Origin of the sequence: Thermogemmatispora carboxidivorans (genome assembly GCF_000702505.1) — a bacterium.
GTDB classification, from domain to species: Bacteria; Chloroflexota; Ktedonobacteria; order Ktedonobacterales; family Ktedonobacteraceae; genus Thermogemmatispora; species Thermogemmatispora carboxidivorans.
Genome location: NZ_JNIM01000001.1, coordinates 3,052,643 through 3,167,985 on the forward strand (window position 1 = coordinate 3,052,643; position 115,343 = coordinate 3,167,985).

General features: G+C 61.5%; 80 protein-coding genes, 2 tRNA genes, 1 pseudogene and 1 CRISPR repeat array (2 of these 84 running past the window's edge). Of the genes and pseudogenes, 35 read left to right on the top strand and 48 right to left on the bottom strand.

Annotated features, from left to right (window positions below; genetic code table 11):
- From N688_RS12000 to rpoC, 3 genes are all read left to right on the top strand, one after another.
- Positions 1-2,008 carry the 3' portion of a type IV secretory system conjugative DNA transfer family protein gene (locus N688_RS12000; RefSeq protein ID WP_052889506.1) on the top strand. The gene continues 1,187 nt to the left of window position 1, outside the view, so the window shows 2,008 of its 3,195 coding nt (coding positions 1,188-3,195); its start codon lies beyond the left edge, outside the window; it ends in the stop codon at positions 2,006-2,008.
- On the top strand, positions 2,008-4,092 hold the full coding sequence (locus tag N688_RS12005; RefSeq protein ID WP_052889507.1) for a replication-relaxation family protein: 2,085 nt from the start codon (positions 2,008-2,010) through the stop codon (positions 4,090-4,092). Before N688_RS12000 ends, N688_RS12005 begins: the two co-directional genes overlap by 1 nt.
- A 427-nt stretch (positions 4,093-4,519) precedes the next feature.
- Entirely contained in the window at positions 4,520-8,044 is a 3,525-nt protein-coding gene (rpoC, locus tag N688_RS12010; RefSeq protein ID WP_052889508.1) for a DNA-directed RNA polymerase subunit beta', read from the top strand.
- 365 nt (positions 8,045-8,409) lie between these two features.
- Here rpoC and N688_RS22835 read toward each other — a convergent pair whose 3' ends face one another.
- Positions 8,410-8,598 carry a hypothetical protein gene (locus tag N688_RS22835; protein ID WP_238321082.1) on the bottom strand — a complete coding sequence of 63 codons (189 nt, stop codon included), beginning with the start codon at positions 8,596-8,598 and terminating at the stop codon, positions 8,410-8,412.
- Between the two features lie 619 nt (positions 8,599-9,217).
- On the opposite strand from N688_RS22835, the gene N688_RS12020 reads away from it, so the two are divergent.
- Positions 9,218-10,231 carry an AfsR/SARP family transcriptional regulator gene (locus tag N688_RS12020; RefSeq protein WP_052889510.1) on the top strand — a complete coding sequence of 338 codons (1,014 nt, stop codon included), beginning with the start codon at positions 9,218-9,220 and terminating at the stop codon, positions 10,229-10,231.
- A 260-nt stretch (positions 10,232-10,491) separates the two neighbouring features.
- Here N688_RS12020 and N688_RS12025 read toward each other — a convergent pair whose 3' ends face one another.
- The 6 genes from N688_RS12025 to N688_RS23185 form a co-directional block, all read right to left on the bottom strand.
- A complete protein-coding gene (locus N688_RS12025) occupies positions 10,492-11,658 on the bottom strand; it encodes a tyrosine-type recombinase/integrase (RefSeq protein ID WP_052889511.1) in 1,167 nt (388 codons plus the stop codon).
- A gap of 413 nt (positions 11,659-12,071) precedes the next feature.
- Positions 12,072-13,040 carry a tyrosine-type recombinase/integrase gene (locus tag N688_RS12030; RefSeq protein WP_052889512.1) on the bottom strand — a complete coding sequence of 323 codons (969 nt, stop codon included), beginning with the start codon at positions 13,038-13,040 and terminating at the stop codon, positions 12,072-12,074.
- 195 nt (positions 13,041-13,235) lie between these two features.
- Positions 13,236-13,308: transfer RNA gene (locus N688_RS12035), tRNA-Gly, on the bottom strand.
- A 62-nt stretch (positions 13,309-13,370) separates the two neighbouring features.
- Positions 13,371-13,443, bottom strand: a tRNA-Pro gene (locus N688_RS12040).
- 195 nt (positions 13,444-13,638) lie between these two features.
- The gene (locus N688_RS12045; RefSeq protein ID WP_052889513.1) at positions 13,639-14,097 is read right to left on the bottom strand and encodes a hypothetical protein; all 459 of its coding nucleotides are present in this window, start codon (positions 14,095-14,097) and stop codon (positions 13,639-13,641) included.
- Positions 14,098-14,282: 185 nt separating this feature from the next.
- Complete coding sequence (locus N688_RS23185; protein WP_052889514.1) at positions 14,283-14,672, bottom strand: response regulator transcription factor; 390 nt, start codon at positions 14,670-14,672, stop codon at positions 14,283-14,285.
- Between the two features lie 345 nt (positions 14,673-15,017).
- Here N688_RS23185 and N688_RS12055 point away from each other — a divergent pair, with 345 nt between their 5' ends.
- Positions 15,018-16,007, top strand: coding sequence for a GAF domain-containing protein (locus N688_RS12055; RefSeq protein ID WP_052889515.1), 990 nt, complete (start codon positions 15,018-15,020; stop codon positions 16,005-16,007).
- 267 nt (positions 16,008-16,274) lie between these two features.
- On the opposite strand, the gene N688_RS12060 is transcribed toward N688_RS12055, so the two are convergent.
- A complete protein-coding gene (locus tag N688_RS12060; protein ID WP_052889516.1) occupies positions 16,275-17,675 on the bottom strand; it encodes a sigma-54-dependent transcriptional regulator in 1,401 nt (466 codons plus the stop codon).
- Positions 17,672-20,200, bottom strand: a complete 2,529-nt coding sequence (locus N688_RS12065) for an ATP-binding protein (RefSeq protein ID WP_052889517.1) — start codon at positions 20,198-20,200, stop codon at positions 17,672-17,674. Before N688_RS12065 ends, N688_RS12060 begins: the two co-directional genes overlap by 4 nt.
- Before the next feature lie 730 nt (positions 20,201-20,930).
- Here N688_RS12065 and N688_RS12070 point away from each other — a divergent pair.
- Positions 20,931-21,641, top strand: coding sequence for a DUF1345 domain-containing protein (locus N688_RS12070; RefSeq protein WP_081838781.1), 711 nt, complete (start codon positions 20,931-20,933; stop codon positions 21,639-21,641).
- Here N688_RS12070 and N688_RS12075 read toward each other — a convergent pair.
- Both N688_RS12075 and N688_RS12080 read right to left on the bottom strand, forming a co-directional pair.
- A complete protein-coding gene (locus tag N688_RS12075) occupies positions 21,638-22,954 on the bottom strand; it encodes a cytosine deaminase (protein ID WP_052889519.1) in 1,317 nt (438 codons plus the stop codon). The genes N688_RS12070 and N688_RS12075 overlap by 4 nt on opposite strands.
- 288 nt (positions 22,955-23,242) lie before the next feature.
- Positions 23,243-24,622, bottom strand: coding sequence for a purine-cytosine permease family protein (locus tag N688_RS12080; protein ID WP_052889520.1), 1,380 nt, complete (start codon positions 24,620-24,622; stop codon positions 23,243-23,245).
- A 574-nt stretch (positions 24,623-25,196) separates the two neighbouring features.
- Here N688_RS12080 and N688_RS12085 point away from each other — a divergent pair.
- Positions 25,197-27,269, top strand: coding sequence for a GAF domain-containing protein (locus N688_RS12085; RefSeq protein WP_052889521.1), 2,073 nt, complete (start codon positions 25,197-25,199; stop codon positions 27,267-27,269).
- 206 nt (positions 27,270-27,475) lie between these two features.
- Here N688_RS12085 and N688_RS12090 read toward each other — a convergent pair whose 3' ends face one another.
- A complete protein-coding gene (locus tag N688_RS12090; RefSeq protein ID WP_081838782.1) occupies positions 27,476-29,245 on the bottom strand; it encodes an MDR family MFS transporter in 1,770 nt (589 codons plus the stop codon).
- Between the two features lie 55 nt (positions 29,246-29,300).
- Positions 29,301-29,927, bottom strand: a complete 627-nt coding sequence (locus N688_RS12095; RefSeq protein WP_052889522.1) for a TetR/AcrR family transcriptional regulator — start codon at positions 29,925-29,927, stop codon at positions 29,301-29,303.
- Between the two features lie 294 nt (positions 29,928-30,221).
- Between N688_RS12095 and N688_RS12100 the strand changes: the two genes are divergently transcribed.
- The 7 genes from N688_RS12100 (at position 30,222) to N688_RS12130 (ending at position 39,805) form a co-directional block, all read left to right on the top strand.
- Positions 30,222-30,878, top strand: coding sequence for a cupin domain-containing protein (locus N688_RS12100; protein ID WP_052889523.1), 657 nt, complete (start codon positions 30,222-30,224; stop codon positions 30,876-30,878).
- Positions 30,879-30,892: 14 nt separating this feature from the next.
- Entirely contained in the window at positions 30,893-32,941 is a 2,049-nt protein-coding gene (locus tag N688_RS12105; protein ID WP_202901907.1) for a hydantoinase/oxoprolinase family protein, read from the top strand.
- Positions 32,942-32,959: 18 nt separating this feature from the next.
- Entirely contained in the window at positions 32,960-34,711 is a 1,752-nt protein-coding gene (locus tag N688_RS12110) for a hydantoinase B/oxoprolinase family protein (RefSeq protein WP_052891475.1), read from the top strand.
- Between the two features lie 320 nt (positions 34,712-35,031).
- Positions 35,032-35,637 carry a hypothetical protein gene (locus tag N688_RS12115; protein WP_052889524.1) on the top strand — a complete coding sequence of 202 codons (606 nt, stop codon included), beginning with the start codon at positions 35,032-35,034 and terminating at the stop codon, positions 35,635-35,637.
- Between the two features lie 381 nt (positions 35,638-36,018).
- Positions 36,019-37,800, top strand: a complete 1,782-nt coding sequence (locus N688_RS12120; protein ID WP_052889525.1) for an ABC transporter ATP-binding protein — start codon at positions 36,019-36,021, stop codon at positions 37,798-37,800.
- Positions 37,790-38,644 (top strand): energy-coupling factor transporter transmembrane component T family protein, encoded by an 855-nt coding sequence (locus N688_RS12125; protein WP_052889526.1) that lies wholly within the window; start codon positions 37,790-37,792, stop codon positions 38,642-38,644. The genes N688_RS12120 and N688_RS12125 overlap by 11 nt, the downstream gene beginning before the upstream one ends.
- Before the next feature lie 270 nt (positions 38,645-38,914).
- Positions 38,915-39,805 carry a class I SAM-dependent methyltransferase gene (locus N688_RS12130; protein WP_052889527.1) on the top strand — a complete coding sequence of 297 codons (891 nt, stop codon included), beginning with the start codon at positions 38,915-38,917 and terminating at the stop codon, positions 39,803-39,805.
- 132 nt (positions 39,806-39,937) lie between these two features.
- Here the strand turns inward: N688_RS12130 and N688_RS12135 are convergent, their stop codons facing one another.
- The 6 genes from N688_RS12135 to N688_RS12160 all read right to left on the bottom strand — a co-directional run bounded on the left by N688_RS12135 (position 39,938) and on the right by N688_RS12160 (position 45,348).
- On the bottom strand, positions 39,938-40,912 hold the full coding sequence (locus tag N688_RS12135; protein WP_052889528.1) for a HEAT repeat domain-containing protein: 975 nt from the start codon (positions 40,910-40,912) through the stop codon (positions 39,938-39,940).
- Positions 40,913-40,917: 5 nt separating this feature from the next.
- On the bottom strand, positions 40,918-42,018 hold the full coding sequence (locus tag N688_RS12140; RefSeq protein ID WP_052889529.1) for a HEAT repeat domain-containing protein: 1,101 nt from the start codon (positions 42,016-42,018) through the stop codon (positions 40,918-40,920).
- Between the two features lie 162 nt (positions 42,019-42,180).
- Positions 42,181-43,644 (bottom strand): hypothetical protein, encoded by a 1,464-nt coding sequence (locus N688_RS12145; protein ID WP_052889530.1) that lies wholly within the window; start codon positions 43,642-43,644, stop codon positions 42,181-42,183.
- Between the two features lie 62 nt (positions 43,645-43,706).
- Positions 43,707-44,021, bottom strand: coding sequence for a hypothetical protein (locus tag N688_RS12150; RefSeq protein ID WP_052889531.1), 315 nt, complete (start codon positions 44,019-44,021; stop codon positions 43,707-43,709).
- Between the two features lie 473 nt (positions 44,022-44,494).
- On the bottom strand, positions 44,495-44,863 hold the full coding sequence (locus N688_RS12155) for a nitroreductase family deazaflavin-dependent oxidoreductase (RefSeq protein ID WP_052889532.1): 369 nt from the start codon (positions 44,861-44,863) through the stop codon (positions 44,495-44,497).
- An 83-nt stretch (positions 44,864-44,946) separates the two neighbouring features.
- Positions 44,947-45,348 (bottom strand): (R)-mandelonitrile lyase, encoded by a 402-nt coding sequence (locus tag N688_RS12160; RefSeq protein WP_052889533.1) that lies wholly within the window; start codon positions 45,346-45,348, stop codon positions 44,947-44,949.
- Between the two features lie 221 nt (positions 45,349-45,569).
- On the opposite strand from N688_RS12160, the gene N688_RS12165 reads away from it, so the two are divergent.
- The gene (locus tag N688_RS12165) at positions 45,570-46,535 is read left to right on the top strand and encodes an AraC family transcriptional regulator (protein ID WP_052889534.1); all 966 of its coding nucleotides are present in this window, start codon (positions 45,570-45,572) and stop codon (positions 46,533-46,535) included.
- Between the two features lie 256 nt (positions 46,536-46,791).
- Here N688_RS12165 and N688_RS12175 read toward each other — a convergent pair whose 3' ends face one another.
- From N688_RS12175 to N688_RS12185, 3 genes are all read right to left on the bottom strand, one after another.
- Positions 46,792-48,702 carry an acetate--CoA ligase gene (locus tag N688_RS12175; protein ID WP_052889536.1) on the bottom strand — a complete coding sequence of 637 codons (1,911 nt, stop codon included), beginning with the start codon at positions 48,700-48,702 and terminating at the stop codon, positions 46,792-46,794.
- Between the two features lie 323 nt (positions 48,703-49,025).
- A complete protein-coding gene (locus N688_RS12180; protein WP_052889537.1) occupies positions 49,026-49,943 on the bottom strand; it encodes a class I SAM-dependent methyltransferase in 918 nt (305 codons plus the stop codon).
- Positions 49,944-50,265: 322 nt separating this feature from the next.
- Entirely contained in the window at positions 50,266-51,186 is a 921-nt protein-coding gene (locus N688_RS12185; protein ID WP_052889538.1) for a class I SAM-dependent methyltransferase, read from the bottom strand.
- Positions 51,187-51,471: 285 nt separating this feature from the next.
- Between N688_RS12185 and N688_RS12190 the strand changes: the two genes are divergently transcribed.
- Positions 51,472-52,776 carry an FAD-dependent oxidoreductase gene (locus tag N688_RS12190; RefSeq protein WP_052889539.1) on the top strand — a complete coding sequence of 435 codons (1,305 nt, stop codon included), beginning with the start codon at positions 51,472-51,474 and terminating at the stop codon, positions 52,774-52,776.
- A gap of 55 nt (positions 52,777-52,831) precedes the next feature.
- Positions 52,832-53,845, top strand: coding sequence for an RNA polymerase sigma-70 factor (locus N688_RS12195; RefSeq protein WP_202901909.1), 1,014 nt, complete (start codon positions 52,832-52,834; stop codon positions 53,843-53,845).
- An 87-nt stretch (positions 53,846-53,932) separates the two neighbouring features.
- On the opposite strand, the gene N688_RS12200 is transcribed toward N688_RS12195, so the two are convergent.
- From N688_RS12200 to N688_RS12220, 5 genes and pseudogenes are all read right to left on the bottom strand, one after another.
- Entirely contained in the window at positions 53,933-54,361 is a 429-nt protein-coding gene (locus tag N688_RS12200; protein ID WP_052889540.1) for a DUF6585 family protein, read from the bottom strand.
- Between the two features lie 59 nt (positions 54,362-54,420).
- Positions 54,421-54,807: pseudogene (locus N688_RS23990) on the bottom strand (hypothetical protein); the annotation flags it as partial.
- Between the two features lie 224 nt (positions 54,808-55,031).
- On the bottom strand, positions 55,032-55,871 hold the full coding sequence (locus N688_RS12205) for a CPBP family glutamic-type intramembrane protease (RefSeq protein ID WP_052889541.1): 840 nt from the start codon (positions 55,869-55,871) through the stop codon (positions 55,032-55,034).
- Positions 55,872-56,098: 227 nt separating this feature from the next.
- The gene (locus N688_RS12210; protein WP_052889542.1) at positions 56,099-58,141 is read right to left on the bottom strand and encodes a cellulose binding domain-containing protein; all 2,043 of its coding nucleotides are present in this window, start codon (positions 58,139-58,141) and stop codon (positions 56,099-56,101) included.
- Positions 58,142-58,490: 349 nt separating this feature from the next.
- Positions 58,491-59,171 carry a glycosyltransferase family 9 protein gene (locus tag N688_RS12220; RefSeq protein ID WP_052889544.1) on the bottom strand — a complete coding sequence of 227 codons (681 nt, stop codon included), beginning with the start codon at positions 59,169-59,171 and terminating at the stop codon, positions 58,491-58,493.
- A 328-nt stretch (positions 59,172-59,499) separates the two neighbouring features.
- On the opposite strand from N688_RS12220, the gene N688_RS12225 reads away from it, so the two are divergent.
- The 3 genes from N688_RS12225 (at position 59,500) to N688_RS12235 (ending at position 62,182) form a co-directional block, all read left to right on the top strand.
- Complete coding sequence (locus N688_RS12225) at positions 59,500-59,901, top strand: (R)-mandelonitrile lyase (RefSeq protein WP_052889545.1); 402 nt, start codon at positions 59,500-59,502, stop codon at positions 59,899-59,901.
- Between the two features lie 238 nt (positions 59,902-60,139).
- Entirely contained in the window at positions 60,140-60,649 is a 510-nt protein-coding gene (locus N688_RS12230; protein ID WP_052889546.1) for a GNAT family N-acetyltransferase, read from the top strand.
- Between the two features lie 240 nt (positions 60,650-60,889).
- Positions 60,890-62,182 carry an MFS transporter gene (locus N688_RS12235; protein WP_052889547.1) on the top strand — a complete coding sequence of 431 codons (1,293 nt, stop codon included), beginning with the start codon at positions 60,890-60,892 and terminating at the stop codon, positions 62,180-62,182.
- A 147-nt stretch (positions 62,183-62,329) separates the two neighbouring features.
- Here the strand turns inward: N688_RS12235 and N688_RS12240 are convergent, their stop codons facing one another.
- Both N688_RS12240 and N688_RS12245 read right to left on the bottom strand, forming a co-directional pair.
- Complete coding sequence (locus N688_RS12240; RefSeq protein WP_052889548.1) at positions 62,330-62,992, bottom strand: hypothetical protein; 663 nt, start codon at positions 62,990-62,992, stop codon at positions 62,330-62,332.
- On the bottom strand, positions 62,989-64,473 hold the full coding sequence (locus N688_RS12245; RefSeq protein ID WP_052889549.1) for an APC family permease: 1,485 nt from the start codon (positions 64,471-64,473) through the stop codon (positions 62,989-62,991). The genes N688_RS12240 and N688_RS12245 overlap by 4 nt, the downstream gene beginning before the upstream one ends.
- A 391-nt stretch (positions 64,474-64,864) precedes the next feature.
- Between N688_RS12245 and N688_RS12250 the strand changes: the two genes are divergently transcribed.
- The gene (locus N688_RS12250; protein WP_052889550.1) at positions 64,865-66,202 is read left to right on the top strand and encodes a hypothetical protein; all 1,338 of its coding nucleotides are present in this window, start codon (positions 64,865-64,867) and stop codon (positions 66,200-66,202) included.
- Positions 66,203-66,344: 142 nt separating this feature from the next.
- On the opposite strand, the gene N688_RS12255 is transcribed toward N688_RS12250, so the two are convergent.
- Positions 66,345-69,065 (bottom strand): malectin, encoded by a 2,721-nt coding sequence (locus N688_RS12255; RefSeq protein WP_162179551.1) that lies wholly within the window; start codon positions 69,063-69,065, stop codon positions 66,345-66,347.
- 479 nt (positions 69,066-69,544) lie between these two features.
- Between N688_RS12255 and N688_RS12260 the strand changes: the two genes are divergently transcribed.
- The gene (locus tag N688_RS12260) at positions 69,545-70,582 is read left to right on the top strand and encodes a LacI family DNA-binding transcriptional regulator (protein WP_081839206.1); all 1,038 of its coding nucleotides are present in this window, start codon (positions 69,545-69,547) and stop codon (positions 70,580-70,582) included.
- A gap of 146 nt (positions 70,583-70,728) precedes the next feature.
- On the opposite strand, the gene N688_RS12265 is transcribed toward N688_RS12260, so the two are convergent.
- Positions 70,729-71,220, bottom strand: coding sequence for a GNAT family N-acetyltransferase (locus N688_RS12265; protein ID WP_162179552.1), 492 nt, complete (start codon positions 71,218-71,220; stop codon positions 70,729-70,731).
- A 662-nt stretch (positions 71,221-71,882) separates the two neighbouring features.
- On the opposite strand from N688_RS12265, the gene N688_RS12270 reads away from it, so the two are divergent.
- Positions 71,883-74,846: a discoidin domain-containing protein gene (locus tag N688_RS12270; protein ID WP_081838787.1), complete on the top strand. Its 2,964-nt coding sequence runs from the start codon at positions 71,883-71,885 to the stop codon at positions 74,844-74,846.
- A 224-nt stretch (positions 74,847-75,070) separates the two neighbouring features.
- Here the strand turns inward: N688_RS12270 and N688_RS12275 are convergent, their stop codons facing one another.
- The 5 genes from N688_RS12275 to N688_RS12295 form a co-directional block, all read right to left on the bottom strand.
- On the bottom strand, positions 75,071-76,276 hold the full coding sequence (locus N688_RS12275; RefSeq protein ID WP_081838788.1) for an ABC transporter ATP-binding protein: 1,206 nt from the start codon (positions 76,274-76,276) through the stop codon (positions 75,071-75,073).
- 51 nt (positions 76,277-76,327) lie between these two features.
- Entirely contained in the window at positions 76,328-77,266 is a 939-nt protein-coding gene (locus N688_RS12280; RefSeq protein WP_052889553.1) for an ABC transporter permease, read from the bottom strand.
- Between the two features lie 39 nt (positions 77,267-77,305).
- Positions 77,306-78,232, bottom strand: coding sequence for an ABC transporter permease (locus tag N688_RS12285; RefSeq protein ID WP_081838789.1), 927 nt, complete (start codon positions 78,230-78,232; stop codon positions 77,306-77,308).
- A gap of 133 nt (positions 78,233-78,365) precedes the next feature.
- Positions 78,366-79,568 carry an extracellular solute-binding protein gene (locus N688_RS12290; RefSeq protein WP_052889554.1) on the bottom strand — a complete coding sequence of 401 codons (1,203 nt, stop codon included), beginning with the start codon at positions 79,566-79,568 and terminating at the stop codon, positions 78,366-78,368.
- A 743-nt stretch (positions 79,569-80,311) separates the two neighbouring features.
- Positions 80,312-82,252, bottom strand: coding sequence for a hypothetical protein (locus N688_RS12295; RefSeq protein ID WP_202901910.1), 1,941 nt, complete (start codon positions 82,250-82,252; stop codon positions 80,312-80,314).
- A 500-nt stretch (positions 82,253-82,752) separates the two neighbouring features.
- Here N688_RS12295 and nagE point away from each other — a divergent pair, with 500 nt between their 5' ends.
- From nagE to N688_RS12320, 4 genes are all read left to right on the top strand, one after another.
- Positions 82,753-84,339 (top strand): N-acetylglucosamine-specific PTS transporter subunit IIBC, encoded by a 1,587-nt coding sequence (nagE, locus tag N688_RS12305; RefSeq protein ID WP_202901911.1) that lies wholly within the window; start codon positions 82,753-82,755, stop codon positions 84,337-84,339.
- Positions 84,340-84,756: 417 nt separating this feature from the next.
- Complete coding sequence (locus tag N688_RS12310) at positions 84,757-85,245, top strand: PTS sugar transporter subunit IIA (RefSeq protein WP_052889556.1); 489 nt, start codon at positions 84,757-84,759, stop codon at positions 85,243-85,245.
- 284 nt (positions 85,246-85,529) lie between these two features.
- Positions 85,530-85,988, top strand: a complete 459-nt coding sequence (locus N688_RS12315; RefSeq protein ID WP_052889557.1) for a hypothetical protein — start codon at positions 85,530-85,532, stop codon at positions 85,986-85,988.
- Positions 85,989-86,091: 103 nt separating this feature from the next.
- Positions 86,092-86,553 (top strand): LURP-one-related/scramblase family protein, encoded by a 462-nt coding sequence (locus N688_RS12320; RefSeq protein ID WP_052889558.1) that lies wholly within the window; start codon positions 86,092-86,094, stop codon positions 86,551-86,553.
- A gap of 89 nt (positions 86,554-86,642) precedes the next feature.
- Here N688_RS12320 and N688_RS12325 read toward each other — a convergent pair whose 3' ends face one another.
- Positions 86,643-87,248, bottom strand: coding sequence for a glycerol-3-phosphate responsive antiterminator (locus tag N688_RS12325; RefSeq protein ID WP_156025400.1), 606 nt, complete (start codon positions 87,246-87,248; stop codon positions 86,643-86,645).
- An 823-nt stretch (positions 87,249-88,071) separates the two neighbouring features.
- Between N688_RS12325 and glpK the strand changes: the two genes are divergently transcribed.
- The 3 genes from glpK (at position 88,072) to N688_RS12340 (ending at position 94,341) form a co-directional block, all read left to right on the top strand.
- Positions 88,072-89,562, top strand: coding sequence for a glycerol kinase GlpK (glpK, locus tag N688_RS12330; protein WP_052889560.1), 1,491 nt, complete (start codon positions 88,072-88,074; stop codon positions 89,560-89,562).
- A 207-nt stretch (positions 89,563-89,769) separates the two neighbouring features.
- Positions 89,770-90,672: an MIP/aquaporin family protein gene (locus N688_RS12335; RefSeq protein WP_052889561.1), complete on the top strand. Its 903-nt coding sequence runs from the start codon at positions 89,770-89,772 to the stop codon at positions 90,670-90,672.
- Positions 90,673-91,413: 741 nt separating this feature from the next.
- Positions 91,414-94,341: a glycoside hydrolase family 3 C-terminal domain-containing protein gene (locus tag N688_RS12340; protein WP_052889562.1), complete on the top strand. Its 2,928-nt coding sequence runs from the start codon at positions 91,414-91,416 to the stop codon at positions 94,339-94,341.
- A gap of 329 nt (positions 94,342-94,670) precedes the next feature.
- Here N688_RS12340 and N688_RS12345 read toward each other — a convergent pair whose 3' ends face one another.
- The 6 genes from N688_RS12345 to thiO all read right to left on the bottom strand — a co-directional run bounded on the left by N688_RS12345 (position 94,671) and on the right by thiO (position 99,438).
- Positions 94,671-95,627: a M23 family metallopeptidase gene (locus N688_RS12345; protein WP_052889563.1), complete on the bottom strand. Its 957-nt coding sequence runs from the start codon at positions 95,625-95,627 to the stop codon at positions 94,671-94,673.
- 1 nt (position 95,628) lies between these two features.
- Positions 95,629-95,874 carry a thiol-disulfide oxidoreductase DCC family protein gene (locus N688_RS23190; protein ID WP_052889564.1) on the bottom strand — a complete coding sequence of 82 codons (246 nt, stop codon included), beginning with the start codon at positions 95,872-95,874 and terminating at the stop codon, positions 95,629-95,631.
- Between the two features lie 464 nt (positions 95,875-96,338).
- Positions 96,339-96,572, bottom strand: a complete 234-nt coding sequence (gene thiS, locus N688_RS12355) for a sulfur carrier protein ThiS (protein ID WP_052889565.1) — start codon at positions 96,570-96,572, stop codon at positions 96,339-96,341.
- Between the two features lie 4 nt (positions 96,573-96,576).
- Positions 96,577-97,362 carry a thiamine phosphate synthase gene (gene thiE / locus N688_RS12360; RefSeq protein WP_052889566.1) on the bottom strand — a complete coding sequence of 262 codons (786 nt, stop codon included), beginning with the start codon at positions 97,360-97,362 and terminating at the stop codon, positions 96,577-96,579.
- Between the two features lie 19 nt (positions 97,363-97,381).
- Positions 97,382-98,167 (bottom strand): thiazole synthase, encoded by a 786-nt coding sequence (locus tag N688_RS12365; protein WP_052889567.1) that lies wholly within the window; start codon positions 98,165-98,167, stop codon positions 97,382-97,384.
- The gene (gene thiO, locus N688_RS12370; protein ID WP_052889568.1) at positions 98,164-99,438 is read right to left on the bottom strand and encodes a glycine oxidase ThiO; all 1,275 of its coding nucleotides are present in this window, start codon (positions 99,436-99,438) and stop codon (positions 98,164-98,166) included. The genes N688_RS12365 and thiO overlap by 4 nt, the downstream gene beginning before the upstream one ends.
- A 496-nt stretch (positions 99,439-99,934) precedes the next feature.
- Here thiO and N688_RS12380 point away from each other — a divergent pair, with 496 nt between their 5' ends.
- Positions 99,935-100,690 carry a hypothetical protein gene (locus N688_RS12380; protein ID WP_156025401.1) on the top strand — a complete coding sequence of 252 codons (756 nt, stop codon included), beginning with the start codon at positions 99,935-99,937 and terminating at the stop codon, positions 100,688-100,690.
- Between the two features lie 451 nt (positions 100,691-101,141).
- Positions 101,142-102,575, top strand: coding sequence for an extracellular catalytic domain type 1 short-chain-length polyhydroxyalkanoate depolymerase (locus N688_RS12385; RefSeq protein ID WP_081839208.1), 1,434 nt, complete (start codon positions 101,142-101,144; stop codon positions 102,573-102,575).
- A 107-nt stretch (positions 102,576-102,682) separates the two neighbouring features.
- Here N688_RS12385 and N688_RS12390 read toward each other — a convergent pair whose 3' ends face one another.
- Entirely contained in the window at positions 102,683-104,875 is a 2,193-nt protein-coding gene (locus tag N688_RS12390; RefSeq protein ID WP_052889571.1) for a WD40 repeat domain-containing serine/threonine-protein kinase, read from the bottom strand.
- Positions 104,876-105,019: 144 nt separating this feature from the next.
- Entirely contained in the window at positions 105,020-105,889 is an 870-nt protein-coding gene (locus N688_RS12395; protein WP_052889572.1) for a class I SAM-dependent methyltransferase, read from the bottom strand.
- A gap of 247 nt (positions 105,890-106,136) precedes the next feature.
- On the opposite strand from N688_RS12395, the gene N688_RS12400 reads away from it, so the two are divergent.
- Positions 106,137-106,325 (top strand): hypothetical protein, encoded by a 189-nt coding sequence (locus tag N688_RS12400; RefSeq protein WP_052889573.1) that lies wholly within the window; start codon positions 106,137-106,139, stop codon positions 106,323-106,325.
- Between the two features lie 93 nt (positions 106,326-106,418).
- On the opposite strand, the gene N688_RS12405 is transcribed toward N688_RS12400, so the two are convergent.
- Positions 106,419-108,755, bottom strand: a complete 2,337-nt coding sequence (locus N688_RS12405) for a WD40 repeat domain-containing serine/threonine-protein kinase (protein WP_052889574.1) — start codon at positions 108,753-108,755, stop codon at positions 106,419-106,421.
- A gap of 961 nt (positions 108,756-109,716) precedes the next feature.
- Positions 109,717-110,788: a CRISPR direct-repeat array (repeat unit 38 nt; unit sequence GGTCAGAATGCTTGTTTTGCCCGCTCTGGGTTTGAAAC).
- Positions 110,789-111,208: 420 nt separating this feature from the next.
- On the opposite strand from N688_RS12405, the gene N688_RS12410 reads away from it, so the two are divergent.
- On the top strand, positions 111,209-111,913 hold the full coding sequence (locus N688_RS12410) for an ArsR/SmtB family transcription factor (RefSeq protein WP_052889575.1): 705 nt from the start codon (positions 111,209-111,211) through the stop codon (positions 111,911-111,913).
- A complete protein-coding gene (locus N688_RS12415) occupies positions 111,913-112,818 on the top strand; it encodes an MFS transporter (protein WP_052889576.1) in 906 nt (301 codons plus the stop codon). Before N688_RS12410 ends, N688_RS12415 begins: the two co-directional genes overlap by 1 nt.
- Here N688_RS12415 and N688_RS12420 read toward each other — a convergent pair.
- Together N688_RS12420 and N688_RS12425 are read right to left on the bottom strand one after the other, a co-directional pair.
- The gene (locus tag N688_RS12420) at positions 112,764-114,542 is read right to left on the bottom strand and encodes a helix-turn-helix domain-containing protein (RefSeq protein ID WP_052889577.1); all 1,779 of its coding nucleotides are present in this window, start codon (positions 114,540-114,542) and stop codon (positions 112,764-112,766) included. The genes N688_RS12415 and N688_RS12420 overlap by 55 nt on opposite strands.
- A 66-nt stretch (positions 114,543-114,608) precedes the next feature.
- On the bottom strand, positions 114,609-115,343 hold the end of the coding sequence (locus tag N688_RS12425) for a hydantoinase B/oxoprolinase family protein (RefSeq protein ID WP_052889578.1). It continues 873 nt past the right edge of the window; 735 of the gene's 1,608 nt are visible here — the last part of the coding sequence; the start codon falls outside the window, past its right edge; it ends in the stop codon at positions 114,609-114,611.

The window sequence follows — 115,343 nt, forward strand, 5'->3', positions numbered from 1 at the left end:
ACGCCTCCTGGCTTCTCCCGAGATTGCCTACCAGATCGAACACCAGCCCGCCCCTCTCCCACCAGCTCTGATTGGGCACTCCCGCCAGCGGGGCTATTGCGTCCCAGTCTACGTGCCCTACAGCACGTTGTTCGCCCACAAATTCCTGGTGGCAAGATCCCGATATGGGAAATCCACGCTGATGGCTCTTCTTATCCAGGCTGTCATGCAGCCCGTGCAGGATGGGAGCACGCAGCCTGGCGTGTTTGTGATCGACCCCCACCGTGATCTGATCGAGGAGCTGCTGCTGCTGATTCCCGAGCAGCGAGCCAGAGACGTTCTGCTGCTGGATATGACCGACCTGCAGTTTCCTGTGGCCCTCAATCCCCTTGACGCCAGTATGGGCTTCACACGCGACCAGGCCATTGCCAACCTGGTCTCCAGCTTCAAGCAGATCTGGTCTGACACCTGGGGACCACGGATGGAGCATTTTCTCAAGAATGTGTGTTTGCTGCTGTACACGCTCAATGAGCACCTGGTCAACGCCGGCAGAGCAGAAGAGCAGTTTACGCTCCTCGACATCAACCCGCTGTTGCAGTATCAGGACTATGCCCTGGCCGTGCTGCACCAGCTCGATCCAGCCGACCCCTGGCATCAGGAGCTGCTCGCGTGGTGGCAGAACACGTACTTTTTGCTGCCAAAAGCCTCGACCTTCCGCCAGGAAATCATCATGCCCATCTTGACGAAACTGGGAAGCTTCAACGACAATCAACACCTGCGCAGGATCGTGGGCCAGCCGGTCACGCGCGCCCCCATCCACGAAGCGGTCACAGCCGGCAAGATTGTGCTGTGCGCGCTTTCAGCGCGCGATATGGATGATACCAGCCTCAACATCTTGGGGAGCACGCTGATCAATCTCCTCAGACGCAGTTTCCGTCTCCAGGAAGCGACCGAGCCACAACAGAGAAGGCCCATCTTCCTGGCGATTGATGAGTTCCAGGCATTTAGCGGGGCAGACATTGCGAAGATTCTGGCGGAGGATGCGAAGTATGGCTGTGCCGCCTTGCTGGCGACCCAGTTCCTCAAGGAGCTGGACATCGTGAAAAAGGGCCTGCTTGATACGGTGCTGGCCAACTGTGAAAACCTGTGGGCCTTTAACGTCAGTGCCTCAGATGCCAGGATTCTGGAAGAGGAATTACACAATAAGGTGACGCCCAGGCACATCATTTCCCAGCCCAGGCTGCACTGCTACGCGCGTCTCGCGTTGCCAGGCCACCCGCTGCAGATTGTTTCAATCGAGCTCATCCGGCCTCCCTCCTGGAACAGGACCCCTTCACAGCTGGGACGAGCACGCGCCATCCGACACGTCAACCAGCGCCGCTACCAGTCCGCCGGGGAGATAGACCGTGCCCATGCTGACCATATACGTCGCTTCCTGGATGTCCAATCGTTCGCCCTCAAGATTGATCAGGAAGTGCGCAAAACGCAGGCGTACCGCCAGCGTCGGGCAGCAGCAGATCAGCTCGCCGCTCAGCAGCTCCAGGCTCAGACAACGTCCCTTGCCGGACAGCAGGGCCTGCCTCCTGCTTCTCTGGCAGCACGCTCCCCTCAGTCCACTCTTGCTGGCGGGTCAGCCCCTCCCCGCATCTCGTCCGTGGCGTGCCCAGCTGCGCCTGCTCAGGGGAGGGGTTCTTCTGTTCCCATACAGACCAGGACACAGGTCGATGCCCCCACGGGATCGCTGTCGACGAGTCCCTCCCCCGCAAGGGGAGAGGCTTCCGACCCGGGAGAGCAGGGCGAGCGTAAGCGAAGAAGCCATCCGCGAAGCCGTCGCAAAAAGCGCCTCTCTGCCATCCAGAAAACGCCCGTGGGACTGCCCCCCCCCATTCTGCCAGACGAGGTCCCTGATGACCGCGACCGGATGGACACGGACCGGAATGGTCCGCAGGAGCGACGCCCCTCGATCTCATGGGAGAGCACACATGGCTCCTTCGAGGAGGAAGGGAAAGAGCGCGGGGAGAGGGCCTGATGACCAGGCGACGAGGAACGGCAGCAGCAGAGGGCCTGCATACCACGCTCCCTGGCCTCCCTTCTTCCCTCAAGAAGCAGGTGATCTCCGCTGCGTGCCATGCCCCAGCGCTGCATGCCCGGACGCCACGCCAGATTCTCTACTGGCTTACCTGGCTCCCGCTGCTTTCTGCTCTCGAACTGGCGCGGCTGGTCAGGCGCGATGGGCAGACCACGCGAGGCCACCTGCTCCAGTTAGAGCGGCTCCAGCTGGTAGCCCATGTGGTCTGTGACGAGCCAGAGTGGTCACCGCGCCACTACCGCTATTATCTCACTGATCTGGGGCTGTACACCCTGGCAGCTCTCTATCCGGAGGCTTCTCAGGTCACAGCTTCCCAACTGGCCCGCAGTTATCCGGTAACGCGCCAGGACCTGCTGGCGCGTTTGGCCAGACTCCCGGTTCACCTGATCCTGTCTGAACTGGTCAGCCGTCTGCTGGCCGAGTGTCCTCCAGGCTACCAGCTGACTGGCTACCAGCACCCCTGCGAACAGAGCTACCCAGCATCCAGTCGGCGGCACCGCTGGGCCTCTGATGCGGCCTTCCTCCTGGCTGCTCCTGACGGGACCCACCATGCCTTCTCTCTGTGGGTTGACCAGCCAGAGCGGCAGTTGAGTCAGAAGGAAGCGCTCGCCTGGCTCCGGCGCCTGGCAGAGCTGCAGGCCGCGGCCCGGCTGGTGGGGGAGAGTCTCCCTCCCCAGCTGATTCTCACGGAGCGCGTCCGCATCCCGCTCTGGCTTGAGCAGCTTGAGCAGGCCTGGGAGCTCAGGGCGCTGAAGAGCAGCCTGCCTCCCTGTGCCCTTGCCGATTACCACGATCTTTCTTCGCAGGGAGCGTTTACCCCTTTGTGGCTTCCCATTGAGACAGGCTCATCCAGCGAGATCAGGAGCACGGCCCCTCGGAGTCGTGTTTCGCTCCTGGCGCTCTGCCAGCAGGGTGCCGCAGGTCCGCTGACCCTGATCGAGGGTCTTACTCGCCCGTTGCCCCGTCACCCAGAGTGTCTTGCCGAGGAGGGTGGCGCCGTTTCTGAGCACGCTCACAGGCTCCCTCGCTATGTCTATGAATCCCTACAAGCAGAGGCCGAACGGCTGTGCCCACAGCAACGTCAGGACCTCCCTGCCATCAGCCGGGAAATTGCCCGCGAGTTTGCCGGCGCTCCAGTAGAGCGCACCCGCATGGCTGCCCTCCTGACCCTCCAGCTCTCCGCACAGCAGAAGCAAATTTTATCTATTCTAGCACGTCACCCCTGGATGTCTCTGCCAGATATACAAATGCAGCTCTCGCCGGGGTATCCTGACCCACGCCTGATACAACGCCACCTCAAAGCGCTGCTGGCGCAAGAGCTCGTTAGTCTTTCCACATGGACGGGAAGTCGCTCCTGGCAAGAGCGTGAACGCTACGTGCTCACCGAGACCGGGCTGCGTTACCTGGCCGTCCGTCATGGTGTGCCGTCAACCCAGTACCTTTCGCCTGGCTTGTCGACAAGGCCGGCACCGCTGCTCTCTTCTCTTGAGCAGAGCAGCGGCTGGGTCCAGCGTGGCGTAGGCGATCTCAACAGACAGATGGCGCATACCCAGGGCGTTTACTGGTGTGTTCGCCAGATCACTGCCGCCGGAAGACAAACAGGAACCTATGAGATCCTGGCCTGGCGCAGTGCCCGCGAGGCTATCCGCTGGCCGTGGAATTGCCCTGGTTCCCACAGCCTGCTCATTCGCCCAGATGCGGAACTGCTCTACACTGTCAGGGAGTCTTCAGCCCTCTACCGCCTCCTGCTCGAATATGATCGCGGCACCACCTCTGCACGGGAATATACACAGAAGTTCGCCGCATACGCCGACTACCAGGATGAGACACGAACGATTCTGCCCCCAATTGTCGTGGTTGCTCAGAGCGAGCAGACGTGCGTCACCATAGAGCGCGTGCTTCGAGAGATCCAGGCGCGTATGCTCCCAGTCGTGCTGTTGCTCGCAGACGAGGTGAGGCGCACAGGGCTTCACAGCCTCCTCCCACAACTCCTTGCCCTGACGAGCCTGTCCTCAGTGTGCTGATTTCTTCTTCCTTTTCCTGTTCCACTCCGGCCTCGGGCCAGCTCCCTCCTCAGAAGCCTGATGGCCCTCTGGCCCAGCCAGAGCAGTTGGAGGGAGTCGACTGCCGTCCTCCATGTCTCCAGCCCCTTGCTCCTCAGTGGCTTCCTGCACGACGCCTTCACAGGGAGGATCTTCTCCCTGCCGCTCCCGCCATCGTGCCAGCGTTTGGCCCTTCCCTTCCCACCCTCCTCCCGTCAGATTCCTGCGCTGTTCCCGCCGGTTCCCCGTGGTCCTTGGGTAGACTCGATCAGGCTGGCACATGTCAGCCAACGCGCAGCATCCGTGGCTGATGACTATGAGAAATCGAAGGGCGGCACCAGGCATCCTGGTTGATCCTGCTTGCAGGTGCTGTCGTGCTGTCCCTCGCGTAGAGAAAGGAGTCATGCCCATGTCTGTCTATGAACGCATGAGCGTTCTGCGCCTGTCCGTGGCCTCTCCCCAGCACATTCGTTCGTGGAGCTTTGGGGAAGTCACTCGTCCCGAGACCATTCACTCACTGACCCAGAAACCTGTTCCAGGAGGACTCTTTTGCGAGCGCATCTTCGGACCGTGCCAGGACTGGACCTGTTCCTGTGGCAAATACACATACACCCATAAACGGACACCTGGCTTTCAGTGCGCAATCTGTGGTGTGGAGCTCACCGAACGCCGCGTGCGCCGGGAACGCATGGGACATATCGAGCTGTGCACCCCGGTCGCTCACCCCTGGTTTGTCGAGGCCATCGCCGCGTTGCTCAACCTCTCGCCCAGACACCTGGCAGCGGTGCTCACCTATGCTGCGGCACTCGTGACCCAGATTGACGAAGAGCAGTATAGACGCCTCCTCGCCCAGCCGGCACAGGCGTTCTCAGAGCCTGGGGATGTGATCTGGCTTCGCTCGCTTACCGTGGGAACAATGCTCGATGACACACAGGTGAGGACGCTGACACAGCGCTTTCCCTCTCTGCTCCGGGTTGAGTGCGGAGCAGGAGCTGTCCATGCCCTACTCGCCTCGCTGGATCTGGAAGCACTGGCTCGCTCTTTGAGACACTCCTTAAGTGCCAGCTCTGTCCAGACCAGGCAGCATACGCTCAAACGCCTGCATCTGGTCGAGGCCGTGCGGGCTGCTGGAATCAATCCGGCCTGGATGATCCTCTCTGTCCTGCCAGTCCTTCCTCCTGACCTGCGCCCGCTCGTCTCACTCGATGGCAGCAAATATGCTACCTCGGATATCAACCTCCTCTATGCACGCATCATTTATCGCAATAACCGTCTTAAGCGGTTACTGACTGTTGGTGCTCCCGATCTCATCCTGAACCACGAGCGACGCCTCCTGCAGGAGGCATGCACAGCGCTCTTTAGCAACGAACAGATGGCGCATCCCGCACTCGGACCGACAGGAAAGCCACTGCAGAGTCTGGCCCATCGTCTTCAGGGCAAACAGGGACGCTTTCGTCAGAACCTGCTTGGCAAGCGCGTCGACTACTCTGGCCGCTCCGTTATCGTGGCGGGTGATCCCCAGCTCAAGTTGCATCAATGTGGGTTGCCCAAAAGCATGTGCGTGGAGCTCTTTCAGCCATTCTTGATTCGAAAGCTGCTGGAGCGCAACCTTGCTGCGACTGTGCCCGCGGCCAGGCGGCTGCTGAAGCCCTCCCTCAGGTTAGACCCGGTGGTTTGGGACGTGCTCGAAGAGGTCCTGCAAGGGAAGGTCGTCCTGCTGAATCGCGCTCCGACACTGCACCGTCTCAACATTCAGGCGTTCGAGGTCCTGCCAATGGAGGGCAAGACTATCCGGCTGCACCCGCTGGTGTGCGCTGCCTTCAATGCTGACTTCGATGGAGACCAGATGGCGGTCCACCTCCCGCTGTCAGAGCGGGCCCAGGCAGAGGCCCGCCAGCTTCTCCTCTCGACACGCAACCTGCGCGGACCTGCCACCGGCGAGCTCTCTATCGCCCTCTCCCAGGACATCGTTCTGGGGTTGTTCTACCTGACGCAGGACCAGCCCCAGGAGCGGGCCGCCTCTTCTCCCAGACACTGCTTCGCCGACGCCAATGAGGCTCAGCTGGCTCTGGCCCACCAGGTGATCACGCTCCACACCCCTATTGTGGTGCGGCTCTCTGATGCCTGTCTCTATACGGAGCCCGGGCAGAGGAGCGCTCTGCCTCACCGGCGGCGCGTGGAGACCACGGTCGGACGTCTCATCTTCAACGAGACCCTCCCCTCTTCCTTGCGCTTTCGCAATTATCCCATGACTAAAGAGCTGCTCAAACAACTGCTCGCTGAGTGCCTTCAGTGCTGTGGCTCAGAGGCAACCGTGCACCTCGCCGATGCGCTGAAACAGCTCGGTTTCGCCTACGCCACCAGGAGTGGCATCAGCTTTGCCTTCAGCGATATTACCGTGCCCCCGGAGAAAGACACGAAGCTGCAACAGGCCGAGGTAGACGCAGCGGCTCTAGAGGAGCAGGTAGCGCTTGGCATGATTACAGAACAAGAGCGGGATCGAGCGCTGATTTCGCTCTGGTCACAAGCCACGGAGGCGATCAGCCACAGCCTTGAAAGCCATCTTGACCCGCGAGGAAACCTGGCAACCATTCTGACGTCTGGTGCGACCAAGGCGAAGTTACAACAAATTCGCCAGCTCGGGGGTATCCGGGGTCTCCTGGCTAACCCCGCAGGGGAAATCATCCCCATCCCCATCAAAGGGAACTACCTGGAAGGACTGCAGCCCTGGGAAGTCTTCATCGCAGCGTCGGGGGCAAGAAAAGGCTTTATGGATCGCTCCCTCAATACGGCGCGTGCTGGGTACCTGATGCGCAGGCTCGTTGAGGCTGGCATGGACGTCTGGATCACGATGGAGGACTGTGGGACACAGAAGGCTATTTCCATCGCCAGCGATGAGGAGCAGGAGCCAGACGCTCCAGAGATGACACGTCGCCTCGTTGGGCGCGTGCTCTCAGACGAGCAGGCGGGATTGGCTCGGGGCACGCTCCTCACCGAGCGGCTCGTCGCGGAGCTGTGCGCACGCGGTGTGCGTGCCGTACGAGTGCGTTCACCGCTCAGGTGTGAAGCCCCTTACGGTCTCTGTCAGCGCTGTTATGGTCTCGATCTGGCCTCCGGCGAGCTGGTACGACAGGGCACAGCCGTCGGCATCATCGCGGCACAGTCTGTTGGCGAGCCCGGAACCCAGCTCACCATGCGCACGTTCCATAGCGGCGGCATTGCTCAGGTCCAGGGAGACATTCTTGCCGGCCTGCCACATGTCGAAGCACTGTTTGAAGCGCGAAAGCCACGCCTGCCCGCCTTGCTTGCGGAAATCAGCGGGACGGTACACCTGGAGCACGGCCAGGACGGAGGCGTCCGTATCCGGGTGAGGGAGCAGCGGTCTGCACTCCTGGCAGAGCGCAGCTATGACTGTCCCACGAGCAGGGGGGTCTTGGTGAAGGAGGGCGAACAGGTGACCGCTGGCACGCCACTCACGACTGGTCCCATTTGTCCGCATGAGCTGCTGCGCGTGTGTGGCCGGGAAGCAGTCGGTCGCTATCTGGTGCATGAGGTGCATCGGATCTACCGACGACAGGCGGGAGTTGCTCTCAACGAGAAGCACCTTGAATGCCTGGTACGCCAGATGCTTCGCTGTTTGCAGATCGGTGATCCAGGAGACACCACGCTGCTCCCAGGCACCATCCTGGACCGTTTCGCAGTCTTTTCCACCAATGCGGCGATTCTTGCCCAAGGGGGTGCTCCAGCCATCGCTCAGCCGGTGCTGCTTGGGATCACGAAAGCTGCGCTGGTCACTCGCTCCTGGCTCGCGGCAGCCTCCTTTCAAGAGACCCCCCGTATCCTGACTGCCGCAGCGCTTCGAGGGCAGAGCGATACGCTACGTGGCTTCAAAGAGCATCTGATTGTGGGAAGATTGATCCCCCATTGCCTGTGAGCTTCGTCCACGTCTCCTGCTATGTCTCAGTACAGGGCAGGCATCGGAGAAGAGCAACAATCGTCGTGTGTTCGTTGTATACTCTTCACATATGAAAGGATCGAAGAGGGCTGTGATGACACCGGAAGGTGACCACCTCTCTTGTTTCCTGATCAGGCAGAAGCCAGCGCGAGAGCCGCCAGCATGGACCAGGGATGGAGGCGCTGCGACGACGAGTCGAACGGTGACGGCTCCCGGGATGTTCCTGGACAGTTCCTTCCAGTGCCCTCTGTTAGCTCATGCCAGAGGGCAGGCCCTGCGTCGAGAGGGTTGCTGGACCAGTTTTATGGAAAAGAGCACGCTATGCCTCACCATTCAGAGGGAGATCAGCTTCGCAGCACCAGGCGGATCTGGCTCATCACCACACTGATCACCCTGGCTGTCTCTCTGCTCTCGACCGTGCTCTGGACGCTCCCAAACTGGGCACTATTCAGCAAGAACGTGTCGCACTTTCCAGCTCTCTGGCAATTCGAGAGCAATCGCAGCGTGATCATAATCCTGGTCATCAAGGTCATAGCTCCTCTCCTCATCGCTCCGCTTGTGTTTATCGGCTCCTGGCTCTTCCTGACCCTCCGCTTGATCCTGTCCGAAGAGCTATCGGGCAAGCAGAGAGCGCCCGCTCCGACCAGGCAGACGAGGCAGTCCTCTCCGGGTCGCTCACGGATGGTCCGCGGCATCAGGAGGGCTATCTCCCCCCCACTCCCCGGGCGTGGATCTGCCGCTGAGGCACCTCCTCCCCTACCAGGCAGGTCTACGCCCCTCTCCCCCCAGCAGGCCCAACACCCGTCGCCACGCCAACCGGTAGTATCTCCTGGTCAAACGCCATCAGAGCCACGGCTAGCGCCGCTGCTTCCCACGCTGCCCCCCCCACAGCCAGCACAGGAGGGGCCTCCCCCTCCCTATCGAGAGCAGCTGGGGCACCTGCCGAAACCAAAACAGCCGGCCTCTGAGCAGGAGATTCACCGTCCCATCCTCACTGAACTATCCAGATCAGGCTCATCCCCCGAAAGCTCCTCGCTTCCTCTCGCCGTTCCTCTCTCTACTCTTCAGAGTGCTGACCTTCCGACTGATCAGCTATCTGCGCCTCTCCAGAACAGGGAAGGTGAGTACGTCAGGATCTGGCTGCTGAAGGAAGTGCGGATAGAACTGGTAGCCCCCGATGGCAGAAGCGCTCTGGTCCCGCTTGCTCCCAGCGCCAAACGGGTCCAACTGCTGGCCTATCTCGCCTGGCTGCGCGGGGAGCAGGTCAGCCGCGAAAAGCTGCTAGAAGACGTTTTCGGCCACGGCCTTCCCGACGAGGAAGCTACCCCAAAGCGGTTGGGGGAAGCTTTCGATTCTCATCGCAAGTTCCTGCGCAAGGATCTGCGAGAAGCCATCACTCATCTGAATGCAGCCGCAGGCACGGAACTGCTTCCTGCAGACCTGGACGTCTTCAGCACCAGGCAGCGCATGTGGCGCCTGGCTTCTACCTGTCGCGTCATCGACCTGGAAGCTGTGGTTAGCTCACACCAGTTCATCGAAGCCGCACATCACGATGGCCGCCTGGCCAATGGTATTCCCGAAGATGTCAAGCGCGCCTGCGATGTTCTTCTGAAAGCCTATCGCGGAGACTTTCTGGAAGAGATGATTCGGGACTTCCCCGCCGATTTTGATCCCTGGCCTTCGAGTTGGGTACGCAAACCATTCACCCTGTTTCGCGACTACTATCTGCAGGCGCTCTGGTACAGCGCTGAGTACGAACTTCACCAGGGACTGCAACTGGTTGACGCGCCTCTGGAAGAGTCGCGCGGCGAAGACGCCTCCCTCCGTCATCTGCAGCGCGAACATTACGGACGTGCAGCCCAGCTCTATCAGGCATACGCACTACAGAGTGTGAATCACCGGTTTGACACCAAGCTCTCCTTTGCTTCTTTTGGTCAGCCAGGCCGCGCTCCTGGGGAACGGGTCATCATGAGTGAGCGCGCCTTGCGGCGGGCGGCCCAGCTCTATGGCTGGCTCGGCTCCCCCTACCTGCTGGATCAACTCTACACAGCCTACGTGAAGCAGATGCGGCGCCTCTCCTCGGACCAGTGGCGTCCCAGCCCGGAAACGCTGCAGACGATAGAGCAGGCCAGGTCATATACCAGTACCGCTCATCTCCTGCTCTAGGGAACTGGTTGCGCGGCCTCACCAGGCATCGTCCGGCTACCGGGCCGCCTCTCCGGCTGGCAGAGCCAGTGCTCCACGTGAGCTCAAGCCGCATGCGGGTGACCAGCGTGAGGGATCCGTTTGCGCTCTCCAGGTGGCCACGACAAGGATCACAGCCAGGGCACACCACCTGCCTGAATGGAGGCCAGGTGCTCCTGATCGAGCACCTGGCCTCCATCTGTCCGACAGGCAACGCCAGCAGCCAGGCAGCGCTTCCTGCCTCAGTTCCCATCACTGGCCCCCAACTCGCCAGGCGCGCTTTGGCCCGGTTCTAGCTGGCGCGTTGAGAGATGATCTCCAGGGCTATACTTGCGCTTCTGCGCCTGTGTCATGGTATCATTCATGTGCATATAATGATTGACCGTGTCCATATCTTCGTGTCCCAATATGCGCTGGAGACTGAATGGGTCCCCCCCGAGGAGCAGATACTTTACGGCAAAGGTATGTCGCAGGATATGCGGACTCACTCGCTTGGATGTGATCCCGGCTCGCTTTCGCAGCCGCTTGAAGAGCTGCTCTATTCCATTCTTGGTCAGGGGCCAACACGTCTCCGCCAGGAACAGATGCTTCTCTCCGGAACAGCCACACCGTGCCAGTTCCTGCTGATCCGGTCGATGCTGATCCAGGTACGCGAACACATGTTTCTGGCAGTTCTCTCCTAGAGCCACCCGCCGCTCCTTATCGCCCTTCCCCCAGACTGTGATCACACCCTGCTCGCGGTCCACCTTGTCCAGGCACAGGGTGAGCAGTTCCGAGACCCGTATACCCGTATCGTACAACAGCCACAGGATGGCCTGATTGCGCGCCACAGCCCGCTCCGCCAGCCGACCAGTTTCCCTGGGCGTCACACAGGCGGACAGTAATCGTTCGAACTCCTCATCGGTCAGCGTCTCGATCAGAGGACGGCCCACACGGGGAAACAGGACCAGATCAAACACATTCTCTTCCAGCAGATGCCGACGTTCTAGCCAGCGGAAAAAGGCCCGAGCCGAACGCGCATACGTCTGCACTGTGCGATCCGTGCGCCGCCTGCCGTGGGCGCCGCGAGTTGTGCGCAGGTGGGTAAACCAGGCACTGATATCCTCAGCCTCCACCGCCCCGATCTCCGTGACTCCCCGCTGTTGCTGGAGAAACTGCTGCAGAAACGTGAGCGCGGTGCGGTGCCACTCAACGGTCTTAGGACTTCGATTCCCCCCAATCTGATCTTGCAGATAGGCCTCAACGAGTGCCTCGATGCTCCGTCGGCCCGGCTGGCGCCCCACACGCAGCTCTGGCGCGTGTCTGCTCTGCTGTTTGCTTTTTCGTGCCAACTCCTGTTGGCGTCCCGCTCGTACCTTCGCCGCTCTCTCCAGTTTGGCCCGTTGGGCGAGTGCTCGGCGCTCCGTCACACTCGCAGAAGCTTCTCTCCCTGCCCGCCTCCGCCTGGCCCTTGTCCTTTTACTTGCCAGAGAGAGGAGAGAGGACGAAGGAAAGGTCTGGCCCATCGGTGTGCAATCTCCTTTCAAGGCTGCTCTGCTGCTTGCGCAGGGCACGCCAGTCATCGGTCTACCTATCTTGTCTGTCTGCTGAGGAAATCCCTGAGACAGGCAACAGCGAGTCCACCCAGTCCCAGCAGCAAGTAGTGTAGGAGCCTCTCTCTGTCCTGTCTCAGGAGCGAGCCGGGAAGCGACCAGGAAGATCGCAGGTCGCCTCTGGGTCGCTCTTTGGGCCCAGGCGGGAGGCCAGCCACTGTACCGCGGCTGTCAGAGCGCAGGCAAGTCAAGTCCTGGCTCGTCGAAGCAGCGGCAGATGAGTAAGACCTTCAGGACGAGAGGACACGTTTGTCTACCCCGGAAAGGCAGACACGAGAAGCACTGGCCGGCCCTTGCCGAAGGGGAAGCCACCTATGCAAGCAATACACCGCCGGCTCATACGCCTGCGGCCCTGGGACATGGCCCAAAGGGCCTGTCAAGGACGAGTGATGAGCACGACGGCAAAGACGATGATGTGGGAGCATAGAATTCTCTGGTGGATTCCCCATCTCCACGAGCTGGTCGGCAGTGGGGCGATAGTGGTCCACATAGAGCAGCAACGCCTGCAGGGCCTTCCTCCCGAGTGCAATCCGCCGCTCCTCCTTACTGCCTTTCCCATGAGCCAGAGTCATTCCTTTTTTTCGATCCAGACCCACCAGACGCAGGCCGCATAATTCTGCAAGGCGAATGCCTGTATCATAGAGGAGCCACAGGATCGCTCGATTGCGCGCCGCATGGCAGTCCGCCTGGGGGCCAGATTCATCAAGCGACGCACATGCTTTCAGCAGGTGCTTGAGTTCTGCTTCCTCAATGATCCGAATAAGGGGCTTGCCCACCTTGGACATTCTGACATCTGCTGCCGGGGATCGCGAGACATAGCCTCGGGCTTCCAGCCAATTGCAGAAAGCCCGCACGGACCGCGCGTAGGAGTTGACCGAACGAGCAGCCAATCGTTTGCCATGCGCTCCCGTTCGCATACACAGCTCACTGAGCCAGGAGAGCAGATGTACCCGCTCGATCTCTTCCACGATGGCGATGCCCTGCCGCACCAGGAACCGCGCCAACTTGCTCAGCGAGAGCTGGTGCCATTCGAGCGTTTTGGAACCAGGGTTCTGACTGCGATGGTCCAGGGGATATTCCTCAATGCAGTAGCACAGCAGATGTCCTCCCTTGGGAGGAGGTGCATCATGAGGAACCACCGTCTGGCGAGGGATCTGAGGGGAACGCCTGCCTCGCTGTTGGCTGATGCGAGCAGCCACAGGAAACCTCCTTCACAGAGAAAGAGCTTCTAGCCAGGCAGGCACTCACCCATGAGGGAAGACTTGCAGGAGACAGATACTCAACGAGCATTGAGGCAGGCACGCAAGAGCGCAGCCCTACCACTGATCCCCCGCGGGAGGTAGAGGGCCTGTTGGCAGAGAAGCCACCTGAGAACTGGTTTCCTGAATCGAGGGAGCGGGAGACGGGACTCGAACCCGCGACAGCCTGCTTGGAAGGCAGGTACTCTACCACCTGAGTTACTCCCGCCAATCACCATCACAAAACTGGCATTCCGGGCAAAGAGGGACCAGCCACGGCGCTACCACAAATCGGGGTGCGCGGATTTGAACCGCGGACCTCATGGTCCCAAACCATGCGCGCTACCCACTGCGCCACACCCCGTCAGCTGACCAGCCTACTCGCCTCTGCTGCTCACGCTCTTTGCCCAGCCTGCTACAGGTGAGCGTCCGCTTACGACTGTGCATCTGCAACTATAGCACGGCCTCATCTCGCTGTCAAGTAGGATCTCATCCGCCCCACCACGAGAGTGCCCCAAGCGACAAAGCTCCGCCCCGCAGCAGCTCGCACCTCCTGCCCCTATAAATCACGCTTGCGGCGATAGCGCAGCTTTAAGAGGAAAAGCTGCCAGCGAGTCGTTAGCCGCGATAGTCCCTGCTGACGCAAAGGAGTGACTCGGCCCCTGCCATAAAAGGTCGCCGAAGAGTAGCGCGGACGCCGCCCGAGCTGGACGAACAAGACAGCCACTAGGCAGATCAGACTCACAATCGCCATCAGCCCGGTAAAGACCCCAGGGCCTTCCAGGGCATAAGCAAAACCACCCGCGATCAGGGCCGCAATGATACTGAGGAGGAGAAACCACTGAGAGGCATCCAGCGTCCAGGCAACGGCAGGAAAACGCAGACGGGGCAGCGAGAAACGCCAGCGACGACCTGCACGGGAGCGACCGGCAAAGCGCGCCCATCGCGAATCCTGCGACTCGCCCTCTTCTAAGTTCCGGAGGATCTCCTCAATCTCGCGCTCATATCTGTTTGGCATGGCTGTTCTGCTTCCTTGAAGGAACTTGCCAAAAACGCCCCTGCTGATAATGATACCAACTTCTCCGCCATCCCGCAAGGTCACAGCCAGCTTGCCTGCCCCAACACATACCAGCCAACACCCCTCGACACCAGGCGCGCTCAGCGGTCTGGCCTCTACAACCAGACCGCCTGCCTCACTTCATCTCATCCCACCTGGCCTTCACACGACAGCATGCGAAATAGACTCTTGACCTTCTCCACCAGCTCTAATGGATGGAATGGCTTCGTGATATGATCCGCCGCCCCCAGATCAACACTAATGCGCTCATAGATGTGCTCAGCGTGAGCCGTCATAATGATTACCGGTATCTGACGCAAGGCTGGATCATGACGCAAGCGGTTGAAGATCTGATAGCCGTCTAGGCCCGGCATCATGACATCCAGGATGATCAGGTCCGGCCTCTCTACCTCCAGGAGCGCCGCCAGCTGCTTCCCATCCGCCGCTGTGGTGACCGCAAAGCCATTGCGGCTCAGGACAAAGGTGATAATCTCACGCGTCTCTTTATCATCGTCTACTACAATAATATGTTTCATCGTTTGCCTGCCTCTCCCGGCCCTTCCCCTGGCGTACCAGTAGGGCTGACACAACGCACGCCGACACACGCCGATGCCTGCGGATAGATAGATAAGCGTCGTAGACTTCACAACTGTCCCCACCTTACAGTATAGTCTCTGATGGAAGAGCTGCCCCACAAGGCTGTTGAGCATGCCTGGCTCGACACAAACGAACAGCTGATGACTAGAAGGGCGCACGCCACTCCTGTGAGAAGGCAGAATCGAAACTGGCGTCTTCTGGTTGACTCTGCCTGTTCCCTCTGTTATCATATGCCAGAAGAGCATCAATACAGGAACAGAGAGTAGGAGTCTGAGGGGGCGAGTATGAGCGTGAGCGAATCCCCGTCCTGGCAGTCCGTCTTGCAGCGGCTCATCCGAACAACGGCGGAGCGCCAACGCCTCGCGACGGCGCTCGGAGTAACGACCATGACGCTATCTCGCTGGGCGAACGGCGAGTCAAGACCCCATCGCTCCCACCTGATCCGCCTCGTCCAGGCCGTTCACCCCCAGTATCGCCAGGAGCTGCTGGAAGCCCTGCGTCGTAGCTTTCCCGACATCGATGCCCTCCTGCGCGAGAGCACCGTCGAGCAAGTGCCTTCTGAATTTTTTGCCCAGGTGCTCAGCGCCCGCACCACGACAATCGAGTCGCTGCGCTTCTGGCAGATCGGTGAGATGGTCCTGCGTCAGGCCCTGACCCAGCTCGATCCGAATCATCTGGGCATGTCTATCACCCTGATCCAGTGCATGCCTCCCCACTCCGATGGCAAGATCCGCAGCCTGCGCGAACGCATGGGGAAAGGTACGCTTCCCTGGACCGCCGACCTGGAGCAAATGGCCCTCTTCCTGGGCATGGAGTCACTGGCTGGCTACGTGGTGGAGTCCGGGCGCGTCCAGAGCATCGAAGACTTGCGCAAGTACCACCTCGTCCCCGCTTACCAGAGCGAGTTTGAGATCAGCGCCGCCGCTCACCCCATCTGGCTCGGCGGGCGCGTCGCCGGCTGCTTGCTGGCCTCCAGCACCGAGGTAGGCTATTTCTCTCAACAACGGATGAGTTTGCTGGCCATCTTTAGCGATCTGGCTTCGCTGGCTTTTGATCCCAGCGAGTTCTATGCCCCTTCGCAGATCGAGCTGCGGCCAATGCCCTCCCCTGAAAAACAACGTCCGATCCTGGCAACCTTCCGCCAGCGCGTGGCCCGGCTGCAGCACCAGCGCCGCCTCTCTAACGCCGAGGCCGAACAGGAGGCCTGGCAAGAGATTGAGGCCGAACTGCTGCGCCTGGGAGAACAGGAGAACGAGACCGTGCTCGACTGTTGAGCCAGCCTCTGCCTTGTCAGGCCGCCCGCCCCTCCTCCTTTCCCCACCACTGAGGTGGTACACCTCACCGGCTGGCCTCGCTGGCGCTTGCACTCCCACAGCTCTCGCCCTCAGCAGCGGCCAGAGACCCAGGTTGGCCCCGTTCCGACGCTGACGCCTCCTTGCTACTCCCTCCTGCTCTCCTTGCGCGCCGTAATAGCTCCCAGGTGCAGCCAGGACCTCGACAGCAAGGCCAGCGGACTCGACCTCGCGACCTCGCTCCCCCCCTCATTCAATGCCGTGTTTGCGCATCAGGTAACGCAGCTGGTCGACTTTGCTCATGCCGAGCAGTTCCGCCGCCCTCGTGCGGTTGTGCCCCGCTTCGCAGAGCGCCTGACGAATGAAATGTTGTTCTACACGCTCCACAATGCGCTCCAGCGGTAGGGGCTGCGCTGGATGGCTGGTCAGCCACTCCTCCCAGGGATCACAGGCCCCAGATCGACGGCCTTCGCTGTAGCCAACGATCTCTTGGGGAAGATGGATCGGCTGGATCTCATCGCCGTTGCTGAGAATCATGGCGCGCTCAATGACATTCTTGAGTTCACGCACATTCCCCGGCCAGCTGTAGGCCAGCAAGAGACGCTGAGCTTCTGGCGAGATACGACGCACGCTGCGCCCCAACGACTTGTTGAAGTCTTCGACGAAGCGTGAGGCGAAGAGAAGGATATCCCCCGGACGCTCTCGCAACGGCGGCAGGTTGATTTGCATGACCGCCAGACGATAGAAGAGGTCGCGGCGAAAGATTCCCTCAGCCATAGCTTTCTGCAGGTCACGATTGGTGGCCGCAATGACGCGCACGTTGATTTTGACTTCCTTGCTGCCTCCCAGACGAAAGAAGGAGCGCGTCTCCAGCACGCGCAGCAGCTTGGCCTGCATATCAAGCGGCATTTCGCCGATCTCGTCAAGGAAGAGTGTACCACCATCGGCTAGCTCCAGGAGCCCGCGCTTCTGCTTGCGCGCATCGGTGAAGGCATATGGCTCGTAGCCAAAGAGTTCGCTCTCCAGGAGGTTATGCGCAATGGCAGCGCAGTTCAGGGGCTGAAACGGGCCGGAGGCCCGCGGACTTTGCTCGTGAATGGCATGGGCGACAACTTCTTTGCCGGTCCCGCTCTCGCCAGTGATGAGGACAGAGGCAGTGTCGCTGCGGGCCACACGGGCCACCATCTCGAAGACCTGGCGCATGCGCTCGCTGTGCCCAACAATGTAGTTGAAGTGATAGTTGTCGCTGCGCTCGCGTCGCAGTTGGCGCAGCTCACGGTACATGGCGCTGGTCTCTAGAGCACGCTGCACGACGAGAAGCAGCTCTTCAAGGTCGAAGCCCTTGAGCAGGTAGTCAGAGGCTCCCAGCTTCATGGCTTCGACAGCACTGCGCACGTCCCCATAGGCCGTCAGCATGATTACGGGCAGCTCCGGCTCGCTGGCCTTGATGCGCTTGAGTACCTCTAGCCCGCTTAGCCCGGGCAGACGCAGATCCAACAGGACAAGGTCGACCGAGCATTGCTGAATGACTCGCAGACCGGCCTCGCCTTCGGCGACGGTTTCAACTTCGTAGCCGTGCCTGCCCAGGTAGCGGGCAATCTGGTGCGGTAGGTGCGGCTCATCGTCGATGATGAGAATGAACAGGCTCATGATGTCTGTGCTCTCCCGCTCGTTGGTTCTGTGGTCCGAGATTCGGCCCCGCTCTCGCTCTCCGGGCTATCGTCAACAGGGGCTAGAGGCAGACGAACAGTGAAGGTGGCACCGTAGCCCAGACGGCTTTCGACGCTGATCTGCCCCTGATGACTTTCGATGAGACGCTGGGTGATGGCCAGGCCCAGCCCGATACCGTGCGCTTTGGTGGTGAAGAAGGGCTGGAAGATGAGGTCTAGCTGCTCTGGGGGAATACCTATGCCCGTGTCGCTGATGGAGAGTTCTAGCCACCTCTGTGTTTCTTGCGCTAAATAGCCACTTTGGCTCTCCGCAACATGCACCCGCGGCAAGACATAGCCCGCCCCAACCCCCGATCGCGGACGCTGGACAACCTGAGCCGAGATGGTAAGAATCCCCCCTTCTGGCATGGCCTGGATGGCGTTGGTGTAGAGGTTGAACAGGACTTGTTCCATCTGCTCCATGTCGGCAAGAACAACGACCTGCTGCCGCTGGGGCTGCTCCAGCAGATCGCGCTGATAGACACGATGGACGACGATGCCAGCCTCAGTGAGACAGGGCTGGAGCGTCTGTAGGACGTGCTCGTTAAGGGCAATGAGGTCACAGGGGACACGATGTAATTGGCGCGGCTTGGCAAAGAGGAGCAGCTCGCGCACGATGTTGTCAAGGCGCTCGACTTCTTTGAGGACAACGGCTATCGATTCTTGGGCACCACGGTGCTCGTCGAGAGGCGGCTGGGCCCGATCTCCCTGATCACCAGTACCGGCTTCGCTGGCTTCACTCCGGATGAGTCTCTCTAGATCGTCCATGAGCATCTGCATGGTGATTTTGATGGAGGCCAGGGGATTGCGCACTTCGTGCGCAACACTGGCCGCCATCTTGCCCAGTGAGGCCAGTTCGTCTAGCCGACGCTTCTCTTCCTGGAGACGATGCATAGAGGTGACGTCGCTGAAGGTGAGCAGGGTCCCAATCTGCCGCCCCCGGTCGTTGCAGAGGGGCTGCCAGGTCATGTCAAGGACCAGGTCTTGCCCCTGGCGATCGTGCGTGATGAGCGTTTCGTGATAGGCCGACGGCGAGCGCTGGCCACCACCAGACTGCAGGGCTTCGCCTGGAAGAGCCTGGGGATTCTTGAGCGGCAGAATCTTGTGAACCGGCTGCCCCAGCGCTTCGTAGGGATGATAGCCCAGGATGAGTGAGGCCGCCCGGTTGAAGGTGGTGATTTGCCCACTGAGATCTATGGTCATCAATCCGCTGGGAATGCTCTCCAGGATCAGCTCTTTGAGGCGCTGGTCGTCCAGAACCTGGCGCAGGAGCTTGCGCGCTTCGTTGCGCGCCTCGATAACCTCTGTCATGAGGTGGATGTTCTCAAGGGCAGCGCTGGCCTGACTGGCCAGCACCTGCAACATCATCAGTTCAACATGGCGCACTTTCCAGGGCCGATAGGTGCCTCCTACTAAGAGACCAAGCACCCGCGGCTCTCTCTCTTCAGGTCCATAGAGCCGACCACGCCGCCCCGGATCGCCCCCGCTGATGAGCGGCAAGGCGATGAAGGTGTTGATGCTCGCAGGCAGATGACTGAGATAGTCGGCAGTCCGCGGACTGCCCGGGCGCTCGATGAGGAGGGGCGTGGGATGGCCCCCCTGCTCACGGGCATAGCGGAAGAGCGCTTCGCTCAGGGCCGGGCTGATCCAGGGCGCCTGCCTCCCCATCGGGGGCGAGAGGAGAATGTCGCAGAGATCAAGCGGCGCAATTTCACGGCTGCGCTGCATGATGATGGTGCACAGACGCTCAAGATCGTGGACGGCACTGTTGATCTGGCTACCGATGCTGTTGAGTAAGGAAAGCTCGTGAATGCGCTCACGGTCCCGCTCCAGCAAGAGCGTGTTTTCGAGGAGCATGGCACTGACGCCAGCGACGGCTTCCAGGACCTGGATCTCTTCTTCGGCCCAGTAGGCCGGTAGACGGCTACCAGGGAGACCAGCAGCCTGACCTCCAGCCTCGGGCTGGCCCTCGTGACCATCACGAATGGCTACCAGGACGCCAGTGGCCCGCTGGCGATAGATCAAGGGCACGGCAACTAGCTGCGGCCCCCCCGGATCTGCTGGCGCAGTGGCAACACGCCGCAATCTCCAGGCCCGCGCCTCGGGCCGCTCGCTATTGAGATCGATAGGATTGATCTGGGCAACCGCCAGAAGCGAGGTGGACCAGCCTGGCCGGTCGTCAAAGGTCCCTGAAACGAATTGCAGTGTCTCGCCAATGCGCTTGTAGAGCAGGACATAGCGGCTCCGCAGCAGCGAGGCCAGCCGCCGCGGCAGACTGTCCTGCAAGAGACGGTAGTCGCCAATGGCACTGAATTCGTCGAGGATGGTGGTGACAAGAATGGACGCGCTCAGCGGCGCGGGAGCTGAGGCCGCTCCCTTCCCTTCCCCTCCAGCAGTCTCTTCCGCTTCCTCGCCCGCTCCGGACCGCGAGGCGAAGATGCCCGAATCATGCTCTGCAGTACGCATGTTTCCCCCCTTCTCCTGACCGCTCCAGTCCGCTGTGCCCCTGTCGAGCAGGCCCCACTAGCTGCCCGCTCTGCTGAGTGCTCACCTGGAGGTTCTCTTTGCTGACCACACTACACCTCTTCCGCAATCTCTCCGCAACCTGGCACCTCTGAAGGGGCCACAGTGGATAGACGACTACCCACCGGCCTCCACAGGCATTCTGGCCGCTTCATGGTCTCACCCTTGCCTTTCTTCTCGCCATTTCGCTACCTGTCCGCTCGTTGCCCATTCCTCCCGTACACAGGGCCAGCACTGCCATCCCGGATATGCCAGCTTCCCCCCACCCGCTAGCCCAGCCCACAACCAGACCCCGCCTCGACGACCCCAACCGGCAACCTTCTCCCCCCTGCGCCTTCTCCTGTTTTCTACTATAGCAGATGCTAGCCTATTTTGCACCTGTCATTGGTCTTGTTTGAAAATATTGCCATTATCTCTGCCTGGCTTCCTTCCTGCCCTGTTACTATTATGACTGATAGTTCATAATCTTGTGTAAAATCACCAGAAAAAAATCTTGCCTCTCTCTTGTGCAGCAAAAGGCCCCCGGAAAGAAGGCAAGAGCCTGGAGCAGAACAGGGCTTGCAACCGGCAGACAACTCCGCTACCCTGATAGGCGAGCAACCGCCTTCTCTGACCGAACCTGGTCAGGCGAGCGCGGACTGAGTCGCGGCAATTAAGCAAGAGAGAAGCAAGAATGGAAGAGCATAGAACACCGCACGGAGTGATAGGAAGAGAACAAGGAGAGGAAGAGCGACAGGAAGTGGAGAAAGAGAGCAAGGTCGCGCCGCGTTGGTTGGCTCTGGTCACGGCCCTGCTCTGTGGCCTCCTCTACGCCGTCTTACCATCCTGGCTGACCCTCGGACCGAACTGGCTCCCGCTGGTGCTAGAAGGAATGATCGTGCTCGGAGCCGTCGTATTCAGGCTTCTCGCTCGGTCGGGCCAGCAGCTCCAGCACATCCACCGCTTGCAGCGCCACCTGGCTTTTGGGCTGCTCGCGATCGTGACGCTGGCCCTTGGCAGTGCCGTAGCCTTGCTCATCCTCAATCTGCCGCGCAGCACGCGAGCTGATATCCTGCTGCGGGCCGCCGCCCTGCTCTGGACCTCCAATATCTTAGTCTTTGCCCTCTGGTATTGGGAAATCGACGGAGGGGGACCAGTGGGACGGCACCGACGTGGTCACCGCGCCGCCGATTTCCTCTTTCCGCAGCAGGCCAATGGGAACAGCGGTGGCTGGGTGCCCCACTTCCTCGACTATCTCTTTCTGGCCTTCACCACAGCCACCGCGTTTAGTCCAACGGATACTATGCCGTTGACGCGCCGGGCCAAGGCCCTGATGATGCTGGAATCCTTGCTTTCCTTGCTCGTCCTGGCCATCCTCGCGGCGCGAGCTGTCAACATTCTTTAATCCGCCGGGGAAACGGCCCAGGACGGCGGGAGACGAAAGGCGACCTCGCTCCCTTCGCTCTCGCCAGCGCGGCGCAACAGACTGCGGGCCGGCGCCGTCGCCGCCACTTCCCGCCCCCCTTTGAAGACGTGCAGGCGCGCCGGCAGCAGGCGCAGGGCTTCAAAAGCCGAAGGGGCATCGAGCAAGACAAAATCGGCAGGCTTCCCCTCCTCAATCCCATAGCGGTCCTCGATGCGCAAGACACGGGCCGCATTGGTCGTGATGAGGTCGAGCACCGTATTGATCTCTTCGTAGCCGCTCATATGGCAGAGCAAGAGGGCAAGCTGGGCAGCAGCCAGCATATCGCCGCGTCCAAGCGGGAACCAGGGGTCCATAATTGAGTCGTGGCCAAGCGCCACCGTCACCCCAGCCTCCAGCAGCTCCTTGACACGAGCCAGGCCGCGGCGCTTCGGATAGGTGTCAAAGCGGCCCTGCAGGACGACGTTGTCAAAGGGATTGGCAATGACATTGACTCTGGCTCGCGCCAGCAGGCGCAAGAGCTTGAAAGCATAGGCATTATCGTAGGAATGCATAGCCGTGCAGTGGCTGGCCGTCACACGCCCCTGCCAGCCGGCGCTGAGGGTCTCCGCCGCCATCACTTCCGTGAAGCGCGAATGGGGATCATCGGTCTCATCGCAGTGACAGTCAATATCGCGATTGAACTCGCGCGCCAGGGCAAAAGCATAGCGCACATCTTCAACGCCAAGATCGCGCGTCCACTCGTAATGGGGAATGCCTCCAACCAGATCACAGCCTAGCTCCAGCGCACGACGCATCAGCTCCCGGCCATTGGGAAAGGAGAAGATGCCATCCTGCGGAAAGGCGACCAGCTGCAGCTCACAGATATCGCGTACCTCCTCACGTACCTCCAGCAGCGCGCGTAAAGCCGTCAGAGAGGGATCGCAGACGTCGACGTGGCTGCGAATGTAGAGGGTGCCCTGAGCCACCTCCCAGCGAATCGCTTCCAGAGCACGACGCTTGACATCCTCGCGGCTTAGGGACGGCTTGCGCTCGCTCCAAATCTGAATCCCTTCCAACAAGGTGCCGCTGCTATTGTAGCGAGGCTGGCCCACAGTGAGAACAGCATCCAGGTGAACATGAGCATCGATGAACGGCGGCGAGACCAGGCGCCCTGCCGCCTCGATCTCACGCGTGGCCGTGTCGGTGGCTAGCTCAGGAGCGATACGCACAAAACGGCCATCTTGTATAGCGATATCAACGAGCGCCTCTTTACGATGAAGGCGCGCATGACGGACAATCAAGTCATAATGCATCGTTCTTCCTCGTCTAGTGCGTGATGGAACTCACCAGGAGCGAGAAACAAGGACGGCACCATACGATCTGCAGCGAGCAAGCGGCTCCCGTCAGAAAGCACTGAGGCCGTCTCGGGACAAGAAACAAGGGGCAGGCGGCCTGCTGCAGCTGCTTCAGCTTTTTTGCTCTCCGCCTGCCCCTGCTGAGCAATACTCTGACCGGCTCAGGCTCCCTCCACTCTCCTCAAGAGGCCCTCGAAGGCAGGGAAACCTTCTCTCTCTGACGCGCTCCGCCAGTCACCCCAGCACTCAGCGCCCCGTCTGTCGCAGCTCAATGGGGCGCAGGAGGAGATAGGCGATTGCGGCCAGGACGATGCCTAACTCGAAGCCGATATCCATGCCGTAAGGCGGGTTGACTAGCTTCGCCAGTGGGCCGACGTAATAAACCTGCGCGGCCCCCAGAGCCACGCCAACCAGGCCGATGGCCATCGCCACCAGGGCCGCCCACCCAATGGGCAGCTTCTCAGGTCTATTCCAGTCATCGACATTATAAACACTGTGGCGAAAGACAAAGTGTTCCAGGATCAAGATAATCGACCACGGGCCAAGCCAGTAGGCAATCAGCAAGAGGAAATTCTCCAGGGTCTGGTTAAAATTCTCTGCCGCCGGCAGGGCGATTGCCACATAGATCACCGCGCCGATCAGGGTCCAGACAGCACGCGGCACCCGCTGCAGAGATTTGCCAACCACCTGGATCGAGAGGCCAAGGCTATAATCGTTGGGAATGTTGTTGGCCACCACACTGAGGGCCAGCAAGACCAGCAAGACGGTCCCGAAGCCACCCAGGGGCTGCAACACCCCCGCCAACAGCTCGCCACCGCCCTTGGGAATCCAGCTCGTCAAGAGCATGCCCAGGGTCTCCAGCGCCACACAGGGCAGAAAGACCCCCAGGAAGGTCAGCCAGAAGACGCGGCTAGCCGGCGTCTCCTCCGGTTGGCGAACATTGTAATCGGCAGCGTAGGAACTCCAGCCGGTGGCGAAGCCATAGATCGCGCCGCCGAAGGAGATGAGCGAGGCAAACCAGGCCGCGCTGGCCACTGGCGTTGGCACAATTTTCATGTGCGGGGCCGCCACCACCGTCATGATGACAAAAATGATGGCCATCGGAATCCAGGCAAAGCGCTCGTAGCGGTGAACGTAGCGATAGCCATAGATACTGACGAGGGTCGTCAGCAGAGCAATGACCAGAATACCCGCCCAGCGCGGAACCGCGCCGTTGCTCAGGGCCGCGACCAACTGGCCGCCCACAATGACATTGACCGCCGACCAGCCGATACAGGCCGCAACATTGAAGAGGGCCATCACAATTCCCCCGACCCAGCCGAAGGAGAAGCGCGAAATGGTCATCTGGCGCAGACCGAGTTTGGGACCAAGGGTCGAGAAGAAGGCGACGGGAAGCACACCCAGAGCATTGAAGATCACAATCACGGCGAGACCGTCCCAGAAGCCCAAGCCAAAAACCTGGTTGGCGAGAGCGCCCAGGGCCACCGTTGAAATCACCAGGTTGGCCGAGAGCCACATGGTGAAGTTGTCAAAGATACGCACATGAGTGCGAGCAGTGGGGGCTACCCGTTCGATACCGTGAATCTCAATGCCCCGTTCTTCAGGAATAGTGACGATGTCAGACATACTGCTATCTCCTGGAGAAAAACTAGTGGGACGCTCCTCGTTCGCTCACGTGCGAGTTTCGCGCGATGAAAGGGCTGTCATCCTCGACCTTCCTCGCTCGCGTTGCACCATTCCACCGCAGGAGGCACCCTGGGAGAACCTTGCGTTGGGCGGCATTCAGCATGGATTAAGAGGTATCCGGGAGAGCAAGCTGAACCACCTGGCCGCCTCTCCGGAGCGCACGAAGGATGAGCTAATTCCAGCTCTATTATACCAGCATCGCCGCCTCCCTGTCACGGTCTCCTCTCCTGGCCGCTCGCCAGCTCAAGCAGTCAGACAGGTCATCAGCTCTCGTGGGGGGATCATAAAAAAGCCATAAATGCTCATAGGCAGCTTTGACCAGGGAAAGGAGTCCGTCACCCTAGACGCTTTTCACAGAGAGTAGTTACAATGCACACATATAGACATCATATGTCTGTCGGCTGCCGGCGGCGCGCGTGGACAGGTGTGGAAGTGAGCACACGGGCATACGAGCGCCAGTCTGTTAGCCACAGCGCACGACGCTGCAGCTATCTCTGTCCATCAGGAGGTCGGCATGGTATCCAGAACAGCCCCGGATCGCGCCGGGAGCAAACGCCAGGCGGAGCAGGAGCACCGCGAGCTGGAGGAGCTGCGCCGGGAGAACAGTCGGCTGCGCGAGGTCCTGGCGACCAAGTCGCAAGAGTACGCGCTCCTTAACGAGATCATCGCCGCTGTCGGCTCGACGCTCAAGCTCGACGAGATCTTGCACCGTCTTGTCGCTGCCATTGTGCGCGCCGTCTCCTGCCACGCCGCATTTCTCTACCTCTACGACACCGAACACGAGCGCCTCGTATTGGCCAGTGCCAGCGAGCCGTATGCGCGCTTCGCCGGCAAGATCGAGCTAGCCCTGGGTCAGGGTATCGCCGGCTGGGTTGCGACAACGCTGGAGCCGGTGATTCTCAAAGAGCAGGCACGCAGCGATCCCCGCTTCTACGTCGTGCCGGAGCTGGACCGCGAGGAATTCCAGTCGGTGATGACGGTCCCCATTGTCAGCCGCGAGCGCCAGCTGATCGGGGTCCTTTCGATGAATACCGCCGCCCCGGCAACCTTCAACGAGGAGCAGCAGCGTTTTGTCTGCAATACGGCGGCCCTGGCAGCAGGTGCAATCGAGAATGCGCGGCTCTATGAACACACGCGACGCAAGCTGAATATCCTGACAAGCCTTTCGGTACTCAGCCAGACGATTAGTTCCAGCCTCTACCTCGATGAGATGCTGCGCTCGCTGGCAGCACTCACCGCCCAAATCATGGAGGCCGATCTGTGTGTGATTATGCTGGTAGATCAGGCCCGAGGCCGGCTCACGGTGCGGGCCGTGGCTTCGGGCCTGACGGAGCGTGAGCATTCACTGCTACAATCTCAGGAAGCGGAGCGCCCGGCTCTGGAGGCCCTGCACGAACCGGTCAGCAATGCCTCGCCGGGAGCCAGCACCGGTGGCCCCAGCCCCGCCAGCACTGGCCCGCTTGATAACGCTGTCAGCCTCCAGAGCGGCGAGTATCAGGCCCTGACCTTCGAGGGCTTCAATCCGCTGAAGGATGGCCAACACCGTACCCTGCTCTCAGCCCCCCTGGTGTCGGGTACCGAGCACCTGGGCCTGATCAATTGCTATTTCCGCAAGGCGCGACGCCCCAGCCCCGAAGACCAGGCACTCCTGAGCACCATTGCTAATCAGGCCGCGATTGCGATTAAGAATAGCCAGCTGGTCGACCTATTGACTCAGAAGAATCTGGTCAAGGCTTTCTTCGATGAGTTACTGGGCGGCGCTTACGAGTCGGAGGAGGCACTCAAGCAGCGCGCGAAGCTGCTCGGCTGCGATCTGGAACGCCCACATGTGGTAGTCCTCTTTGAGCTGCTCCCCGCCGAGGACAGCATCGGGATCGGAGCCGGCCTGTACCGGACCCTGAGCGAGGAGGAGCGCCAGACAGCCTACAAGCGGGCCTGTGGCCTGATCCGGCGCCGTCTCCAGGAGGTCTATCCAGGCTCGCTGCTCTACGAGCAGGAGCGGACACTCACCTGCCTGGTCCGCCTGACACAAGAAGGCGAGCCTGCTGCCCCCCACACGGCCATGCCCGGCCCAGCCAGCAACGCGCGCCTCAAGAGCTGGCTACGCGAGCTGGTCCACCAGCTCCATCAGGACCAGACCTTGCATGTGGCCGCCGGCATCGGCAATCCCTGTCAGCAGCTCGCCGACTACCGCCGCAGCGCCGCCGAAGCCCGCGAGGCTCTCCAGATGGGCCGCAGCCTCAATGGCGACGGCGTGACCCACTTCAATGACCTGGGGATCTATCGCTACCTCTATAAGATCGCACGCATGGATGACCTGCGCGATAGTTACCAGGACCAGATCGCCCGCATCGCCCACTACGATCGTCGCAAGGGCACCGATCTGCTCTCAACTCTGGAAACCTATCTGGAGTGCGCTGGCAACCTGACCAAAACCTCGAGTCGCCTCTTTGTGCACAGAAATACCCTGATACAACGCCTGGAGCGCCTGCAATCGCTCTGCGAGATCGATCTGCAGGACCGCAGCAACTGGCTCAGCTTGCAAGTGGCCATCAAGGTCTATAAGCTGCGTAACAACCTCCCCTAGCCCCGTCCGAGCCAGCCTTGCTCGCCCCGGTCTTGGATGCAGGCCAGGCAAGCGAGATGCGCCATCCCTCAGCCCGCCAGACAGGGCCTGAATACCAATACAACAGGAGAGGGAGGAGCGGGAGCGTCCCGCCCCTCCCTCTCTCTGATGACCGATGAGGGGAAGGCACCGGCAAGGCAAGACAAGTCAAGAAGAGAAGGAGCTTGCTAGATCAAGCCGACCAGCTCGCCGGCCTCGGGCGCTGGCTCTCCCTCACCCTGGCCCGCGCCTTGGGACTGAGGGCGCCGCCGGTCACGCAGCTTGATCTCCTTCAGGAAGAAGACCGCAACCAGCGCCACCACCATCAGCACAAAGCTCAGGACAAAGACATTGTGGATACCCTGAGCCAGACCCGTCTTGACCGCCTCCATGATCGTTGACAGCAACTGCTGCCCCTGCGGTCCAAAGGCCGCCGCGGCACGCTGCATCTGCTGCCGCGCATCATCCGAGAGCAAGATCTCTGGATTATTGAAGGCCGAGAGGAAGCGCGCCGGCACCACCTGCTTGACCATCGCAGGCAGAGCCTGATCAAAGGCCGGCTGATAGGCCGAGGTCATGATCGACCCCATCGCCGCCAGACCGACGGTCGCCCCAATCTGGCGGAAAAAGACCATCGCCGACGTTGCCTGGCCAATCTTCTGCACCGGCATGGCATTCTGCACCACCAGCGTATAGAGCGACATGCCGAAGCCCATCCCCAGGCCCAGGACCAGCATGGCGATCAAGACATCCGTATTGGTCGAATGAACATCCAGGCGCGTCAGCAGATAGGAGCCGACCACACTGATGGCCATCCCCGTGATGGCGATCCATTTGTATTTACCGATACGAGAGACCAGCTGACCGGAGAGGATACTACCAGCAACCGAAGTCAGCATCAGCGGCGTCAGAATCAGCCCACTGTTGGTGGCCGTGGTCCCCACGACTCCCTGAACAAAGAGCGGGATGAAGAAGACGCTGCCGAAGAGACCCATCCCGAAGATGACGGTCACAATCGTACTGACCGTAAAGATGCTATTCTTAAACAGGCCAGGTTCAATAATGGGCTGACCCTGACGGCGCTCCAGTCGGGCCTCATAGACCAGAAAAGCCGTCAAGAAGACCACAGCGCCAGCCAGCAAGCCGAGAATCTGGGGCGAGAGCCAGTCGTACTGATTGCCAGCCAGCGAGAAACCGAGCAGCAATGGTAGAGCGCCCAGCACGAGCAGCACAGCACCCAGGTAGTCGATCGAGACCTGGCGGTTCTTCCCTCGCAAAGCCGGCATCAGGAAGATCAACACCAGCAGGGCCACGATCCCAATGGGCAGATTGACGTAGAAGACCCAACGCCAGCTTGTATTTTGCGTAATCCAACCGCCGAGGGTAGGGCCAATAATCGAGGACAGCCCCCAGATCGCCCCCGTCAGTCCCTGCCACTTCCCGCGCTCACGTGGCGTAAACAGGTCACCGACGATCGCCATGGCGATCGGTAAGAGCGCACCGGCTCCCAGGCCCTGGAAGGCCCGGAAGGCAATCAGCTGATTCATCGATTGGGCCGCCCCCGAGAGGGCCGAGCCGAGCAAGAAGATCACCACGCCAAACAAGAAAATCGGTTTACGGCCCACCAGGTCGGAAAGCTTTCCATAGATTGGGACCATGACCGTCGATGCCAGCAGGTAGGCTGTGGAGACCCAGGTATAGCGATCGAAGCCCTGAAGCTCGCCGATGATACGCGGCATAGCCGTCGAGACAATCGTCTGGTCCAGGGAGGCCAGCAGCATCACCATCAGCACTCCGGCCATCGTCAGGGCCGTCTCACGCGCCGAAAAGCGCGGCAGCTCCTCAGCCATCGCCTGCGTGGGGCGCGCGGCAGTGGCAGCTGCCACTGCCTGGGTCCCTTCAGCGGAAAGCGTCTCCGCCGCTGGACCAGCACCAGACGGCGGTGTTAGTGGTTCCATAAAAGCAACTCCTCTCCTCTCTCTTCCGCAATCGCCACAATCAGCATGGCTGTACTCAGCAAGCAGCGATTCCTTTAAAGTAAATGCGAGCGAGATAGCGCGCCACCTCAGCGGGCGCCAGACCCTCCTGCCCCACCAACCGCTCATAGCCACGCACCGACACCAGGTTCAGAAAGAGGCTCAGCATGACGCTGGTCGGCAGCTCAGGATTGAACTCACCGGCAGCCTGTCCCTCGGCGAGCAAGCTCTCGATGCGACGAGTAAGCTGCTCCCAATGGGCATGCATCTCCTCCTTCTTGGCCAGGAGGGCACGCATCTCAGGGCTGTTATACATACTGTAGAATAGGCGGGTACGTTTTTTAAACAATTCTCCGTAGAGAAGGTGCAGAATCGCCTCTAACTTCTCACGCGCCGAGCGCCCCGGGGACGAAGCGATGGCCTCCACCTCGGCCATTGCCTGCTCCGTATCGCGCTGAAAGAGGGCCGCCAGCAGGTCCTCTTTGCTCGGGAAATGGAGATAGACGGTCCCCTTGGCAATCCCCACCCGCGCGGCGATCTCATCGATCGAGGTCTCGTGATAGCCTTTTTCGCAGAAGACCTCCTCTGCGGTTTGCAAGATGAGCGCCTCGCGCTCCTGCCGCTGCTTCTCCTTCCATGAGCGCGGCGCGGTCGAAGGCGGCATCAGTGCACCTCCTCGTTCGTTGACCGATGGTACACAGTTTGACTGTTTCTATAGAAAATGACCACCGAGAAGAATTTTGACCGATCAGTCATGACCGGACAGTCAGAATCTTACCACCTGGTCAAGGAAAATGTCAAGGGGGGGAGGGACCAACGAATGGCCAGGTCCTTCTCTGTGTTGGCTGTCAGATCTTTTGCTGATCCGTCTCCCTTGCAAATGGGCCATCCCTATGCTATACTCACTAAAAATGTTTACCTATATAAAACACTGGTATAGAGTGAGGCAGAAGACAGCATGACGACAGCCGGTCGTGGACTCGTCGAAGAGCAAAGCAAAGTCGCCAAAGAGGCATCAGCCAGCGCTGCTGAAGCCGAAGAGCGGATTCGTGTCATCGGGTCTCTTATTCGGGCCAGGCGGCGCGAGTTGAAGCTCTCTTTGCGCGAGCTGAGCAAGCGAACAGGCCTCTCTATTGGCTTCCTCTCCCTGGTGGAGCGAGGGCGATCATCGTTAGCGCTCACCTCTCTTTCCACCGTTGCAAAGGCGCTTGACATGAATCTGGCGAGCTTTTTCCCGCCGGCTGAGCAAGAGAAAGGGCGGCCAGGGATGGCCCAGCTGCCTTATGTCCAGCGTGCAGAGGACGGGAGCCAACTGGCAATGGTCTCCAGTCTGCGCACCTATAAGATGCTTTCCCCACGCGCCCCCAACCTGACGCTGGAGCCGTTGTATGTGACGATCCAGCCGGGCGATGTCAAAGAGGAGCCTTACAGTCATGAGGGAGAGGAGTTCGCCTACATCCTGGAAGGTGAACTGGTTTTTATCATCGCTGGGCAACAGTACCGCCTCGGTCCTGGAGACAGCATCTACTTCCATTCGTCCGTGCCTCATGCCATCCGTAACGAGACGGATCAAGTGGTGCGGGCCATTTGGGTGCTGACTCCGCGACTGATGTGAGAAAGGCAAAGACGATGAGCATACGAGCAGCCGTTGACATCGGCGGAACGTTCACCGACCTTGTTTACTTGGATGAAACTAGAGGGCAGATCGGTCTGGGCAAAACCTCGACCACGCCAGCTCGCTTTGAAGAAGGGGTCATTACGGCCCTGACTGAGGCTCAGCTGCGCGATGTCCAGTTCCTGGCTCACGGAACAACCGTGATCATCAACACGTTGACCGAGCGCAAGGGCGCTGTCACTGCCCTGATCACCACCCGTGGCTTCCGCGATGTCCTCGAAATCCAGCGTGCGAACCGCCCCGATATTTATAATCTGCTGTTCACGAAGCCGAAGCCCTTTGTGCCGCGCCGTCTGCGCCTGGAAGTACGCGAGCGCCTCACTTATAAGGGTGAGGTGCTGCAGCCTCTGGTCGAGGAGGATGTGCGGGCCGCTGTGGCTGAGGCGCGCCGTCAGGGGGCGCAGGCCCTGGCGATCTGTTTTCTGCACGCTTATGCCAATCCCGTCCATGAGAAGCGGGCCTTGGAGATTGTGCGTGAGGAGTGGCCCGATGTCGATGTGACCGCCTCTCACGAGCTGGCCAACGAGTGGCGCGAGTTCCAGCGCACGAGTACCGTTGTCCTCGACGCCTACGTGAAGCCGGTAGCGCGGCGTTATCTGGAGGCCCTTTCGCAGCGCCTCGATGAGGTCGGGATCGGGCAGCAGCGTCGCTATGCCATGCAATCCAATGGTGGCATCTCGAAGTTCGAGTTGGCCAGTCGCACCCCTATCCACCTGGTGGAGTCGGGTCCTGTCGGCGGCGTGATTGGTGCGGCAGCCATCAGTCAGCTGCTGCATGAAGATAATATCATTACGCTGGACATCGGTGGGACAACGGCGAAATCTTCGTTGGTGGAGCGCGGCGAGATTCGCGTGACGAGCGATTATTATATTGAGCGCACGCCAACGACTGCCGGCTATCCGATTAAGGTGCCGGTGGTGGATATCGTTGAGATCGGGGCCGGTGGGGGGAGCATTGCCTGGATCGATCCAGCGGGCGCCCTCAAGGTGGGACCGCGCAGCGCGGGGGCTGAGCCAGGGCCGGCCTGCTATGGACGCGGCGGCAGCGCGCCAACGGTCACTGATGCGAATGTCCTGGTGGGCCGTATCAATCCCGAGTATTTCCTCGGTGGCACGATTCGCCTGGATGTGGAGCAGGCCCGTCGGGCGATGATGAGCATTGCTCAGCCGCTGGGCTTGGATGTGGAGGAGGCGGCCCTGGGTATCATCCGCCTGGCCAATGCCAATATGATCCATTTGCTCAAACTGGTCTCGGTGCGCCAGGGCCGCGACCCGCGCGAGTTCGCGATGGTGGCCTTCGGTGGCGGTGGCCCGATGCATGCCGCTGCTCTGGCTCGTGAGCTGCGCGTCCCGCGTGTCATTATCCCCCCTGCCCCCGCCCACTTCTCGGCCTGGGGTATGTTGATGAGCGATATCCGCCATGACCTGGTCCGCACCAGGCCGGTGCGCCTCGATGGGGTGGCAATGGGCGAGCTGGAAGCGATCTGGGCTGAGATGGAGCAACAATTGCAGGAGACCTTTGCCGCTGAGGGTGTTCAGCCGGAGGAGGTGGTCTTTGCCCGCTCCGCTGACATGCGCTACCTGGGCCAGGAGCACACGGTACAAGTGCCTGTGCCGACGGGCCGCCTGGGTGAGGAGGCTCGCCCACTGGTGGCCAGTCGCTTCCATGACCTGCACGAGCAGCTTTATACCTTCCGCCAGGATTCGCCCATCGAGCTGGTGAATCTGCGCGTGGCCGGCTTCGGACGAGTGCGTAAGCCCGAGCTGCAGACGATTGCTCAGCATGATGGGAGCGAGCGCGCCCTGAAAGGCCAACGCCTGGTTCACTTCGACGACCTCGGGCGCTATGAGACACGCATCTATGAGCGCAGCCGCCTGGGGGCTGGCGCCCGCCTGGAGGGACCGGCTATTGTTGAGGAGCCGGCTGCTTCCACGGTGGTCTTGCCTGGTCAGCTGCTGCACGTCGACGCTTTCGGGAATTTGATTATCGAAACGGGGGAGTGAGCGAGCATGGCTCAGCGCATGGCAGAGTCCAACCGCGCCGATGTCGACCTCTTTACGATCGAGATCGTCAAAGATGCCCTGGTCGCGATCGGCGATGAGATGTTTATCGCGCTGCAGCGTACGTCGAAGAGCACGATTATTTATGAGGTGCTCGACTTCGCTTCTGGTTTGACGGATGCTCGCGGCCAGCTCATCACCCAGGGCAATGGGGTGACGGGCTTCCTGGGCACCCTGACCTTCGCGGTGCGCTCGGTGCTGGAGAAGTTCGGTACGGAGAATCTGCATCCGGGCGATGTGGTGATTACCAATGATCCCTACGGCGGCGGCGGTACCCATCTCTCGGATGTCTCGCTGGTCGTGCCGATCTTCTATGGGGGGCAGCTGGTGGCTTTCGCCGCCAGTAAGGCTCACTGGACCGAGGTCGGCGGCAAGGACCCTGGCTCCTGGACAACCGATTCGACCGAGGTCTTCCAAGAAGGGCTGCAGTTCCCTTGCGTCAAGCTCTTTGAGGAGGGCCGCCCCGTTCAGAGCCTCATCGATTTGATCGCCGCCAATGTGCGCTTGCCGGATATGACCCTCGGCGATATGTATGCGCAGGCCGCTTCGCTTCACCTGGGCGAACGGCGCTTTCAGGAGCTGTGCGACCGCTACGGCCTGGCTGTGGTCCAGAGTTCGATCGAGGCCCTCCTCGATTACGGCGAACGCATGACGCGCCTGGAGCTGGCGAAGTTGCCCAAGGGGGTCTATGAGGCTGAAGACTGGATCGATGATGATGGATTGGGTCATGGCCCCTTCCCGGTGCGCGTGAAGGTGACGATCAGCGACGATGAGTTTATCTGCGACTTCACGGGCACGCATCCCCAGGTACCCGGTCCGGTCAATTGTACGCTGACGGGCCTGCATTCGGGCGTACGCACGATGCTCAAGGCCATTACCAGCCCTACCATTCCGGTCAATGAGGGCTGCTTCAGGCCGCTCAAGATTATTTGTCCGCCGGGGACGATCTTCACTGCTGAGCGTCCGGCTCCGGTTTCGACCTATTGGGAGACCATGAACTATGTGACCGATCTGGTCTGGAAGGCCCTGGCGCCGATCGTGCCCGACCGGTTGAGCGCTGGTCACTTCCTGTCGGTCTGTGGGATTGTCCTGGCCGGCACCCATCCCGATACGAATGAGCTGTTTCTGCTGGTTGAGCCGCAGGCCGGTGGCTGGGGCGCTGGAGCCGCCAAGGACGGCGAGTCTGGTCTGATGTGTGTAGGCGATGGCGAGACCTATGTGATCCCGGTAGAGGTCGCGGAGACGCGCTACGGCATCCTGGTCGAGCGCTATGAGCTGGATACGGAGCCGCGGGCCGGAGCAGGCCGTTATCGCGGCGGACGCGGCTGCATCCGCGAGTACCGCGCTGTGGCTGACAATGTGACCTTGACCGCTACTTTTGGCCGCCACAAGTATGTTCCCTGGGGGGTGGCTGGCGGCCAGAACGGCTCACGCAACGAGGTGCGCATCCGGCACGCGGATGGCCGTGAGGTGGTGCTGGGCAAGTGCGCCCGCTACCCGCTCAAACGCGGCGAGGTGGCGCGCCTGGTGACTGGCACTGGCGGCGGTTGGGGCTCTCCCCTGGAGCGTCCGGTCGAGGCGGTGATCGAGGATGTGCGCGATGGCTACATCAGCCGCGAGCAGGCCTGGCAGGACTATGGCGTCGAGCTGGATGTGGAGACGCTGAGCGTGGTCCGCCTCAATCCCGAGCGCCTGGGTCTTTCAGCTTCGTGATCTGCAGCTGTGGGGCCATTGCCAGGTAGGCCATCTGTCCGTCAGTCGCAGGCGGGTCGATCAGATGGTCCCTGGCGATCGCCAGGCACTGCATCGTTGTGGAAGGCTGCTCCTGCCTGGACCAGGGCAGGCAGAGGGTAGCACCTTCCCCCTCCCATACGGCTAGCAGGGCAGTCGCCGAGCGCGCTGCTCCTCCTCAATTCCAACCCAGGGAAAAGGCCAGCCTGAGCCGAAGCAACGGTAGAGATCGTTGAGTCGTTCGCCCATTAGTAGGCTACCCTGACGTCGCCGCCGCGACGTCTGTGGGGGAGGTTAGAGATATGCAGCAGACGACCAATAGTCCAGGTGAGTTGGTGCAGCGCCGCCCCATCCTCAGCGCGCGCCAGATCGCGGTCGCAGTGATCTTCGGAGCCATCGCGGCTGCCTTCGAACTGCTCCAGATTACGATCCCCGGTTATCTGCCCGGCGTCAACTTCAATCTCGGTGGTATTTGGCTGACTCTGTCGACCATGATCGGCGGCCCTATCGTCGGGGCCATTGTGGTCTTTGTCGATTCGGTCACCGGCCAGGTTGGGATCATCGGCTGGCCCGGCTACCTTATCCATGTGCTGATTCTGGCCGCCTTCTATCCCGCCGTCTATCGTGTGGCCAGTGTTCCCAAGCGCCTGGCCCTTTTCTTGCTCTTGACTGCGGTGGCGCTCTTCTTCCAGTATTGGTGGTGGATCGGCCTCTATTCCTTTGTGTTGAAGATTATCCCCTTCCAGGCTCAGCTGGCCCTGCAGTTTGGCTACGCCTACTGGATCTATTTGATCATTTATTTTCTGGTCCCGGCCATCTTGCTGGCAACGGTGCCAAGGTTCGTTGCTCCGCAGTGGCGCTGGCCGTGGCAACGTGAAGAGACTCCTCAGACCGCTGAGCTGAGTTAAGGGTGTTACTGCTTCAGCTGAGGCGGCCTGGACCGGATAGGATAGAGAGGAGAAGGAGAGCAGGGGGCTTGCTCCTACTCAGAAGGCGCTGATGAGTTACCTGCTTACAGGTGTCGGCTCTCTTCTGCCCGCTCTGGAAGAGAGAGCGCTCTTGCGGGACAGGTCGGGCTGAGCCGCGGCGCGCCTCCCTGCAAAGGAGCGCGCTGATACGGATAGGTTGCGCCTGGCCTGGCTCGTCATGGGCGCTCTCTCCTGCGCAGGGTGACTGACTGCACCTGCATGAAGGTCTGAGCCTCTCCGCCGTCGGTCGTGTTCTTGTGAGATGCACGCGAGCGCTCTCTGACTTACCCCATTAGCAGCTGGAAAAGGAGGAACGAACTCGTGCCAGTAGAGGAGCAAGTATGTGCGCTCGCCTACGAGGGATTCGGGTTCACCTACGAGCAAGGGAATAGTGAGGTCGTGCGCGATCTGTCGCTCCAGCTCTCTCAGGGACGGGTGGTGTTGATCACTGGACCGAGTGGAGCCGGGAAAACAACGGTCTGTCGCGCGGCCAATGGGCTGATTCCTCATGAGTTTAAGGGGAATATGCGAGGCCGGGTTACCGTCGCCGGACGCTACGATTCGCGGCGCTATAGCGTTAGCGCCCTCTCGAAGCTGGTCGGTCTCTTGCAACAAGATCCCGATACCCAGCTCTTTAATCCAACGGTCGAAGAAGAAATCGCCTTTGGGGCCTGTAACTATGGCCTGCCCGCCGAGACTATCCGCAAGCGCATCGAGCGGCTGCTAGAGCTGACTCGCTTGAGCGAGCACCGGCGCAAGAATCCACATCAGCTCTCAGGTGGGCAACAGCAAGCCTGCGCTTTGGCGGCCATCCTGGCCTTTGATCCGCAGACCCTGATTCTGGATGAACCAACTTCGAACATCGATCCTTTGGGGAGCCAGGAGGTGCTGACCCTGGTGGCGCGCCTGGCGCGCGAAGAGGGACGGGCCACGCTTCTGATAGAGCATAAGCTTGATGAGATCGTTCATCTGGTCGACGAGATGCTGGTGTTGGACCGGGGGCAGGTCTTGCACCGTGGGAGCGTGCGTGAGGTGCTGGAGCACGTCGAGTACATTGATTCGGTGGGCTTGAGCGTTCCCCAGGTGACGCTGTTGGCGGCCCGCCTGCGCTCAGCCGGCTGGCCCCTGCCACGCCTGCCTCTGGATGTCAGTGAGGCCGTGGCCTTGCTGGAACCGCTCATCGATGGCCCGGCCCTGGTCAGTCTTCCTGCTCCAGCCTCTACCTGCGGCTTCAGCTCTGGCCCGGACAGGGCCGGCGGAGCAAGCCCAGGCGCTGAGTCGGTGATCGAGGTCAGCGGCCTGAGCCACGTCTACCGCGATGGGACACCGGCCTTGCACGATCTTGATCTTCAGATCCGCCGCGGCGAGTTTGTGGCAATCCTGGGCCAGAATGGCTCGGGGAAGACCACTCTGGTGAAGCATTTCAATGGGCTGCTGAAGCCTACCAGCGGCACGGTGCGCGTGGCCGGTCTCGATACGGCGAAGGCCAGTATCAATGAGATGGCGACCACCGTGGGCTTTATTTTCCAGAATCCCGATACGCAGATTTGTAAGCTGAAGGTCTACGATGAGCTGGCTTTCGGTCTGCGCAATCTGGGCCTGCCCGAGAAGCAGGTCAGGGAACGGGTGCAGCAGGCCGCTGAGGATCTGGAGATCGTCCACCTGCTCGATAAAAATCCGTTCTTGCTGAGTATGGGCGAGAAGCAGCGCATTGCGGTGGCGGCAGTGCTGGCTATGCAGCCCAGCGTGTTGGTGCTTGATGAGCCAACAACGGGACAGGATTATAAGCGGGCCAAGGAGATTATGGATCTGGCTGTCCGCCTCCACGCCGCAGGTCAGACCGTGGTGGTCATTACGCACGATATGAATCTGGCAGCTGAGTATTGCCAGCGGGTGGTGGTCATGGCTCATGGGCGAGTGCTGCTGGATGCCCCAACCCGCCAGGCTTTTCAGGCAAGGGAGGCGCTCCAGGCTTCTTCGTTGCGTGCCCCCCAGGTGACCCAGTTGGGCCAGCAGCTCGGCTCTCCTTGGGCCTGGCTGACGGTTGATGAGGCTTTAGCCGCTCTCAGTGCCGTACGAAAGGGGGCCGGCGATGGCGCTTGAGCTGTCCTATCAAGACCGCGGTTCGGTGATCCACCGGCTCGATCCCCGGGTCAAGCTCCTGTGGTGGCTCTCTATCAATATTACGCTCACGACCTGGAATGACCCGCTCTTTCTCTTTTTGCTGCTAGCGAGCGTCTTCGCCTACGGGAGGATTGCCCGCATTCCAGTCTGGCAAGGAGTAAAGCAGCTGCTGCCGATCTTGCCGTTTGTAATCTTCGTGCTGCTTGCTAATATCGCTTTCTGGCGCCCGGCCCATGCCGAGACCGCCCACTTCATTGGCTACGTTATTCCGCGCGGCACGCCGGTCCTCCCGCCGGTTCCGCTCTACTGGGAGACCGTCGTTTTCTCTGTCGGTACGATGTTGCGGCTGCTGGTGCTGGTTGAGAGCACGCTGGTGCTGATTAAGACCGTCTCGCCGGCGGAGATGGCTCTTGCCGTGGCGCGCATGGGGGTGCCGCCAGAGATCGGGATGGCGCTTTCGATGACCATCGCCTATATCCCGGTGGTGGTCGCTCAGCTCGTCTCGGTGATGGAGGCCCAGCAATCGCGAGCCTGGAAAGTGAAGACCTCCAATCCGGTCGCGCGCTTCCGGGCCTATACGACGATCGCTATTCCGACCTTTTTCCGCTCGTTCCAGGCGGCAGAGGCGATGGCGGCGGCCATGCTTTCGCGCGGTTTCGGCTACGATATCGATCATCGCACTGAGCTGGAACCGAGGCGCTTTAGTGGACAGGATTGGGTCTTGACAGCCCTCTTTGCGGCTTTCCTCGTGGGCGGCTTTCTCCTCGGTTTCTTCGGTATTGTGCAGTACACCCTTACGATGCGCTTGCTGGGCTTCCACTAGGGTAGGAAGGCCCCAGCACGAGCCCGGCCTCCTGGTCAGGTCGTTCGTCCTGTCTTCGTTGTTCTCTTGACGCGCGCTGCTCAGAAGCTGATGGCCAGGTATCTGGCCGGACGGCAGCCATGATGGCTGGTACGGGTCAGATTGATCAGGTTGCGCAACGGGCTCGATAGCCGGCTCCTCCGCTGCGCAGTCTGTGCATGCCTGACGAAGACTTTCGCGCGAGACGAGAGTTGGTACGCTTCAGTCATTTTCGGAGAGGAGCACCTATGCATGACGAGAATAGAGCTTGATGATACTTCGCAGAGTAGTGCAAAGCACGATCGTGAAATAGCCTATCTGCTGCAATTGGAGCGCCTGCTGATGGAAGGTCTGGGCAGCGCGCTCGTCGAGGAGGAGATCCCGCCCGATGGGGGGCGGGTGCTTGTTGTCGGGTGTGGATCTGGCAGCTGGGCCCTGGAGCTGGCTTCTCTGTATCGAGGGGTCGAAGTGCTCGGCATTGACTCCCATCCTGAGCTGATCAAGCGGGCCCAAGCTTGGGCCTGGGCTCGTAATCTGCAACACGTCAGCTTCCAGGTGGTCACCGACGTGGAGTCGCTGGCTCTCCCCACTGCTTCCTTTGATTTGATCTACGGGCGGCTGCTCTCCCCTTGCCTACCGCCGAAAGCCTGGCCCCGCCTCCTGGCTGAGTGTTGCCGCCTACTGAAACCAGGCGGCAAACTGAGTCTGATCGAAAGCGAAGGACCACTGACGACCAGTCTGGCGGTTGAGCATGGCTGGTGCCTGGTGAGCAAAGCTCTGCAGCGCGCTGGTCGGAGCTTTTCGGTGGACGGGCGCCATCTTGGCATCACAGTGGTGCTGCCGCGTCTGCTGCGCCAGGCTGGCCTGCTGGATGTGCGGCTGCACTCCTGTCTGATCGAGTGGTCGCAGGGCAGCGAGGCCTATCTCCCGGGCTGCAAAGCTGTCCTGAGCGGTTTTGAGCAGTTCCGGCCTTTGATGATCACAATGGGCATAGCCTCGAGGGAAGAGCTGGAGCAGCTGAGAGAGCAGGCCCTTGCCGAATTGCAGGATGAGGACTTCTGCGCGCTCTGGCCTTTGTTGGCTGTCCGGGGGCGCAAGCCTGTCTCTCCAGATGAGTTCCCTCCAGAGCGCGATTGGTGGTAGGAGGGGAGAGCCTCAACAGCGCTGCTGTCAGCCGGGCCGCGGAGCGACCCGGCCTACCGCTTCCTTCCCCGCCTTGCCAGGGAAGGTGGAGGAGATGGGGGAGCAGCTTGCACCTCTCTTGATCAGCGGCCCCTACTGAAGCTGCTCCCTCTCTGGCCAGCTCACCACGGCTCTGCTCCGCTGCTGCCAGGACTTGAGCGCCGCCTGCGCCTGCCCTTCATCAAGGGCAAAGTGATCTTGTAGGAAGGTCAGGACCTCTCTGCCGAGGGTAGCTTCGGGTCGCAGCTGCATAGGGAGGTTGTCGCAGTCAAAGCGCTCGACGGCTCGGAGATATCCCAGTATCAGGTACAGCGACGTGAGCCATCTCAGGGAGCCGGGGAGCCTGATTCCGTGGAGCGCCCCCAGCGCTCCGCGCCTGCCCAGGGCATAACTCAGCGCTTTCAGGCAGCCTGTACGGGTTGGCGATGGGCGGCTGTGATCCTCCTCTTCCTTGCAACACCCCAGCAGCGCCTGTCGCAACCGCGATAGCAGGGAGGATGGCCCCCATTCCGCCAGTACCCACGGTACCAGCTGCTTGTAGAGATCGTACCAACCGCTGGCCTCGGGCACGACGCTGACTCGACCCTCGCTGTCAACAGCTATGGGCGCTGGCGTGAGCAGATAGCGCTCAATCACTGGGACCGCTCGCTCGTCTCGACGCAGCACCAGGCAGCAGGCCGCCGCACACCTCAGCAGCCAGTCCGGTTCTTCCAGCAGCGCCGCCAGCTCCTCATTGATCCCCTCAAAGGGACTGTGCCCCAGCGCAAACACCGCCGCCAGTCGGTCCCTCCCCTCTCCTTCGCGCAGCACCCGCCTCAGCGTCTCCTCATCCTCTCCCCCCCAGCGCTCGACAAAGGCCTCCGTCGCCTCCCACGCCACCCGGTACCAGGGGCGTTCCGCTTCCTCTGCGCCTGCTTGCTTACGAGGAGGGCCCTGCTCAGGATAGGTCAGGGACAGGAAGGCCCGTGCTAGATACGCTGGGTACTGGCACGGCAAATAGCCCGGCACTGTGAAAAACTCTTCTTCCCGAAAGATGAACCCTGCGGGAAATTCTTTCCACCAAAGCATCGCTCTCACCTTGCTTCTTCTGCCTGCCGCTCGTCCCCTGCTGACGGCTGGCTTCCCTGCTTCTGCTTCTCGATTTTCGCCCGCCACAGCTCAGCCGCCAGCCGCTCCGTCTCCTCATCTCCCTCAAACGGAAATCCCTCCTTCTCGGGATTCTCACGATACGCCCACCAATACGTGATCTTCTCTATATCCTCCAGGCACCGGTACGAGTCCAGCGCCTCCTCGATTTCCTCCCCCCCTAACCCAAACCTCTCCCACAGCACCTCCCTCAGCTCCTCTCTGACCTCCTTCTGCTTTAACAGAGCAAAAACATCGTTAGAGTTAAAGCGCTCTGGGATCTGTCGATACCCCAGAGCCAGCCAGCGCAGCATCTGCCTCCTCAGCGGCCCCGGCATCCTGACCCCATGCAGCGCACCCAGTACCCCCCGCCTGCCCAGCGCATAGCTCAGCGCCTCATAGACGTCCAGGCTCACAGGACCAGGCAACCCCTCGGCATTCTCCTCCTCCTTCCACAGCTGCAGCAGCGCCTGCCGCAACACCGGCCCCACCGACTCCGGCCCCCACTCTGCCAACACCCACGCCACCAAGCCCTTGTAGTACTCATACCAACAGTCCGCCTCCGGCACCGGACAAATCAGCCCCTTGCGGTTCACCATCGTCGGCTCCGGTGTGAGCAGATAGCGCTCAATCACTGGGATGGCCCGCTCGTCTCGACGCAGCGCCAGACAGCAGGCCGCCGCACAGCGCAGCAACCAGTCGGGATGCTCCAGCAACGGTGCCAGCGTCTCATTGACCCCCTCAAAGGGACTGTGCCCCAGCGCAAACGCCGCCGCCAGCCGGTCCCTCCCTTCTCCCTCTCTCAGCACCCGCCTCAGCGTCTCCTCATCTACTCCCCCCCAGCGCTCCACAAACGCCTCCGCCGCCTCCCACGCCACCCGGTACCAGTCATACACCTCCTCATCCTCCCTCGGCTCGTCATCGTACTGCACCGACAGAAAGGCCCGCGCGACATAGTAGGGATACTGCCGCGGCAAATAGCCCGGCTCCGTAAAAAAGCCCTCCTCCCCAAAGATGAGTCCCTGGGGAAATTCTTTCCACCAAAGCATCGCTCTCACCTTGCTTCTTCTAAAGCCAACTGCACACTTTCTAGCAGGAAGCCTTTTCCCGACCTGGGCCTCACTCATTGGCTCCGGTCCTGAGAGGCTGAGACCTCCCTTACCTGCCATGAGCCAGAGGGGTTACTACCACAGTATACCGCTCCCAGGCTCCTAGACAGCGACGAGCTGACTCTGAGACTGAGCCGAGGCTGAGCCAGAAATGGAGAGGCCATCGGTAGTGGCGCTATAGACTGGCTCCACTCCAGAGATCGAGCCAGCATCGGCACTGGTCTGCCAGACCGCCAGCCCTACGATCGCATTGCCTGGGGGCAGGCCCGTAGCGGCGTACAAGCTCATAATCCATTGACCAGAGAACAAACTGGCCTTACAGGCTGAGCATACCGCCGTTCTGCTAAAGATAAGTGCATTGATAGTTGCCTCCTGCAAGATCCCGGGAGGCTGGCGTGTAGCAATAATCCTTGCCGCCCACTCAATCAATTTGGCCTCGGCATGTTGTTCAGGAGGCGCGTACTTGAAACCGAGCGCGAAATTGACTCCATTGAAAACAGTGCGTCCCTGACGGTCAGCGATGAAGAGGATAATCATCGCTGCACTCGCCAGAGACGGATCTTTCCTCTGATCATAGCGCTCTTTACCATTAGCAACATCTTGCCTATAGCGGGCCACTGCCTGCGCGCGACGACGCCCGGTCTCCGTACTCAAAGATTGAGCAAGCTCCTCCTGTTCATCATCTGTCCAGAAGCGCGCCTGACCCCAGCTGCTGGCAATCTGAGCAGCAATGCTGGCAGCGTCCTCTCCTGTTGCCGGCATGGACCCGACGCCACTCTGAGTAGTTCCGGGAACAAGGCTCGGCCCTGCTGGCAGCGAGGGATTCCAACTCAGCTGAATTGGATGGGCCAGCAGTTCATGAGCGGTTCCCCAGGCGACAAAACAGGCCAGTATGCCAGCAAGTAACCAGCATTCTGTCGCACTCAGAGTGATGCTCAACAGACCTCCAGCCAGAGCCAGGGAGAGGCCACCATCAAAGGCAGCAGTAGCCAAAGCAATAGCCAGGACCGCACACACAATGATGAGTGCAATCAGCGCAGCATCAGCAGCGGCCTCATAGGCGTCCTGGTAATCGTGAAAGAATTTCTGATCGATAGCAAGAGAGGCTTCGAGCAGATCCAGATGGGCAGAAACCCCCGCTGTGAGATGAGCAAGATGCAGCTGAGCCTGCTCTGCCGCCAGACCCTGCCAGGGGGAGGCGTGAGTAAAGAGTGCTGCCGTCTCGGTCTGGAAGCGGGACAGCGTCGCCCGATGATGCGCCAGGAGTGCGCGTTTCTGCTGGTGGATCTGTCGAATCGTCTCGACATGGGGACTGAACGCCTGAGTCATGAGGTGCTGGACGTAGCCCACCGGCCCATAGCGCTGCATGCCGCTGGCCACTTGCTCCAGCGTAGTCCAGGCCTCGGCGCCCAGCTGCTCGATCAGCGAGAGGAGACGCGGCAAAACGACGGGGACATCCTCTCCCGCTTCAATCAGCAGCTGAATTATGCCTTCGGCAAACGGTGGTACATCGATGCCAATCGCAGCCAGGCCCTTGATGGCAGCATCGACAAGCGGGTCACTCATCGCGATGTCCTCTCTCCCTGGTATAGTGCAATGCACACAAAGAAGCGGCCATTGTCCTCTCGTTATGGCTCACCATCAGGCGATGGTTCAAAAGCCTGGCTGAGTACCGTATCGAGATCCTGCATCTGGGCACCGCTGCCCTGCAACAGATCCGCAAAGGCCGAGAGGGCTGCATACGCCCGCTCCAGATTCTGATGCCAGGTACCCATATGCTGACGAAATGGCTCGCTTACCTGAGCAGCAAGCTGCGAGGCTGGTTGGAGAATCTGCTGATGCAGCTGAACGAGGTGAGCCTGCCAGGCTTCGTGCAGGTTCGTCTGTTGTGTTCTGGCGGTCCTCTCCAACCTCTGAGGAGGATAGAGAATAGTATCTTCCATAGCGCTTTACTAAAATCTACAGTTCTAAAAATATCGACTTTATTGAGATAAATGGTAATGTATAAAATCGCCCCTGTCAATAGTACAGATGGCACAATCATTTCAGTAATCGAACAACATGGCCTTCGATCTGCTCCAACATGCTCACGACCATTCATGTTTTGACATAACAGGCCAGCAGCATGACAGAGCGCCTGCTTTTCGCGCTACCCCAGTGGCTACCAGACGCCTCGGCTGGTGGTGCACCTGGTGACAGGTTTGGCCCTGATGATGGCCCCAGGAGCCTGCTCGCCCGCCAATCACCCCGGCCACTGTCACCGTCTGAGAGCAAACGAGGCCAGCCGTCTGCTCTGGGTCCGGGACCCGACGGCTGGCCTCTGCTGACCGCGCATCTCTATCTACAGGATCAGGCGAACTGACTGTTGGTTTACTGGTCAAGGCAGGGCTCACTCGCTCTGGTAGTGCCAGAGCATTCAATGATGTGAGCTGTGCAATGGGACCTCGACGGCCACGTTGATAAGCGGATAGTAAGCCCGGATCTGCCTGGGGCCATACTTCTCGCGGAAGCGCTCGGTAATGGCGGCGACACGGCTTTGGTCATCAATCAGACGTACATTTGCCGTGAGAGCCTGCCGACCGGCACGCACCTGCAAAGTGGGAGCCTGGCGCAGGTTCTTGTACCAGCCGGTCTCGGTTCCGCGCACAGGCAGCAAATAGAGGACATCGTCCTCCAGGACAAACCAGACCGGATACGTGTAAGAGCGTCCACTGGTGCGCCCCTTGACTGTAATCTCAATCTCGCTGCGACCCTGCAAGGCCGCGCGAAGGTCTGTCTGGCTCATAGAAGGAATGACCTCCCTTCTTCTGACCAATCAGAGCAGCAGGCCACCTGTCTGCCAGGCGGTCGCCAGCCAGCGCAGGCCCGCTAGGACTGCTGCCCATACTGCTCATCGCTGACGTGCTCCATCCAGTCGGCGACCTTGCCATCAAGCTCTTCCTGAATGGCAATGTGCGTCATGGCCGTGGTCGGAGCCGCCCCATGCCAGTGCTTCTCACCGGGCGCGAACCAGACCACATCTCCCGGACGGATCTCTTCAATAGGGCCACCCCAGCGCTGGGCGCGCCCACAGCCGGCAGTGACGATCAGCGTCTGCCCGAGCGGATGGCTATGCCAGGCCGTACGGGCCCCCGGCTCAAAGGTGACGCTGGCCATGCGCACACGCGCCGGGCTGGGTGCCTCGAACAACGGATCAATGCGTACTGCCCCAGTAAAGGTGGCAGCCGGCCCCTTCTGCGAAGGCTGTGTGCCGTTCCTTCTGATCTCCATAACTGGTATTCCCCCCTCTCTTCTTCACTGGCCGCCTGCTCTCTGCACACCCCACCTCGCCTGACCAGCAGGCAGTGTGGCAGTGCAGTCAGTCTGGCGTTCTCTCGTCTAGTAGCATTATAGAGATCGCCGGGCAGAGGTGATAGAATAATCTTCGTCAGAAATTGGCTGATCCTGCACATGCCACAAGGCAACGCCATAGTGGAGGAGGTTCTTCTTCAATGACTCTACTCACCGTCATCGCCGAGCGCGAGCGCCAACAAGACGAGCGGCGACTCCAGCGTCTTCAAGCTAACCGCGAGGAGCTGGCCGAGCGCATTGCGCGGGCCATTCCTCGCGACGGGACCGTCGAGCCGCTTGAAGGCCTCGTTCTGGCACGCCTCTCCTCGCCGTCCATTCCCTTACCCAGCGTTGCCGAACCATCCTTCTGCGTGATCGCTCAGGGGCGCAAGGAGGTGCTCGTCGAGCGCAGTCGCTACGAGTATGATCCTTTTCATTATCTGCTGGCCACCGTTGAGCTGCCACGCTTCAGCCGCGTCATCGAAGCCAGCCCAGAGCAACCATATTTGAGTCTGACGCTGCGCCTTGCGCCTTCGCAGGTCACGGCGGTCCTGCTCTCCGCCGGCTACGTGCCAAAACGCAGCTCAGCGCATGCCTTGAATGTCAGTCCTCTGGACGAGCGGCTGCTCGATGCCGTGGTGCGCCTGGTTCGGCTCCTTGAGACGCCAGAGGAGGCCCCAGTCTTGATGCCGCTAGTAACCCAGGAGATCATCTATCGCTTGCTGGTCGGTGAGCAGGGAAGGCGCCTCTGCCATCTGGCTTTGCAGGGCGGCATGCCCTCGGAAATTGCCAGCGCTGTTGCGCACTTACGCCGACATTTCGCAGAGCCGCTGCGCGTCGAGAGCTTGGCCCGCGAGCTGGGCATGAGTGTCTCCAGTCTGCACCATCACTTTAAGGCTGTGACCGGCCTCAGCCCGCTGCAGTATTTGAAGCAGCTACGCCTGCAGGAGGCACGTCGCCTGATGCTCAACGAGGGATTGGACGCCACCAGCACCGCCTTCCGCGTCGGCTACCAGGATGTCTCGCACTTTAACCGCGACTACCGAAGTCTCTTCGGGCAGCCGCCCGCGCGCGATATCCAGCGGCTGCGCCAGGAGCTGGAGAGCCTGACTATCCAGACAGGCTGACGGCAGCCAACGGTCAACCAGCCAGAGACTCCCCAGAGGAGCAGGTCCAGGAAAGAGGTTGGCAGACAAGAGAGAGGCAATTGTATCCAGCTGCAAGAAGATGGCCGCTGCTGCCTGACCAGGAAAGCCCAACCGGCTCAGCTCCAGATGCCAGCCATATCCTGTGCGCTCCCCTGACTGTCTGCCTGCTCCTGCTGCTGCGACCAGAAGCAGCAGGCGGACAGCCAGGGGATGCCGAACGCCCTCAAGGCCAGACTTAGCGTGCGGAGATATCAGACTGCAGCCGCTGCCAGGCCAGACGCGCCTCCTCGACCGAAGCTTCATCCTCAATGGTCGAGACATCACCAGGGTCGCGCCCCAGAGTGACGGCCCGCAGCACCCGACGCATGATCTTGCCGCTGCGTGTCTTGGGCAACATATTGACAAAATTCAGCTCGCCGATCACGGCCACTGGACCAAGCTCCGTGCGTACCGTTTTGAGCAGCTCCTGCTTGAGTTCCTCGGATGGCTCATAGTCCTGTTTCAGGACGACAAAGGCCACAATGACTTCGCCGCGCAGCTCATCAGGGCGCCCGGTGACACCGGCCTCCGCTACAGCAGGATGCTTGAGGAAAGCGGTCTCGACCTCAATAGTGCCGATACGATGGCCGGCAATCTTGATGATCTCATCAGCACGCCCGGCGAACCAGACGTACCCATCTTCATCGACATGAGCAGAGTCGCCAGTATAGTAGACGCCAGGCAAGACCCCCCAGTAATCGCGTGCGTAGCGCTCCGGATCGCCCCAGAGCGTCGGGATCAAGCCCGGGAAGGGGCGCGTGATTACCATTACCCCCTTCTCGCCAGGACCAAGCGGAGTGCCGTCGAGTGGCGAGACGACGCGGGCCTCGATGCCGGGTAGAGGTATGGTGGCAGAACCAGGTTTGATAGGGAGCATGCCCAGACCATAGGGATTGCCAAAGATCGGGCCGCCGGTCTCTGTCTGCCACATATGATCGATGACGGGGATTCGATTGTGCAGGACGGTCTCTTGCAGCCAGGACCAGGCCGGAGCGTTGAGAACTTCACCGGCGCAAAAGACACGCTCCAGCGTGGAGAGGTCATAGCGTCGCGCCGGCTCCGCGCCATACTTCATCAGCAAACGCACAGCGGTGGGAGAGGTGAAGATGCCGCTGACGGCAAACTCTTCCACGGTCTGCCAGAGGACATCGGGCGCAGGATAGTCAAGCGCTCCCTCAAAGGCCAGGGTGGTGGCACCAGCGATGAGCGGGGCGTAGACAATGTAGCTGTGCCCGACAACCCAGCCAATGTCTGAGGTGGACCACCAGACATCGGTCGGCTTGAGGCCGAAGACCCACTGGCCCATGCTGTGAATGTGCACCTGGTAGCCACCATGCATGTGGACGGCAAGCTTGGGCTTGGCAGTCGTCCCCGAGGTCGCCAAAATATAGGCCGGTTCGTTAGCCTCAAGGGGAAGGTAGCTGCCACTCTGCCCGCTGGCATGCGCGAGGAATTCCTGCCAGGAGAGGTCACGCCCAGCCTGCATGGTGACCGGCTGGCTGCCACGCTGTAAGACCACAACACGCTCGACGCTGCCGTTGCCAGCGGCCAGGGCGACATCAACGATCTCTTTGAGGTTGGTCCCTTTGCCTTTGCGATAGGTGATATCAGCGGTGAAGACCAGGCGCGAGCCGCTGGCTTCGATGCGATCGCGCAGAGCCTGAGCGCCGAAGCCGGCGAAGACGACGAGGTGAATGGCGCCAATACGGACCGCGGCGAGCATGAGCATGATGGCCTCGGGGAAGGTCGGCATATAGATAGTAATGCGGTCTCCCCGCTGGATGCCCAGACCGCGCAGGGCAGCCGCCAGGCGCTCAACCTCGTGCAGGAGCTGAGCATAGGTATAGAGGCGGCGCTCGCCGCGCTCGTTCAAATAAATGAGGGCAGTGTGACCGCCCCAGCCACGCTTGACATGATGATCCAGGGCACTGTAGGAGAGATTCGTTTCCCCGCCAATGAACCAGCGGAAGGTCGGTGGGGTCCACTCAAAGGCGCGGTCCCAGTGCCGGAACCAGGGGAGCTGCTCCGCTGCCTTGCTCCAGAAGGCCTCTGGCTTCTCGCGTGCCTCCTCCAGCCAGCGCTCGACAACAGGAGTGATCAGCTTCATAGACTGGCCGCCTTTCTCTTCTTCGAGGACGAACATCCGTGGCAGACGTGGCCCGGTCGATCAATAGTCCGGTGGCCCGCAAGCCTCTCTGATTTGCATTGTAACCCATGAGCCTGGGATCTGCAAAGAGACGAGAAGCGCTTTGCTTCGTTCATGACTGGCATGAGTATGCCAGGAGAGAGAGGGCAAAGCAAGGTCGCCTGCTTTCTCTTCGGCAGCTGTCGCTTTGCGCCGGCCCTGCTGCAGAGAGTGCCCGCTGGTCAGGCAGACCCGTAGGCGCTCTCACTTTGCCCTGCCCGCTACCAGCCGAAAAAGGGCAGCCGTTAGCCCTCTGCTTCCGCGCGAGGCTGAGCCTGCTCTCCTCTGGTCCCTGGCTCGCCCTCATCTGCAGCCAGCGGTTTGCGCCCCCAGACCGTCACCAGCGGCCAGAGTGCGCAGAAATCGTCTTGCTGCATCTCAGCTACGGCCTGCTGATACAGGCGCTCCAGCTCAGCCTTCGTCGCAACCCCTACCTTCATGAGGAAAGGCTGGATCAACTCAAACCCAAGCAGGTAGTCTTTAAAAACAGCATAGTGGGCCTCTGTACCTACTGACCACTCGATGATACTCGATCGCACCTGTACCTCTTCAAAGCCCGCCTGTCTTACCAGGCGCGGCAAGACGGGAGTGATCCCCATACGGCGCCCGTTCGGCGAGAAGCTCTGGCCCGCACGCTTGAAGGCCTCATAGATCAGCCCCCAATACTGCTCGGTAGCAAGGCTACTACACCACGGGCCTTCGGTTTCCGTCAGGCGGACGATGCCGCCCGGCTTGAGCAGCCGGTAGCACTCCGCCAGCAGCTTCGGCCAGGCCCCCGGCAGCATGAAGGCACACATCAATCGAGCATTGATTAGATCAAAGGAGCCGTCTTCGAAGGCCAGCGGCTCCATCACATTCATCACCTCAAAGTGCGCATTCTCCAGCCCTCTCGACCAGGCCTGCGCCCGCGCATACTCGATCACCTGCCGACTGATATCCACCCCGATCACTTCTCCCTTCGGATACTGAAAGGCCAGCTCTAAGGCCCATCCTCCCGGCCCACACGCCAGATCCAGCACCCGCCCTCGCTCCGGCAGCCTGATCCCTGCCTCGGGCAACAGTCCCCCCATTCCTTCCGTCAGCAGTCGATCCTGCTGCATCAGCCGCGCCAGCTCTCCTGCATTCTCCGGGTCAATCGGATAGGTATTTTCCGGTTCGGCCATTAACCATGCTCCTTGCTCAACCTCATGTTCACCTGGCGTCCAGATCAGCGTGATCACCACTGCCTCTGGCGCTTCTTCCTCAAGTGTACCAGGAGTCGACCGCGCAGCGGAAGGGATACAGTAACAATACTGCCGATCCAGTAAGCATCAGCAGGTAGAGCTACCCAGCAGGTGCCCCTCACTACAGAATCCGGCACTACCCCTTGTCACCTGTCCATCCTCATTGTGCGCCGCTTTCATGGCAAGCAGCCCCTCCCCGGAGCAGGGATCTTCCCGGCCTCATGTCAAGCCGAGGCCAGGAAGATCGAGACAGTGCGCTCACTCAGCCGTCCGTCTTGCCGAGGTCTGACCCGGCCAGAGCCTGCTCCGGCGCCGCTTCCGCTTCACGACTGGTCGGAGGCTTATAGCCCCAGACCGTCAACAAATGCCAGAGCGCGCAAAAATCCTCTTGTTGCATCTCAGCTACGGCCTGCTGATACAGATGCTCCAGCTCCTCCCTGGTCGCCATCCCCACCTTTACCAGGAAAGGCTGAACCAGCTCCAGGCCGAGAAGATAATCCTTAAAGACAGGATAGTGGGCCTCCGTTCCCATCGACCACTCGATGGCCGTGGCACGCAGCTGCACCTGCTCAAAGCCCGCCTTCCTCACCAGGCGCGGCAAGACGGGAGTGATCCCTATATGGCGCCCATCCGCCGAGAGACTTTGACCAGCTCGCTTCAGCGCTTGTGCCACCAGAGAAGCAAAGCGCTCATAGGCTGGACTGGTCGTCAGGGGTGCCTCGGTTTCCGTCAGACGGACGATGCCGCCCGGCTTGAGCAGCCGGTAGCACTCCGCCAGCAGCTTCGGCCAGGCCCCCGGCAACATGAAACCAGCGAGCAAGCGTCCGTTGATCAGATCGAAGGAGCCGTCTTCGAAGGCCAGCGGCTCCATCACATTCATCACCTCAAAGCGCGCATTCTCCAGCCCTCTCGACCAGGCCTGCGCCCGCGCATACTCGATCACCTGCCGACTGATATCCACCCCGATCACTTCTCCCTTCGGATACTGAAAGGCCAGCTCTAAGGCCCATCCTCCCGGCCCACACGCCAGATCCAGCACCCGCCCTCGCTCCGGCAGCCTGATCCCTGCCTCGGGCAACAGTCCCCCCATTCCTTCCGTCAGCAGTCGATCCTGCTGCATCAGCCGCGCCAGCTCTCCTGCATTCTCCGGGTCAATCGGATAGGTATTTTCCGGTTCGGCCATTGACTGTGCTCCTTGCTTCTCCCTGGTTTCACCTGGCATTCAGGGAAGCACTATTGGGACAGTCCCGAGTGCTTCTTTCTCAAGTGTACCAGCAGCAGGCCATGCAATGGAAGAGAGAGAGTCACAATGCGCACGATCCGGCGCCGCAGCTCAACGTCGGCCCGGCCAGAGACAAGACCCATCGAGCAGCGCAAAATCTCCGGCTCACGCTGTCACAAATCGGGGGTAGCTCCCGTCTGCTTTGTGTCATCAGCAAAGATCACCCCTATTCGGGAGGAAAATAAGATGCAGACAGATATTGCAATCGTCGGCGGTGGCCTGACGGGACTGGCAGCCGCCACTTACCTGGCGCGGGCCGGCCTGCAGGTCACCGTCTTTGAAAAAGCAGCCAGCCTCGGAGGGCGAGCCGCCACCCAGGTTCATCAAGGCTACAGCCTGAACCGTGGAGGCCACGCCCTCTATAGCGGAGGCGCGGCGACCCGCGTCCTGCGCGAGCTGGGCATCAGCTTCCACGCCGGCTCACCGCACGGCGTTCAGGCCCTCTTCCAGGAGCACTTTTTCGCCTACCCAGGAGACGCCGCCAGCTTCCTGAGCACGACCTTGCTCAACGGAGCCGAGAAAGTGGAGCTACTGAGACTCCTGACCAGACTGGCGATCCTTAAACCACGCCGTCTGGCCTCTGTCAGCGTGCAGTCCTGGGTCGACCAACATGTCAGACACGAGCGAGTGCATCGGCTGCTGCTGGCTAGCGCCCGCACCCTGACCTACAGCGGCAACCTGGAACTGATCAGTATGGAGCCTTTTGTTACGCAGTTGCAGCTTTCATTGAAACGACCCGTGCTCTACATCGATGGAGGCTGGCAGGCCCTGATCGCAGGGCTGCGCCGCGCCGCCGAGGAGGCCGGGGCTCATCTCCAGCCAGGGACGCGCGTCGCAGCTGTCCTCCAGGATAACGGGCGTGTTCGGGGGCTCGAGCTGGGCAACGGGCACCTGTACGAGGCGCAGGCCGTGCTCCTGGCAACGGAGCCAGCCGACGTCGCGCGCCTGGTAGCTGATCCCCTGTTAAAACAGCGTCTGGCAGCACTGACGCCGCTGCCTGTGGCCTGTCTCGACGTCGCTCTGCAGCGCCTGCCACATCCCGAGCGGCCAGTTTCCCTGGACCTTGACCAGCCGCGCTTCTACTCGACCCAATCGCTCTTTGCTCGTGTTGCGCCCGCCGGCGGGGCGGTACTGCACGCTGTCCGCTACCTTGACCCGACAGACCCTGGCGAAGCCCGAGAGCACGAGCGGGAGCTAGAGGAGCTGCTCGATCTGGCGCAACCGGGCTGGCGCGATCTGGTGGTCAAGCGCTTCTTCCTGCCCCATCTGCCGGTCATGGGAGCCGTGCCGAGTGCCAGCCGTAACGGCTTTGCAGGGCGCCCAGAGCCACAGGTAGAGCACATCAGCGGCCTCTACCTGGCAGGAGACTGGGTCGGCCATGAGGGCTATCTCGCCGACGCTTGCTTTGCCAGCGCCCGCCAGGCGGCGCAGCTGCTGCTCGCCGATCTGGCCAGGCGAGGAGCACCCCGTCACGCCAGGGTAGCAGCATAGTATAATGGAGGTCTAGTATGGTATGCTCTGTCATGTGCCGCCGCAAGGAAGACACATGACAGAGCATGAGCGCGTCCGGTCCGGCAGGGAAGCAGCCGCTGAGGGCTTCCAGCTCGGTCGGGCACGCAGATCAAGTCGCAAGCAGATGACACATACAAGCGAAGAGACAACCCGCATCTTTGAAGAGTACCGCTTCCTGCTCTTCTCCATCGCCTACCGCATGCTAGGCGAGGCCAGCGCAGCCGAGGATATGGTACAGGAAGCCTTTCTACGCTGGCTGCAGGCCGACGAGCAGGCAGTGCAGTCGCCGCGTGCCTACCTGACCACAATCATTGTGCGGCTGTGCATCGATCAGCTGCGCTCCGCCCGAGCGCAGCGCGAGGTCTATGTCGGCCCATGGCTGCCCGAGCCCCTGGCCACAGGTGAGCATCCTGAGCTGGTGGCCACAGCAGAGCTGGCGGAATCGCTCTCCTTCGCCTACCTCCTCATGCTAGAGAAGCTCAGTCCCCGCGAACGGGCAGTCCTCTTGCTGCGCGAGGTCTTTGACTATCAATACCCCGAGATCGCAACCATCCTCGGGACGAATCCGGCAACCTGTCGACAGCTCCTCCACCGTGCCCACCAGCGCCTGGGTCAGCATGAGCGACGTTTCAGCGTCCCACGCGCCCAACAGGAGCAGCTCACGGCCCGTTTCCTCCAAGCGACCGCCGAGGGGGATGTCGAGGGATTGCTTGGCTTATTGACCGACGAGACCATCTTTATCGCCGACGGCGGCGGCAAGGTCAAGGCCGCCCTGAAGCCAATTCAGGGAGCGAAGCGCGTGGCACGCGGCATGCTCGGCGCGCTGCGCAAATGGTTCCCGACCGATCTGCAGCCGCAGCTCGCCGAGGTCAACGGCCAACCGGCCATCATCGGTCTGGCGCAGGGGAAGGCGGTCGGACTGGTCATCCTGGAGCTGGAGCCACAAGGGGAGCGCATCAGCCGTGTCTACGGCGTGGTCAATCCCGAGAAATTGGGCTGGCTGACGGAAAGAGAGATTCGCACGCTTGCTATCAGCGATCGGCCCTGACCTCGGACCAGCCAGACCAGAGCGCGGGCAATGTGGCCATTCCTGAGAACGGGAAACTCGATTGGCCCGAAAGACCTCTCCTTTCGCTCAACTCTCCAGCTCAGTGATGCCCTGATAGTGCTGGACTATGTAATCTTTGAGGCCCTGGAACAGGCTGATATTGGCCATAGTGACTAGATCCCAATAGACCTTCTTCTTGTCTATCTTTTCTATGATCAGCGAGGTATCCCGAAGCGTGAAGGCGCGAATCTCGAACCAAAAGAGTCGTTTGTCTTTCCAGCTCACTTCTTCCCGGTTGAGACGCAAATCGCCAAAGGTCACTGTGTCGCCCTGTTCGAAGGCCGCAATGACCTGGGGGAGAAGATGGTTTCTAATCTGCTCGTCCAGGAGATCGAGTAGCTCCTCCATTCTGACAAAATACAGATCAAAAATGATCTTTTTACCATCTTGAAACTCCAGTCTGTATAAACGCTTTGTTTCCATATAATCGACAAGACTATCACCAACAGCCACCATATATATCTTTTTTTTCTTACTTCTCGCCAGAGAGCCGTAATCTGTTCCCAACGCCAGGCAGTCGTACTTCGGCCCCTTTTGTAGACCAATCCTCTATCGTAGACATAGAAGCCCCATGAAGAGCGGACCTCATACGCAAGCAAGACCAGAGGGGAGAGCAGAAAGAACGGTATCAGCAGCGCACCTGCTCCGAAGAGCACGACGACAAAGTACTCGCGAAGCAATTCAGGTATATCATTGTGATGCATAAATAATGCGATAACTAGATACGATAAAAGTATAGATATCAGCAATTTCGCCATACTCGGGATATCTCCAAATCCAGAGAGGATCGAGGGGCGATAGTGCTTCTTGGGCAGGCCCAAATCGGCGCTCTGGGCTACCTGCTTCACCTCAGCTGGAACCGCGAGGAGTGACCGCCTCTGCTTCTGGGATGATGGCAACACCGAGGATCACCTGACCTTCTCTCTCTCGAAGGCAGCAGGTTGGCTCTCTGCTGCTGCAAACGACGCTCGCGCGCACTACGGGGGATATCCGCCTCTCCTCTTGAGAGAACGAAGGAGCAGCAATTTTTTCCGCCTGCTTCGTGCGATAACAACTGACTTCCTTATGGCCAGGCACTGTGTGCAGTGCAGAGAACAGCTGTGACTTGTGACTGAGACTACAAGGGTTAGGACAACGCGCGATCGACCGGTGGCTCCCCTGCCTGCGCCGAGCGCAGCCCCTTTGCGATGGAATCCCCAAGGATATGGAAGACGAGATCGGCGCAAAAGTGGCCCAGCATGGCCGCCTCCAGACCATAGCGCCAGAAGAGGTAGCCGAAGGCAACCCCAGCAACGCCGTTCAGGAGAAGAGCGCGCCCGATCAAGAGGGGGGTCAGCCTGGTCAGCGCTGCTGTGGTTGGCAGATGGCCTAGACCAAAAAGCAGAGCCGCCACGACCGCGGCCAGCCAGAAGACGCCGGGCGCGGGCTGGCCTCCTGGCAGGTGCCAGACGAAGCCGAGCAGCCAGGCGAATAAGGAGAGCAGGAGGAGGCGACAGAGCAGCTCTTCAGCAATGCCACCGTAAAAGCAGGCCAGGAAACGCTTCCAGAGAGCAGGGATCGGCAAGGCCGTGCGCATGGCCTCCGGTAGCCGAGGCCAGAACACCACGATCTCCAGGACAAGCAGCAGCGCGGCGGGTCCCAGACCCAACAGCAGGGCCGGCCCAATGAGCGCCTGAGCCTGGGCTGTCACCGCTTTCCCTGCTAGCAGTCCCTCGAGCAAGGGGGCGCCCAGGCCAATCTGATGAGCAATGGGCAGGCCCAGGCCCACCGCCACCACCAGCAGCGCAACACTCTGCAGCGATTGCAGCAACAGCAGCACCCACAACGGGCGCCCCAGGCGCTCCTGTGCCTGCTTGAAAACCTTGCCGTTCAGCTCAAGCAGATAAGGAGTTACACAGACAACGCTCACCAGTGCCGCACAGCTCAGAACCAGAAACTCAAGCCAGGGAAAAGAGAAGTGCAACATAGGATCATCTCGTCTACGGGCTTACAGCAGGTATACTCATTATAGCATATAGCAATACAACTGGCTAGAGCGGAAGCATCCGCCCGGAGTGTGGGACACACTGAGACCAGCCAGTCAAGACACACAGGCTGTCCCAGAGGGCAGCAGCATCACTACCGCTGCCGGCTCCGGGACAGCCCAACGAGAGCGGCTCAGGTAGAGGCAGATAGAGGCTTCGCGCCTGGATGCTAGACGACGCTGCAGGTTCGCCCGTTCAACGTGAAGGCAGACGGACTGGCATTACTGCCGTTCCAGGTTCCATTGAAGCCGGGCGAGGAGCCGAGCGTGGTCCCTGGAGGAATAGCAGCGTTATACGCCAGATTGGTAATAGTGACTGTGCTCCCTGATTGGGTATAGGAGCCGTTCCAGAGCTGAGTAATCGTCTGACCGCTTGGGAAAGCGAACTGAAGCGTCCAGCCGTTGATGGCCGTACTGCCCGTATTGGTAATCGTCAGGCTGGCTGTAAAGCCGCCCGGCCACTGGCTGGTGACCGCATAATGGACAGAGCAGCTCAGGCCCGCCGCGGCTGTCGGCGTAGGCGTTGGCGTGGCTGGCGTCGCAGTTGCTGTCGGCGTCGGGGTCACCGTTGGCGTCACAGTCGGTCTCGGCGTCGGGCTTGGCGTAGCGGTCGCTGTTGGCGCGGGCGTCGGCGTGGTCGCGCTGCCCGGTGCGAAGACAACCGTCGTCAACGTATAGGGAGCGATCGATATAGTGGGCAAAGGCGAACCCGAGGCGGTCGTCGAGCCAATGGAGCTGCTCGTAGGACCATAGGAGTAGACGCGCGCGCTGCTGGCGGCGTTGTAGCCAGTGAGCGAGAACGTTACTGTGTAGCTATTGCTCGGGTCCTTGTTAATCAGCAGCACCGCCAGGTTGCCATTGGCCTGACGCACCGCATGCACGGCCAACAGTGTCTGATTAGAAGAAGAGGAGACCATCGTATCGCCGGCGTTGCCCAGGTAGGTGAGCATCTGCAGGCCATAGTAGGCGGGGAAAGGCGTATCGGCAGCCGGCTCACACGGTCCCCCGCTGATACAGGCCCCATTAGCCAGGACCCCATAGTCGCCGTACTGAGCCGAGCCGTAGAGCGACGAGCTTGTATTGCCGGCCACAGGGCCATTATGCAGCGTCCACCAATCGACGTTGGTCACCCCATTCTCCAGCCAGGTCATGTAATCATCGTCCTCATAGAGGGCGTTGACAATGCTGACGGTCTGCTTACCGGGATTAGAAGAGACCGAATTAGTCTCGGTCAGCAGAATCTGAACGGCGCTGGCATGGGAGCCACAATACTGCGACAGCTCCGAGCGCAGCGTCGAGACCATGCTCGGGATCTGACTGGTCGAGGCCAGCAGGCCCGAATCCGACTCATTGCCTGGATTCTGCGGGTACCAGTGAATGATAACGAAATCGATAGCCGGGCAGGCCGTTGACAGAACGGTCTGGTTCCAGGGCTGAGGCGAAGCGGAATTAGTAACGCCATCAGGCCAATTGCCTGGCGTCGTCAGCACAGCGCCGACCTTGATCGTTGGGTCGACGGCCTTCATAGCCTGGCTGTAGGTGACGACATTACTGGCATAGGCAGCCGAGGTATGGGGATTATTGTTGTACTCCCAGCTGGCCCCATAGGTGCCATCGCCATAGATCTCGTTGCCGATTTCCCAGTACTTGATACCATAGGTATGGCCAGTACTGCTGGCCCCCGCATAGGTCGGCACGGGACCACTGTAGCCCGGCCCTCCCTTATTGGCATACTGAACCCAGCCGGCGGCCTCTGCGGGCGTACCGGCGCCATAATCGACGGTGATGATCGGCTGCGCCCCAACGGCCTGCACCAGGCTCATAAAGGCGTCAAAGGTATTGTTGGGGTCGAGCCAGCCCTGGCCGGAGACCAGAGAATGCGTCTGCCAATGGTAGACATCGGAGGTTGAGCCGCCCGGAAAGCGCAGCATACCGATGGCAGCGTTCTTGATATCGGTGCTGGCCGCGCTATCTCGCAGATTGCTATCCCAGACAGCCGTGTTCAAGCCCCGACTGAGTGCGGTCAATGTTCCCAGCGACTGGTTGGCATTGACCGTGACTTGAGCGCTGCCGGCAGCCGCTACATGGCTTGCGCCCAGTGGATTGAGCAGCACCAGCGTCGAAATGAGCAGGCAGAGCAGCAGAGCGGCGACGGCTGCTGTCTGCCACCAGTGAGGCCGGGACATGCGCAGACGTGCAAGCATGGCGGACATTCCCCTTGTAGCTCCTCCCTTGCCTTGAGAAGCGCCTGTCCCTTGCAGCGGCAGGCGCTTCTGCCTTACATTCATCTTTTCCACGGCCTCACCATAGTTCAGGTCTGCTGGGCAGATCAACGACAGATGATGAGCAACTGGACAGCAGCCTGCCAGAGCACTCTCACTGCCCTGATGGGCCAGCAGCATGCTGCTGGCTTGGGGCCTCTCCTCTTGGGAGCCACAACCTCAGTCTGAGCGTTGGCAGTACTTTCTGCCTTCGGCACGAGCCAGCCCGCGCTCGCGTGTCGTCTGAACTGAGCAGGAGCTGACGCCTGCCTCGCCTGCCGCCTATTCCACCCCTGCCTCATCAAGTAGTCTGCCACAAGACGGCATCCTGCTCCTGACGGTGCAGCTCCCGCCCCTCCTCAGATCTAAAGAGGGCCAGCGCCTCAGCCAGAACCTCCTCGGGCCTGATTGACGAGACAAACGAGTCGCTATGCGAACAGGAGGCCGTCAGGCAATCACGGCCACAGACTGGACAGCGGAATTGCCAGGCCACCAGCAGGCGATGACGAGCCCGAGTCAAAGGGCCAGCGGTCAGCGCATTGAAGGCCCAATAGATGCCAACCGTGGCCGTACCTACGGCCTCAGCCAGATGCAGAGGGCCAGAGTCGTTGCCGACCACCAGGCGGGCCATGCGCAAGAGGGCCGCCAGCCCACCGAGCGAGAGGCGCCCACAGAGATCGAGCACAGGGGCCTGTACAGCAGTCTTCACCGCCTCTACGAGCCCCCGCTCGGTCTCTGTACCGATCAGGGCCAGCTGGGCCCCTGCCGCTGCCAGCCTCTCCCCCACCCAGGCAAAGGCTGCCGGTGGCCAGCGGCGCCGCGGATCACTGGCGCCTGGATGCAAGACCACCAGCCTGGCCAGTGGCCAGGAGAGGCCAGGCAACTGCCTCAGTTCCTCGACATCAGCAGCGATGAGTGGCAGGTGTGGCTCCAGCGTTGTGGCCGCTGCTCCCACGAGGGCCACCACCTCCAGATAGCGCACAATCTCAGACTGCAGGTAGACGTAGGGCAGCCAGCGATCCAGGGGAGCAGCCTCGGGGGTACGCAGGCCAACGGTTTATGAATGCAAGTCTTTCTTTGATTTCTAATGATATTCTAATTTTGATTTATACCGAAAAAGCAATATTATGCCCGGAAATAAAAGCGACATCTAGAGGGAATAAGAGAGTGCTGCTGAATGTTCTCCAGAGAGGGCAGTCCCTGGCAGGCCGCCGTCCTCTCGCACCAGACCACGGCCAGCCCCAGAGCCTGCCCTTTCAAGCGCCAGAACAGGGCAGCGATCACACAGACAGAAGGAGAAATGAAGCAAGATGGAGATTCGCCGGAGTGGCTCCCAGCCATCGCAGCAAGGGCCCGCCGAGCACTTCACGGGTCAGGCGCGCATTGATCCACTGGGCGAAGCCCAGGAACCTGGACGGGTGCGCGCCATCAGCGTGACCTTCGAACCGGGTGCCCGTACGGCCTGGCACAGCCATCCCCTCGGGCAGATCCTGATCGTCACTGCCGGCTGTGGGCGGGTCCAGCGCTGGGGCGGCCCTGTTGAGGAGATTCGTCCGGGAGATGTGGTCTGGTCCGCACCCGGCGAAAAGCACTGGCACGGCGCCGCCCCCACCACGGCCATGACGCACATCGCTATTCAAGAGCAGCTCGAAGGACGCACAGCCGACTGGCAGGAGCCGGTCAGCGATGAGCAATATCAAGGGCAATCCTGAGCAGGCTCTCAGGTCTCACCACGCGGGATGGCGGAGCTGAAGAATGTGATAGACTGAAGGGAGCAGAAGCACGGCGTCGCAACCAGGAAGGGGCGACTCATGGCCCACCCTGGCCGGCGCCCTGTTCCCATAACCAACCTGACTAGAGGGAGGCAAACCACCACTGACTCACGAAGAGAGTCTTCAGCCTCAACTGTCCCACCGCTCACCTGGAGAGCTGGCAGCTATCTGGGGCGCCGTGCGCACACCGCGCCTGCTGCTTCGCCGCCTGCAAGCCGAGGATGGACCAGCGATGTTTCGCGTGCACGGCGACCCGGCCACCTACCAGTATAGCCCGGAGAGCGTCCACCGCTCCCTGGCCAGCAGCGAGGCCATGCTGCGCCTCTGCCGCCAGCACTGGAGCAAGCACGGCTTCGGCTACTGGGCCGTGGAGCTAGCACAGGACCGAACAATCATCGGCTTCGGCGGACTGGAGCAGCAGCGCTGGCACGAGTACACCGTCCTCAACCTCTACTATCGCTTCACACCGAGCGCCTGGGGCCACGGCTACGCCACCGAGATGGCCCGCACGGCTCTGCAGCTCGCCCAGGCTTATCTACCGTCACTACCGATCATCGCGCGTATCAGAAGCGCCAACCTGCCATCGCAACAGGTCGCGCTCAAGGTTGGCCTGCAGCGGCTGCCCGAGGAGATGGAAGAACCGGGCTACTATGTTTTTGCATCCGCGTATCCTGGCTGGTCACGGTGAGAGCGGCGCAAGGCATCAGCGAATGAGCAAGCAAGTAAGCAAGCAGACAAGCTGAAGGGCTAAGCTTGAACCCTTTTACGAGCAGAGGCATCAAGGGAGTATACTGACTGAGATGCTGTCATGAGCAGCAAGCAGTCAGCTCACGACAGGGCAGGGCCTCGGGACGGCCCGTCGCAGTCCACCTGAGTCCGGTCAGTGAGAATATCATCAAGCAAGGGAAGGAGGATACACAGACGACTTATGGACCAAACCGCAGGGATGCGCCCCTTTTCGTTAGCGCGACGGCGGTGGGCTCGGCTGGCTGTCGCTCTTTTATTCTTTTTGAACGGCGTACTGCTCGCGACCTGGGCAGCTCGTATTCCTGCCGTTCAGGCCCGTTTGGCACTGGCGCCGGCGATTCTCGGTAGCGTCCTCTTTAGCGGAGCCGCCGGAGCTCTGGCCGGCATGAGTGGCGGTGGCTACCTGGTAGCGCGCTATGGTAGCCGGCGCATCGCGATTCTTGCCACGCTCAGCCTCTGTGTGACGCTGACCCTGATCGCAGTAGCGCCGAGCTTGCCTCTGCTCATCGCCAGCGTGGCCCTGCTCGGAGCCAGCTCGGGAGCGATGGACGTCTCCATGAACACCCAGGGGGTAGCTGCAGAGCGCCTCTACGGCCAGCCTATCCTCAACTCCTTTCACGCCTGCTACAGCTTTGGGAGCCTGGCTGGCTCCCTGCTCGGGGGGCTCATCGCTGGATATGATATCCCATTGCTACCACATTTCAGCGGCGTTGCCCTAGCGAGCGCGCTCCTGACGCTCTGTTGCATTGCGGCCCTCCTGCCGTCGTCTCATGATCAGCCCACTGGCGAGCGCGCGGGCGAGGCCCGGAGAGCGATATTTGCCCGCCCGTCGAGGGCTACGCTGGCGCTGGGACTGATCGCCTTCTGCTCCCTCTTTGGAGAGGGAGCGATGGCCGACTGGAGCGCACTCTATCTCAACAACAACCTGCACAGCGGGGCTGGCCTGGCCCCCATCGGTTACGCCATCTTCTCCGTGACGATGATGGTCAGTCGCAGCCTCGGGGATGCCCTCACGGCCCGCCTGGGCGCAGCCCTGATGGTACGTCTTGGAGGACTGTTGGCAGCCAGCGGTCTGGCCCTGGTGCTGCTTGCCCCCTGGCTGGTGCTGGCTTTATTCGGTTTTGCTCTGATCGGTTGCGGCCTCAGCGTCACGTTTCCTTTGACACTCAGCTCCGCCGGGCGCCTTGCCGGGCAAGGTCAGGCCACCAGCACCGCCCTGGCAGCCGTTGCCACCTGCGGCTACACCGGCCTCATGGCTGGTCCCCCTACAATCGGCTTCGTGGCCAGCTTTGTGGGCCTACGCCTGGCTTTGGGCCTCATCATCCTGCTGAGCCTGTGCATCAGCCTCCTGGCCGGTGCAGCAGACAACAACGGGGGTCCCACGAAGGTGAACCAGCACGCTTTAGCTTCTACGAGCAGCACACAATCACCGTCGACAGCGACCCCCCATCAACAGGATTCCAGCGCCACCTAGACCGATCCTCAATTACAGAAGATTGCTTTTGCCCTCCCCATTCCCAGAAGAGAGCCTTTAGCAAGAGATGAAGCGGATAGCCTCGATCTCGCCCAGAGGTCCAGGACCAGGCTATCCGCCCCATCCATCTCCAGGAGGGCAGAGCGCTTAGGCGCCACGAGCCAAACCGCGGCGCCGGCGCTCCTGAATTAGCGGTCGCGGTGGCCTGCCCTCAAAGAGATAGTAACGTGTCGTCTGGAACTGCAGCGACGGAGAGCGCTCTCCAGACCAGACCAGGCCAGAATGGAGGCGAATCCACTCATAGTAGTAGGGGGCCAGCTCAAAGGCAGCATAGCGATGCTGCTCGCTGGCCCGCAGACGCTCGGGCAACGACGGCTGGGCAAACAAGACCAGATTGCTCCAATTACCATCTCCGAGCTGGAGAGAGGCATAGCTCACCAGCTCAGGGAAACGAGCCAGCTCCCCAATGAGCGCCAGATCAACTCGCTGGATCTGCTCGTCCAGCCCCATAGGACGCTGAGCCTGCTTCTTCCCAATGAAGCCTACAAAGCCCAACTCACCGCGCTCGCTGCCTGGTAGTCTGTAGACGAGCAAACGCGAGGGAGGGCCGGAGCGGCGAGGGAGCAACCGCCCATGAAAAGGCCACGAGACAGCAGAGCGACGGCGCCGCAGCCGCTCGAACTGAGTATAACAGAGCAGCAGCATCCTGGTCAGCAGGGGCTCATCAAAGTGATCATCCCCAAGGCCGCCACAGCCCAGCGTCTTCAGGGACAGCCCGTCGAAAGCGGTGAACAGGCCATTTGTGCTCATACGGCCACTTCCTCCTCTTCCTCAAGAAAGATCGCCTTACCCCGCTCCAGCGCCTTCGGGTGACGCCATTGCAGAAATCCGAGATAGATCACCCCCAGCACAATCCAGAGCACGAGAATGGGCAGCGCCAGATTGAGCGGGTAGGCCGGCAGTGGATAGACCTGCACCGCCAGCGGGAAGAAGAGAATGATCGTCGGCACCAGCGACAGGACGACATGACGCCAGAAGCCAAATTCTCGCCGTCGCTCGCGGAAATAGAAAGCGGCAGCAGCCAGACAGGCCGCGATATAAAGCAGCAGGAAACCAAGCGTCAAGACAGTGCCCAGCAGCGAGAAAGCCGTTGAAACCCCGAAGAGGAAGCCGGTGGCCAGAGACACCAAGGTGGCCAGGGCAACATGGAAAGCGATGGCGACACTCGGGGTTCGATGTCTGCTTAGATGCCCCAGGAAAGACGGTAAAGCACCAGCACGCGCCAGGGCATAGACAACGCGCGTCGTGGCATTGATGCCCGCATTGCCGTTGCCAAGCGAGCTATTGATCACTGCCAGACTCAAGATAACTGGTCCAGCAACACCCCAGTAGCGCGCCCCCAAGACGACCCAGGGGTTGGAGGCCGTCACGTAGCTGTCCAGTTGAGCAGGTCCCCAGCCGATAACGCCCGCATAGGCAGCCAGCACATAAAAGAGACCGATACCCAGAGCCGAAAAGATCACCGCTCGCGGGATCGTCCGACGCGGCTGCTCGCTCTCCTCCGCCAGAGGAGCAGCCGCCTCAAAGCCCAGGAAGGCCAGAAAGGCAAAGACCATGCCCTGCCCAATACCAAGCCAGCCCCCCAGACCGCGATCGGCAGTAAAAGCCGGGGTAAAGGTAGTCAGGTCATTATGATCTCCGGCAGTAATGATCATCGTGAGGCTCAAGGCCAGCAGCACGCCGACCTCGATCAGGCCCAGCACCAGGCTAGCATCAGCCGACAGCTTGATTCCGAAATACGTCAGCAGGAGAAGCAGGCCATTGCCGATCAGCACCCAAACATACCAGGGCAGGTGCAGGCCCGTCAGATCCGCCAGCAGACTTTCACTCACGGTTCCCCAGACGAGGCCGATAAATGGCAGGAGCAAGGGCTGAGCAAGCAGAAAGATCCAGCCGGCAAGGAAGCCGAGGCGCGCCCCCAGGCCACGACTGATATAGGTATACAAGCCACCAGCCGAGGGGATATGAATGGCCAATTGGCCAATGTTAGCGGCTACCAGAGTGCTGGCCACTGTCGCCAACAGCACCGCCAGTGGCAGCGAGGCCCCCGTATAGGGAATAGCAGGAGTGAGAGCGGCGGTGACAGCAGTGGCCGGAGCCATCGACGTAATAGATTGAAAGAGTACTTCGGAGAGACCTATGGCATTGCGTCGCAGGCCAGGCTGAGCCGCTCCTTCCCTCGGCTCCCCGCTCAGCACCGCCCCAGCAACGTGCTCGGACGTCTCAGACATAGATGGTCATTCCCCTTTCTCTCGCTAGAAGCGTCCTCATTCCTCAGAGGAAAAACAAAAACAGAGAGAAATGACTCCTCTCTGCTCCTCCAGGGAAACGATGAACCGCCGACAGTGGCGGTGACGGCGCCGTTCGCCCACACTTGCTGGTCCAGCTATTGATAGCTTACCTGCCTCTCACCGGCTCTGTCAATAGGTTGTTGACAAAGTTCATCCAGATAGTCAATAATAGCTTTGGAAATCAGTCTCGCGGCAGGCGCCGGGAAGCAAGAGCGCGGCGACCCAGGAAGCTGATTTCACTCCCGCCAAGATAGCCAAGGGCAAGAGACGAGGACGTGCTGAGACCCGCGGTGGGGGAGCTGTACAGAGGATAAGCGAGGAGACGAAGATCATGAGCGACCAGCAGCAACAGCCTGGCTTCTCCGCAGAGGGGCCAGACGAGGAGCAAGCCTTACAAGAGCTGCTCACCTTTCCTTTTGTAGAGGCCCTCTTTGGAAGGCGCTCACGCCGCTTTCTTCTCGGGGCCGAGATTCCTGATGGGCCACTGGCATATCGGTCCCGTTACGAACCCCTGCCCCTCAGCGAGCTGGAGACCCTGCTTGTACTTCTTGCCGTCGGCGGAAATACTGGCTGGCACCACTCGATCACCCGTCACGAGCGCTATGCACCCCATCTCGCCAACTACGCGGGAGCCGCTGGCGGAAGAACCTTCCCTTCCGCTGCCGGTTTCCACACCAGTGAGATCTTCTTCACTGACGACAGCGGCACCTATTTCTTTGCAACGCGCGACGCCCCTGCCCTGGTGTCGCGCGCAGCGGATGGCCAGCTCTCCCTGACGGACTTACTGCGCGCCCATCGTGCGCGGATTCGCCGCCTCTCAGATCAGCGGATCTACCTGCCACCGCGCGAGCCTTATATGGAGGGACACAATACCTGGGTTGCCAACCGCCCCGGCTCGCTTCTCGTGATCCCGGTCGGCGACGTTGCCCAGCATACGATCGCCAATCTGTGCTTCTATGTGCAGAACGGCTACTGTATTTATGACGACATCCATCGGCGCCCCATTCCGGGCCTCGAGCGCTTCGCCGATCTGGTCGATGTTGACAATCCCTTACCACTGACCTTTCTGGACCAATATTCGCTGACCGAGTGCACTGCCGAACTGGCCACGGCTGCCTATGCCGGCATGCTGATGCTCCAGGCCCTGGGCCTTGGTGGCTGGATGTTCGACGGTATCGATCGTCTGACCATGTTGGGCGCCAGCGGCGACCCCGCGGTGCCAGGGCTTGGCTTCCGCTACGATACCGATGAACGCTGGTCACAGCCCAACCCAACCGGCCTGCCCGGTATCTTCGAAGGTTATTGTCCACCACATTTTCCAACGATGCGCGCCGCGGTCGAGCGCTTCTGCGAACGCAAGTTTGGTCCCGGTGGACCTTTCCACCCCGATACTCCAGGCCCGTGGAAGGAGAGCCGGAGGGTACGAGCCAGCGCTCAGGTCCATGACGAGCGCTTTCGCGAGTGCGTCGCGCTCCAGGCTCAGTATATCTTTGACACTTTCGGGAAATTTCCCGCTACGGTCCCGACGATCTTTATCTTGATGTATCTACAAGCTCATCACCTGGACCTGGAATACTACGATACGCTATTCGAGCCAGGGGCCTACCTGCGTACCCATGCCGAACATCTGCGTAAGTGGCATGGCCTTGCTCAGCCAAAGGAGCGCTAGCTTCTGGCTCCGCCGCAGACCAGAGATCTCCCCTCTTGCCTTGCTGCTACAGCGGAATGCAGCTGCTTGTCTTCAGGCAGCTGCATTCCGCTACCAGTGAATGCCTCCACAGAGAGAGCACCAACCCGGGAGCGAGCAAGCGTCAGGGATAGCTCACCAGATAGGCGTTGGTCGTGGTCGAATTCGAGGGGCCGCCGGTGTTGTTGATAATATGCAGAATCGTCCCTACGCCGCCGAGCGAGACCGTCACCAGGTCGTGGAAGGTCACCCCCGCCGTATTGGGCACCTCAAAAGCGCGGTCCGCGACGATCGAGGGATCAACGTTGAAGTAGCAGTAGCTGCCCACTCCCCAGGCTTCATGACTGGTTACCGAGTTTGCGACCTTGTAGGCGGCATAGCCGCGTGTGCTGCCGTTCATCCAGGCTGCCTGGTTGGGTGGATCATAGGGCATCTCGTTCTGGAAGAAGTAGGTGCGCCCTCCGTTCCCATTCCAGATGACCTCGTACTGCTGATAGTGCTCGACGAAGAGGCCATACATGGTCACGTTATTGCCATTGACCACCAGGCCATTGGCAGCGGGATTGACGGTCCAGCCAACGCCGCTGCCGTGGTCGGCCCGCCAGAGCCAGAGGTCATCACCAATGACATTGTTGCTGTTGATCACCAGGCTCTGAGTGGCCTGACCGGGGCCAGCTCCGCCGATGCGGAAGAAGACATCGCTGAGCACGGTCGGATTGGCAGCATGGTTTTGAGAGGAGCCGCTGGGGCCGACCTGCAGCAATACCGGCGAATTGACTGGGCCAGCGTCAAAGAGCAGTCCCGCGATCGAGACCCCGTCGACATCGGCCACTGTCATGGGAATGACCCCATTCTGCGGCACCAGCGTCGCCAGCCCCAACCCCAGCACAACCGTATTCGGGCGCGTGATGTTGATAGTGCCGTTGAGCTGGTAGACCCCCGGCGTGAAAAGCAGATTCAGACCCTGGGCCAGGGCGTTGTTGATGGTGGCAGCAGAGTCGCCAGGATGGGCAATGTAGAACTGGCTGATGGGAATCGAGGTACCTGCCGGCGTCCCATTGGCCCAGGTTGTTCCCTGACTATTGCTGCGCAGCGCTGGCACGAAGACGTAGTAGTTGCCGCTCTGGTCGATAGAGAGGAAAGGCTTCTCCCGAATCACTGGCGTCTGGTTGACCACTGTCTCGGGCGGATTGGGGAAGCTCGGCGGCGGCGCGCCGTTGACTCCCACGAAGACCATGTTCCAGACGCCACCGTTCCAGCTACCAAGCTGATCGTTGCGCGAGAGCCACTGCTGCTGCGAGCCAGACTGCGTCTGACCAGTGACCAGGCTATCGGCCAGGAAGCCACCGCTGGCCCAACCACCATCCCAGAGCAGGAGATTGCCCTGGATGTCAACACGCCGCAGCGGCGAGGCCTGGGCCGCAGCCCATTTGTTCCAGCCACCGGACGGGATAATCTTGAGGTTCTCAGCAGCACGCCAGAAATTCTGGGTGGCGTTGCCATTCATCCAGGCCGCGTCGAGGTTGACCGCGCCATTGATCACCACGTCATCAGGTGAGCGGCCCAGTCCAAGCACCTGGGTATAGAAACCAACGTTGACCGTGACATTGTAGGTGCCTGGCTTGAAGAGGAGGGCGTAGCGATTGGTGCCGAACTGGTTGGTTTGCTGCTGGCTGTAGATGGCGTCGAGGGTGCTCTGGATCGTCGAGCTGGGCATCGAGGGGTCGAAGATGTAGACATTCGGCCCGAAATTGGGCGTACCCCCCGGCGGCGTCGCTGTTGACGTCGGCGTCGGGGTAGGCGTACCGCCCGCCCCCGGCAGGATCTCCAGCCCGTTCACCTGGGCATTGTCCACTACCGTGCTAAACTGGATCACTATCGTCCCGCTCGTCGTCGCTGTCGCACTCACCTGCCTCACTACCGCCTTGTTCGCTCCTCCCGCTGCCGCATAGATATCAAAGTTCGTCAGCACCTGCTGCCCGTTGATGCTCACATTAAAGACCCGCTTACCCGCCGCACTCCAATACGTCTCAGCAAAGTGCAGCCGCACCGTGTAGGCCGCCCCCGCCGTCAGGTTCGAAATCGTGTACGTGAAGTTCCCGTAGCGATTGCTCTGATAGACCGCCTGCGGCGCCGGGTTCGTCACCCCCGACGTATCAATGGCATTGCTCGTGCTGGCCGTCGTCCCGCCACTATAGTAGCCGTCTGCGCTGAAGGGCGCCACCGCCGGCCCGCCTGCGTTGATTCGCACAGCGCCAGCTGCAGGCAGGATCTCCAGCCCGTTCACCTGGGCATTGTCCACTACCGTGCTAAACTGGATCGCTATCGTCCCGCTCGTCGTCGCTGTCGCACTCACCTGCCTCACTACCGCCTTGTTCGCTCCTCCCGCTGCCGCATAGATATCAAAGTTCGTCAGCACCTGCTGCCCGTTGATGCTCACATTAAAGACCCGCTTACCCGCCGCGCTCCAATACGTCTCAGCAAAGTGCAGCCGCACCGTGTAGGCCGCCCCCGCCGTCAGGTTCGAAATCGTGTACGTGAAGTTCCCATAGCGATTGCTCTGATAGACCGCCTGCGGCGCCGGGTTCGTCACCCCCGACGTATCAATGGCACTGCTCGTGCTGGCCGTCGTCCCGCCACTATAGTAGCCGTCTGCGCTGAAGGGCGCCACCGCCGGCCCGCCTGCGTTGATCTGTACAGGGGCCTCGGCATGGGCATGGGGGGCCGAGTCGAGCGCCGGGAGCACGAGAAAGAACGAGCCAAGAGAGAGGAGGATCAACAAACTCAAAAGACCTCGCCGCGCAATCCTGCGCCGTTGCGTCACTCCGGGAGCATATGCGTCCATGACATCTCCTTTCTGAAAGGTCACTGCTGGCAGGTACGGTCAGGGACTTCGCCTCGCTCTTGTTCTGCCAGTCCATGCATCGATCAGTCGAGCAAGCCAGGCTAGTCGCCCCCACAAGGACAGCCAGCAAAGCAGCGAGTTGGCTGGTACTGGCGCCATATTCAGCGCAAGCAATCGAGGAAGAGGAGCCTCGCCTCCTTTCTGCTCTATGCTGCCCGCCTGTTGTGACGAAGCGAGCCAGCTGAAGCGACGGGGGAGAGATCTCTGGCTCGCCAACTTTTTTTCGAAAGAAAGCCGAAATCGTTTTCTAGAAGAAACTATACGGATTTGCACTCTGCTTGTCAAGAGAGCGAGCTGGAGGGATAGCAACAGCAGCGGTAACAGGAGGGAAGGAGCAAAGGGGAGTTGAGATGACTGTGCAGTGGCTGTGCTATAATAGGTCGGAAACTTTCAGAGGGGAGCAAGCACAGCATAAGTCAATGGCAAGACGACACAACATCGACGGGCGACCCACCATTGCCCAAATTGCCAGAATAGCGGGGGTTTCGGTCCCCACGGTCTCCAAAGTGCTGAACGGGCGAGCAGACGTCTCGCTACCGACGCGCGAGAAAGTCGAGCGGATCATTGAAGAGTACGGCTTTGTGCGCAACCGTGCGGCGCGGGCGCTGCGCAAAGGGAAGACTGGTCTGGTCGACCTGCTGCTGCCACGGCTGGACGACGAATACTATCTGCCCATCTTAGAAGGGGTAGCCCAAGTCCTACGTGACGCTGGGCTGCGCCTGGTTTTGACAGCCACCGACTACAAATCGGAGGAAGAGGTACGCTGGATTGCCACAGTCACCGATCACTCAACCGATGGCATCCTGGTAATGCTCCCATCAGAGCGAGCCATCGAGCAGCTTGAACGCGCGGGGCTCCCCTTTGTGCTGATTCACAATCAAGGGGGCCTCCAGGCAATGGCTCCCTCAGTGCGTATCACCAGTTGGGAAGGCGGCTTTGTGGCCACAACCCACCTGATCCGGCTGGGTCACCGGCGCATCGCCTACATCGGCAAGACCTCCCCGGCCAGAGATGCCATTGAGCGCATCGCCGGCTACCGCGCCGCCCTGGATGCCGCTGGGCTGCCGCTGATGCCCGAGCTGGAGTGCGATGGCGACTTTACCGAAGCCAGTGGCTATCAGGCCACCCTGCGCTTGCTAGAGCTGCCCGAGCCACCCACAGCGATCTTCGCCGGTAACGATCGCCAGGCGGCTGGCGTCTACCGGGCTCTGCATGAGCGCGGGCTGGCTGTCCCTGATCAGATGAGCGTCGTGGGCTTTGATAATCTGCCCTATACCGAGATCATGAATCCACCGCTGACGACGATTCATGCGCCCCGCCTGGAGCTGGGCCGCACGGCGGCGACGATGCTACTACGCCTCATCAATGGTGAGCAGCTGGAGATGCCACGCGTGGTGCTGCCAACGCATCTGGTGGAACGTCAGTCGTGCTCTCCACCGCGCCAGCAGCAGGAATAAAGCGATCCCGGAGAGTCGAGCCGGGCAACGAGGCCCGTGCCTCCTCTCATTCCCAAGGAGAGATGGACGCAGGACCCGCAACAGTGCGCAACAAGGTCGGGCAGTCCCGCATGCTCCTCAGCAGAGTTGCTGACTGATGGCAGCTCCTAGAGGAGCGGTTTCTCGTAGAGAATCATCTCCAGCGGCTGGATCTCTCCAGAAGGTTGACGCTGCTGATAGAAGGTGCGCCCTACCTCGCGAAAGCCGTTTTTGAGATAAAGGTGCTGGGCCGCAACCTGGAGTACGGAGGTATCGAGATGCAACAGACGGTACCCAAGGGCGCGGGCCCGCGTTTCGAGCGCTTGCAAAAGACGCTGACCGTAGCCACGGCCCTGGTATTGGGGGAGGACGCGCATGCGCTTGATCTCGGCTCGTCCCTCACCAGTGCGCTTCAAGGCTCCCATCGCGACGATCTTGCCATCGCATTCCCCTATCAGAAATTCTCCGCCGCTGTTGAGATAGTGCTCTTCAATGGCATAGACATCGTCATCCCAGGGACCCCGCCCCAGATAGGCCCCCGTCTCTTTGAGCACGGCTACATGTAACTGTTCAACCGCGGCTTGATCAGCAGGAGTATAGCGGCGTAGCCTGAACTCCAAGGGCTTTGCCCCCTTCCCGATCGATTGATTGGTCCCTCTCTTCATAGGCGATACGCAGCCAGTCCCTCGCTCGGAGCACCCTCGCTCTTCCAGGCCAGCCATCGGCAGACGTGGGGTTGAGGAGGAGGGATACGATCATGATAGCACTCCGCCCTCGCTTACGACAAGACACAGTCGGCCCCAGCGGCCTCCATGCTCGGACGATCTTCGCCAGGTAAGCAAGAGGATGGAGAAAGAGAGGTTGCAGCGCCTGCACTCGCTCTTTTTCGAAAAAAGCACTGACAGTTTCATCCCCCCCCTTGACAGAGAGCCGCGAATTCTCTATATTCAAGACAAAGCCTTCGATATTGATTTCGCAAAATTTCGAAAGAAAAGGAGGGGAAACCTCAGCGCCGTATTCCCGTCCCCGAATGAGGTCAACAGGCTGGCAGCCAGCACGACAGAGGGGTCCTGGCCGGCTGCAGGGTGCCTGACCTCGCCAGAAGCACAGACCTGCGCGATCGACTCAAGCCGCAAAGAAGCAAGCAAAGGAGTTTGTCATGGATGCACCTGCTCCCGATGTAGCAAGGCAGCCCAGGTCACCATTGTCAGGGTTGGCTCCAGCGCCGTTGCGTACGCTTCGCTGGTTTCTCGTGTTTATGTTAGTGTGCTCCTGGAGCGTGATGGCATTACTGCTGGGCCGGACGCCTCTGGCAAGAGCCGCGACAGCAATCCAGATCAACGCGGGTGGGCCGGCGGTCGCGCCCTTTGTGGCCGACATCGACTTCTCGGGTGGTGGCACCTCCTCCACTTCTAACACCGTCGACACCTCTGGCGTCTCCAACCCTGCTCCCCAGGCCGTTTATCAGAGCGCCCGTCTTGGCAACTTCGCCTACACCATTCCCAATTTGCCCCCCGGCTCCAGCTATACCGTTCGCCTCCATTTCGCCGAAACCTACTGGACCGCCCCCGGCAAGCGCGTTTTCAACGTCAGCCTCAACGGTCAAACGGTCCTCTCCAACTTCGATATCTTCGCCGCCGGAGGCGCTAACAAGGCCGTCATTAAGGAGTTCAGCGCCACTGCCTCCTCCAGCGGGACTATCACCCTCCAGTTCAGCTCTGTCGTCGATCAGGCTCAGCTCAACGGTCTGGAGATTCTGCCAGCTTCGAGCAGCGGCTGGGCGCTGGTCTGGAGCGACAATTTCAGCGGCCCTGCTGGCAGCTCGCCCTCAGCGGACAACTGGATTATCGACACAGGTACGGGTTATCCTGGCGGAGCGGCCAACTGGGGCACCGGCGAGGTCGAGACCATGAGTAACTCGACCAGTAATGTCTACCTCGACGGCAATAATCACCTGAATATCACTGCCGTGAACAATAACGGGAGCTGGACCTCTGGGCGCATCGAGACCAAACGCAGCGATTTCGCCGCGCCGCCGGGCGGCATGTTGCAAATCAGCGCCTCCATCAAGCAGCCCAACCCAACCAACGGCCTCGGCTACTGGCCAGCCTTCAGCGCGATGGGCGCCCAGTACCGCGGCAACTACCAGAATTGGCCCGCTGTTGGTCAGATCGACATTTTAGAAGATGTCAACGGGCGCAGCGCTGAGATCGCAACGCTGCACTGTGGCAGCGCCCCAGGAGGACCCTGCAACGAGTACAATGGCCTCACCAGCGGCCTGGCCACCTGTTCAGGCTGCCAGAGCGGCTATCATACCTATTCAGTGATCATCGATCGCAGCCTCTCGGATGAGCAGATCCGCTGGTACCTGGATAACCAGCAGATCTGGATTGTGCGCGAGAGCCAGGTCGGCGTGAGCGCCTGGCAGGCCGCTGTCGACCATAGTTTCTTCTTGATCTTCGATCTGGCCATCGGCGGCTCCTTCCCGAACACGGTCTGTGGCTGCACCACGCCTACGAGCGCAACCTCGTCGGGTGGCACGCTGAGCATCGCCTCTGTTGCCGTTTACCAGAAGACGGGCACACCACCCCCAGCTATGACGACGCCACCAACGCCGAGCGGGGCCAGCGTTGTCAAGATCACCGGGACGCAGGGGAACTGGCAATTGCTCGTCAACGGCTCGCCCTACCTGATCAAGGGCGTGACCTTCGGTCCCCCAAACGCTGCCGCTCTGGCCTACATGCCCGACCTGCAGGCCCTGGGCGTCAACACGATCCGCACCTGGGGGACTGATAGCAGTACCCAGTCGCTGCTTGATGCAGCCTCTGCCTACGGCATCAAGGTTATCAATGGCTTCTGGCTCTCCCAGAGCGCCGACTACCTCAACGATAGCGCCTACAAAGCAAGTCAGCTCAGCGCGATCCAGAGCCTGGTCACTACCTACAAGAATAATCCGGCGGTGCTGATGTGGGACGTCGGCAACGAGGTCTTGCTCACTCTGCAAAATAGCTTTTCGGGGACACAGCTAGAGCAGGAGCGCAACGCTTACGCCCAGTTCGTGGACCAGGTGGCCCAGGCGATCCACGCTATCGATCCGAACCATCCAGTGACCTCAACCGATGCCTGGACCGGCGCCTGGCAGTACTACAAGGCCAATGCGCCCCATCTGGACCTCTACGCCGTCAATTCCTACGGAGCGGTCTGCAACGTCAAGCAGGACTGGATCAACGGCAGCTACACCGTCCCCTACATGGTGACCGAGTCGGGGCCGCCAGGCGAGTGGGAGGTGCCCAACGATGCCAACGGCGTCCCCCAGGAAAGCACGGACGTGCAGTCGGCCCAGGGCTACGCGAGCGCCTGGAATTGTATCACCGGCCACCACGGGGTAGCATTGGGGGCAACGCTCTTCAATTATGGCATCGAGAACGATTTCGGCGGCGTCTGGTTTAATCTGAAAACCGGCGGTTGGAAACGCCTGGCTTACTATACGGTCCAGCAGCTCTATACAGGGCAGACCCCACCGGCCAGCAGCACCCCGCCGCTGATCTCGAATCTGACAGTGAGCACGAATACGGTGCCAGCAGGCGGCCAGTTTACCTTGAGCGCCAGCGTCAGCAACCCCGGCAGTAATCTGCTGCGCTACAATATCATGTTCTGCAGTAAGTACATCGATGGCAGTACTGGTCTGCGTTACGCCACCTTCAGTCAGACGGGAACCAGCACTTTCACGGTGACGGCGCCCAAGGTGCTGGGCACCTGGAAGGTCTACCTGTATGCCTACGATGGTCAGGGGAACGTAGGCATCGAAACGCGCTCGTTCAAGGTGGTGCCGCCACCGGTCAACGGAAGCAATGTGGCGCTTGGCAAACCAACTACGGCCTCGTCTTACCAGACCACCGGCAATGGTGCCCCCTATCCGCCATCGAATGCTACCGATGGCAACCTGTCGACACGCTGGGCCAGCGACTGGAGTGATCCGCAGTGGATCATGGTCGATCTGGGCCAGGTGAGGCAAATCAGCCATATTCAACTGGTCTGGGAGGCCGCCTATGGCTCGGCCTATCAGATCCAGGTCTCGAACAATGGCACGACCTGGACGACGATTTATTCGACGACGAGCGGGACCGGTGGGGTCGACGATTTCAACGTGAGCGGCTCAGGGCGCTATGTGCGCCTCTATGGAACAGGGCGCGGTACCTCTTACGGCTACTCGCTCTGGGAATTTGGCATCTATACCCCCGCATAATGGCGCTCGTGGGGCGGCGCGCTCCGTCAGGACCGCCGGGCTCGCGAGCGTCAGCGGGCCAGGGTCACTGTTGCTCGCTCGTGTGCTCGCTCCTCCTGGCCCGCCGCGCCCGTGGGGGAGAGACAGCGACCGTCATGGCCGCCCTCTTCCCGCGGGCGCTCTCTTTCCTCCTTGAGGCAGCAGGAGCCGTCCCACCCGGTCTGCCCCTCAGCCAGTCAGAGAGTCTACGGCCCCTTCCAGGCATGTTCCGGCTGCGGCTCGGGCTCGGACGAGGTTTGTCCGGTGACTACGGCCCTGCCTGAGCGCCCGGCAGTCGCTTCTGCCTCGCGCTCCTCGTACGGTAGCACCAGGCAGGCAGTGGGTGGGAAAGAGAGAAGGACACGCTGTCCGGGAACCAGGGTACGGGCCTGCAGCCCGGGCAGATCAACCGTGAAGAGCTGTCCCCCCTCGGCACGCACGCGGAAGCGGGTCACCGCCCCCAGAAAAGTGCGCAGCTCCACGGTGCCCGGGAGCATATTCTCTGGCTCCTGGCTCTGACTCCCATCCATCGCGACGTCACCCACCTCGTCAAGCTGGTGCAGTGTGACCAGCTCTGGGCGCACCACCAGGAGCACAGCGGTGTCATCGCTCAGCTCCGGCTGAGGGGGAACACGTAGGAGGATCTCGCCAAGGCGGCAGCGACCATCAGCCGCGCGTTCTAGTCGGGCCGGCAGGCGGGTACTGGCCCCGACAAAGCCGGCCACAAAGACCGTGCGTGGTCGGCGATAGATTTCTTCGGGCGCCCCCAGCTGCTCAAGGCGACCGCGGGCCATGACGGCGATGCGATCGGAGATGGCCAGGGCCTCCTCTTGATCATGGGTCACGTAGATGACGGTCATCCCCAGCTGCTGCTGAATGCGCCGGACCTCCTCGCGCAAGGTCACACGCACCGCCGCATCGAGAGCCGAGAGCGGCTCATCGAGCAATAGCACCTTCGGTTCAACGGCCAACGCGCGCGCCAGGGCCACGCGCTGCTGTTGTCCGCCCGAGAGCTGATGCGGATAACTGCGCGCCCGATCGGCCAGTCCTACCAGGGCAAGCAGCTCCTCACAGCGCTGGCGGATCACTGTAGGGGGCAAGCGTCTGAGACGCAGGCCAAAGGCGACGTTCTGCTCAGCCGTCATATGCGGGAAGAGGGCATAGGACTGAAAGACCATGCCCATCGGGCGCCGGTTGGCCGGGCGGCTAGTGATCTCCTCCCCATCAAGGAGGATGCGCCCGGCATCCGCCTGCTCAAAGCCAGCAACCAGGCGCAGAATAGTGGTCTTGCCACAGCCGCTTGGTCCCAGAAGCGTCAAGAACTCGCCCTGCTCAACCTCCAAAGAGAGGCGCTCAACGGCCCGCGTTCTTCCAAAGGATTTGCTCAGCTCCTGCAATTCTAGAAAAGCCATAGGCATTCATCCTTGTGTCATCCATGCTTGACAGCCGCAGAGCCAGTCGACCTAGCGTGGGCCTGCCCCTTCGATCTGTCCCGGGAGGGCGGTCTGTCCCCTGCTCGTGCGCGGACGTGTAGCCGGTACCATGCCCAGTACACAGAGGAGCGTCAGGAGAAAGCTGAGGACTGCCAGCAGGGCTGCCCGGTGCGGATCATTCTGCCCCGTCATGTTGAGATAGATGGGGAAGGTATAGGTATTGAAGAGGCTGGCCAGCGTCAGCTCACCCATTACCGTCGAAAAGGTCAACAGGGCCGCCGTCAAGATTCCCGGCCAGATATTGGGGAGAATCACCTGCAGCAGCGTCCGCCACCAGCCCGCTCCCAGGCTGGCCGCCGCCTCCGTGAGCACTCTGACATTGATCGCGCGCAGACTGTTATCAATAGCTCGATAGGCAAACGGCAGCGCCACAATGACATAGGCACAGATGAGCAAGAGCGGAAGATCCAGCAAGGGGAAGATGTTGCTTAGCAACGGCACCAGGCCCAGGGAGAGCAGGGCCACCAGGGGGCTGTTGGTGGCCGCCCCGTTGTACTCCTGCAACAGACCGGTTCCGAGCACAATAGGTGGGACGGCAAAGGGCAACAGAGCCAGCGCATCGAGCAGAGGCTGCACCCGTGGCAGGCGTAGGCGCACCTGGTAAACGGTGGGCGTCAGCAGCAGGATGACCAGCACCGTCGTTCCCGCCGCCAGCCCGAGCGAGGTCAGCAGCGTCTGCCAGAAATCGGGATCGCCAAAGACGGTGCCGAGACTTGAGAGATCTCCCCAGCCGTGGCTACCACTGAGACCAAAGACCAGGGTGGCCGCCAGCGGGATCAACAGATAGAGCAGGACCAGAACGAGCGCCAGCCTGGCCGGCAGGAGGCCGCCCTCGTTCGTCAGGCGCTGCCTGAGCTGCCCCGCGTCCGGGCTTTGCCCGCGGCGGCGATACCGAATGAGCGATCGCATGCCTTTTTTTCTCCTTGCCCTGGCACGTGTCTTCACTCGCTAGCGCCCTTGCCAGCGGCTCGCCCGCCTGAGCATCGTCGTGTAAAGCGCGACCACCACTAGCAGCAGCACCATCATGCCGACAGCAAGAGCATCGCCCAGGCCAAAGTCGACAGTCACGTTGCCATTGACCAAAAAATCGATGAGGATGGGGACCAGGTTGATATTCCCCTGAGCCAGCGCATAGGCCGTAGCAAAGGCCCCAAAGGCATTGGCAAAGAGCAGCATGGTGCCAGCAACCAGCGACGGGAAGAGGACGGGCAAGGCCACACGCCACCAGTAACCAGCTGGCGAGGCCCCCAGATTGATGGCAGCCTCGCGCCACTCTGGACGCAGTCCGGTAAAGGCAGGCAGCGTTACCAGGATCATCAGCGGAAGCTGGAAATAGACATAGACCAGCACCAGGCCCCAAAACTGATAAATGCTGAAGCCGAGCCCGTAGAGATCGAGATGCAGCCAGCTGCGCAGGGCGACCGTCACAAAGCCGGTGACCCCAAGGGTTGCGACGAAGGCGAAGGCCAGCGGGACCCCCGCAAAGTTGGCAGCAATGCTGCAGAAGCTCATGAGCAAATTGCGCAGCCAGCCCTGGCGCAGGCTAGCCAGCCCATAGGCAGCTACCGCACCGAGCAAGCCCCCAATGAGAGCCGTGACCAGCGAAAGGGCCACGCTATTCTGAAAGGCGCGCAGATTGCTGGCCTGGGCAAAGAGCCGCTGATAGCTGGCCAGACTCAGCCCACCAGTGCCACCGTTGGTCAGGCTCCCCTGAATCGTGATGACCACAGGCAGCAGCTCGAAGAGCAGGCAAAAGAGTAAGAAAGGCACAAGAATCGACCAGGCCAGCAGCCCAGCCAGCTGCCAGGCACGACGCCGCGGCTGCTCCCCCGTCGTCCCCCTGGTCACTTTCTCATCGAGCGCCTGCGAAAGCATAGGTGTCCCTCTCTCCCTCCTGATCAGATGGCCGCCGGGGGCGCACTCGCTCCGATCAAGCTGCCAAAGCAGACCACTCAGACGAGCGTAGTGCGCCGCCTGCTGTGCCAGGAATGCGCTCTTTTCTGGCTCGCTACGAGCCAAGCACCTGCGGTCCCCAGTTGTTGTTGATCAGCGTCGATGCCGCATTCAGCTGAGCCAGCGATGGGAAACGCACATTGGCATACTGCTCAGCCGGCGGTAATTTGGCGGCGAGATCAGGGGGCACCTTGCCAGCTGCTACCAGCTTTTGATAGCGGGCCGGATGTGCGTAGCCCTTCAGATAGAAGAGCTGTCCCTCGTCAGAGAAAATATATTCGATCCAGAGGCGGGCCGCGAAGGGATGGGGCGCCGTCTTATTGATCACTGAGACATAGGGACCAGCGATCGAGCCATCGGAGGGAATGACCACCTCCAGATGGGGCTTGCCGGCCAGCTGGTCGCGGAAGCCCAGCCCAAGATAGTCCCACATCACGGCAATGGCCACCTCGCCGGTCGAAATATTGGCAATGCTGGAGCGGGCAACCGTGAAATTGCCACTCTTCTTGAGCTTCGCAAAATAGTCAATACCGGGCTGGATATTGTCGAGGCTGCCGCCGTTAGCCAGGGCAGCGGCAAAGACCGCCAGAAAGGCATCGTTGGCCTGGCGCGGGTCCCCATCGATGCCAACCATATTTTTATAGTTGCCGCGCAGCAACTCAGCGAAGGAGGTTGGCGGCTTCTTCACAAGATCGGTATTGATCACAAAAGCCTGCGCGCCATAGTATTCGGTGCACCAGTAGCCGTCAGGGTCCTTGAGACTGGCGTCGATGTCATCCCAGTAGGCATGCTTGTAGGGAGCGACTAGCCCCTGCTGAACAGCGAGCGGCCCAAACTTGAAGCCAACGTCACCGATGTCGCCGTGAGGGCGCGTCTTCGAATTCTTGAAGACCTCTAGCTCCTGAGCCGAGGAGTATTCGGCTTCAGCCTTGTAGGAGATAGGCAGGCCATAATGGCTGGTGTAGCCAGCCAGGATATCCTTGTAGTCAGCCCACTCGGGCGGAATCCCCACGGCCTGCAGCTGACCCTCTTTTTTGGCGTTGGCAATCAGCGTGTCCATCTTGATGGGACCAGCCATGTTGAAGTCGGCAGTGGTGGCACTGCTGCCAGTACTACTGCTCCCACAGGCTTCGAGCATGGCCGCCAGGGCGCTGGCCGAGAGGCCAGCCAGGCCCGCCCGCCTCAGAAAGTGGCGCCGGCTCTGCTGACCGAAGAGATCATTGAATAGCAGCCGTTCCTGGCTGCGTCCAGGGCGCATCAAAAGGCTACCTCCTGATCGTTGGCATGCACGGAGAACAAGGTCAAAGGTCATGCGGGAAGGACCGCTAAGCCCAGTACGCTGAGTTAGCGCTTGAGGCTGCTATCCTCCTCATTCTTCACTGGAGCAAGCGACCGACCGCAAGCGCATCCAGCAGAGGAACAAGCGGAGAAACAGCCAGATCAACGGCAGACAGGCCGGCCCAAGGCAGGCCACCGAGCGCACGCCCTGTCTCTCCGTAAGCTTGCTCTCTTCACGCTTCTTCATGGTAGGGCGGCCATGCTAAGAGGAGGTTAATAGATAAAGTAGGGGGTGTTAAGGCTCAGTTATATTTCGCCCAACGCCGCAGGAGCAAGCCGCTGACAAGGCTGGTGACGCGGCCTTACTGGGGCAATATCGCATCCAGGAATAAAACAATTGATTTATCAAGCATTTTCTGCTACCATAGATAGCAGACTGGCATATCTAGCCAGGAGAGACTCAGGAGCAGAACGGGAGCGGCGCCTCCCACCAGCGCATCTTCTCCACAACAAGGCCAGCCGGGCAACGCCTAACACCATCCGACTCACCCGGGCGGACAGCAGAGAGCGATCCCAAGCGCTCCCTATTGCCACAAACAAGAGGCGAGAGCCTGCCGGAAGCGATCGCAGGCGATCATCTCCTCCGACAGGCTCCGCCTCTCATCTTCAGGGACGAGGGCTACGGGTGCGGCTTCCCACCTTCATCTGTCTCAGTATCCCCCATTACGACGAGTGCACCGTCAGCACAATGTTGCCACTGTAGCTCTGACCGGCGACAATGGGCGTCGCAACTCCATCGACCGTCAAGGTGAGCGTATGGCCTGGCGGCGCCGTCAGGGTCGCACCCGGAGCAAGCACCAGCTTACTCAGATAGCTGGTCCCGGTGACTGTCCAGCGCGATCCCGCGTTGAGCGTCACGATCACCCCATTGTTAATCACCGGTGAGGGCGTATTGCTCACCTCGCCCAACTGCTGATAGTTGGCCGAGGTGATGGTGCTCACGGCATGGCGCGCCAGCGAAGCCGAAATCACGCCAGTCAGGCGGGCCTTATTGAACGTCAGTACCATATTCATGTCGCCCCGCATGCCATTGAAGAAGTCACCCGTGAGAGCGATCTGCGAGAAGGTTGCCACGGCATCGCTGCTGTGGACCGCCGTCACATCAAAGCCGCTGTCCTTGACCGGTAAGCCGCTCGGCTCGGTATAGACGCCGGCATTGACCAGCTTGCCATTGACAAAGACCGGCCCCGGATCATCGTTCTCCATCAGCTGCAGCAGCGTGCCATTGGCAGGCAGCAGACGGGCCCCCTGCGAGCCATCGACCGTGATCGTCACCGCCTGACCTTTGTCCAAAAAGGTCGCTTCCTGCGTTCTGAAAAGCGTTCCTCCATTGACGGTAACCGCCCCCGGACCATGCCACATCACGCCAAAGCGGCGCGAATTGATGACCGTCGCCCGCACCGGCAATTGTGCCAGCTCGTGGGCGCTCAACCCCAGATCGAGGGCGCGATTGAGCTGAGCCACCGTCGTCGGCGTGCTGTCACCATAGAAGACTGTTCCGCCACGGATGATGCTGGCGTAGGTAGCGACATCGAAGGTCGTTCCCAGGAAGCGCTCGACGGCATCGCCAATGGCATAGGAGCCATAGCCGCCCTCGCTGCCCGTATTGATCAAGGTGCTATCGATAGCGGTGAGCTGCCCATCCTGACCAACGTCGCTAGAGAGGACCCCCCAGCCCTCCGAGGAGAGGGTTGAATTGATGTAGGTCGCCTTGGTATTGACGCCGAGCAGGTTGGTGGCGCGCACATTGCCGGCAATGCTCAGCATCCAGGGCGCCGATTCCATGTAGGTCAGGTCAACCGTAGGCACATAATCAGAAGGCAACGTCCCATCGTGCACGGCAATCGTCGAGTTCTTGACGATGACGTTGGCTCCGCCTTCAGCGACGATGGCGGTGCGTACCGCTCCGCTATTGTTGATGAAGGCATGGTCAACGACCAGCTTCGTGCCCTCGCCCGTGCCCACAATGGCCGCGCCATAGCCCACAAAGTCGGAGCGCCCATTGCCCTGGAAAGAGATCATGGGGTGCTCCAGCAGATAACTGCCCCCAGCCACATAGACGCCGTTGAAGGCTTCGCCAGTGGAGACGAGGCGAATGTTGCTGGCCGTGGTGGCAGTCAGTACCCCACCCAGAACCGCCGCCAGCACCGACCTGGCGCGCACAAGGCCGCTGTTATCAACATAGAGCGCCTGGCGGAAGGGGAAGAGCAGGCCCTGCCAGCTGACAGCATTGGCCTGGGCTACGGTGAGCACGACGTCACCGCGATAGGTGCCGGGCTGAATGGCCGTCGCAGCTCCTCCGGTAGCGGTGAGGCGCTGGCCGGTCTCCACACCGTTGACCGTCAGGGTGAGGCTGTAACCGCTGGGGGCAGCCAGGGTACAGCCCTGGGCCACCATCAGGCGGTGCACGTGGATCGTCTGGCTAATGAGCAGGGTCTGCCCGCTACCACAGGCCAGGTCGTCTAGCGCCCGCGCCTCGGCGACAGCGGTGAGCGCTGAGAATGGTAGCAGCACCATGACCAGGGCCAGCAACAGCCGCCCCAGTCGCTTGCCTACACGGGTGGCTGCTCCGTTGGCAGCCGGCAAGTCATCAGGCCGTGTCACGCTCGTCCTCCTTGAGCACTAGATCCAGAGCACGCCGCTCTCAGCGGGGAGAGTAGCGACGTCCTCTGCTTCGGTCTGACAGCGACCACCGTGGTCGCAGCTCCCTTTCCCCTGGCCTTGCCCGCCGCCGCAGCAAGCGCCTTCCCACTGACGAGCAGAAGATCGCTCATCAGGATGTCAGGAGTGGCGCCACATAGCTGCAGCGCCAGCAGCCTCAGCAGAGCGGGCAGCAAGCACAACAATGACAGGTCCTCATGGCTAGTGTAGCTGGCAGCAGATGGCGAGTCACTACCGCTTGCTTCCGCTTTTTCTTTTCCGCTTACTTCCTCCCGCTGACTCTGAGCCTCCACCGCACGTGGAACGCGCTCAGTCCCGCCATCATGTTGCCCGTTGCGTAGGTGGTATAGATGACTTGACGAATAAATGGTGGGCGGGTATAGTATACCCATAAACGTCCTCGGATAGGATGAACCTATCTCTTCAAGAGAGGAGAAAAGGCCGTGAGTACCGCAAACACCTCGTCCTCCGGTGTTATTCCCTCCACCCGTACCAGCGGTTTCGATCGTGTGCTGGGAGCCTTACAGAGTATCGGGCGCTCGCTCATGCTCCCCATTGCAGTGCTGCCAGCGGCGGGTCTGCTGCTGCGTTTTGGGCAAGCCGACCTGCTCAACCTGCCCTGGATGGCAGCGGCGGGCAACGCCGTCTTCTCCAATCTCTCGCTGATCTTTGCCGTTGGCATTGCCATCGGACTCACTGGCGGCGAAGGGGCGGCGGCGCTAGCCGGGCTGGTCGGCTATCTGGTCTTCACCGGCGTTTTCAACGTTATCATTCCCCAGGTCAATGGCGCTCCTGATCCCTCGATCTCGATGGGCGTCTTCTCTGGCATCATCATGGGGCTGGTCAGCGCCGGTCTTTATCGGCGCTTCCATGACATTCGCCTGCCGGACTATCTGGCCTTCTTTGGCGGCAAGCGCTTCGTGCCTATCATTACGGCCCTGGTTGCTCTTGTGCTGGGAGCCATTTTCGGCCTGATCTGGCCGCCGATCCAGGGAGCCATCAACGCTGTCGGTCAAGGAATCGTAGCCCTGGGGCCGCTTGGCACCGGGATCTATGGCCTCCTCAACCGGCTGCTGATCCCCTTCGGCCTGCACCACGTGCTGAATACCTACGTCTGGTTCCAGCTGGGCACCTATCACACGGCGCACGGCCTCGTTAATGGCGACCTCAACCGCTATTTTGCCGGCGATCCAACAGCTGGCAACTTTATGGCTGGCTTCTTCCCCGTGATGATGTTCGGACTGCCAGCGGCCTGTCTGGCCATGATTCGCCGCGCCCATTATCCACGGGTGGCCGCGGGCATCTTGCTCTCCGCCGCCCTGACTTCCTTCCTGACGGGCGTGACCGAGCCAATTGAGTTCGCTTTCCTCTTCGTGGCTCCGGTGCTCTTTTTGATCCACGCTGTGCTGACCGGCGTGGCCCTGGCAATTTGCACAGCCCTGGGCATCCACATCGGCTTTACTTTCTCCGCCGGCTTGATCGACTACCTGATTAATTTCAGCAAGGCCAATACGACCCAGCCGCTGGTGTTGTTGCTCATCGGGCTGATCTACGCCGTTGTCTATTACTTTACTTTCAGTTTCTGCATTGAACGCTTCAATCTGGCAACGCCGGGGCGTGGCGACACGGCCACAGACAGCCGCAGCGACTGGATTCTGCCCGAGAGTCAACGCGGGCCACGCCCGGGACGAAAGACAGAGGAGGGAGCGACGACTGCAGGCGATGCCGATGAGCGGCTGGCCGCGGAGTTGCTAGCTGCACTGGGCGGCAAGGAGAACGTTGAGAGCGTCGAGGGCTGCATCACGCGCCTGCGCCTCTTTATCAGCGAGCCGCAGCGCATCGACGAGGCCCGGCTCAGGAGCCTGGGGGCCGCGGGCGTCATTCGGCACGGCAAGATCGTCCAGGTCGTCATGGGCACACAGTCCGATCGCCTGGCCAGCCGCATGAAACAGCTGATGAAGAAGGGCAGCAGCGAACAGAGCCAGACCGCTGATACATCAGCCGGAGAGAGAGAGGAGAGCCAGGGCTGAACTGGCATCACCGTGAGCGATCCCTCCCCTCCTCTTGCCGTGCACATATGCAGCATATGGTCAGTGCTGGCGCTCTTGTGAGGGAGAGATAGGCGCGGTGCCTCTCGTTCTGAACGGGCAGCCTGAAGAGGTCTGCCCGTTCAACGTGACGTCTTCAGGTCGGAAGGCCGCTCTGGGAGAAGATCCAGAGCGCCCGAGGTAGGCTGGTGCATCTGCCGGCCCTCTCCTGTGGCTGATCCTGTGACAGGGAGAAGATCTATCGCAGGCCACGGGCCGCCCCGCTGGCATCGCCCACTATGGCCAGCTCGTCAAGAGGAGACTGATCGAGAGAAGGCAGGCAGTGCATCTGGCCAGACTCGTCCAACGAATAGAACGATGTAGGGATACTCTCGAAAAGCGCAGGTTTTGAGGAAGAGCATGAGAGTCAGTAAAAAGAATGATCTGGTGATTGTGGCTCCGCTTGATGGTCAGGTAGTGCCGTTGGAGCAGGTGCCCGACGAGGTTTTTGCTCAAAAGCTGGTTGGCGATGGCCTGGCGATTGATCCGCGGGGCAGCGTGGCAATTGCTCCGATCAGCGGTAGGCTGGTGCGTCTCTTTCCGGGCGGCCATGCCTTCGTCATCGCCTCCGGCCCCGAGGGCAGCGAGGAGGAGGCCGCCGTCATCGTTCATCTAGGTCTCGATACGGTAGAGCTGGCCGGCGATGGCTTTACTTTGTTGGCCCAGGAAGGCGAGCATGTCGAGGCCGGCACGCCGGTGGTGCGCTTCGATCGCGCACGCATCGAAGCGCGAGGCAAGAGCATGCTCAGTCCTGTGGTCTTCAGCGGCAGCGGGGTCTTGACGCAGCGCGCCAGTGGCAGGGTGCAGGCCGGGCAGGATGTACTCTTTATCGTACAGCGTGCACTATAGGCACAAATCGGTATAGCCTCCTCTTGACAAGCAGAGATTCTGACCCTATCCTCAAGACAAGGGAGAAGCTCAGAGATTGGCAACGCATGGTAGCGGATAGACATACGAGATCAGCAGCGTAGCCTCCTTGTTGGCGCATGGGAGCAAGGCGGGCCTGGGCGGCCTTCTGCCATCAGGCTGATCACCCATCAGGAGGCACGGCCCAGCGGGTACAGCCAGGCAAGCAAACCGTAGCCTATGAAGTGCAGAGCCGTTTTCCACGCCAGCGGAGAGGAGTCTCAGCCATGCTAGAAGCCGTGCCACGCACGCGCTGGTCGCACAGCTATCGTCTTTTCCGGGATGGCACCCTGCTAACTGAGATCGGTCCTGCCCTGTCCTGTCAGGTGGACGGCCTGACGATTGTAGGACGCTTTGGCCTGATCCAGACCTACCTGCTGGAGGTTAATGGCTCCTTGATGGCGCAGGCCCAGCCTTCAAGCTCCTTGGGGCGGCAATGGTCCATTCGCCATGTTGGGAATGAGCAGGTCTATCGGCTGCGTCTCAGACGACCGCTGTCCATGACCTTCGTTTTGGAGCGCAATGGTACCCTCCTTGGGACGATCGGTCCGCAGATCCGGCGGATTTTTTGGCCTCAGAAAGCCGCAATTGACGTGTCTGATCTTCCCCTGCCCCTAGTCCTCTTTGTATTCTGGCTGGTCATCATCCATACTCAGCACCATGACGGTGGCGGAGGAGCCATGTAAGATGCGAGCGGGCCGGGCATGGCTGGCAAGCATACGAGTCCCGCGCTTCTTGGACGCAGAGGCAGATAAGCGAGGTTTTTCAGCAAGCAAAGGAGCAACTGCAATGCTAGAAGCCGCACCACGCCACTGGTATTCGAATATCTACGTCGTCCGTCGGGATGGACAGGAACTTGCAGAGATTAAGCGAGGCTTGTTGCGCGAACAGGGCAGTATTGTAGTGGAAGGTCAGACATGTACTATTCGGCGTGCCGGGCTGACCGGGCCTTTTCTCTACGAGGTGGATGGCACACCCCAGGCCCAGGCCAAGAGCCATTCGTTCAGGCGCCGCTTTGAGGTCGACTATGCAGGCCAGCGCTACAGCCTGCGTGCGCAGTCGCTGTGGACGCGCACCTTTCTGCTGGAGCACAACGGCGAAGTACTGGGGACCATCCGCCCGCAAAGTCTCTGGAGCCGCAAAGCGATTATCGAGATTCCCGGTTTTCCCCTGCCCATCGTCCTTTTCTTCTTCTGGCTGGTCATGATCCAGTGGCAGCGAGAGGAGGTCGCCGCAGCGTCAGGCGCGTAGCAGCGTAGCTCATCATCTCCTTCTTCTCTCCCTGCTGCGCTTTTTCAGGGGAGAAACGCAGAGGAGGCCATGCGCTTGAGCCGCTCAGCTCAGGCCAGGGAGAGGTTGCGCCAGAGGCTGTAGGTGCTGCTGCTGCTGAGGATGGCCCCGGCCTGCTGAACACGGGCCACGTCTTCGGCAGTGCGGATGAAGCCGCCGGCAATGAAGGGACCAGCCAGGAGGCGGCGCAGGGTAGTGGCTACCTCGGGGAACATGATGCCGGGCAGGACCTCAACAAGATCGGGGCCAGCATGGGCAATGGTGCGAACCCCCTTTTCGAGGCCAGAGTCGTCGAGCAGGAGCAGGCGCTGAATGGTGATCAGGCCCTCGGCGCGCGCCGCCGTCACCAGTTGCGACTTGCTGGTGATGATGGCCTCGATGCCAATTTGGTGCAGATACTGGATGCCCGCCCGATCTTTGCCGATGCCGCTGACTAGATCGACGTGCACCACTACGCGCTTGCCCCGCCGCCGTGCTTCTGCGACAAAGGGAGCCAGCTGAAAGGCATCGCCCTTCAGCAGAAAGAGGAGGGGCGTGTCCGCCTCCAGGGCGAGGCGCATATCCTCCTCCGACTTGAGCGCCGCCGCTACGGGGTAGAGACGCGCCAGGCGGACAATTTCAAGTGCAGCTTGCGTATACACACCTCGATGAAACAAGGGGGCCGTTCCTCGAACCGCTCGACCTGTGAGGTTCAGGAGCGTCTACTTTATTGTATCTTTATTATAGTCAGGAAGCGGCCTGTTTGTCTAGCCTGAGCTAATTGACCACCTCCACCGGGGGCCGGGCGGGCGAGCCGGACGGTCAGCAATTCGGCACTTGACAAAGCAGGGTGGGTTAACTATATTATAAGCAAGGCACGGGTTATTAGCCGGCCTGTACTGCTACCATTGTAGCAACGCAGAGACAACTAAATATAGAATTGACAGGACAGTGAACTGAAAAGTCCTGAGCCAGTGTGAACAACACGGCTTGGGACTTTTTTCTTTTGCTCCTGGCTCTCAGGACCTGCCCGCCAGCGTCGGGGGCGATCCTGCGATTAAAACTTGATTCGCAGAGATGGCCCTGCTGACAGAGCTGGCTACCCTGGAGGGTGTCAAAGGGGCAACAGCCTCTCGCATGGCGGAGCGGAGCGGTAGCGCGGCACGGAGGCTGCCGCCAGCTCAGACAAGGCGGTATCCAGTGGAGGGGTCTGGTTCGTCATAGCGGGAGCAGGAGGTAGGCTAGGCAGAGAGCAGTACAGGTCAGGCAAGGCCAGGGTCAATGGCAACGTTGCCAGCGGCCCGGCGGCCCAGCAGCCTGCGCATCCGCCCCCTGCGCTTCAGGCTTCACAAGCAAGCCGAAGCCGGCGGCAGGTCAAGCAGGCGGGTAGCGTGCCCGGACGCAGCGGTCCGTTCTGCGCCGGGAGCGGCGCGGCGTCCAGGCTGGCCGATCTTTGGACAACGGAAGACGTCACAGCAACAAGAAAGGGCTTGTCTACCTATGGCGAAGTACGTCCTCGCCCTTGACCAGGGCACCACCAGTTCGCGCGCCATCGTCTTCAACCATGACGGCGCCGTCGTCAGCCTCGCCCAGAAAGAATTCCCGCAGATCTACCCGGCACCGGGACTGGTCGAGCACAATCCCGAAGACATCTGGTCCAGTCAGCTCAGTGTCGCCCAAGAGGCTCTGCACAAGGCCGGGGCCAGCGCCGCCGACATCGCTGCCATCGGCATCACCAACCAGCGCGAGACCGCCATTGTCTGGGAGAAGGCTACCGGCAAGCCGGTCTTCAACGCTATTGTCTGGCAGAGCCGCTTGACGGCCCCCATCTGCGACGAGCTAAAGGCCAAGGGCTTCGACAGCGAGATCCGCCAGCGGACTGGGCTGGTGACCGATGCCTATTTCTCGGGCACGAAGGTCAAATGGATTCTGGATAACGTGCCCGGCGTGCGCGAGAAGGCCGAGCGAGGTGAGGTGCTCTTCGGGAACGTTGACACCTTCCTGATCTGGCGCCTCACCAAGGGTCGCGTCCATGTGACCGATGCGACCAACGCTTCGCGCACCATGCTCTACAACATCTACACGGGCGACTGGGATGATGTGATCCTCAAGGAGCTGGGTGTACCACGCGCGATGCTCCCCCAGGTGATGCCCTCCAGCACGGTCTATGGCGAGACCGACCCAGAGTTTTTCGGCGGCCCGATCAAGATCGCCGGAGTGGCCGGCGACCAGCAGGCGGCGACCTTCGGCCAGGCTTGCTTCGAGGTCGGTATGGCGAAGAATACCTATGGCACCGGCAGCTTCATGCTGATGAATACCGGCGACCGTGGGGTGGCTTCGAAGAACGGCCTGCTGACGACGATCGCCTGGCGCATCAATGGTCAGACGATCTACGCCCTCGAAGGGAGCATCTTCATTACGGGTGCCGCGGTCCAGTGGCTGCGCGCCATCGCGTCGAGTAGCGATGTGGAGCAGCTGGCGATGTCGGTGCCCGACAACGGCGGCGTCTATCTGGTGCCGGCCTTCGTCGGCCTGGGCGCTCCCTATTGGGACCCCTATGCCCGCGGCACCATCGTCGGCCTGACGCGCGGCGCCAGCATCGCCCACATCGCCCGCGCGACGTTGGAGTCGATGTGTTACCAGACGCGCGACGTGCTGGAGGCGATGACGGCGGATAGCGGCGTGAGCTTGAAGGCGCTGCGCGTCGACGGCGGCGCTGTGGTCAATAATCTGCTGATGCAGTTCCAGGCCGATATTCTGGGCGTGCCTGTGCAGCGCCCCAAGGTGGCCGAGACCACGGCTCTGGGCGCGGCCTACCTGGCCGGCCTGGCAACCGGCTTCTGGAGCAGTCAGCAGGAGGTGGCTGAGCAGTGGGCCGTCGACCGCACGTTTGAGCCGCAGATGAGCGCCGATCAGCGCGATGCGCTCTATGCCGGCTGGAAGCGCGCCGTGGAGCGCTCGCTGCAGTGGGAGCGGCCCGCTTCCGCTTAGCGGTCTACCCCTGTTCCGCACAGGGGCAGGCGGTCGCCTGATTGATCAGGCTGCCCGCTCACAGTCCGTCTGGCCATCCGCTGGACGCGCCTACTGCTCGCGCCCACGCGCGCCCTGCTCCGCGGCGGATGGCCGGGCTCTGGTTTTGCCCTGGTCTGTCATTCATTCTTTCTTCTATCTCTCTGAGTGACAAAGGAGTTTGGATCAATGGCCCGTCAATTTACAAGCAGGCCCTCAGCGCTTGCGGGCCTGTGGGGAGAATGCATCGCCGAGTTCTTCGGTACCATGATCCTGCTGCTCTTCGGCGATGGCTGCGTGGCCACGTTCGCTCTCTTCACGAATATCGGGGCGAACAATGCCGCAACGCCCTTCGCCAACGAGTGGATCGTCATTATCCTGGGGTGGGGCCTGGCGGTGATGCTGGGCATCTATGTGGCTGGAGCCATCAGCGGCGCTCACCTGAATCCGGCGGTGACGCTGGCCCTGGCCGCACGCGGAAAGTTCGAGTGGAGCAAGGTCGTCCCTTATTGGGTCGCTCAGGTGCTCGGTGGTTTCGTCGCTGCCGCTATTCTCTACTTCGTCTATCAGGGAGCGCTGGTACATGCCCTGTCGCTCAATCATTTGACCATCGGGCAGATCGCCGATCCTAATGGCTACGGCGGCGTCTTCTATACGTCTCCTAAGCCGTTCGTGGGGACCTTCGGGGCTTTCTGCGATGAGTTCGTGGGGACCGCTCTGCTGGTGGGCCTGATCTTTGCGATCACTGATGGCCGCAACCAGCCAGTGCAGGCTAACTTGAATCCGCTGATCATCGGTCTGCTGGTGGTGGCCATCGGCGCCTCCTTCGGCCTGAACACGGGCTATGCCATTAACCCGGCCCGCGATTTTGGTCCGCGGCTGTGGATCGCTCTCGTGAGCGGCGGGGCCAGCCTGTCGGCCAATGACTACTACTTCTGGATTCCGATCGTGGCCCCGTTGCTGGGCGGCGTGGTCGGCGCTTTCGTCTATGACTTCACGGTCGGTAAGGTGCTGGAAGCCCGCGGTCTGACAAAGTCGGGAACGGCGGAGACCAAGGGCGAGGCGGTGCGCGTGCCCAGCGAGGCGGAGTAAGCGGCCAGTAGCCAGGTCGGTCTTCCTGGCACTGCTCCTGCTGTTTGTCGTCCGTCCGCTGACTCAGGCGGTGCTCTCCGGTACGCTTCGGCTTCTGCTTTGCGTGGGCGGCGGGGAAGAAGAGACTTGAGCCTTCTTCTCTGCCGCCGCTTGGCGTTTTGGTCCAGAATTAACAGCAGGCGAGAAGTAATCACTCCAGCAACAGCCTTCCTTACTATCCATGAGCAAAGGTGAGAGGAGTGCAGTGCTCCTGTCGCTGGAAGCTTTTTTTGTGGAGCTTTTTGCCAGAGCGTCGGAAACAGGGCACGCTCTGGTTTCAGTGTAGCACAGCGTTTTCCTGTGTAACACACTAGGAGAGGTAAGAGGGCAGAATGGCCGCCGAGAGCTGCATTCGTATGGCAGAGCACAGTTCTCGGCATGCTTTATGCAAGAGAGTAAAGCGAGAGCAGGGCCCAGTCGCTGGCCTCCGCTGTGTCTCGTCTCTCCGGTTGGGTCCTGCTGCTGCCCGGGCAATGGGGGATTGCCTGGCAGGCCAGTCACACGGTTCGGTACAACGTCGGCCCGGCAGGCCACAGTGATTAGAGCGGAAGGGCCAGCCACCTGTGATCTCGCCCTGGAGGCAGGCCCCTTCTCTTCTTCCTTTGCGCACTGTGCCTGCCCTGCCGGGCCTGATTGCGGGTGCCAGAGCACGCAACGCTGAGTGTCTCTCTGGCTCAGTCTGCCAACGAAGGAGCGTGCTAGATGCGACGCCTTGTACTGTTGCCCGGCGCCAGGATGGCGCTGAGACTGCTGCTAACGCTGCTCTTGCTCTGTCTGTGGAGCCTCTCCCTCTCCCTCTCTACCACAGGAGTGCAGGCCGCCTCCGCCTCGGCTCGCCCCTGGATGAACCGCACCTTGTCGCCCGACCGGCGCGCTGATCTGCTGCTGGCCCAGATGACGCTGGACGAGAAGATCGCCATGTTGCATGGCTGGTCTGGTGGCAGCTATGTGGGTTACATCCCGGCCAATACGCGCCTGGGTATTCCGGCCCTCGGCCTGGAGGACGGTCCCGCCGGGGTCGCCGATGGGATGACGGGCGTGACCGCCTTCCCGGCGCCCGAGGCACTGGCCGCGAGCTGGGATACAAGTCTGCTGCGCCAGTACGGCCAGGACCTCGGCAGCGAGGAATGGGGCAAAGGTGCGAATGTGGCCCTGGCCCCGACGGTCAATATCTTGCGCAATCCACAATGGGGCCGCAGTTTCGAGACGCTGGGCGAGGACCCCTATCTGACGGCTCTGCTGGCCAGCGCCGATATCCAGGGCATCCAGAGCCAGCACGTCATCGCGACCGTTAAGCACTATGCGGCCAATAACCAGGAGTACCACCGCACGACGGTGAGCGCCAATGTCGATGAGCGCACCTTGCATGAGATCTATCTGACTGCCTTCGAGTATGCCGTGAGGCAAGGGGGCGTCGGCGCGGTGATGTGCTCCTACAATAAGGTGAACAACGTCTACGCCTGTGAGAATCCCTATCTGCTCGCTACAACCCTTAAGGGGACTTTCGGCTTTCCGGGCTTTGTGATGTCGGATTGGGGGGCGACCCATAGTACGGTACCTGCTATTACGGCGGGCCTCGATATGGAGATGCCGGACAGCACCTACTTTGGCAATACCCTCAAGCAGGCGGTACTCAACGGACAGGTGAGCATGGCGACGATCGATGAGGCGGTGCATCGTATTTTGCGTACGATGTTCGCGATCGGCCTCTTCGATTATCCGACGACCGGTAGCCCGAGCGCGACGGTGACCAATGCCCAACATGCGCAGTTGGCCCGCCAGGCCGCCGAGGCCGGCACGGTTCTGCTCAAGAACGACGGCCAGTTGCTGCCGCTCGATCCGAGCAAGATCCACTCCATTGCGGTGATCGGTCCTGATGCCTCGGTCGCTCCCCAGGCGACGGGCGGCGGCAGCGCGCATGTGATCCCGCCCTATGTGGTGACGCCGCTGCAGGGGATTACGCAGCGCGCCGGGAGCGGTGTGACGGTGCGCTACGCCCAGGGGATCACGACGACGGGAACGCTGCCGCCGATCGAGGCTCAGTATCTGACGCCGCCTTCGGGCAGCGGTCAGGGCCTGCTGGGCGAATACTTTACTAATATGACGCTCTCGGGCAGCCCGGTGCTGACGCGCGTCGACAGCCAGATCAATTTCGATTGGAACGGGCAATCGCCCGGCCCCGGGGTGCCGGCGACTCAGTGGTCGGCGCGCTGGACGGGGACCCTGACGCCTCCGGTGAGTGGAACGTATACGTTCTCGTTGACAAGCGACGATGGCAGCCGGCTCTACATTAATAACCAGCTCTTGATCGATAACTGGCGCGATCAGGCGACGACCACTGAGACGGCTTCGATCCAGTTGACGGCTGGTCAGTCTTACGCCATTCGCGTGGAGTACTATCAGAACGGTGGCGCGAGCAATGTGGCCCTGGGCTGGAGCATTCCAGGCCAGGAGAATACGTTGCTCGCGCAGGCCGTGGAGCTGGCGCGAAGCTCGGATGTGGCCATTGTTTTTGTCAACGATGTGGAGTCGGAAGGCTCCGACCGCAGCAGTTTGGAGCTGCCGGGGGCCCAGGATCAGCTAATTGAGGCGGTCGCTCAGGCCAATCCGCATACGATTGTAGTGCTCAATACGGGCGGGCCGGTGCTGATGCCGTGGGTGGACCAGGTGCCGGCGCTGTTGGAGGCCTGGTATCCGGGCCAGGAGGACGGGAACGCCATTGCGGCGGTGCTCTTTGGCGATGTTAATCCGTCGGGGAAGCTGCCGATGACTTTCCCGCGCTCGGCCAGCGATCTGCCGGCCAGTACGCCGGCCCAATATCCGGGCATTAACGATCAAGAGGACTATTCGGAGGGGGTCTTTGTTGGCTACCGCTATTACGATGAGCGCGGGATTACGCCACTTTTCCCCTTTGGCTACGGCCTCTCCTATACGACCTTCCGCTATAGCCATCTGCGGGTGACGCCGCCGCAGGCAGATTATCGCAGCCGGATTGCCGTTGATCTGGACGTGACAAACACGGGTCGGCGCGCCGGGGCTGAGGTGGTGCAGCTCTATCTTGGGATGCCGTCGACGAATGTGCCGGAGCCGCCGCGCCAGTTGAAGGGCTTCCAGAAAGTCTTTTTGCAGCCCGGCCAGACGAAGCACGTGCATTTTGAGCTGAATCCGCGCGATCTCTCGTACTGGGACGTGCAGGCCCATAGCTGGGTCGTTCAGGATGGGAGCTACTCGGTACAGGTGGGGTCGTCGTCGCGCGATATTCGCCTGCGGGGCAGCTTCACGGTGCGCGTGACGAACGGTCCGCGCTACGTGAGCGTGCAGGCGCCGCAGGGGCTGGCCGCCGGTGCAAGCGCGACGGTGACGACGAGTTTCACCAACGGCGGGGACCTGACGGCGCAGGCGCTGCGGCTGGAGCTGCAGGCGCCCCAGGGCTGGCAGGTGCGCGCGCTGAGTCCGAGCACGTTCGCCAGGGTAGGAGCCGGTCAGACGGTGCAGGTGCGCTGGCAGGTGACGGCCCCGACGGATGCCTCCCCGGGCAGCTATGCGCTGCAGGCGAGCGCGCGTTTTGTGAGCGCGGACGGGCCGGGACGCGTGCAGGCTTCGACCAGCCTGACAGTTCCTTATTCTTAGCTGGCGGCGGTTACAGCTATTCGGCTCAGGCGCCGACTCCACGCGGGAGCGCTGGGCTGGGCGCGCGACGGCTCCGCGGCCCGCGTCTGAGATAGGCTGGCGCGGTTCTGCTCCCTTTCCCCCGGGGAGCAGGCCGCGCCAGTTTCTTTGCTTGCTCTCTGCGCTGCAGCCACGGCTCCGGTTCAGCCGCCTGCTGGCGCTGGTGACCGGTCCCAGGCGATAGCCTCGCGTCAGCGCTCCCCAGCTCATGTCTATGGCGGTCCGCCTTCTACGCTCTCAGCGGCTGTGTGGGCAGCGCGTTCCGCGCAACGACGGCAAGGAGGGGCTGCCTAGCTCGCTTCTCTGCTACGGTTCTCTCTTTCAGGGAGGGGGACGAAGGAGGAGCGTCGGGCGGGGAAAAGGGGAGCGGGACGACCCGGGATGATGGAGTTGCGTCGCAGTCGCTTCCCATTGATGGTGATGGGAACGGCTTGCCATTGGCCGTTGATGGCGCGCTCGGCGTGCAGGTGAATGTGGGGCTCGCTGGTGTTGCCGGAGTTGCCGATACGTCCCAGGTAGTCACCGACACGGACCTCTTGCCCGGGCTGGACAGCGACGCTGCCTTGCTGCAGGTGGGCCACGAGCAGGTGCACCTCGGGCCTGGCAGCGCTGCGCATGAGGACGTAGTTACCGAGGGGACGCTGAGGGTCTGTGCTGCCGATGGGCTGATCGGGTAGACGGTTTTCGCAGTTGAGGACGATGCCGTCGATGGGTGAGAGCACCGGCTGCCCAAAGCTGTGGTAGGCCGTCAGCGGGCGGGGAAAGAGGCTGAAGCCGGACGTTCTGCGGCCCAGGGCATCGATCACGGAGAGATCGAGGGCATAGGCCTGGGTGGGAGCTTTTAATCCGTGGTAGTTGACCAGGCGGGAGTGGCCGCCCTGCCCAACGAAGAGCCGTTGTGGACAGGGCGAGGCCAGGTCAAGGCCCGGCTGCCCAACGTTGCGGCGAACCCTCCACTCGAGCAGCAGCCAGGCCCCCACGACGAGCGCGATGGCCAGCCAGTCCTGTTTGAAGAGCAGGAGAGCGAGCAAGGCCAGCAGCCAGGCGTACTGAAGGTAGAGACTGAGCCTATCCCACATCGTGATGAAGAGGATCCAGGTGAGGGCCAGGGCTGCGAGAGCTGGCCCCAGAGCCAGAGGGCCGCTGGATAGATAGCCAGTCAGTATCAGCATCCCGAGAGGATAGACGAACCCCAGCAGGAGCAGCCAAAGCCTCATCCATACGAGATTGAATTTCACGGGTTCCATTCTACACTTCCTCCTTGCCAGCGAATGCAGTTTTCTGAGCTTCTCGACAGGTGAGATCACACTGATCGACGGGAACGAAGTGACGCTTCCTGGCAATGACATCGTAGAGAGGCTGACCCGCCCCAAGCCCGGAGAGGAGCCAGCAAAAGGCTGCCGCTGGCCAGAGAAGTGGCCCCCTGCTCATGATCTGCACCAGACTATCACAGCCGTTTACGTAAGCTCCACCGGACAGTCTTCTACTATGCATGCGGCGCTGCAGCTCCTCTCTTGTCACGGCGGCATTGTCGGGGGAAAAGCCCACAGCGACAGTGACAGCGAATGGCCTATGACCCCCCAGCCGGCAGGGAGCATGCTCGCACCCTCTTCCTTCAGATTCACTATCTATAGACGCTGTCCCTTGGTGGGCCTTCAAGACCTTGACCCTGCTCCTGTTGCGTTCTTTTCCATCAGTATAGGCCCATGACTATGGCAAGTACTGCACGTAAAATGAGGGTACTTGTTCTAGATGATGAAAGAGTCCTCAGAGAGCGGAGAAAGGGAGCAGAAGAGCTACTGAGGGTTCCCACTGAAAGCGCTGCCTCACCTGATCGGAGGAGCGGCGCCCTACTCGTAAGCAGCACAGCCACATCAGTAAGTGCCGCCGCTTCCTACTATGAGTAGGGTGCTGTAGCTCCTCCGGCGTCATCATTGCTGCATTGCCCGCCCACCTGCTCAGCCACCGCCGACCATCGTGACCAGCTCCAGGCGACAGCCCTCGTGCAAGCGCGTTTCGGCGAAGCGCTCGCGCGGGATAATGGTGCCGTCGAGCATGGCCACGACGCGGCCCGGCGTCAGGGCGAGCTGGCCGAGAAAGTCGGCGATGGTGCTCTCGCGCGGGACATGCCAGGGCTGGCCGTTGGCGACGATGGTCATCAGTTTCGCCTGGGAGGCAGCATCTTCTGCCATTGGTCTAGGTGTCCCCTCCTTTCTTTCTTGCTTGCTTGCTCTTTTCTGTGGCTGGCTGGCAGATCGCCGGACTGTTATGGGATGCCGCCAGCGGGTCTGGCCGCCGGCGAGCCTGGGCACCGGCAGTCAGGGCCTGCCGTAGCGCCTCGACGGCCTGGGCCACGGAGGCGGCGCCGTAGATGGCCGAGATGACGGCGATGCCGTCGGCTCCGGCGGCGATGACCTGGGCGGCGTTGGCGGCGCTGAGGCCGCCGATGGCCAGCAGCGGCAGCCGAGGCCAGCGGTCGCGTAGTTGTCGCAGCAGGGCGGGGCCGGTCCCGCTCTCACCAGGATGAGAGGGCGAGGGGAAGATGGTGCCCGCCAGCAGGTAATCGGCGCCGGCAACGACGGCCTCCTCCGCTTCGGCCAGCGAATGGACCGAGGCGCCGAGCAGCAGGGATTGCCCACAGCGCTCCAGCAGGGCGCGGGCGACGGCCAGCGGTAGCGCGCGCCTGCCGAGCTGAACGCCGTCGGCGCCGACGGCCAGGGCCACATCGAGGCGGTCGTTAATGATCAGGCGGGCACCATGCTGGTGCACCAGCGGCCTCAAAATGGCCGCCAGCTCGTAGAGCCGGGCCGCCGACAGCCCCGGACCGCGTAGCTGCAGAAGATCGATCCCCGCCTCCAGGGCCTGGCGAGCGGTATCCACCAGGGCCGGATGCCGCTCGTCGGTGACCAGACAGAGCAGCGGTCCGCGCGCCGCCACGAACTCCGGCCATCCTCGTGCGGCTGGTGTGCTCTCCTCCGTCATAGTATCCACTTGCTTCAGCTCAGGACGGGCTGCCGACCAGGCCGGTCAGGGGGCTGCTGGCCGCGGCCTGGGGACGGCGCGGGATGCGTCCGGCCAGGAAGGCGGCCCGCCCGGCTTCGATGGCCAGCTTCATGGCGCGCGCCATCAGGACAGGGTTGCCGGCCTGGGCCACGGCGGTATTGATCAGGCAGGCGGCGGCCCCCAGTTCCATCGCAAAGGCGGCATCCGAGGGGGCACCGATGCCGGCGTCCACAATGACGGGTACACGCGCTTGCTCGATGATGATCTGGATCTGCGGCAGGTTGAGTAGCCCCTGACCGGAGCCGATGGGCGAGCCGAGAGGCATGACGGTGACGGCGCCGACCTCCTGCAGGCGCCGGGCCAGGACGGGGTCGGCGTTGATGTAGGGCAGGACCTCGAAGCCCTCTTTGACGAGCTGGCGCGTGGCTTCCAGGGTGGCGATGGGATCAGGCAGCAGATAGTCGGGATCGGGGATGACCTCTAGCTTGACCCAGCGCGGCAGGCCCATTGCCGCCGCCAGGTGGGCGATCTGAATGGCCTCCTCGGCAGTCTTACAGCCGGCGGTGTTGGGCAGAATGGTGTAGCGCTCGGTGTCGAGATAGTCGAGCAGTGTCGGCTGCCCGGGATGCGAGAGGTCCAGGCGACGCAGGGCCACGGTGACGACTTCGGTGCCGCTGGTCTCCAGGCTCTGTTGCATCTCTTCGAAGCTGCGGTACTTGCCCGTGCCCAGGAGGAGCCGGGAGCGGAAGGTCCGTGAGCCAATGGTGAGCAGGTCCTCTGTCATGGTTGTTCTCTCCTGTTTACCTGGTCTTCTTGTGCGACGGCTTCGCCAGGTTGGCTGGCTTCGGCAGGCTGGCTGAACAATTCGAGCTGGCGACCGCCAGTTTCGGCGGCCCCAAGAGGGGTCAGGCGGCGACGCCAGGAGCCGAGGCGCTCGGGGGCAAAGGGGCGCAGGTCGAGGTCGTAGGGAACGGGCCGCCCCTGGATCAGCTCGGCGATGATGAAGCCGGTGACGGGTCCGGTGATGGCCCCGACGCGCCCGTGTCCGACGGCCAGCCAGAGGCCGGGGCTGCTGGGCGCTTCGCCGATGAAGGGCAGGCCATCGACAGAGACGGGGCGCAGGCCGGCCCAGGTGCGTTCAACGCTGGCCTCTTTCAGGGCAGGGGTCACCCGCTGGACGACCTCCAGGAGCTGGATCAGGCCGCCAGCGGTCGGCGTTTTGTCGAAGCCGCGCCGCTCGGAGGTGGCGCCGACAAAGACGCTGCCGTCGGCTTTGGGGACGAGATAGCCCAGGGGACCAGCGTAGATGGTGTGGCGCAGGGGCTGGCCGCTGGGACGCAGGGCCAGGAGCTGGCCTTTGAGCGGGTAGACGATGCCCGCCTGCTGGTCGCGATCAGACCAGGCGCTGCTCCAGGCACCGGTCGCCAGGACGACATGCCTGGCTTCAATGGGGTTCTCTTCGGTTACAACGCCCTGGACGCGGGCGCCGTCCCAGAGCAGGGCCAGGGCGCTGCGCGGAATGAGCAGCTCGGCGCCGTGCAATTGCGCGGCACGCACGAGCAGACGCGTGAGGTGGCCGATGGTGACGTTGCCTTCGGCGGGCGAAAGGATGGCCCCGCGCACGCCGGGGGCCAGCAGTGGCTCGCGCTGGCGAACTTCGTCGGCTTCCAGCCAGCGCAGTTCGGGACGCAGGGACTGCAGGGCGGGCAGGTCGCGGCGTAAGGCTCCGGCCTGCTGGTCGTCGAAGGCGGGATAGAGGGTCGGCAGGTGGACAAGGCCAGCCCACATGCCGGTTTCACTCTCTAGCTGCGCTTCGAGGCGCTCGTAGTGGCGCAGGCCAGCCAGACCCAGACGCAAGAGGGGATCGCTCAGGTCGCTGGCGCCGGCCTCGGCCAGTGGGGTGAGCATGCCGGCCCCGGCGTCCGAGGCTTCGGCAGCGACGCCACTACGGTCGATGAGGGCAACGCTTTGTCCAGCCCGCGCCAGATGGTAGGCCGTGGCACTGCCGACGATGCCCGCTCCGACTACCACTACGTCATAGGTTCGCCGTTGCATAGGCTCTTGCCTTCCTCTTCCTTGAACAGGCGGCCCATAAAAAAAGGCCGCTTCCCCAGACGGGCCGGGAAACGGCTTCTTGTCGACGCTCTCTCGCTGCGCGACGTGGGTGAAGCCACGTTGGGCAGCGGAGCCGGTGGGAGAAAGAAAGCGTTCCCTCCGCTGGTATGATCCAGATCAGGTGTCTGCTGCAGGGTCTGCGACATTGCAGGGTCGCACTCTCAGCCCGGCTCTCCGGACTCCCCTCGCTTCCTTCCTTGCTGGCCTGTTCCCCTGATGATGCCCAACCGGGTCGCGCGGAAAATAGGCCGGCAATCTTCTCTAACAGAGATGATACCATATGCCGGCTGCCTGTCACCAGCCAGACGGACAGCAAGCCCCCGAGCAACACGCATCTGTGCTGGCCTCGGGAGGCCAGTTCTGCTATACTGGGACCCAGACCCAACAACGAGCGAGCAAGCGATCAAAAGGCCCCTTTCCAAACAAGGAGCTGTTGATGATGAGTCAGCCAGTAGAGGAATTGGAGGCGACGCGCGCGGCAGTTGTGGCGCGCCTCTACCGCACCTTTGCCGCCTACCCATTCCGGCGGCAGATGTGGGCCTGTGCGCATTGCGTGACGCCGGAGGAGATCGCGCGTCTGGGGCGCGTACCACTGGAGCAGTTATCAGGCTCCGATCTGCAACGCTACGCCTGGAAAGCCCTGACGACCTGGGGCGAGGTCGTCGATTTCAAGCATTTTCTGCCACGCTGGCTGGAGATAATCCTGTATGGCCAGGATGACGGCTTTGGACTGGAGTTCAGACAGATCGCCACGAAGCTGGCCTACGGCCAGTGGCGCAGCTGGCCGCGCGTCGAGCAGGAGGCTGTCGAGACGGCCCTGTTGCTCTGCTGGCGCCTGCTGCTGGCACAGCCTCCCGCGACTCTGGTCTGGTACGATGCGGCAGGCTTCTTACGCTCAATGACAGAGAGCTGGGAGTCACCCGCGCCCTTCTTGCGCCTCTGGGAAGAGGCCACCGGCTTTTTTCCGCTCTATCAGCTGGCGCTCTTCTTTGTCGAGGAAGGGCCAGCACTGGCAGAAGAGCCTCGGGAAGCATGGCAACAGGGCGAGTGGCCCCTGCTGCGCTCCTGGCTCTTTTCTCCCCCGATCTATGCCCGTCTGACGGAGGCCTCGCAGCAGTGGCGCCAGGCGCTGCCGGAGGAGCTGAGCGAGAGGTTGGACTACTACCTCGACCACTTGCGACCCCTGGTCTGAGATCTGCGAAGCGGCTTCCCACTTGACAATATGCCTCGCTATATGATACATGATTCACATGTCATATTGAGCCTTGGAGAGAGCGCCAGCGCCGCGCAGCGTTGCGCGGAACCAGCGCCGCAGGAGGACGCCGGCCATGACTTGCCTTCCGCCAGCACGGTGCTGGCCTGCTACCAGCAGCCTGCCTGTTCCGGCTCGCGCCTGGCCCGTGCTGCCTGATCAAGATCAGCGCCAGGCGACTAGAGAGAGCGAATGGTTGCCCTGGCATCTCCCTCAGCATCTGCCTCGCCTCTCCTCAGAGACAGAGAGAGTGCTATCAGCCGGGCTGGTCTTTCCTGCTTTCTCTCCTCTTACCCGCCCATCTTCTCTTTTTCATTCCTGCCCTATTCTGCAGGGCAAGGATGCCAGACCGCCTGCCCCTGGCATCGCCTCACCGTCAAGGGGGTTCACCATGCGAAACGTTGTTCGCCTCGCGCTCGCTTGCGCGCTGCTCCTCGTCAGTGGGATGCTCTTTTTTGAGCGGGCGCACGCCAGCAGCGGCACCTTCACCCAGTACACCTACAGCGGGCCTGCTGGCAGTCGTCCCTACTATGTCTATACGCCGGCCAACTATCAGGTTGGTACGGCGGTGCCCCTGATCGTCATGCTGCACGGCTGTACGCAGACGCCGCAGGACTTCGCCAACGGCACTCAGATGAACGCCCTGGCCGATCAAGATCAGTTCATCGTGGTCTATCCGCAGCAGACGAGTAGCTACAATTCTCTTTCCTGTTGGAATTGGTTCCTGCCCGCCCATCAGTCGCGCGGCAGCGGTGAGCCGGCCATCATTGCTGGCATTGTCCAGACCGTCGAGCAAAATACCTCGCAGTGGACGATCGACCGCAATCGCGTCTACGTGGCTGGTTTCTCGGCAGGGGCCGCGATGGCGGTGATTATGGGAGCGACCTACCCGGATATCTTTGCGGCTATCGCTTCAGCTTCGGGCCTGGAATATCAGGCGGCGACCTCGCAGACGGCGGCGACGACGGCGATGATGCAGGGTGGGCCGAATCCGCAGCAGCAGGGGCAGGCCGCCTATCAGGCGATGGGCAGCGCTGCGCGCGTAGTGCCGACGATTGTCTTCCAGGGCCAGAGCGACTACACGGTCTATCCGGTCAACGGCGATCAGGTGGTCCAGCAGTGGATGACAACCGATCATCTGGCCTCGAACGGCAGCTACAACGCCAGCTTCAGCAGCCCGAGCAGTAGTGTGAGCGGCCAGGTGTCGGGCGGGCGCAGCTATACGGTGCAGTCCTGGAACGATAATCAGGGGAACGAGATTGAGGAGTATTGGAAGATCAACGGCATGGGTCACGACTGGTCGGGCGGCAGCAGCAGCGGCTCCTATACCGATCCGCAGGGTCCCAGCGCTACCAACGCCATCTACAGCTTTTTCATGAAGCACCCAATGAATGGCGGCGGTGGTTCGGGCGGGACAGCCACGCCCACGAGTACGCCCTCACCCACGCCATCCCCCCGCCCGACGATCACGCCGTCGCCCAGCCCGACGCCAGCGGCCTCCACCTGTCAGATCCACTACGGCATCGTCAGCCAATGGAGCGGCGGCTTCCAGGCCAGCCTGACGATCACCAATACTGGCAGCAGCGCGATCAATGGCTGGACGCTGCGCTTCTCTTTCGCCAATGGCCAGACAATCACGGTGAGCTGGAACGGGAATTTCTCGCAGGCGGGCAGCGCCGTGACGGTGACGAACGTGGCCGCCAATGCCGTGATTCCGGCCAATAGTAGCTTGAGCGTGCCGCCGGGCTTCCAGGCCACCTGGAGCGGGAGCAATCAGCCGCCCACAGCCTTTACGCTCAACGGTATGAGCTGCGCTGTGGTCTAGCGAGGTCGCCCGGGAGTGGGCCGCCCGCTGTCTGTTCGCTATCACTAGCGGGGACTGCTGTGGCGGGTTTCTGCCACGGCAGTCCTTCTGTCTGTTTGTCAGCTTGCTTAGCTTATCCGCCAGAGCTGCACCTGGGCACGCTGGTCGCCAGTGGCGATCAGATCAGAGATCGGCGACCAGGCAAGTGCCTGGAGAGGGGCGGTTTTCGCGCCTCCCAGGAGCTTCCCAGTCGTGCACTCCCAGACCTGGACGGTGCCGTCGTAGGAGCAGGAGGCCATTTGCTCGCCTTGGGGTGACCAACCTACGCCGGTCACTGTATTGATATGCCCCTTATAGATCAGCAGTGGCTCGCCGTTGCGAGGGTCCCAGATCTGGGCGGTGGCATCTTGCGATCCAGAGACGATCATGCTGTTGTCAGGCGACCAGGCCACGCTCCAGACCGGCCCCTGATGACCGCGATAGACCAGATCGATGAGTCCTGAAATGGCGTCACGGACTACGACAAGGCTATCATCTCCACCAGAGGCAAGGTCTCCACTGTCAGTACTAGACTGCGAGGCGAGCGCACGGATGTCACCGGTGTGATCACAATAAGCAGCGACTAGCTCCCCGCGGGAACTATCCCAGAGATAGGTGCAGCCAGAGCCGCCCGCCGAGGCGAGCAGCGAACCGTTTGCCTGTGCCAACCAGAGGAGGGAAGTAACGGGGAGGCTCTGTTGCTGGTAGCTCAGCCTTAGCCGTCCGGTGACAACATCCCAGATGTGGATGAAACCATCGGCGGAGCCAGAAGCGATGGAGAGGCCATCGGGCGACCAGGCCAGCGCCCGGACCTCACTCCGATGGCCACGGTAGACACGCCAGATCTGGCCGCTCATAGGGTCCCAGAGGCGGACCGTCTGATCGCGAGAAGCGGAAGCCAGCACGGCGCCATTCGGCGACCAGGCCAGGGCGGTCACTGAGCCAGTGTGTCCCTGACAACTCAGGGCCAGTCGAAGTGCCCCCGAGCCATTAGTGGCCAGTTCAGGAAGGCGAGGTCGTGATAGGAGGAAGAAGCCAGCCAAACCGGCCAGGGTAGCACCGATACCAAGACCTCCGGCGAGAAGAGTGCGCCGCGACAAGCCAGGCCATCTGTTCTGGGGAGCCTGCGGCAGGGTAGCAGCCAGCACTTGCAGCCGGCCCCTGACGCGGGCCAGCGGGGTCTGAGCGGTGCCACTCTTCGTCGGAGCCGCTGGTGATGGGGCCAGGATCGGTACCCGTGGCGGCGACACCGGTCCCCGTTGTGGCTGAGCTGCCGGAGGTGCTGGCCTGCCCGCCGGGGCCTGGGCGGGGGCACTGACTGTAGTGGTCACACCGCTGCCCGACTGGTTTCGCCTGGCTGGGAGGTCCTGAGCCAGGCGCCGCAGTTCGTCGCCGACGGCGCGCGCTGAGGACGGGCGTCGCTCGACGTCTAAGACGAGCAGCTGGCCGATCAGTTGGGCCAGTTCTTCGGGAACTTCTGGATTGAGCTGCCGCAACGGCGCAAAGCGAAACGGCTGCTCGCTCGGATCGCGTCCGCTCAGCAGGCTGTGCAGCACCGCCCCAAGACTGTAGAGGTCGCTGCGCGGCGTGGTCTGCTCTTTCCCATACTGCTCCGGCGCCGCAAAGCCGGGAGAGCCAAAGGCCATCGTGTCATGCGCCTGGCCCGCTTTGAAGTGCCGCGCAATCCCAAAGTCGATCAGCAACAGCCTCCCATCCCTCTGGCGCACCATCACGTTGGCCGGCTTGAGGTCTCGGAAAATCACCGGCGGCTGCTGCTCATGCAGGTAGGCCAGCACCTCACAGAGCTGCTCACCCCACTCTACCACCTGCTCCAGCGGAAGCCTGTGCTGCGGGGTCCGCTGCTGGATGGCTTCCAGGGTCTCCCCCTCGATATAGTCCATCACCAGATAGCTCGCCTCCGGCTCGCTCCAGTAGTCGTGGATCGCCGGCAGGCTCGGATGGTGCAGCCGGGCCAGTAGTTCGGCCTCCTGTTGAAAGGCACGCTCAGCCTCGGCTCGCTCTTGGGCGTTGAGCCGACGTTTGGAGAGACATTTGACCGCCACAGGGCGGGCGCCCAACCGCCGGTCTTCTCCGAGAAAGACGGTGCCCATGCCCCCTTGACCCAGCTCGCGGATCAGTTGGTAGCGCCCTATGAGCAGGGTCCCTACCCCGGCCTCTGGGGGAGTCAGCGGTGCCTGGCAGTGCCAGCACTGGGTGGCATCCAGCGGATTGGCGGCTCCACAGTGGTCGCAGAAGCGCTCTTGCGTAAAGGCTGTACTCATATGGCGATTTTCAAGAGCATATGATCGTTGGCTGCTGTCATCAGTGCAACCGGATCGTCCGAGCCTTTTGGCCTTCCGGTGATGCGCTGGTTGCAAGGTACGATGGTCGGTCTGGGCTGGCAGGATGCTTGTTGTGCGCCTGTTTCAGGCGGGCTGGTGGCCCCAGACGGTGAGCCAGGTCCAGATAGCGCAGAAGTCGTCAGTCTGCATCTCAGCCACGGCTTGCTGATAAAGCTGGCGTAGTTCTTTCTCGCTTCCCATGCCCATCCTGACCAGAAAGGGAAGTGAGAGGTCCAGGGCCACCATCTCATCTTTGAAGAAGGCGTAATGCAGCGGTGTATCGCTCGACCACTCGGCGGCGCTGGCGTGCAGGCGCACCTCTGCGAAGCCTGCCCGACGTAACAGCCGTGGCAGCACAGGAGTAATACCAACGTGGCAGCCGTCGGGTGAGAAGCTCTGACCGGCGCGTTTGAGAGCGGCATAGCCCAAGGCGAAAAGACGCTCTGTGGCGAGGCTGGTCGTCAGTGGGCCTTCGGTCTCGGTCAGGCGGATTGTGCCACTGGGCTTGAGGAGACGGCGACACTCGCTCAGAAGAGCCGCCCAGTCTGCAGGTCGCATGAAGCTGAAGAGGAAGCGTCCATTGATGAGATCAAAGGAGGCATCAGCGAAGGCCAGGGGCTGTCTGATGTCCATAACGGCAAAGTCGATGTTGGTCAGGCCGCGGCTGCGGGCCTGGACACGGGCATAGTCGATGACGTTGGCATTCAGATCGACGCCGACAACTTCAACAGAAGGATAGTGAAAGGCGACTTGCATGGCCCAGCCACCCGGGCCACAGGCCAGGTCGAGGATACGTCCACCGGGCGGCAGGCTGATCCCTTCAGGAAAGAGGCCCCCCATCGCTTCCGTGAGGAGACGATCTTGTTGCATCAGGCGGGCGAGTTCCGCCACCTGTTCGGGATCAATAGGGTAGGTGCTTCTGGTTGGCCCCTCGTGAGCCGAGCTGTCCTGCATACTGTTGCTCCTCTCCATTGCGCCTGTCAAAGCTTATCTACAGAAAGCTGCTCGCGATCCAGGCCCGTCTGTCTTCTTGACTGAGAGAAACTGAAGCTTCTGTTCCCTCTATGGAGAATAGCAGCTTGTTTGTCGCTTGACAAGTGCTGCTGCATACTTGACAGTCGTCTCACTATGGGCTGTTCGCTCGCTCTCGTACGGCCCCTCAATAGTACCTTACTGGCACCCCTGGCCAAGAAGGAAACACATGTCGCTGTTGCCTACTTCGTCGCGCTGGCGCGCCTTCGGTCTGCGCTGGCTGGTGGGGCTGATTTCGCAGACAGGCACCTGGCTGCCGCTGGTGATCCAGTGCCGCAGCGCTTCTTGCAACCTGCCGCCCTCGGCCTTCATGCTTCACGGCCTGAATAGCGCACTTGTTTCCCCGAGGCTTGTCTGATCAGCTGCCAGAGCTGAGCTGATGGCGACAAGGGACTGCAGGGAAGGAGTCTGTGACAGCAGTCCGCTTGCGCACTGGTGAGAAGCTCCCTCACTAGACAGTTTGCCAGATCCGCACGTTGGCGCCCTTGTCTCCGGTAGCGAGCTGGGTATAAGATGGCCACCAGACGAGTGCCTGGAAAGCTGCGCTTTTGCCAGTTCCCCAAAGCTGCCCGCTCGTGCCGTCCCAGAGCTGGAGGGTACCGTCATCGGAGCAGGAAGCAATCTTGCTCTGAAAGGGCGACCAGGCCAGGCCGGTGACTCTATCGCTGTGGCCCTTATAGGTCAGCAGCCGTTCGCCGAGGCTGAGGTTCCAGATCCGGACGGTGGTATCAGCCGAGCCGGAGGCGAGCAGGTTGCCGTCAGGCGACCAGGCCAGGCTCCAGACTGGGTCGCTATGGCCCTGGTAGGAGCTTAGGGTGGACCAGCCGACCGTTTCTCGGATCTCGATCAGGCCAGCGTCTCCGGCTGAGGCAAGCCGCTTGCCATCAGGCGACCAGGCCAGGGTACGGATGCTGCCGCTGTCGCCGAGCTGATTCCAGAGAAGCGCCCCGCTGAGGCCATCCCAGATGGAGACACTGCCGTCATCGCCCGCCGAGGCTAGCCGTACACTATCCGATTGTGGAGACCAGGCCAGGGCGTTGACAGCACCTTTGTGCCCCTGGTAGCTTCGCTGCAACTGCCCTGTGTCAGCATCCCAGATGTGGATGAAGCCATCAGCGGAACCAGAGGCAATGTAGACGCCCCAGGGCGACCAGGAGAGCGCTTGAACCTCGCTCTGATGGCCAGTGTAGACCAGCAGGCTTGCACCAGTCCTGACATCCCAGAGACGGACCGTCTGATCGCGAGAGGCGGATGCCAGTATGACATGATCAGGCGACCAGGCTAGCGCGGTCACTGGGCCTTGATGTCCCCGGCAGGTTATCAGGAGGCTCACATTCTCCGATCCCTGCGCTTCCTGGGTGGCCAGGTCGATAGTGCGAGACTGCGAGGCAATGAAAACGACGCCGCCACAGGTCAGGGCCAGGGCCCCAGCCCCGAGGCCCAGTGCGAGCAAGGATCGCCGAGATATCTGAGGCTTTTGAATCGGCACTGCCGGCGGGGAGATCAGCGCAGGCTGCAGCAACTGGCGCTGCCTTCCCGCTTGAGCCTGGCCCGGTAATGAGACAAAGGGTCCCGCTGGCACTGTCGGCGCCAGTCCCTGCTTCGGCTGCGCTGCGGCTGCACCTTGCCTCCCAGCCTGAGCCTGGCCCGCTGATGAGACAAAGGGTCCCGCCGGCACTGTCGGCGCCAGTCCCTGCTTCGGCTGCGCTGCGGCTGCACCTTGCCTCCCAGCTTGAGTCTGGCCCGCTGATGAGACAAAGGGTCCCGCTGGCACTGTCGGCGCCAGTCCCTGCTTCGGCTGCGCTGCGGCTGCACCTTGCCCCTGTGCTGGCCAGCCTCCTACTCGTGCGCTCCTGCCGCTCCCTTTGCCAATTCCAGGCTGCCGCTTCAGCCGCTCCAGCACCTCACGCGCCGAGGATGGGCGTTGTTTCGGCTCAAGGGCCACCAGCTCCGCTATGAGCCGGGCTAGCTCTTCGGGAACTTCTGGATTGAGCTGCCGCAACGGCGCAAAGCGAAACGGCTGCTCGCTCGGATCGCGTCCGCTCAGCAGGCTGTGCAGCACCGCCCCAAGACTGTAGAGGTCGCTACGCGGCGTGGTCTGCTCTTTCCCATACTGCTCCGGCGCCGCAAAGCCGGGAGAGCCAAAGGCCATCGTGTCATGCGCCTGGCCCGCTTTGAAGTGCCGCGCAATCCCAAAGTCGATCAGTAACAGCCTCCCGTCCCTCTGGCGCACCATCACGTTGGCCGGCTTGAGGTCTCGGAAAATCACCGGCGGCTGCTGCTCATGCAGGTAGGCCAGCACCTCACAGAGCTGCTCACCCCACTCTACCACCTGCTCCAGCGGAAGCCTGTGCTGCGGGGTCCGCTGCTGGATGGCTTCCAGGGTTTCCCCCTCGATATAGTCCATCACCAGATAGCTCGCCTCCGGCTCGCTCCAGTAGTCGTGGATCGCCGGCAGGCTCGGATGGTGCAGCCGGGCCAGTAGTTCGGCCTCCTGTTGAAAGGCACGCTCAGCCTCGGCTCGCTCTTGGGCGTTGAGCCGATGTTTGGAGAGACATTTGACCGCCACAGGGCGGGCGCCCAACCGCCGGTCTTCTCCGAGAAAGACGGTGCCCATGCCCCCTTGACCCAGCTCGCGGATCAGTTGGTAGCGCCCTATGAGCAGGGTCCCTACCCCGGCCTCTGGGGGAGTCAGCGGTGCCTGGCAGTGCCAGCACTGGGTGGCATCCAGCGGATTGGCGGCTCCACAGTGGTCGCAGAAGCGCTCTTGCGTAAAGGCTGTACTCATATGGCGATCTTCACTCTCGTATCAGGGGTGGTCACTGCTCCCAGCACTGGACAACCAGGAGGGCGGGAGCGCTTTGGCCGCTCTGGCCTGCTGATGATGCGATAGTGGCGACGGTTGCGCTGGTCGCAAGTTCGGTGCTGCTCTAGTGTGTGGCCCGGTCAGCCCAGGCAGGCGAGTTCCGCCACCTGTTCGGGATCAATAGGTAGGTGCTTCTGATTGGCCCCTTGTGAGCCGAGCTGTCCTGCATATTGTTGCTCCTCTTCATTGCACCTGTCAAAGCTTATCTACGGAGAGCTGTTTGCGATCCAGGCCCGTCTGTCTTCTTGACTGAGAGAAACTGAAGCTTCTGTTCCCTCTATGGAGAATAGCAGCTTGTTTGTCGCTTGACAAGTGCTGCTGTATACTTGACAGTCGTCTCACTATGGGCTGTTCGCTCGCTCTCGTACGGCCCCTCAATAGTACCTTACTGGCACCCCTGGCCAAGAAGGAAACATATGTCGCTGCCGCCTACTTCGTCGCGCTGGCACGTCTTCGGTCTGCGCTGGGGGTAGGTGTCCGCTGCCGAGGGCGAGGGTGCGACGAGGTTTGAATCTCTTCCCCTTGTGGGCCCAGCCAGGGCCTCGCTCTGCCGGCCAGCACCCTGGCGCTCGGGCCTCCGCTGGAGGCCGGAGGTGGTCGGTAGCTGGGGTGAGTCGGCGCCGGTGTAGCTCCTCTCCGTTGAAGCTGCTCTTTCGGTTGCTGGCGGAGGTGAACGCGCTTCTTTTGCCGCTCATGCCATTCGTTTCGAGGATCTCGGTTCCCGGGTTTTCGTGCAGCGATGCTCGAATGGCTTTGCAGGCCGCATCAGGGCCATAGTGGCTAGCATCATGACCTCCCAAAAGCGGTCACTGATGACCGTTTTTTTGGGATGCTCGAAAAGGCTTGACTGAGGCCGCCTGCGATGCTATTCTGGAGAGGGTACCGTCAGAATACTTGTTTCGCCCGCTCTGGGTTTGAAACACATCAGGCATAGTCACCGTGCCCTCCAAGGCATAGATCCGGGTCAGAATGCTTGTTTTGCCCGCTCTGGGTTTGAAACCAAAGGAGATCGTCATAAGTCCAAAGGAGATCGTCATGGTCAGAATGCTTGTTTTGCCCGCTCTGGGTTTGAAACGTAGCCTCAGCTCCTCGAAGGGATCGGGAGCCTTCGTCAGAATGCTTGTTTAGCCCGCTCTGGGTTTGAAACACGAGCTGACGTTGACCGGGGTGTAGCTCTAACGGGGGTCAGAATGCTTGTTTTGCCCGCTCTGGGTTTGAAACCCCCGCTCATGCTGAGCAGAGGAATATTGATGTCGGTCAGAATGCTTGTTTTGCCCGCTCTGGGTTTGAAACTAAAGAATTCGGTATTTCCATACCGTTGATGATATAGTCAGAATGCTTGTTTTGCCCGCTCTGGGTTTGAAACCCCACGTCCAGGATGGTGCGCACGCTCTCGGGAGCCAGCGTCAGAATGCTTGGTTCGCCCGCTCTGGGTTTGAAACCTCTAACTGCAGCAACGCTTGATCCAGGGCGAGCCACGTCAGAATGCTTGGTTCGCCCGCTCTGGGTTTGAAACCGGGAATGATGGGAAGCGGCGGCGCTGTGGCCACCGTCAGAATGCTTGTTTTGCCCGCTCTGGGTTTGAAACCCCACGTCCAGGATGGTGCGCACGCTCTCGGGAGCCAGCGTCAGAATGCTTGGTTCGCCCGCTCTGGGTTTGAAACCTCTAACTGCAGCAACGCTTGATCCAGGGCGAGCCACGTCAGAATGCTTGGTTCGCCCGCTCTGGGTTTGAAACGAATATGGACACGCTGCAACAGTGCACGGCACGCACGTCAGAATGCTTGGTTCGCCCGCTCTGGGTTTGAAACGCATCTACTTGCCAGGTAGGGACTTCCTCGCCGACTGTCAGAATGTCTGTCTTGCCCGCTCTGGGTTTGAAACCTTGTTGATCTTTGGGAAGGAGATAGGGAATGTCGTCAGAATGCTTGTTTTGCCCGCTCTGGGTTTGAAACGTCTCAGGACCCTACCTTATGTAAGGATTGACATGCCTCCTGCGCCCGCCTGGGATGGGCGCCGCCTGACTCCACCTCAGAATCGTTAGCCGCAACCCAGGTCAGGAAGCCCGCCTCATCCGCTCCAGGCTTAGCCCCTTCACCCGACCATCGACGCGCCCCCCCTGACCTTGACATCCCTCAATCATTCAATTATTCTATTGAATATCAATCTATCGAAGCACCCAGAGCCTGGCGCCGCAAAGCCGGTCACAGAGTGGACAGAGAGCGCAGGATCAAGCGCCGAGCCAGTCCCACCAACAACCGTGGCCGTCTGGTCTCAGCAAGCAAGGAGAGCCAGGAGAAGAGCGTAGAGTAGAGCAGAGCAGAGCAGAGCAGAACAGAACAGAGCAAAGAAGAGAGAGGAGAGCAGAAATCGGCGTGGCATACCAGCATCCTGAAAGCAAGCGAGCCTTTAAAGATCGGCTCTACGAAGAACTGGCGCGCATCGGCAAAGCCCTGGCCAGCCCCCACCGACTGGAGCTGCTCGACCTCCTCGCCCAGAGCGAGCGCAGCGTCGAAGAGCTGGCCCATGAGACCACCCTGCCAGTGGCCACCGTCTCCCAGCACCTGCAGATTCTCCACGCGGCGCGGCTCGTCGACGTGCGGCGTCGCGGGCGTCAGCGACGCTATCGCCTGGCCTCCGGCGAAGTCGTGCGCCTCTGGCTGGCCCTGCGGCGCACCGGCGAAACCCACCTGGCCGAGCTAGAGCAGCTCGTCAGCACCTGGCTGCCCGAGCGCCGCCACTGGCCCGCCCTCAGCATCGACGCCGCCCTGGAGCTACTCCACAGCGGGCGCGCCCTGCTACTCGACGTCCGCCCCCGCGACGAATACGCCAGCGCCCACCTGCCACAGGCGCGCTCGCTCCCCGTCGCCGAACTGGCGGCCCACCTGAGCGAGCTGCCGCGCGACTGCGAGATCATCGCCTACTGCCGCGGCCCCTACTGCGTCTTCGCCGACGAAGCCGTCACCCTCCTGCGCGCCCACGGCTTTCGCGCCTGGCGCCTGGAAGTCGGCGTCCCCGAATGGCAAGAGCGCGGCCTCCCCATCATCAGGGCACAGGCAGCGGAAAGGAGCATCCATTGATGGAGCGCATCAGCGTCGACACCCTACGCACCTGGCTGGAGAGCGGCCAGGCCGTCACCATCCTCAACGTGCGGCCCACCGCCGCCCTGGCCGCCAGCTACCTGGCCACCGCCTACGCCCTGCGCCCTCAGCCCTTCCTGCTGGGTACCCTGCTCGCCCTTTGTGGCCTGCTCCTCTCCCTCTTCGGCGCCCGTGAATCCCAAGGCCACGCCCGCCAAGAGGCCAGACAGCTCCAGGCCCAGGCCCCGGAGCAGCCTGCTCCCAGCTTTTGGCAGATCGTGGCGCACGTCTCCTGGCGCGACCGCACTCTGCTGGCCATCAGTCAAGCCGGGCTGATCAACAACCTCAACGACGGTCTCTCCTGGGGTCTCTTCCCTCTCTACTTCGCCGCCGCCGGCCTCGACGCCGTCCACATCGGCTGGCTGGTCGCCATCTATCCCGCCGTCTGGGGCGCGGGCCAGCTCCTGACAGGAGCCATCTCCGATCGACTGGGACGTAAAGGGATGATCAGCGCGGGCATGTGGGTGCAGGCCAGTAGTCTGGCCCTGATGCTCCTCACGCAGGGCTTCTGGCCCTGGCTCCTGGGGGCCATCCTCCTGGGCAGCGGTACCGCCCTCGTCTACCCGACCCTGCTGGCCGCCGTCAGCGACGTCACCCCGCCCGACTGGCGCGCCTCGGCGGTCGGCGTCTATCGCCTCTGGCGCGATAGCGGCTACGCCCTCGGCGGCCTCCTGGCCGGAGTCCTGGCCGACCTGCTCTCGATTCCCTGGGCCATCGGGCTGGTCGCCCTCCTCACCTTCCTCTCGGGCTGCCTCGCCGCCCTGCTCATGCGCGAGACCCTGCCCCGGCCTCAACCGTCGCCGCCGGCCTCCTCTTCCGCCAGCATCGCCAGCTCGCGCCCATAGTCGGCAGCCCGCTCAACCTCGCCCTGGCGCCAGGCCAGATAGCGCAACAGGCGCAGAACGCGCCGCCACTCGCGCCGCAGCCTGCCCTCGCGCACCAGCACCAGCGCCTCGCGCAGATAGCCACCCGCCGCCTTCAGATCACCCTGATGCAGCGCCACCTCGCCCAGACCCAACAAGAGACGCCCCTGCGTCGCCGCATCGCTCGACCAGATAGCAATCTGATAAGCGCGCTGCAAATAGAGACGTGCCAAATCATAAAAGCCACGCCGGCGCAGAAAGGGCGCAAAGGCCAACACCCCACGGATAAAGCGCGCATGGCGCCCATTCTCAAAAGCATACTGCAGGCCAGCCACAATATTGCGGCTCTCCAGCTCCAGAGCCGCATCGTCATTCCCATGCCGCTCCAGCAGGCCCGTCACATAGGCCACCAGGCGCTCGCCGGCCTGCGGATCACGCAGATGAGCGCTGGCATAATCGGCAATCGTCTGATGCAACAAATAGCGTCCGGCGCCACTGCTCTCCAACAGACCGGCATCGACCAGGGCATCCAGCGTCTCCGGCGGAGCCTGAGCTACCGCCAGGGCCGCCTCCTCGCTAAAGCTATTCGGCTTCGGCGGAAAGACCGACAGAGCGCGCAGCACCTCACGCGCCTGCTCATCGAGCTGCTGATCGCTGACAGCAATGGCCGACTGCAGCGAGAGCGGTGTCCCCCAGGCCAGATGCGGCGGCTGCTCCAGCGGACCGCGCATCTCGCTGACATGCAGGCGCTGATGCGAGCTGCGTAAGCGGGCCAGGGCCGCCTGCAGGCGACGCGGCTGGCCGCTATGGGCCTGGGACTGCAAAAACTTCCCCAGCAGAGTCAAAGCCAGCGGCAGCCCCCCGACCTCCTCGACCAGGCTCAAAGCCGCGCGCCGATCGTGCACCACCGCCTCCGGCGCCCACTGCGCCAGCAAGGCCAGCCCGTCAGCGCTCTCCAGCTCATGAATCGTCCGCGCCCCCTCGCCGGCAATGGCCAGCGCCAGGCGCGGAAAGCGCGTCGTGGCGATCAAGACCGAGCGCGGCCCGCCGATCTTGAAAGCCAGAGCCGCCTCCAGCTCCCAGACGTCATCGATGACCAGCACAAAGCCGCGCTGTCCGATGGCCGTCCGCAAGGCGCGGGCCCGCGCCTCCAGCGACAGCTCCCCCGTCGTCGGCGGCACCCCCAGCAACTGCTCCCAGCGGTGCAGATGCTCCAACACATTGGGGCGCGGCCCCAGGCCCGCCCAGAGCACCCCCGCCTCAAAGCGCACCAGCACGCGCGGATCGTGCGCCAACGTCACGGCCAGGGCTGTCTTCCCCACGCCAGGCAGCCCACAGAGCGCCAGCGAGCGCCCGGCACAGAGCTGGGCCGCCAGCTCCCCGAGCAGAGTCTCGCGCCCGACCAGGCCACGCCCCTCGTTTGGCAGCGGTGGCATCGTCGGATCAAGCACCCGCTCCTGACGGCCCTGACCCGGGGAGATCTCGCGCTCCTGCAGCCCACCTCCAGCCTCCTCCACAAAGCCCAGCTCACGGGCGCTCTTGCCGAAGAGCTGACAGAGCTTCTCGCGATAATAGGGCTGCGGCGAGGAGACTCCCCGCTCCCAGCGACTGACATTCTTCTCGGACGAGCCGATGGCCTCGGCGACCCTGGCCTGCGACCAGCCTCGCATCTCGCGCTCATGTCTCAGACGCAGATTCGGTTTCATCGTGGGCACTCCTGCAGGAGATGACGATCAGCCTGGTCCAACCCGGCCCGGGCGGGCTAGCCCGCGCTAGGCTCCCTCGGCTGCCGCCAGCGCGGGCGCAGGCGCCTGGCCCCATCCCCCACCACCGGGCGAGGCAATCACCAGGCGATCACCCGGCTCAGCACGAAAATGCACCTTGCCAGGCAGCAAGGTCACCTCGCCATCGCGGCGATAGAGCCAGTTTTCTCCACAGCGCCCCGGCTCTCCCCCTTGCAAGCCATAGGGCGGCAGGCGACGGCGCTCCGTCAACAGCGTCACCTCGGCAGGCGCCTCAAAGCGGATCTCGCGCACCAGCCCATTGCCCCCGCGAGCCTGGCCCACTCCCCCCGACCCGTCGCGCAGCGCATAGCGCGTCACGCGCATCGGATAGGCATACTCGAAGGCCTCCACCGGCGTATTCAGCGTATTGCTCATATGCGTATGCACCCCCGACAGCCCATCGAGGCCCGGGCGGGCCCCCATGCCACCCCCCATTGTCTCATAGTAAGCAAAAGGCTGCTGCGTCCGCGGATCGATTCCCCCGGCAGCAATATTATTCATCGTCCCCTGGCTGGCCGCCGGCACCACCTCCGGCAACGCCTGCGCCAAAGCCCCAAAGATCGCATCGACCAGGCGCTGCGATGTCTCGACATTGCCCTGCGCCACCGCCGCCGGCGGACGCGCATTGACCACCGAGCCCCGCGGCGCAATCACCGTCACCGGCGCAAACGTCCCATGATTCATTGGCGCATCTTCCGGCATCAAACAGCGCACCACATAATA

Bases quoted from the DNA above. Each gene is read 5' to 3' on its own strand.
- N688_RS12005 (WP_052889507.1), top strand. From the start codon at position 2,008: ATGACCAGGCGACGAGGAACGGCAGCAGCAGAGGGCCTGCATACCACG.
- rpoC (WP_052889508.1), top strand. From the start codon at position 4,520: ATGTCTGTCTATGAACGCATGAGCGTTCTGCGCCTGTCCGTGGCCTCT.
- N688_RS22835 (WP_238321082.1), bottom strand. From the start codon at position 8,598: ATGACCTTGATGACCAGGATTATGATCACGCTGCGATTGCTCTCGAAT.
- N688_RS12045 (WP_052889513.1), bottom strand. From the start codon at position 14,097: ATGCCAAACAGATATGAGCGCGAGATTGAGGAGATCCTCCGGAACTTA.
- N688_RS23185 (WP_052889514.1), bottom strand. From the start codon at position 14,672: ATGAAACATATTATTGTAGTAGACGATGATAAAGAGACGCGTGAGATT.
- N688_RS12055 (WP_052889515.1), top strand. From the start codon at position 15,018: ATGAGCGTGAGCGAATCCCCGTCCTGGCAGTCCGTCTTGCAGCGGCTC.
- N688_RS12060 (WP_052889516.1), bottom strand. From the start codon at position 17,675: ATGAGCCTGTTCATTCTCATCATCGACGATGAGCCGCACCTACCGCAC.
- N688_RS12065 (WP_052889517.1), bottom strand. From the start codon at position 20,200: ATGCGTACTGCAGAGCATGATTCGGGCATCTTCGCCTCGCGGTCCGGA.
- N688_RS12070 (WP_081838781.1), top strand. From the start codon at position 20,931: ATGGAAGAGCATAGAACACCGCACGGAGTGATAGGAAGAGAACAAGGA.
- N688_RS12075 (WP_052889519.1), bottom strand. From the start codon at position 22,954: ATGCATTATGACTTGATTGTCCGTCATGCGCGCCTTCATCGTAAAGAG.
- N688_RS12080 (WP_052889520.1), bottom strand. From the start codon at position 24,622: ATGTCTGACATCGTCACTATTCCTGAAGAACGGGGCATTGAGATTCAC.
- N688_RS12085 (WP_052889521.1), top strand. From the start codon at position 25,197: ATGGTATCCAGAACAGCCCCGGATCGCGCCGGGAGCAAACGCCAGGCG.
- N688_RS12090 (WP_081838782.1), bottom strand. From the start codon at position 29,245: ATGGAACCACTAACACCGCCGTCTGGTGCTGGTCCAGCGGCGGAGACG.
- N688_RS12095 (WP_052889522.1), bottom strand. From the start codon at position 29,927: ATGCCGCCTTCGACCGCGCCGCGCTCATGGAAGGAGAAGCAGCGGCAG.
- N688_RS12100 (WP_052889523.1), top strand. From the start codon at position 30,222: ATGACGACAGCCGGTCGTGGACTCGTCGAAGAGCAAAGCAAAGTCGCC.
- N688_RS12105 (WP_202901907.1), top strand. From the start codon at position 30,893: ATGAGCATACGAGCAGCCGTTGACATCGGCGGAACGTTCACCGACCTT.
- N688_RS12110 (WP_052891475.1), top strand. From the start codon at position 32,960: ATGGCAGAGTCCAACCGCGCCGATGTCGACCTCTTTACGATCGAGATC.
- N688_RS12115 (WP_052889524.1), top strand. From the start codon at position 35,032: ATGCAGCAGACGACCAATAGTCCAGGTGAGTTGGTGCAGCGCCGCCCC.
- N688_RS12125 (WP_052889526.1), top strand. From the start codon at position 37,790: ATGGCGCTTGAGCTGTCCTATCAAGACCGCGGTTCGGTGATCCACCGG.
- N688_RS12130 (WP_052889527.1), top strand. From the start codon at position 38,915: ATGACGAGAATAGAGCTTGATGATACTTCGCAGAGTAGTGCAAAGCAC.
- N688_RS12135 (WP_052889528.1), bottom strand. From the start codon at position 40,912: ATGCTTTGGTGGAAAGAATTTCCCGCAGGGTTCATCTTTCGGGAAGAA.
- N688_RS12140 (WP_052889529.1), bottom strand. From the start codon at position 42,018: ATGCTTTGGTGGAAAGAATTTCCCCAGGGACTCATCTTTGGGGAGGAG.
- N688_RS12145 (WP_052889530.1), bottom strand. From the start codon at position 43,644: ATGAGTGACCCGCTTGTCGATGCTGCCATCAAGGGCCTGGCTGCGATT.
- N688_RS12150 (WP_052889531.1), bottom strand. From the start codon at position 44,021: ATGGAAGATACTATTCTCTATCCTCCTCAGAGGTTGGAGAGGACCGCC.
- N688_RS12155 (WP_052889532.1), bottom strand. From the start codon at position 44,863: ATGAGCCAGACAGACCTTCGCGCGGCCTTGCAGGGTCGCAGCGAGATT.
- N688_RS12160 (WP_052889533.1), bottom strand. From the start codon at position 45,348: ATGGAGATCAGAAGGAACGGCACACAGCCTTCGCAGAAGGGGCCGGCT.
- N688_RS12165 (WP_052889534.1), top strand. From the start codon at position 45,570: ATGACTCTACTCACCGTCATCGCCGAGCGCGAGCGCCAACAAGACGAG.
- N688_RS12175 (WP_052889536.1), bottom strand. From the start codon at position 48,702: ATGAAGCTGATCACTCCTGTTGTCGAGCGCTGGCTGGAGGAGGCACGC.
- N688_RS12180 (WP_052889537.1), bottom strand. From the start codon at position 49,943: ATGGCCGAACCGGAAAATACCTATCCGATTGACCCGGAGAATGCAGGA.
- N688_RS12185 (WP_052889538.1), bottom strand. From the start codon at position 51,186: ATGGCCGAACCGGAAAATACCTATCCGATTGACCCGGAGAATGCAGGA.
- N688_RS12190 (WP_052889539.1), top strand. From the start codon at position 51,472: ATGCAGACAGATATTGCAATCGTCGGCGGTGGCCTGACGGGACTGGCA.
- N688_RS12195 (WP_202901909.1), top strand. From the start codon at position 52,832: ATGACAGAGCATGAGCGCGTCCGGTCCGGCAGGGAAGCAGCCGCTGAG.
- N688_RS12200 (WP_052889540.1), bottom strand. From the start codon at position 54,361: ATGGTGGCTGTTGGTGATAGTCTTGTCGATTATATGGAAACAAAGCGT.
- N688_RS12205 (WP_052889541.1), bottom strand. From the start codon at position 55,871: ATGTTGCACTTCTCTTTTCCCTGGCTTGAGTTTCTGGTTCTGAGCTGT.
- N688_RS12210 (WP_052889542.1), bottom strand. From the start codon at position 58,141: ATGTCCGCCATGCTTGCACGTCTGCGCATGTCCCGGCCTCACTGGTGG.
- N688_RS12225 (WP_052889545.1), top strand. From the start codon at position 59,500: ATGGAGATTCGCCGGAGTGGCTCCCAGCCATCGCAGCAAGGGCCCGCC.
- N688_RS12235 (WP_052889547.1), top strand. From the start codon at position 60,890: ATGGACCAAACCGCAGGGATGCGCCCCTTTTCGTTAGCGCGACGGCGG.
- N688_RS12240 (WP_052889548.1), bottom strand. From the start codon at position 62,992: ATGAGCACAAATGGCCTGTTCACCGCTTTCGACGGGCTGTCCCTGAAG.
- N688_RS12245 (WP_052889549.1), bottom strand. From the start codon at position 64,473: ATGTCTGAGACGTCCGAGCACGTTGCTGGGGCGGTGCTGAGCGGGGAG.
- N688_RS12250 (WP_052889550.1), top strand. From the start codon at position 64,865: ATGAGCGACCAGCAGCAACAGCCTGGCTTCTCCGCAGAGGGGCCAGAC.
- N688_RS12255 (WP_162179551.1), bottom strand. From the start codon at position 69,065: ATGGACGCATATGCTCCCGGAGTGACGCAACGGCGCAGGATTGCGCGG.
- N688_RS12260 (WP_081839206.1), top strand. From the start codon at position 69,545: ATGGCAAGACGACACAACATCGACGGGCGACCCACCATTGCCCAAATT.
- N688_RS12270 (WP_081838787.1), top strand. From the start codon at position 71,883: ATGGCATTACTGCTGGGCCGGACGCCTCTGGCAAGAGCCGCGACAGCA.
- N688_RS12275 (WP_081838788.1), bottom strand. From the start codon at position 76,276: ATGGCTTTTCTAGAATTGCAGGAGCTGAGCAAATCCTTTGGAAGAACG.
- N688_RS12280 (WP_052889553.1), bottom strand. From the start codon at position 77,266: ATGCGATCGCTCATTCGGTATCGCCGCCGCGGGCAAAGCCCGGACGCG.
- N688_RS12285 (WP_081838789.1), bottom strand. From the start codon at position 78,232: ATGCTTTCGCAGGCGCTCGATGAGAAAGTGACCAGGGGGACGACGGGG.
- N688_RS12290 (WP_052889554.1), bottom strand. From the start codon at position 79,568: ATGCGCCCTGGACGCAGCCAGGAACGGCTGCTATTCAATGATCTCTTC.
- N688_RS12310 (WP_052889556.1), top strand. From the start codon at position 84,757: ATGAGAGTCAGTAAAAAGAATGATCTGGTGATTGTGGCTCCGCTTGAT.
- N688_RS12315 (WP_052889557.1), top strand. From the start codon at position 85,530: ATGCTAGAAGCCGTGCCACGCACGCGCTGGTCGCACAGCTATCGTCTT.
- N688_RS12320 (WP_052889558.1), top strand. From the start codon at position 86,092: ATGCTAGAAGCCGCACCACGCCACTGGTATTCGAATATCTACGTCGTC.
- glpK (WP_052889560.1), top strand. From the start codon at position 88,072: ATGGCGAAGTACGTCCTCGCCCTTGACCAGGGCACCACCAGTTCGCGC.
- N688_RS12335 (WP_052889561.1), top strand. From the start codon at position 89,770: ATGGCCCGTCAATTTACAAGCAGGCCCTCAGCGCTTGCGGGCCTGTGG.
- N688_RS12340 (WP_052889562.1), top strand. From the start codon at position 91,414: ATGCGACGCCTTGTACTGTTGCCCGGCGCCAGGATGGCGCTGAGACTG.
- N688_RS12345 (WP_052889563.1), bottom strand. From the start codon at position 95,627: ATGGAACCCGTGAAATTCAATCTCGTATGGATGAGGCTTTGGCTGCTC.
- N688_RS23190 (WP_052889564.1), bottom strand. From the start codon at position 95,874: ATGCATAGTAGAAGACTGTCCGGTGGAGCTTACGTAAACGGCTGTGAT.
- thiS (WP_052889565.1), bottom strand. From the start codon at position 96,572: ATGGCAGAAGATGCTGCCTCCCAGGCGAAACTGATGACCATCGTCGCC.
- thiE (WP_052889566.1), bottom strand. From the start codon at position 97,362: ATGACGGAGGAGAGCACACCAGCCGCACGAGGATGGCCGGAGTTCGTG.
- N688_RS12365 (WP_052889567.1), bottom strand. From the start codon at position 98,167: ATGACAGAGGACCTGCTCACCATTGGCTCACGGACCTTCCGCTCCCGG.
- thiO (WP_052889568.1), bottom strand. From the start codon at position 99,438: ATGCAACGGCGAACCTATGACGTAGTGGTAGTCGGAGCGGGCATCGTC.
- N688_RS12380 (WP_156025401.1), top strand. From the start codon at position 99,935: ATGATGAGTCAGCCAGTAGAGGAATTGGAGGCGACGCGCGCGGCAGTT.
- N688_RS12385 (WP_081839208.1), top strand. From the start codon at position 101,142: ATGCGAAACGTTGTTCGCCTCGCGCTCGCTTGCGCGCTGCTCCTCGTC.
- N688_RS12390 (WP_052889571.1), bottom strand. From the start codon at position 104,875: ATGAGTACAGCCTTTACGCAAGAGCGCTTCTGCGACCACTGTGGAGCC.
- N688_RS12395 (WP_052889572.1), bottom strand. From the start codon at position 105,889: ATGCAGGACAGCTCGGCTCACGAGGGGCCAACCAGAAGCACCTACCCT.
- N688_RS12400 (WP_052889573.1), top strand. From the start codon at position 106,137: ATGTCGCTGTTGCCTACTTCGTCGCGCTGGCGCGCCTTCGGTCTGCGC.
- N688_RS12405 (WP_052889574.1), bottom strand. From the start codon at position 108,755: ATGAGTACAGCCTTTACGCAAGAGCGCTTCTGCGACCACTGTGGAGCC.
- N688_RS12415 (WP_052889576.1), top strand. From the start codon at position 111,913: ATGGAGCGCATCAGCGTCGACACCCTACGCACCTGGCTGGAGAGCGGC.
- N688_RS12420 (WP_052889577.1), bottom strand. From the start codon at position 114,542: ATGAAACCGAATCTGCGTCTGAGACATGAGCGCGAGATGCGAGGCTGG.